Below are 114,888 nucleotides of genomic sequence, written 5' to 3'. Positions count from 1 at the left end.
CGCGCAGACCACCGCCCCCAGCAGCGGCTTCCAAGTGAGCCGCACCGCCGCCATGAGCCAGCCTTCGCGCGCCACGCGCACCGCGGCGCGGGCCGACACGTAGGAGAAGGCGACTTCGATCGCCACGGCCAGCAGCGCGTCCCAGCTGAAGTACAGCAGCACGAGCGAGCCCGCGCCGAGCACGACGGCCACGCACAGCAGGAAGATGGCGAGCACCGGCACGACGATGATCGCGCCTTCGTCGGCGCTGCCCGCGGCGTCGAGCGCGCCGCTGGCCACGTCGGAGAGTGCGCTGCCGCCGTCGGCGGCGTCGGGCGCGCATCCATGATCACTGGAGCCGTCGGCACTCAGGTCCGCATCGGGCGCCTCGAACTCGGTGCGCCGCTCCACCAGCCGCTGCGCCCACCAGCGCAGCACGCACAGATACCCGACGTAGCCCACGCCGAGCGTGACGAGGTAGCGCACGGCCAGCGACTCGACGTGCAGCAGGTGCATCTGCAACGCCGACACGCCCCACATCAGAAGCAGCGTGAAAGTGCCGATCAGCAGGCCGTGCGTGCGCAGGCTGTGGTCGCGGTGCAGGTCGCGTTCGACCTGGGTTTCCCACAGGCGCACGGAGCGCCAGTTGGAAAGAACCTTCACGTCATTCGTCGGCGGGTGCGAAGGGCACCCGCGGCGCAACCGCGCACATGAGCTCATAGCCGACGGTGCCGGCGGCCTGGGCCACCTCGTCGATCGGCAGCACCGCGCCGGTCAGGGCCGAGCGGCCCCACAGCGTGACCTCGGCGCCGAACTGCGCGTCGGGCACGGGCGTGAGGTCGACGGTGATCATGTCCATGCTCACGCGGCCCACCATGCGGGTGCGCACGCCGTTCACGAGCACCGGGGTGCCGGTGTCGCAATGGCGCGGGTAGCCGTCGGCATAGCCGACCGCCGCGATGCCGATGGTGAGCGGGCCTTCGGCCGCAAAGCGCGAGCCGTAGCCGATGGTGTCGCCGGCCTTCAGCGTCTGCACCGAGATGAGCCGGGTCGACAGCGTCATGGTCGGCTGCAGCTGCCAGTGCGCCGCGTCGTGCTCGGGGAAGTCGGGGGCGCTGCCGTACAGCACGATGCCGGGGCGCACCCAGTCGCCGCGCGTGCGCGGCGCATGGCGCAGCGTGGCGGCGCTGTTGGCGATGGAACGCTCGCCGGGCAGGTCGCGCGTGGCGCGCTCGAACACCTCGAGCTGGTGCTCGATGCCGCGCGGGCCGTCGGCGTCGCTGAAGTGCGTCATGAGCGAGATCTCGTCGACCTGCGGGAGCGCATTGAGGCGCGTCCAGGCCGAGCCGAAGCGCTCGGGCGAGAAGCCCAGGCGGTTCATGCCGGAGTTCATCTTCAGGAACACGCGCTGCGGCTTGAGGGTCTTGTGGGCCGCGAGCATGTCGATCTGCTCGTCGCAGTGCACCGAATGCCACAGATCGAGGCGCGAGCACAGCTCCAGGTCGCGCGCGTCGAACACGCCTTCGAGCAGCAGCACCGGGCCGCGCCAGCCCAGCGCGCGCACGCGCTCGGCCTCGGCCAGGTCGAGCAGCGCAAAGCCGTCGGCGCCGCGCAGGCCCTCGAAGACACGCTCGATGCCGTGCCCGTAGGCATTGGCCTTGACCACGGCCCAGACACGGGCGTCGACGGCCGAGCGGCGGGCGCGGTCGAGGTTGTGGCGCAGGGCGGCGGTGTGGACGGTGGCGAGAATGGGGCGCGGCATGGCGGGTGTTGGGGTGGTTTCAGACCACGTTTTAGCATCTTCGGGAATGGGGTCGAATCCCGTGGGGATGCCTGAATTCGCGTCGTACCCCCATGCTATAACCGCCCATTCGCGCCTGACGCGACACTTTTTCACTACCGCCAGCAGACCCTCTGGCCAGCCAGCCCATCGATGAAGCGCGGTTTTTACACGATCATGTCGGCCCAGTTCTTTTCGTCGCTGGCCGACCAAGCGCTTTTCGTCGTTGCCGTCGATCTCATGCGAAGTTCGGGCGCCCCCGAATGGCAGCGGGCCGCCCTGGTGCCGATCTTCGCAGTCTTCTATGTGGTGCTGGCCCCGCTGGTGGGCGCCTTTGCCGACGCGCTGCCCAAGGGCAAGGTGATGTTCATCAGCAACGCGATCAAGGTCGTGGGCTGCCTGATGATGCTGTTCGGCTCGCACCCGCTGCTGTCGTATTCCATCGTGGGCCTGGGCGCCGCGGCCTACTCGCCGGCCAAGTACGGCATCCTCACCGAGCTGCTGCCGTCGTCGCAGCTGGTCAAGGCCAACGGCTGGATCGAAGGGCTGACCATCGCCTCGATCCTGCTGGGCATCGTGCTCGGCGGCATGCTGGTGGGCCATGCGGTGTCCAGCCAGCTGCTGCTGATCGACCTGCCGTTCATCGACACCGGCATCGACTCGCCGGCCGAAGCCGCCATTGCGGTGCTGATCTTCGTCTACGTGCTCGCGGCCTGGTTCAACACCCGCATCCCGCACACCGGCGTCGAGATGCGCCCGCTGCGCTCCAACCCCGAGCAGAGCATGGTGCGCAACCTGGCCGGCCTGCTGCCCGACTTCTGGCATTGCAACGCCCGCCTGTGGCGCGACCGGCTGGGCCAGATCTCGCTGGCGACCACCACGCTGTTCTGGGGCGCGGGCGGCAACCTCAAGTACATCGTGCTGGCCTGGGCCGCCGTGGCGCTCGAATACAACACCACCCAGGCCTCGGCGCTGACCGGCGTGGTCACCATCGGCACCGCGGTGGGCGCCATCGTGGCCTCGATGTACATGCGGCTGGACATGGCCACGCGCGTGATCCCCATGGGCATCGCGATGGGCCTGATGGTGATCTGCATGAACTTCATCGGCAACGTCTGGCTGGCGGTGCCGTTCCTGATCATCCTGGGCGGCCTGGGCGGCTTCCTGGTGGTGCCGATGAACGCGCTGCTGCAGCACCGCGGCCACAACCTGATGGGCGCGGGCCGCTCCATCGCCGTGCAGAACTTCAACGAGCAGGCCTGCATCCTTCTGCTGGGCGGCTTCTACAGCGTGTGCACGGGCCTGGGCCTGTCGGCCTACGGCGCCATCAGCGCCTTCGGCCTCGTGGTGGCGGGCTGCATGTGGATCATCAAGCGCTGGCACGAGAACAACCTCAAGAAGTATCCTGAGGAAGTCGAGCACCTGCTTGCCATCGCCCGCAGCGACAAGCACCACTGATTTCGCGCGACCGCGTTGGTGCAATGGCCGGCGCGCCGAGCGCCCCCACTCCAACGCCCCATGCCCGCCCTCGCCCTGATGTTCAACGCCTTCGTGTGGGGCGTGTCCTGGATTCCCTTTCGCCAGATCGCCAGCCACGGCCTGCATCCGCTGTGGACCACCTGCCTGATCTACCTCGTCATCGCCACGGCGATGGGCCTGGTGCGCCGGCACGCCTGGAAGGCCTTCGCCGCGTTCCCGATGCTGGTGGCGCTGGGCCTCGCAGCGGGCTTCACCAACGTGGGTTTCAACTGGGCCGTGACGCAGGGCGACGTGGTGCGCGTGGTGCTGCTGTTCTACCTGATGCCGCTGTGGAGCGTGCTGCTGGCCTGGCTGCTGCTGGGCGAGCGGCCCACAGGCGGCGCGCTGATGCGCGTGGCGCTGGCGCTCACCGGCGTGGTGGTGGTGCTGAAGGCGCCGGGCACCGACTGGCCGGTGCCCTCGAGCCTGCCCGACTGGCTGGGGGTGGCGGCAGGCTTCGGCTTTGCCGTGACCAACATCGTGCTGCGCCACCTGCGGCACGCACCGGGCGAGTCGCGTGCGCTGGCGATGTTCTGGGGTTGCACCGTGGTGGCGGGCGTCGGCGCGGTGAGCGGCACCGCGTTCGGCGGCATCGATTCACCGCTGCTCGCCTCGCCCGGCTGGCTGGGCTGGGCCGCGCTGCTGGGCACGGGCTTCATCGTCGCCAACGTGTGCCTGCAGTACGGCGCACCGAAGCTGGCGGCCAGCGCGACCTCGGTGATCATGCTGTCGGAGGTGCTGTTCGCCAGCGTCTCGTCGGTGGCGCTGGGCGCGTCCACCATGAACTCGCGCATCCTCGTCGGCGGCGCGCTGATCGTGCTGGGCGCGGTGTGGTCGGCGTTTGCACGAACCCCGCCCGCGCGCGATGATGGCGTTTCCGCGTCCACCTGAGGAGCTCTCTCCATGACCAGCGTCTACGACTTCCAGGCCACCCGCATCGACGGCAAGCCGGTGAAGCTCTCGACCTTCCGCGGCAAGGTGCTGCTGATCGTCAACACGGCGAGCAATTGCGGCTTCACGCCGCAGTTCGAAGGCCTGGAAGCGCTGCACGAAAAGTACGCCGGCCAGGGCCTCGCGGTGCTGGGCTTTCCCTCCAACCAGTTCGGCGGGCAGGACCCGGGCACCAACGAGGAAATCGGCGCCTTCTGCATGACCAACTACGGCGTGAGCTTCCCGATGATGGAGAAGATCGACGTCAACGGCAGCAACGCGCTGCCGCTGTACCAGTGGCTCACCAAGGAAAAGCCGGGCCTGCTGGGCAGCACGGCCATCAAGTGGAACTTCACCAAGTTCCTGGTCGGGCGCGACGGCGCGGTGCTCAAGCGCTATGCGCCGCTGGACACGCCGGCCTCGCTCACGCGCGACATCGAGGCGGCGCTGGCCGCCGGCTGAGTTCAGAAGCGGAAATCGGCGCTCTTCGGCGCGCCGCCGACCGTCACGGTCTGGCTCTTGGTTTCGCCCGTCGACGTGCTCACGTCGATCACATAGCGCCCCGCCGGCAGGTCGATGAGGCACACCGGACCGGTGGCGGTGAAGGCCATGGCGGCGGACGAGTTCGCGTCGCCGCCCTTGATCGCGACGTTCAGGTTGGCCAGGTAGGCCCCGTCGGCGCGCGCGAACAGCAGCGACAGCGGATGGTTCTTCATGGCGGCGCGCATGGCGTTCGACTCGTCGGAGCCGATGCCCCCGCACACATAGCGCGTGGTGCCGATGCCCTGCCAGGGCGGCAGGGCCGAGGGCGGCTGCTGCGCCTGCGCGGCGACGGTGCCTGCGATGCAGGCGGCGGCCAGCAACGCACGGCGCAGCGGAAATGCAGAAACGAAAGACATGGCACGAACTCCTTGCAGCGTCTTCGGCTCGCCATGATGCGCCCCGAACGCGCGGTGCGCACGTCGGACGGCAGCGTGCCCTGCCGTGCGCGCGCGCCCTACCCTGCGGGCGTCTGCAGCGCCGCGTCGAGCAGCTCGACCCAGTGCCGCACGGGCGTGTCGCCGCTGCCGCTTTGCAGGTGCGTGATGCAGCCGATGTTGGCCGAGGCGATGGTCGTGGGCTGCAGCTGCTTCAGGTGGCCGAGCTTGCGGTCGCGCAGCGGGTAGGCCAGCTCGGGCTGCAGCACCGAATACGTACCGGCCGAGCCGCAGCACAGGTGCGATTCGTTCATGGCCACGCGCACGTCGAAACCCAGCGCGCGCAGGTGCGTCTCGACGCCGCCGCGCAGCTTCTGGCCGTGCTGCAGCGTGCACGGCGGGTGGTAGGCGACCACGCCTTCGGGCGCGCGCACGCGGCCCTGCAATGCGGGCACGAGCTCGGGCAGCAGCTCGCTCAGGTCGCGCGTGAGGGCGCTGATGCGCGCGGCCTTGGCGGCATAGGCCGCGTCGTGCTGCAGCAGGTGGCCGTACTCGCGCACGGTGACGCCGCAGCCCGAGGCGTTCATCACGATGGCCTCGACCTCGTTGCTTTCGACGAAAGGCCACCATGCGTCGATGTTGGCGCGCATCTGCGCCTTGCCGCCGTCCTGGTCGTTGAGGTGGAACTTCACGGCGCCGCAGCAGCCCGCCTTGGGCGCAACCACGGCCTGGATGCCGGCCGCGTCGAGCACGCGCGCGGTGGCGCTGTTGATGTTCGGCGCCATCGACGGCTGCACGCAGCCTGCGAGCATCAGCACCTTGCGCGCATGCGTGGCGGTGGGCCAGCGGCCGGCGTCCTGCTTGGCGGGCACCTTGGCCTTCAGTGCTTCGGGCAGCAGCCCGCGCACCGATTGGCCGAGCTTCATCGCGGGGCCGAACAGCGGCGACGGCAGCGCTTCCTTGAGCAACCAGCGCGTGGCCGACTCCATGGCGGGGCGCGGCACTTTCTCGTCGACGATCTTGCGGCCGATGTCCACGAGATTGCCGTACTGCACGCCGCTCGGGCAGGTGCTCTCGCAGTTGCGGCAGGTGAGGCAGCGGTCGAGGTGCAGCTGCGTGCTGCGCGTGGGCGCATGGCCTTCGAGCACCTGCTTGATGAGGTAGATGCGCCCGCGCGGCCCGTCGAGCTCGTCGCCGAGCAACTGGTAGGTCGGGCAGGTGGCGGTGCAGAAGCCGCAATGCACGCACTTGCGCAGGATGGCTTCGGCTTCGCGGCCCGCGTCGGTGTCGCGGAATTCGGGGGCTAGTTCGGTTTGCATCGCGGGGTGGGTGTCGTTTCTTTTCTTATTGGTCGCCTGCGAAGAGCCGGCCGCGGTCGAAGACCCCGTGCGGATCGAACTCCTGCATCAGCGCGCGATGGATGCGTGCCACCGGCGCGCTCAGCGCGTCGAAGCGCCGCACGTCGCAGTCGGCCGCTTGCGCTGCGGGCACACGGAACAGCGTGGCATGGCCGCCGGCAGCACGCGCCGCTTCGCGCAGGCGCGCGGCCTGCGCGGGCGGCGCGAGGTACCAGCGCTGCCCGCCGTGCCACTCGACCAGCGGCGCGGCGCAGCCCTCGATGGCGATCACCGGTGCGGTCTGCGGCACCGACAGGCGCCAGAGCGCCAGCGACCCGTCGGCGTCGAGCGCGAACCACGGCATGCGCTGGTCGCGCAGCGCGGCCCAGCCGGCGGCCGCGCGCACCGGGTCCTGGCGTTCGCCGCCGAGTTGCGCGCAGGCGGCTTCGACGGCCGCCACGGCGCCGCGCAGCCGCAGGCGCAGCACGCCCGCGCCGGGCGCGTGTTCGAACCAGCTGCTCGCGTTCAGCGGCAGCGGGCGTCCGCCCCATTCGTTGAGCAGGCGCAGTGCATCGGCCTGGCTGCAGGCGAAGGCGAGCGTGGCCTCGGCGGGCGCCACGGGCAGCACCTTGAGGCTCACTTCGGCGATCACGCCCAGCGTGCCGAGCGAACCGGCCAGCACGCGCGAGACGTCGTAGCCCGCGACGTTCTTCATCACCTGGCCGCCGAAGCTCAGCACCTCGGCGCGGCCGTTGATGAGCGTGGTGCCGAGCACGTAGTCGCGCACCGCGCCCACGCTGGCGCGCGACGGGCCGCTGAGGCCAGCGGCGACCATGCCGCCCACCGTGCCGCCGGCATCGAAGCACGGCGGCTCGAAGGGCAGGCACTGGCCTTGTTCGGCGAGCGCGGCTTCGAGTTCGGCCAGCGGCGTGCCGGCGCGCACGGTGACGACCAGCTCGCTGGGTTCGTAGCTCGTGATGCCGCTGAGCGCGCGCAGGTCGAGCAACTCGCCGCGCGGCGGCTGGCCGTAGAAATCCTTGGTGCCGCCGCCGCGCGGGCGCAGCGGCGTGGCATCGGCCGCGGCGGCGCGCACGCGCTCGACGACCTGCTGGAGGGCGGTATCCGTGTTCATGAAGCTCTCAGAATCTCGGCAGGTCGGGATGCGCCAGCCGGCCGCCGCGCACCACTTCCTTGCCGTACTCGGCGCAGCGCTGCAGCGTGGGAATCACCTTGCCGGGGTTGAGCAGCCCGGCGGGGTCGAAGGCGCGCTTGATGCCGAACATCTGCTCGTTCTCGGCCGCGGTGAACTGCACGCACATGCTGTTGAGCTTTTCCACGCCCACGCCATGCTCGCCCGAGACGGTGCCGCCCATGGCGACGCTGGTCTCGAGGATGTCGGCGCCGAACAGCTCGCAGCGGTGCAGCTCGTCGGGGTCGTTGGCGTCGAACAGCACCAGCGGGTGCAGGTTGCCGTCGCCCGCGTGGAACACGTTGCAGCAGCGCAGGTTGTACTTTTTCTCCATCTCCTGGATCGCCAGCAGGATGTCGGCGAGCCGCTTGCGCGGGATGGTGGAGTCCAGGCACATGTAGTCGGGGCTGATGCGGCCCGACGCCGGAAAGGCGTTCTTGCGGCCGCTCCAGAATTTCATGCGCTCGTCTTCGCTGGTGCTCACGGCGATGGCGGTGGCGCCGCAGCCACGCAGCACCTCGGTCATGCGGCCGATTTCTTCCTCGACCTCTTCGGGCGTGCCGTCCGACTCGCACAGCAGGATGGCGGCGGCATCGAGGTCGTAGCCCGCGTGCACGAAGTCTTCGACGGCGGCGGTCATGGGCTTGTCCATCATCTCCAGGCCGGCCGGGATGATGCCCGCGGCAATCACGGCCGCGACCGCATCGCCGGCTTTGCGCACGTCGTCGAAGCTGGCCATGATGCAGCGCGCCAGCTGCGGTTTGGGCACGAGCTTCACCGTGACCTCGGTGGTCACGGCCAGCATGCCTTCGCTGCCGATGGCCAGCGCGAGCAGATCGAGCCCCGGCGCATCGAGCGCCTCGCCGCCGAATTCGATCGGCTCGCCCTCGGCCGTGAAGCCGCGCACGCGCAGCACGTTGTGCAGCGTGAGGCCGTACTTCAGGCAGTGCACGCCGCCCGAGTTCTCGGCCACGTTCCCGCCGATGGTGCAGGCGATCTGGCTCGACGGGTCGGGCGCGTAGTAGAGGTTGAAGGGCGCGGCGGCCTCGCTGATCGCGAGGTTGCGCACGCCGCACTGCACGACGGCCGTGCGGCTCACCGGGTCGACCTTCAGGATGCGGTTGAACTTGGCGAGCGACAGCGTCACGCCCAGCGCGTGCGGCATGGCGCCGCCCGAGAGCCCGGTGCCCGCGCCGCGCGCCACCACCGGCACGGCCAGCGCATGGCAGGCGCGCAGCACGGCGGCCACCTGCGCCTCGGTCTCGGGCAGGGCCACCACCAGCGGGCGCTGGCGGTAGGCCGTGAGGCCGTCGCACTCGTAGGGCGTGGTGTCCTCGGCGTGCCAGATGAGCGCATGCGCGGGCAGGTGCGCCTGCAGCGCCCGCACCACCTGCGCCTGGCGCTCCGCCTTCGACAGCTGCGTGTGCTGGTCGGTCGTGACGGGAGCATTCATGGCGGGAACAACTTTCAGCGGACGACCATCAGGGTGAATGGCCACACATAGGCCTGCAGCGTCACGTACAGGCCGACCAGCGAGGCCAGCGCGATCGAGTGGAAGAACACGTAGCGCAGGATGTCGCCTTCGTGATTGAACCACCGCGTGGCGGTGGAGGCCACCACGATCGACTGGGCGTCGATCATCTTACCCATCACGCCGCCCGAGCTGTTGGCCGCGCCCATGAGGTTGGGCGCCAGGCCGAGCTGCTCGGCCGCGACCTTCTGCATGCCGCCGAAGAGCACGTTCGACGCGGTGTCGGAGCCCGTCATGGCCACGCCGATCCAGCCCATGAGCGTGCCGAAGAAGGGATAGAACACGCCGGTGTTGGCAAAGGCCAGGCCCAGCGTGGTGTCGGTGCCCGAGTAGCGCGTGAGCGTGCCCAGCGCGAGCATCAGCACGATGGTCATGAGCGAGTAGCGCACCATCCAGAGCGTGCGCACGAAGGTGCGCACGATCTCGACGGGGTTGTACTTCATGAACAGCGCGCTCACGATCGCCGACAAGAGGATGCCGGTGCCCGTGGCCGACAGCAGGTTCAGCACGTACACCGCGCCTTCCTTGGTGGGCGCGGTGACCACCGGCGGCATCTTCTCGATCAGGTTGTGCAGCCCGCCCATCGGGAACGAGGGCGCGAACACGCCGTTGAGCGCGGTCTTCACCGAGGGCAGGCCCCAGATGAAGACGAACACCGAGAGGATCACCCAGGGCATCCACGCGCGCACCAGCGCTTCACGGCTGTGCACGACGATGGCGGCCGGCGGCTTGGCCTCGTGCGCGCTCACGTCCTTGCCGCGCAGCGAGGGCGAGCGCCACACGTTCTTGGGCTGCCACACGCGCAGGAACAGCACCAGGCTGGCCATCGACACGATGGCCGCGATGATGTCGACCAGCTCGGGGCCGATGAAGTTCGACACCAGGTACTGCGGCACCGCGAACGACACGCCCGTGACCAGGATGGCCGGCCACACTTCCATCATCGCCTTGCGTCCGGCGAAGGCCCACACCAGCCAGAACGGCACCAGCAGCGAGAAGAACGGCAGCTGCCGGCCGATCATCGCGGTGACTTCCATCAGGTCGTAGCCGTGCACCTTGGCCAGCGTGATCACCGGCGTGCCGAGCGCGCCGAAAGCGACCGGCGCCGTGTTGGCGATGAGCGAGAGGCCCGAGGCGGCCAGCGGCGAGAAGCCGAGGCCGATCAGGATGCCGGCCGTGACCGCCACCGGCGTGCCGAAGCCCGCCGCGCCCTCGAAGAAGGCGCCGAAGCAGAAGGCGATCAGCAGCAGCTGGATGCGGCGGTCTTCGGTGATGCCCGAGAGCGAGTCCTGCAGCACCTTGAAGCTGCCGTTCTGTTCGGCCAGCTGCTGCAGGAAGATGATGTTCAGCACGATCCAGCCGATCGGCAGCAGGCCCGTGAAGCCGCCGAACAGCGCGGCGCGCCCGGCCATCTCGGCCGGCATGCCGTAGGCGAACACGGCGACGGCCAGCGCCGCCAGCAGGCCCAGGCCGGCGGCGATGTGGGCCTTGATGTGAAAGAAGCCGAGGCACGCAAGCATCACCACCACCGGGATCGCGGCGAGCGCGGTGGAAATGATCATGTTGCCGAACGGGTCGTAGATCTGCTGCCAGGTCATGCGTTGTCTCCGGGGAGGCTGTTGTTGTGCCCCGCACTCTAGGGAGAAGCGCGCCGTCCGGATTGAAGGTTTTTTGCCCGGACCTTGATAAAAATTTGTCGGGCCGGCGTGTCGGTCAGTGCAGCGTCTGAACGATCCAGTCGACGAAGGCCGCGCACTCCCAGCGCTCCAGCGTGCCCGGCTGCCAGCAGATGTAGTGGCGGTGCGGCGAGGGCACGGGCCGTTCCGACAGCGCCACCAGCCGGCCCGATTCGAACCATGCGGCGCCCAGCTTCTGTCGCACCAGCGCCACGCCGAAGCCGCTGGCGGCCGCGTCGTAGACCAGACCCAGGTCGTTGAACTGCGCGCCCAGGTGCGGCTCGGGCTGGTCGATGCCGCAGCTCGCGAACCAGGTGCCCCAGGGCTCGAGCGGGCTGCGGATCAGCCGCGCGCTGGCGATCTCGGCCGCGGTGCGAAAACCGTCGAAGGGCCCGAACTCGTTCAGGTAGCTCGGGCTGCAGGCGGGCACCACGTCCTCGGCGATGAGCAGGCGGTGCTCGCAGTCGGCGTACGCGCCGATGCCGTAGCGCACCTGCAGGTCGGTCTGCTCGGCCGTGACGTCGAGCAGCGGGATCGACACATGCAGCGCCAGCTCGATGTCGGGATAGATGTTGCGAAAGAGCTCCAGCCGCGGCATCAAGAACTGGCGGCTGAAGGTGGGCGTGACCGCCACGCTCAGGCGCGGGGCGCGCAGCGCCGCGTCACGGCTGCCGGGCGTGGCCTGCTGCAGCGCGGCCAGGCCGACGCGCACGTTCGCCAGGTAGGCCGCGCCGTCGGCCGTGAGGCTGAAGTCGCTGCGCCCGAAGAGCTTGAAGCCCACGTGCGCCTCGAGCTGGCGGATGCGGTGGCTCACGGCGCTGGCCGTCACGCACAGCTCGTCGGCCGCGCGGCCCGCATGCCGCAGGCGCGCAACGGCCTCGAAGGTCAGCAGGCATTGGATCGGGGGGATGTGGTGCAGGGCCATCCTCGGCAGCGGCCCGACTCAGTCTTCGAAGAAATTCACGGGCAGGCCCGGCGTGTCGACGCGCATCGAGAGCACGGTGCCCGAGGCCGGGCGCTGCACCAGTTCGTCGGCCGGGCGGCCCTTGCGCCCGCTGGTGACGAACAGGGTGCGCAGGTCGTCGCCGCCGAAGCAGGGCATGGTCGGGCACTGCACGGGCACCGCGATGGCCGCCACGCGCTCGCCCGTGGGCGCAAAGCGCAGCAGCTGCGCGCCTTCGAACATCGCGACCCAGTAGTGACCGGCGGCGTCGACGGTGGCGCCGTCGGGGCGGCCGTCGTAGTGCGTGGGCGTGCTGGGTACCCAGCCCGCGGGCTTGGGGTCGAACTGCTGGAACACGCGCGCATGCGACAGCGTGTTGGCCTCGGCGTCCCAGTCCCAGGCGCGCACCACGTGCGCGGCGGTGTCGGCCCAGTACAGGGTGCGGTTGTCGGGCGAGAACGCCAGGCCGTTGGCGGTGGTGACGTGTTCCAGCATCGAGGTGATGGTGGGAGAGACGTCGCCCGGGCGTGCGTCGAAGCAGTAGAGCGCGGCGTTGGCGCGGTCCTTGGCCTCGTTGAGCGAACCGGCCCAGAAGCGGCCGAGCGCGTCGCACTTGCCGTCGTTGAAGCGCATGGTGCGCACGTCGTGCTCCGCGCGCGCCATCGCGACGAGGCTGCCGCCCCACTCGCGGGCCCGGTAGATGCCGTCGCGCAGCGCGATCACGAGGCCGCCGCTGCGTGCCGGCGCCATGCAGCCGGGCTCGGTGGGCAAGGCCCATCGCTCGACCGTGGCCGTGGGCGAACCGATCTCGCCGCGCGTGCGCAGCACGGCGCGGCCCGGGATGTCGAGCCAGTAGAGCGCGCGTTCGTGCGGATGCCAGAACGGCGATTCACCCAGTTCGCAGAGACTGTCTTCGATGGAGGTCCACATGGTGGGGCGATTGTGCCCCCGGCCACGCGGGCCGCGGGCAAAAAAAAGCCCGCTGACGCCGAAGCGCTCGCGGGCTGAACATCCAAAGGAGACTCGCCTGAAAAAACCGGGAGTGGTTGTTCTTCTTTGTATCGAAAAGGGTGGTGGTGGTCTTGGAGGAGCGGGGGCCGGCGCCGTGCCGGGCCACCCGCTGTCTGTGTGCGAATCAGCGGTTGTAGGCGGTTTCGCCGTGCGAGGAGATGTCGAGGCCTTCGCGCTCTTCTTCTTCCGACACACGCAGGCCCAGGGTCAGGTCGGCAATCTTGTAGGCGATGAACGCGACCACGCCGGACCACACGATGGTGAACAGCACGCTCTTGACCTGGATCCAAACCTGCGCGCCCATCGAGAAGGTGTCGGGCGTCAGGCCGCCGGTGCCGCCCAGGCCCTTGGCAGCGAACACGCCGGTCAGGATGGCACCCAGGATGCCGCCCACGCCGTGCACGCCGAACACGTCGAACGCGTCGTCCGCGCCGAGCATGCGCTTGAGGCCGCCCACGCCCCACAGGCAGACCAGGCCGGCCAGCAGGCCCATCACGATCGAGCCCATCGGGCCGACGAAACCGGCGGCGGGCGTGACGGCCACGAGGCCGGCCACGGCACCGGACGCGGCGCCCAGCATCGAGGCCTTGCCCTTGTGCAGGCTCTCACCCAGGATCCACGACAGGGCCGCGGCGGCGGTGGCGAGCACCGTGTTCACGAAGGCCAGGCCGGCGGCGGCGTTGGCCGCACCTGCCGAGCCGGCGTTGAAGCCGAACCAGCCGACCCACAGCAGCGAAGCGCCGACCATGGTGAGCGTGAGCGAGTGCGGCGTGAAGGCTTCCTTGCCGTAGCCCACGCGCTTGCCGACCATGTAGGCACCGACCAGGCCGGCGATACCGGCGTTGATGTGCACCACAGTGCCGCCGGCGAAGTCCAGCGCGCCGTCCTTGCCCAGCAGGCCGCCGCCCCACACGATGTGGGCCATGGGCACGTAGCTGAAGGTGAACCAGATCACCGAGAACAGCAGCACGGCCGAGAACTTGGCGCGTTCTGCAAAAGCGCCGACGATCAGCGCCACGGTGATGGCCGCGAAGGTGCCCTGGAAGGCGAAGAACACGTATTCGGGAATCGTGGTCAGCGCGCCGAAGGTCTCCTGCGTGATGCCCTTCATGAAGATCTTGTCGAAGCTTCCGAAGAAGTTGCCATCGCCCGTGAAGGCCAGGCTGTAGCCGTAGATGGCCCACAGCAGGCTGATGAGCGAGAAGATCACGAAGACCTGCATCAGCACCGACAGCATGTTCTTGGAACGGCCCAGGCCGCCGTAGAACAGCGCCAGGCCGGGGATGGTCATCAGGATCACGAGCAGGGTCGAGGTGAGCATCCAGGCGGTGTCGCCGGAGTCGACCTTGGGCGCGGGGGCCGCAGCCGGTGCGGCCTCGGCGGCCGCGGGTGCCGCAGCCGCTGCAGGAGCGGGCGCAGCAGCGGCAGGTGCAGCAGGTGCCGATGCAGCCGGTGCCTCAGGGGTGGCGGCGGGTGCCTGGGCCAGCGCCGAAGTACCGGCGACGAAGACGCTCAAGCCGAGCGCAAGAGAGACAAGAAGTTTTTTCATAGTCGTTGTTCTTTCGGGCCAGGACTCGATCAGAGGGCTTCGCGGCCCGTTTCGCCGGTGCGGATGCGCACGACCTGTTCGAGGTTGTAGACAAAGATCTTGCCGTCGCCGATCTTCCCGGTGCGCGCGGCGCCTTCCACCGCCTCGATCACGCGGTCGACCAGCTCGTCGGAGATGGCCGCCTCGATCTTCACCTTGGGCAGGAAGTCGACCACGTACTCGGCGCCGCGGTACAGCTCGGTGTGGCCCTTCTGGCGACCGAAGCCCTTCACTTCCGTGACGGTGATGCCCTGCACGCCGATGGCCGAGAGCGCTTCGCGCACCTCGTCGAGCTTGAACGGTTTGATGATGGCTGTGACCAGCTTCATGATGAGTTGCTCCTTCTGGATGGATGAAAGGCGGCGCGGCAACGTGGGCCGCGCCTGGTTGTTCTGTCGATTACAGCGTCTTCGTCAGCGTGAGGATGAAGCGTGCCTTGTTGGGCGAGTAGTAGGTGGTGCCGAAGGTGCCGAAGTCGGGGATCTCGATGCCCGGGTAGGCCACGACCTGGTAGTTGGACTTCTTGTTGGCGCCCTGCACCGAGCCGGTGAGCGTCAGGCCGCTGCCGAAGTCGTAGGTGGCGCCGATGTTGTAGTCCACGTAGCTCTTGTAGCCCAGGCTGCGGATGTCGCTGGACATGTTGGTGAAGCCGACGGCGGCCTTGAGCGTGACCTTGGGCACGATCTCCTTGCTGTAGGCCAGGTTCAGGTAGCCGGTGTTGCGGCCCTTCAGGCCCGAGCCCGTCTTGGCACCGGCGTAGCCGAAGTAGTCCTTGGACACCGTGTGCGAGTACTTGGCCGTGAACGAGCCGAAGCTGTCGTTGGCGTAGGTGGCGCCCACGTACAGCTCGGTGGTGTTGCCCACCGAGTTGCCCGGGTAGATGTAGGTGAGCGCACCCACGTCCATGTCGACCGGGCCGGCCTTGAACTTGTAGCCGCCGTACAGGTCGCTCTCGATGCTGTTGCCCTTGAGCCAGTTGACGCTGGAGTTCCAGTTGCCGATGTAGAAGCCGCTGTCGCCGAAGGCGTAGTCGAAGCCGCCCTGGATGGCGGGCTTGAAGCCCTTGGTCTTGGCGTAGTCGTTCTTGCCGATCATGTCCTGGTCCTGGCCGCGGAACTTGTAGTTCGTGGTCAGCGAGACATTGCCCGTGAGCAGGGGCGCGGGCGCCGGTGCGGCGGCGTCGGCGGCCTGGGCCATGGCGGCGCCCGAGGCGGTCAGTGCAGTGGCCAGAACGATCAACGCCTGGGCGGCGGTACGGTGCGTCATCAGGGAACTCCTCGCAAGTGTGTTGTTGGACCTGAGCACCCTCAAAGCAGGGAGCGTGCCAAACTGCACGAATACCGCCCCGGCCAGAGGGCGCAGGTGTCCGGCGATGAGCGCCAAATCGTTACAAGCCCTGTTTCCGGCAGTTGCACACGCTTGCACGCTGCACGGTCCTGGGCTTGCACGTCGCAGGCGCACCAACTTGGGGAGAGGGAGAAAAATGAGTCTGTCTTTGGTGCAAAGCCGCGCCTTGCTCGGCCTGGAGGCCGCCGCCGTCACGGTCGAGGTGCATCTGGCGAACGGCCTGCCGAGCTTCACGCTGGTCGGGCTGGCCGAGACCGAGGTCAAGGAAGCACGCGAGCGCGTGCGCTCGGCGATCCAGAACGCCGGGCTCGAATTTCCGACCAACAAGAAGATCGTGGTCAATCTGGCGCCCGCCGACCTGCCGAAGGACTCGGGCCGCTTCGACCTGCCCATCGCCCTGGGCATCCTCGCGGCCAGCGGGCAGATCGAGAACGCCCGCCTCGCCGGCCACGAGTTCGCCGGCGAGCTCTCGCTGTCGGGCGAACTGCGCCCCGTGCGCGGCGCGCTCGCGATGGCCGTGGCCACCTACGCGCAAGGCACGGCCGTGCGGCTGGTGCTGCCCCTGGACAGCGCCCAGGAGGCCGCGCTGGTGCCCGGCGCGCAGGTGTACGGCGCCCGGCACCTGCTCGACGTGGTGCGCCAGTTCGTCGCCAGCGGCGGCGGGCCGGTCGACGCGAGCGACGACGGCTGGACCCGCGTGCGCGCCGCGCCCGGCGACGGCGCCCCGCGCTATGCCGACCTGGCCGACGTCAAGGGCCACACCGGCGCCAAGCGCGCCCTCGAGATTGCCGCGGCCGGCGGCCACAGCCTGCTCATGGTGGGCGAGCCGGGCTCGGGCAAGTCGATGCTGGCGCACCGCTTCGCCGGCCTGCTGCCGCCGATGAACGTGGACGAGGCACTGGAGAGCGCGGCCATCGCCAGCCTCGACGGCCGGCTGGCGCCCGAGCGCTGGATGAGCCGCCCGACGGCCACGCCGCACCACACGGCGAGCGCGGTGGCCCTGGTGGGCGGCGGCTCGCCGCCCCGGCCGGGCGAGATCTCGCGCGCGCACCATGGCGTGCTGTTTTTGGACGAGTTCCCCGAGTTCACGCGCGCCGCGCTCGAAGCGCTGCGCGAGCCGCTGGAGACCGGCACCATCACGATCACCCGCGCCGCCCGGCGCGCGGAGTTTCCAGCGCGCTTTCAGCTCATCGCCGCGATGAACCCCTGCCCCTGCGGCTACCTGGGCTCCACGCTGAAGCCCTGCCGCTGCACGCCCGAGCGCGTCGCGCGCTACCAGGGCAAGCTCAGCGGCCCGCTGCTGGACCGCATCGACCTGCACATCGAGGTGGCGGCCGTGTCGGCGCCGCAATTGCTCGATGCGCCAGCGGGCGAATCGACCGACAGCATCCGCGCGCGCGTGGTGGGCGCGCGCGACCGCGCGCTGCAACGCCAGGGCCATGCGAACCAGGCGCTGCAGGGGCGCGCGATCGACACGCACGCCGTGCTCGATGGCCCCGCCCGCCAGCTGCTGCAGCAGGCGGCCGCACGGCTGGGCTGGTCGGCGCGCAGCACGCACCGCGCGCTGAAGGTGGCGCGCACCATCGCCGACCTCGCGGGGCAGGACGCGGTGCAGGCCGCGCACGTGGCGGAGGCGGTGCAGTACCGCCGCGCATTGCGCACCGGCACGCCCTGACCCGCCGCCCTCTTACTTGAACTCGTGGCTCACCACCGGTGCGGACTTGCTGTCCTGCACCGTCACGCGCTGGCGGTAGGCCGTGAGGTCGCCGTTGCGCACCTCGATCGTGTAGATGCCCGGGCGCAGCGGCAGCGACTTGAGCGGCGGGCTCACGCCGCGGTCCGCGCCATCGACGAAGACCTGCCCCCAGGGCCGGATGTTGAACTGCACGCGGCCCATGCCGGGTGCCGCGGCCGGCGGCGGTGGCGGGGCCGGCGGTGCGCCCGCGATCACGGTCGGCACGGGGTTCGTGCTGCCCGCGGCGGGCGGCGGCGGTGACTGCCGGTTGAGCTGGGCGATGGCGTTGCGCGCCTCGCGCGCATGCAGGCCGCGGCGGTGGCGCCGCAGGTAGGCCTCGTAGCCTTCGCGGGTGTTCTCGGCCTGGGCCAGGTTCCAGTCTTCCACCTCGGCGACCACGGCGGGGTCGGGGGGCGGCGGCGCTTCGGGTGGCGCCGGCTGTGCGGGCGGTGCGGGCTGCGCCTCGGGCTCGGCCGGGGGCGCAGCAGGTGGGGTGGGCGCGGCGGCGATGGGCACGTTGTCGAGCGGGCTCAGCGGGGCGCTGGCCGATGCAGCGGGCGCGGACGCAGGTGGGGCCTCTGAGGTCGCCCCCGCCGGCGGCATCGCGGCCGGGGGCGCGCCCGGATCGGACATCGGCGTGCCGGGCGGCGGCGCGGCCGCAATCATCGGATCGGAAGGCGCCTTGGCCGTCAGCCGCCAGCCGATCCAGCCGCCGACCGCGAACAGCGCGAGCACCAGCGCGCCCACGAGGAACCACGGCGGGCGCTTCGACGGCTTCTTCGGTCGTGCAACAGGCGATGGCGGCGCAGGCGGCGGCGGTGCCTGCACGCGCGCGGTCACTGCTTCCACAGGCACGGGCTGCACCTCGGGCGCGGGCGGTGGCGCTTCCTCCTCCGGCTCTGGCGCAGGCGGCTCCTGCGGCACGGGCGGCACGGGCGGCGCGACGGGCACGACAGCAGCAACAGCCGCCACCGCCGGCGCCGACCGGTCCACCACATAGAGATCGCCCAGCTTCACCAGCCCCAGCTCCGCCGCGAACGCCGCCACCGTCTGCGTGCGGTCCTTGCTGTGCACGGCCAGCGTGTGGTCCACCGCGGCGCAGAAGGCCGGGCTCAGGTCGTCGCGGTCCATCGACGACAGCGGCACGTAGGCGTCCTGCACGCTGCGCACCACGGCCGAGGGCGGCGGGTGCCCCGTGACCGCGCGGTACAGCACGGCGCCCAGCGCATAGAGGTCGGTCCACGCGCCCTGCAGCAGCGTGTTGTCGTCGGCGTACTGCTCGATCGGCGAATAGCCCGACTTCACCATCACCGCGACCTCGTCGACCAGGTCGGCGATCGACTTGCGCGCGGCGCCGAAGTCCAGCAGCACCGGGCGGTCGTCCTGCTGCTGGATGAAGATGTTGTCGGGCGCGATGTCGCGGTGGAAGCACTGGCTGTGGTGCAGCGTGTCGAGCGCGCCCAGCAGCGGCCCCAGCATGCCCAGCAGCCAGGGCTCGGTCAGCGTGCCCGGCTCGCTCTCGGCCAGCTGGCGCAGCGTGCGGCCCTTGTACAGCTGGATCGCCATGTAGGCGGTGGAGTTGGCCTCCCAGAAGCGATGCACCCGCACCAGCGCCGGATGGCTGAACTGCGCCAGCGTGCGCGCCTCGTTGATGAAGCTGCGCAGGCCCGCAGCGAAGGTGGCGGTGAGGCGCTCGGAGCGCACGTGCACGCTGTTGTCGCCCACGCGGCGCGCGAGCATCGAGGGCATGTATTCCTTGACCGCCACCTCGCGCTGCAGCGAGTGGTCGTAGGCGCGGTAGACGATGCCGAAGCCGCCCTCGCCGATGACTTCGAGCAGCTCGAACTCGTCGAGCCGGTGGCCCGTGCCGAGGGGATGGGGGCGCTCCTCCTGCGGGTCGGGCGTCGCGCTAGGGCTGGCGGGCGTCGTCATGGGGTGTCTCTTCTTCCTGCGGGTGGGTCGGGCGCGTCATGCCCATGGCACGTGGCCTTGCGAAAACAACTGGGAAAACAGCGGCGTGTTGAGCCCGCCGCCGTGCGCCGCGGTGCGCAGCGGCGAGCCGTCGGCCTGGTTGGTCCACCAGTAGCTGGTGCCGCCGAAGGGGTCGAAGCACAGCGGCAGCTCGGGCCAGCCCAGGCGCTGCTGCGCGCTCGCGCCGCGCGCACCGTTGGCCGGGCCGGCGGCCGCGCCGAGGATCGAGAGGATGTCGTCCGAGCCGCCGCTGGCGGTGCGAAAGCCCGTGCGCCCTGCGGCCAGCACCTGGCCGTCGAAGAGGTCGGGCGCCACGCCGTGGCGAATGGCCTGCAGCAGCGCGCTGCCGCACTGCCAGTACCACGCGGCCGAGCCTTCGAGCAGCGCGGGGTGGTAGCGCGCCGCGTCCACCTGCAGCGCCACGCAGGCCGGGTAGTAGCGGCCCACGCGGTCGCAGCTGGGCGCGATGCAGCCCAGTTGCACCGCGTTCACGCCGTGCGTGGCCGGGATGGCGAAGTTCCAGACCGGCGCCACCGCGTAGTGGCGCGTCATGGCGTCGGGCCAGCGCTTGAAGCTGCCCAGGCCGTTCTGCATCCAGCGGTCCCACCAGGCCTGCAGTTCGCGCGGCATGCGGCGGTAGAGAAAGTCGCCGGCCGACGGCAGCTTGCCGTACCAGCCGATCTGCTCGTCGAGCGGCGACCAGGCGTGCGGGGGAGGCGTCATCCTAGGATTTCCCGGGGCAGGAGAAGCTGTTCATCTGCGACAGCCGCAGCGGGTTGTAGACGCTGTTGGCCGTCACCGCGAGCACCACCTTCTTGCCTTGCAGGTCGAAGGTCGCGTTGAACGACTCGGGCGTGCGCCCCGACGAGATCGAGGCCTTGTCGAACAGCCGGTGCAGCGCCCACGGCCCTTCGGTCACGATGCCGCCGGCCGGCGTGCCGTTGGCCACCGTGACCTGCAGCCGCACCTGGTTGCTGTTGCGCGGGCCGGGCCACTTGATGCTGCTGGGCGCCTGCGGGCCGTGGGCGTAGCGCACCGTCTGGCCGTCGATGTCCAGCGTGAACTGCGTGAGCGTGGCGTCCATGTCCTCGGGCCGGATGTCGAGCGTGAACGAGGGCGTGCGCCCGCCCGCCATGCCCGTGAAGAACACGTCGCGGATCGCCTGCGCCTTCTGGAACGCATCGAGGTACGCCGAGCGTCCCGACGCGCTGCCGTCGACACCGCGCTTGAAGGTCCACGGGTTGACCGAGGTGTCGACCTGCGAGGCGAGGTTCTTTTGAAAGAAGTCATCCATCATCCCGCCGGGCGCGAACAGCTGCGCGAAGTCGCCGGCCGCCACGTCGCGGTTGGAGCCGCGTGCAAACGGGTAGCGCCCCGCGATCGCCTGGCTGCAGAACTGCCCGATGGTGGCGGCCGCGTTCTGGCCGATGTTCTGCCGCGTCACCGCCGCGGCCTTCGACGACGCGGTGGCCGACAGGTCGTTCAGCATGCCCTGGAACGGCACCGGCAGGCGCCCGGCTTCGGCCTGCAGCTTGGTCACGGCGTCGCCGGGCGGCGGGATGTTGCCGCTGCGCAGCGCGGTGTCGGTGGCGGTGAGGAAGGTGTACAGCTCGTTGATGAGCGCGGCCGTCTGGTCCAGCGGCGTCTGGCCGCCGGCCTTGGGCGCGGTCACCATGCGCCGCAGCGGCGCGAAGTGGTTGTCGACCAGCGACTCGGGCCGGTCGGGCGCGGTGTTGCGGCGCTGGCTGCCGTCGGGCTGGCCGATGAGCTGCTCGATGCGCTCGCGCGTGCTGGTCACGCGGTTCTGTGCCTGGTCGAGCAGGCTGCGCGTGGCCTCGTCGTGGTTGCGCAGCAGGTCGGTCTCGCGCGCCGCGCCACGGATGAGGCGCGACATCGGCGACTCGCCGGTCGACAGCACGCGCGTCATCTGGATGCTCTGCAGCAGCGACTTGCTCTCGGCCAGCCGGATGTCGGCCAGGTACTCGTCCCAGGTGCGGATGTAGTCGCTGAGGTACAGGCGCCGCACCTCGCGCAGCAGCAGCTCGCGCGAGGTGATGTCGGCGATGCCCGGCGCGCGGATCTGCAGCACCCAGCGGTCTTCCTGCTCCAGCGCCAGCGTGGTCTCGGCCATGCGCTTGTCGAAGATGTCCCAGTAGCCGCGGTAGGTGAAGAGCGTGGGAATGCCGTCGGTCAGCGGCTTGCCGCTGGCGCGCCGGACCACCAGCGCCGACTCCGCGCCGCCCGCCTCGGCGATGGTGAAGGCGTTGGGTGCGCTGGTCTGCAGCAGGATGCGGCGCAGCCGCGCGTACGAGCGCTGCGCCAGCGGCACGCCGGCCAGGCGCTCGCGCGTCTGCGCGATGAGCTTGTCGTCCTTGGTGAAGGGCGAGCTCACGACGCGGTCGGCGAACAGCGTCTTCAGGTGCGCTTCGAGGTTGGTGCGCTGCTCGCGCGTGAGCGAGGCGCCGATCTTGCGGTCGACGTCGGTCAGCAGCCAGGCCTGCAAGAAGTCGGCGTCGTAGCGCTCGGGGTCGTACAGCATGAGGTAGGCCTTGAGCGCCTCGTAGCTGTATTCGGCGTCGGCCTTCGCGGCCTCGCGCAGCGACTGCTCGACGCGCTGCGCGGCCTGCGGCAGCAGCACGGTTTCCAATGCGCGCTGGTACACGCCGTCGGTGGCGGCCTGCAGTTTCTCGCCCTGGTAGAGCCCGAAGCGGTAGCCCACGGGCGGATCGCCGATGTCGAACTCGGCCGACTTCGGCAGGTCGCGCAGCCGGTCGAGGATGAGCAGCGAGCTCGCGATGTCGCCGCTCGAATCGACCACCGTCGGCAACTCGCCACGCGCGGCGGCCTTGTTGAAAGCCTTGGCGTTGCCGTCCACCTCGGCCACGTAGGCCTTGTTGTGGCGCCAGCTGTTGGCCCACGCGCCCAGCAGCACCACCGCGAGCACGCCGACCAGCGCGTAGCCCGCCAGGTCGATGGCGCGGCGGCGGCGGTACCAGCGCAGGTTGGTGCCGGCCACGCCCGCGTCGCGGAAGATCACCTGCTGCAGCAGCTCTTTGAGGAAGTAGCTCTTGCCCGGGCCCGGCGGCGGCGCGGGCGGCGCGTTCACCTGCAGGTAGCGCTTGATGGCGCCCATCACGCGGTCGAAGGCCGTGCCCTCCTGCGTGCCGCTGGTGAAGTACACGCCGCGCAGCAGCGGCGCCACTTCGAACTTCGACGGGTTGAACACGTCGGCCAGGAAGGTGCCCAGGATGTCCTCGAAGCTCGCGAACTGCTGCGGCAGCAGGTAGGCCTGCGCGCGCCGCATCGGGTCGGGCTCGGTCGCCATCAGCTCGGGCAGGCGCTCGTCCAGGCGCTGGTGCAGCAGCTTGTATTCCTGGTGGAAGCGCTCGCGCAGGTCGGCCTTGGCCGGGTCGGCGGGGTTGCCCTCGATGGGGAAGGTGAAGCCCCACACCTGCTGGCGCTCGGCGCGGCCCAGCGAGCCGAAGTACTCGTTGAAGCCGGCCAGCAGGTCGGTCTTGGTGACCAGCACGTACACCGGGAAGTTGATGCCCAGGTCGTTGCGCAGCTCGAGCAGCCGCTTGCGCAAGGCCATGGCGTGGCGCGCGCGCTGCGCGTCGTCGGCCAGCGGCAGGTCGGCGATGCTGATGGTGAGGATCGCGCCGTTGATCGGCTGGCGCGGCCGGAACTTCTTGAGCAGCTCGATGAAGCCCTTCCACTCGCCCTCGTCGGTCTCGCGGTGGCTCTCGTGCGTGGTGTAGCGACCGGCCGTGTCGATGAGCACGGCCTCGTTGGTGAACCACCAGTCGCAGTTGCGCGTGCCGCCGATGCCGCGCACCGCGGCCTTGCCGAGCTGGTCGGCGAGCGGAAAGTCGAGGTCGGAGTTGACCAGCGCCGTGGTCTTGCCCGAGCCCGGCGCGCCGATGAAGATGTACCAGGGCAGTTGGTAGAGATACTGCCGGTCGAACAGCGCGAAGCGCCCGGCCGCCTTGCCGCCGGGGCCCGGGCCGAAGCGCATGTTCTTCAGCACCGCGGTGGCGTCGGCAAAGCCGCTGTGCAGCTCCTTGATCTCGGGCGCCTCTTCGGGCTTGGCCTCCTTCGCCTTGGGCGACGGCGTGCGCAGCTGGTGCAGCAGCTGCGCGTTCAGGCGCCGCTCGCGCCACTTGCGGTAGGCCACGCGCAGCAGCCACACGCCGAACATCAGCGCGATGACCACGATGCGCACGAACTCGCCTTCGAGCGGGCGGTAGCGGCCCACGGCGATCACCGGGCCGATGACCCAGATCAGGAACGCGAGCGCGACCAGCCCGAAGAAGACCCAGAGGTCGCGGCTGACGAGAAAGCGGAAGAGCGCGCGCAGCATCAGCGGGTTCCTCCTTGTGGTTGTTGCTGCCGGGGTTGCGGCGCAGACCCCGGCACCGGCACGCCCGCCACCGGCGCCACCAGCAGCGTGACCTCGACGCGCCGGTTGCGCGCGCGGTTGGCCGCCGAGTCGTTGGGCACCAGCGGATCGGCATCGCCGCGGCCTTCGGCGCGCAGGCGCTCGGGCCGGCTCAGGCGCGTGGCGATCATGGCCTTCACCGCATCGGCGCGCGCCTGCGAGAGCTGCCAGTTGGACGGGAAGCGCACGCTGCGGATCGGCTGGTCGTCGCTGAAGCCGCTGACCAGCACGTTGCCTTCCACCGCGTTGAGCGCGTCGGCCACGCGCGCGAGCACCGGCGCGTAGCGGTCGAGCACGCGGTCGGAGCCCGAGGCGAACAGGCCGTCGCCGCGCAGCACCACCACGCTGCGGTCGGCCTCGTCGCGCACCGTGAGCAGGCCGTCGCGGATCTCGGGTTCGAGAAAGCGCTGCAGGCGCGGCTGCGCCGCAGGCACCGCCACCGCGCGCTGCGTCTGCGGCAGGCGCACCGCGTTCACGGCCGAGAAGGCGCCGTCGGAATGGCCCGCGAGGTTGAAGGTGAGCACCGCGAACACCAGCACCAGCAGCACCGCCGCCACCGCGCCCACGGCCCACACCGGCAGCCAGTGGCGCGTGCGGCGCACGGGCGCGCTCGCGTCCTGCCAGTGCGGCGACAGCGGCGCCGCGATTTCGCCGCGCGCCTGCCGGATGATCTGCAGCAGCCGCTGCTTGAGCGTCTCGAGTTGCGAGCGGCCGTTGTCGATGACGCGAAAGCGCCCCTCGAAGCCCATGGCCAGGCAGAAGTAGATGAGCTCGATGAGGTGCAGGTGCTGCTGCGGGTTCTGCACCAGGCGCGACAGCAGCTGGAAGAACTTCTCGCCGCCCCAGGTCTCGTTGTGGAACATCACGAGCAGGCTCTGCGACGACCAGATGCTGCCGCCCCACGGCGTGAGCGCCGCGGCCTCGTCGACCGCGGTGCACAGGCAGTAGCGCGCGCCGATGATCACTTCGGGCGCGATGCCGGCCTGCTGCGCGCGCGTCTCGAAACGCCGCACCTCGTCGACCAGGTGTTCGCGCAGTTGCGCGGGCGACGGGTGGTGGCCGGTGGCGCGGATCTGCGGGATCAGGTCGAGCAGCGGATTGGCCGCCGCCACCAGCGGGTTGTTGCCCGCCAGCGCCGTGTCGCCCGCATGCGGGCGCCGCGCGTCGTGCCACGCGGTGAAGGCATCGGGCTGGGGTTGCTGCTGGGGTTGCGGCCCCGGGCCGCTGTGCGTGTTCGCGCCGCCGCCCGGATTCGGCGGCACGAAGCCACCCGGGCCGACGGCCATGTCATTGGCACCGTTCATAGGGTCCCTCACGGACGGATGGCCCAGAACTCCATGGCGAGCCCTGGAAAGTCGCCGGCCAGGTGCATGGCGACGCCGCCCGATTTCTCGAGCTGGCGCCACATGTCGCCGCCCTTGTCGAGTTCGAAGTAGTGGTAGCCCGCGTGGTACGGGATCTGGCGCGGCGCCACCGGCAGCGAGCGCACGACCACGCCGGGCAGCTGCAGCTGCACGAGGTCGCGGATGCGCTCGACCGAGCCGATCTTGACCTGCGTCGGAAAGCGCTGCTGCACGGCATCGGCCGGCAGGTCGGCATGCACCGCGAGCACGAAGGCCGCGTTGCGCACCAGCACCGGGTCGGGCATGCGGCCCACGCGCACGCCGTGGCTGCGCTCTTCCAGTTCGATGGCGATGGCGCTCTGCTCTAGCACCGCCGACAGCGAACGCCGCAGCTCTTCCATCAACGGGCGGATGCTCTCGTTGAGGTTGTCGTGGTCGTACACCGGCCACACCACCGGACGGCGCGTGGGCGAGGTGTGCGTGGCCAGGTCGCAGGCCAGCTTGAGCCAGTCGACGAACAGCGTCTCGGGGTGCACCTGCACCGCCTGCTGCGCATGCCAGGTGAGCGCGAGGTAGCGGTTGACCAGCTCCAGCAGCAGGAAGTCGGAGACCTCGCTCACGCCGCCGCGCCCCGGCTGCGACAGCCGCGAGGCCAGTGCCTCGGAGCGCTGCGTGAGCAGGCCGTGCAGCTCGGCCGTCATGCTGCGCAGCATCGGGTGCGCCGAGGCATCGAGCACCGGCGGAATGTAGTTGGCATCGACCACCAGCTTGTGGTCGGTGCGCCGCTCGATCACGCGCACCGCACCGATGGCCTGCCACTCGGCCGTGAGCGACGACGCGCGCGCCAGCCGCAGGCGCGGCTTCGCCAGCTGCAGCACCGCGGGGCCGAGCGCCACCGCGTTGCCGTCGGCCACTTCGCGCTCGACCACGCCGAAGCGCGCGGCCGAGCCTTCGTCTTCCGAGAAGATCACCTCTTCGCTGCCGGGCCTGCGCAGCGGCAGTGCGAGTACGATGAGTTCGTCGGTGAGGTCGGTGGGCACGTCGAAGGGCATCGGTGCGTCTTCGAGGCCGAACGAGAACGGCGTGCCGTCGGGCAGCACGCCCGCGCCGCCGAGCAGCGACACGCGCCCGAGCGCGAAGGCATCGCGGTCGATGTCCAGGTGCAGCCATCCCCAGTAGGCACCCTGCATGCCCGCGGTGCGGCGAGTGACGTACTGCTCGACATAGCGCTCCATCTGCTGGAAGTGCTGGGGCCGCAGGTACATGCCTTCGGACCACACCACGCGATTCGCCAATGCCTGAGATTGGGCGCCCTGACCGGCTGCGCCCGCGTTGCGAACTGTCACCAAAGAACCTCCTGGAGTGCTCACACGGAGGCGGGAAATGCGCTGTACAGCGGCTCCCCGCTCGATCTTCTTTCGCGTCTGATGCTACACGGCGCCTCTTGCGTTTTGCATGCCTTTTCAGAGGCGAATGCGCCGCACTTTCGTATTAGCGCGTGCTGAAACTTAACGACTTGGTAGCAGTTCGAGGCCGCTCTTGCGCACCGCGATGCGCACGCTCTGCTCGCTCGGAGAAAACTGCCACACCTTGTAAAGATTCGTTTGTTTCGGCTCCTTCAACGGCAACACGATGCGCCACCGCGCCGCTTCCAGCTTGCGATAGCCGGCGATCACGCCGATGGCGCGCGAGTCGAGTCCGGCCTCGCGCTTGAACACGCGTTCCTCGCCGCTGCGCAAGATGGCCTGGTCCGCGTTCACGAGCTCGGTCATGAGCGTCTCGCGGTCGCGGTCCTGCAGCGCGAAGTAGTCTGCCGTTTCAAAGTTGCCGGAAGATTTCAGTTCGAAGACCTTCACGAGAATCGGTGCGGCCTGGCCGCGACCGTCGGGATTCACGCCGTCGTCGATGCGCACGGTGATGGCATACGGCGTGGGCATCGACTTCGCTGTCGATGCGCAACCAGCGAGGCCTGCGAGCAACGGCGATGTGGCCAATGCGCCTTGAATCAAGGTCCGTCGATGCATGAGATCTCCCTGAAAGCTTCGCGATCTATATTATCGAAACCATGCACGCACACGGTGTGCATTGCGTGCTGTTGCATCGTGATGCAACAGCACGCCCTCTCTCACGCATTGCCTCTCGCGAAGTAGGAGAAAAGATTGAAGTCTTGCCTGCCTGTTCTGTCTTTTGCCTTCATGCTTGCGCTGTTGAGCGGCTGCCAGAGCACCCCGGATGCCTCACAGCAACCCGAACGCCTGAGCCAGCAAGTGGCACGCACCACGCTCGAACGCGCGCAGCAGGCCTACGATGCGGGCGACTACGCCAAGGCCATCTCCACGTTGAAGAGCGGCGGCGTGTCGGTGTTCGACGGGGCCGAGCCCGCAACGCGGCTGGCCGCACTCAAGCTAGAGGCCTTCAGCTACTGCGTGAACAACCAGATCGCGGAATGCCGCACGCAATTCCGCAAGCTCCTCGATGTGTTCCCGAGCTTCGACCTGAATGTCGCGGAACGCACCCACCCCGTGTGGGGCCCCGCGTTCGAGGCCGCGAAGAAGATGAAGCGCGGATGACACGCGGCCGGCCACGGCCGCGCCCGGGCACGCTCGCGCCCACCGCGACGAACATGGAGATGCCATGCGCTGGACAGTGATTGAACACGGCGGCATGCCCGTGGCCTCGGGGCCCTCGGCGCTGCTCGCCGCCCCGGGCGGCACCATCGGCCGCAGCCCCGACAACCACCTCGTGCTGCCTGACGAACACCGGCAGATCTCGCGCCTGCAGGCCACCGTGCGCTTCGACGACGACGGCGCCGCCGTGGTGCGCAACATGAGCGCGGTGCTGCCCATCAGCGTGAACGGACGCACGCTGCGCCACGAAGAAGAATCGCGCGTCGCGCTGGGCGACCGCGTGACCATCGGCAGCTACGTGCTCGAAGCCGCAAGTGCGAGCCAGGCCCCACCGCCTGCGATCGCCGAGGCGCCCATCACCGAGCCGCTCACGGAGCCACCGGCCGCACCGATCACGGAGCCGTCGCTGTCGCAGTTGGTGTCTGCTCCGCCTGTGGCATCGAACCTCGCATCGGCGCCGTCGATCAGCGCGCTGCTGCCCACTGCAGCGCCGGCCTCCGATGTCTTCGCGGACCTGTTCGGCGAAGGCGCGCTGCCTCTTGGTGATGCACCGCCCGAGAAGACGGTCGCGATGCCGACCTTCGCGCCGGCGCCGGTGAATGCGCCGGCCCCTGCGCCCCTGCCTGCACCGCCGCCGCCGTTGTCTTCTACTGCTGCAGCGCCTTCCACGACCACGCAGGTCTCCGCGCAGATGCCGTCGGCCGCCGACTGGGACGCCATCCTCGCGAACGCACCGCGCCGTGCCGACGATGCGGCAGCGCCCATGCCCGACCCGCTGGCGCACGAGCCCTTCGCCCTGCCCTCGCAGGCGCAGCGCAACCCCGTCGATCCGCTCGCCGGGCTGGACCCGCAGGCGACGCAGGGCCTGTCGGACCTCGCGCTCAAGCGCAGCATGGACCCGCTCTCCTTCTTCGCCGAAGACCGCGATGCGCCCTCGCCGCTGTCCGACCCGCGACCTACGGCGCTGACGCAGGACAACCCGCTCGACGACGTGCACCCGGCCATGGATCTGATCGCACGGCCGCCGGCCGCGACGTCGGGCCACAGCCTCGCGAACCATGCGCGCGAGATGACGTCGCAGTTCAATCCGCCGCAGCCGGTGGCGATCACGCCCTCGGTCGCCATGCCGGAGCCTGTGGAAGAGGCTGCGCCTGTTGAAGAGAAACCTGTCATTGCCGCGGCGCCGGAGATTCCCGTCGCACCGGCGGTGCCTGAAGAAGCGCCGCCCGCCTTGCCCGTCGCTGCAGTCCCTGCACCAGCGCCGACCTCATCACGCGCCCCCTCCTCCGGCGACGACCTGTTCAAGGCGTTCCTCGAAGGCGCCGGCGTGCCCGAGATCGCAGGCCAGCAGCCGCTCGATGCCGAAGCCATGCGGCACCTCGGCCGGCTGATGCGCGCCTTCACCGACGGCACCATCGAGCTGCTGTCGTCGCGCGCGATGCTCAAGCGCGAGGTGCGCGCCGAGATCACCATGATCGTGGACGAAGAGAACAACCCCTTCAAGATCTTGCCCAACGGCCGCGCCGTGCTGATGCAGATGTTCGGCGCACGCATGCCCGGCTTTCTCACGCCCGAGGCCGCCGTGCACGATGCGCTGGGCGACCTGCAGTCGCACCAGCTCGGCATGGTGGCCGGCATGCGCGCCGCGCTGCTCACGCTGTTGCACCGCTTCGACCCGGGCGGCCTCGACAAGGCCACGCCGCACGACGGCGGGCTCGGCGAGAAGCTGCTGCCCGGCGGGCGCGAGGCGCGGCTGTGGCGCCAGCTGAAGCAGTTGCACGCCAGCACCACCGCCGCCGTCGAAGACGACTTCCAGGCCGTCTTCGGCCGCGCCTTCCAGCAGGCCTACGACCGCGAGATGGAACGCTTGAAGGAGGCGCGCCGTGCTTGAAGCCACCCACGCCTTCGCGGTGCCCATCTCGACCTCGCAGTTCTCGTGCGTGGGCGAACGCAGCGGCAACCAGGACGCCATCGGTTATCACCTGGACGAACGCAACGCCTGCTTCGTCGTGAGCGACGGCGTCGGTGGCCACGCGGGCGGCGAGCTGGCCTCGCGCATCGTGGTCGACACCGCGCTCAACACTTTTGTCGACCACCCGTCCGTCGCGGCCGAAGACATTCGCCATGCCGTGAAGGAGGCCAACGACGCCGTGCTCGCCAAGCAGCGCGAGCTGACCGACCAGAACCGCATGAGCGCGACCATCGTCTCGCTGTTCGTCGACCGCGCCACCGGCGAGGCCTGCTGGGCCCACGTCGGCGACAGCCGCCTCTACTGGTTCCGCCGCGGCGCGCTGATGCAGCGCACCGAAGACCACAGCCTGTCGGAACGCTCGGGCGAAGCCGCCGCGGGCCAGGGTGCCAACGGCGGCGAGCGCCTGGTGAAGAGCAACCTGCTGTACCGCGCGCTCGGTGCGCGCGCGACGGCGGAGACTTCGGTGTCGACACCGCAGCGGCTGGCCGACGGCGATGCATTCCTGCTGTGCACCGACGGGCTCTGGCAGCTCATCTCGCAGCAGGTGATGGAGCGATCGCTGCAACTGGCCGACAGCGCGGAAGAATGGCTCGCGCTGCTGCGCCGCGCGGCCGAGGCCAAGGCCGACAAGTCGCGCGACAACTACTCGGCGCTGGCGGTGTGGGTGGGGTCGCCGCAGCAGGTGACGCTGGCGGGAGCGGCGACGGTGCGCGCTGCCGCGTGAAACCTCAGGGCGCGAGGACCAGGACCTTGAACTGGCTCGGGATCAATCGCATGCCCACGATGTTCATGCGATTCTGCAAGGTCAGGCTGGTCACTCGCGTCGTGGGCAGCGCCTTCGTCAGCACCGTGAACGCGCCGGTGATGTGGCGCGACTGCTGCATGAACGTCTGCGAAATGATGCCGCCCAACACGCCCGGCTGATCGCCCAACGTGATGGGCGTGACCGTTCCCAGGTTGTGGGCGGGCATGGCCATGAGCAGGATGTTGGGAACGTTCGGGATCGCCATGGGCCCCAGTGCCATGTTGGGAAAGGGCACGGGGACTGGCGTCTTGCAGACATCGGGAAAGGCGAGGTCCATTCCCATCAACTGGCAGTTTGCGAACATGGGATCTCCTGTGGATGGCGTGGGTCCGGGGCCGTTCAGCCCATGTGGATCTGTGCACTGTCGACCTTGACCAGGTCCTGCCCCGTGACCACGGTGTGCCTGCCGTGGACACGCACGGTGTCCCTCGCTTCATGGTCCACGTGTCCTGCGCGCACCTGGTCGGTCTCGTCGACGATGCGCAGCGCCGTCCGGGCCATGTGCACCATGCGATCCACCACCGACTCCAGGGCCTTGCCGAAGAATCGCAGGTGCCCGACGCTGGCCTCGGCCGACTGTGCGCAGAAGTCCATCTCGGTCACGGCGCAGGTGGCCTTGGAGGCCGTCATGTTCAGCATGCGCCCGCCGTGCAAGTGAAGTTCCGAACTGCTTTCCAGGCTGACCCGCCCGCCGCTCATGGCGGTCAGGGTGACATCGCCGGCGGCCTCGATGCAGCTGGCCGAGGCCTGTGCCTGTTCGACCACGGCGATCAGGTACAGCCGATACCGGTCCGGTCCCGACACCATCACCGTGTCCCCCGGCTCGGGGCGGAGCAGGCAGCTCGCGGCCCGGCGGCAGGTCCAGGTCGCGCCGCTTTCATCGACGACCGTCCACTGGCCATCGGGCGTGCTGCCCAGGAGGTGTCCCAGGACGTGGACCGAGGCAGGTTCCCTCGGCGGATTCGGATGCAGTGATACGACGTTCATGGCTGTCCCTTCTGAATGAAGTCCGGTGGTCCTCGCGCCCTATTCGGGACGCGCACGTGAAGCCGACCATTGCTGCGCCTTGTGCAAGCCCTCGTCGACCTCGATGATTCCGCTGCGCGTGGACAGCAGCGCCCCTGCCATCTGGGCATGGTGCATGCGCGTGCGCTGGAAGATCGCACCGCGCAGATTGCTGTCCCTCAGGTCCGCGTACGAAAAATCCGCATCGCACAGGCTGGCACGCTCGAACACGGCGGCGTGGCATCGGGTCCGGTGCAATGCGCACAGATCGAGTTGCGCCTGCGTGAAGTCCGCCCCTTCGAGGCACGCCCCGACCCACACGGCGCGCGCAAACCTGGCGCCTCGACAATTCGCGCCGCGCAGGTCGGCCTCGGGAAACAAGGCAGCCTCCCCGTGGGCATCGGCGAGCTGGACGGATTGCATGGCCGCCCCCTTGAAGTTGCTCTGCGTGAGCACGGCGCGGGACAGGTCCGCGCCCTGCAACCGGCTGCCGATGAACTGGCAGCGCACCAGGGTGCGATCCGAGAGGTCCATGCCTTCCAGAACGCACTCGTTGAACACGCAGCTGTCGCATGCACCGCCGTCCCAGGCCATGGCACGCAGATCGGACTTCATGAAGACGCAGAAGCTCATCTGCACATCGGACAACCTGGCGCCATCGAGGGTGGTCTCGAACATCGCCATCCGGTCGCAACGCCCGAAGTTCAGGACCGCATCCTTGGCCGTGCATTTGTAGAAGGCGCTGCCGGACACATCCGCCCCGTTCAGCACGGCACCCTCCAGGTTCGACTCGGAGAACTGTGCGCCCGACAGGTTCGCAGCGTCGAGGCGGGCGCCGGCAAGCCCGCAGCGCACGAAGCGCGCATCCTTCAGGAACGCGCCGGACATGTCCGCCTGCGACAGGCTGCAACCGATCAGGCTGGCATCCTCCAGGTTCACGCCGGCCATCCTCGCCTGCACGAGGTTGACGCCCTGCATCTGCACCCCCGAGAGATCCAGCCCTTCGAGGTTCTCACCGCGGAGGTCCACATGGAGCAGGGGCATGCCATGGCGAATGCGATCCAGCAGCTGCTCGCGCGTCATGCACCTGCCTCTTCACGGCGTTTCGGCCACAGCTTGGCGTGCTGCGTGTAGGCGCCTGCGAGCAGGGTCGTGGCATCGATCAACGCCTGTGAAACGTCGGCCCGGTAGAGGTTGGCCCGCTCGAGGTTCGCGAACCTCAGATCGGCCTTGGCCAGGCTGGCATCGATCAGATCCGCCCCTTGCAAGGAAGCGGCGTTCAGGTTGGCGCGGATGAAGAGGCTCTCGCCTGCGACCAGTCCGTCCAGCCGCGCGCGCGCCAGGTCGCACTCGGAGAAATCGCAGTTCTCCAGGTGCGCGCCCGTGAAGTCGGCGCCTTCCAGGCGCGTCGTCCTCAGGCCGCACTGCTTCAGGCGCGCACGCCGGAAGACCGCCGCCGGCATGGCCGTGCCATGCGCAAAGCTGCAGGCCTCCAGAGAAGCGTCGCTGAAATCCACGCCCGCGCTGGCGTCGGTCGTGATGAAACCGCAGCTGTCCAGCCGCGCGCCCACGAAGGCCGCCTGGTCGAATGCGCACTCGACCCATATCACCTGCTTGAACTGCGCCGCATCGAAACGCAGGTGCGCGAGACGGACCTTCCAGAAGACCAGGTTCGACCAGTAGGACTCGCGCAGATCGCAACGGCGCCATTGGCTGTCCCGCAATTCGTTGGCACGGAACCGGGCCTGCCGAAACACCGCTTCGTCGAACACGGCGCCCTGACAGTTCGTGGCGTCCATGCTCGCGCCCGTGAAGTCGGCGCGCGTGCCATGGGCCTTGGCGAGACTGGCGCCATCCAGCCGCGCATTGACCAGGCTCGCCTGCGCCAGGGTCGCGCGCGCCAGGACCGCGCCGCTCAGGTTGGCCTCGTCCAGCCGCGCCCGGGTGAGATTGGCGCTCTCGAGGTTGGCCTGCGAGAAGTCGTAGCCCCGCAGGTCCATGTCCGAGAGGTCCACGCCACTCAGGTTGGCGCCCACGAATTGCTTCGCTGCGTCGCGCGCGCGGTCCAGCCGGCGGCGCCATTTGGCGGAGCGGAAGCTCGTCGCCTGCGGCGGTGCCGGCTGCAGGTGCGCCATGTGCCGGTGGGACTCGCGGATGCGCTGCACCTGGGCCTCGTCCTGTGCGGCCTGCGCGGCCTGGCGTTGGGCGTCGTCGGGGGCGCGGGTTTCGGCGGCGGCCTCCGCCGCACGGCGCGCGCGCAGGCGTCGGATGGTTTCGCCGGGGTCGACCCTGGCGCCGCCGTCGGGCATCTGCGCGAGCAGGTCTTCGTCCATCGCGGGCGCAGACGGCTTCTGCTGCGCGCCGCCGGCGCCCATGCCACCCGCTTCGCCCTTGGCGCGCCGCAGGTCTTCGAACTCCCGCTTCAATCGCTCCTGGTACAGGGGCAAGTCATCGAGATCGGGCAATGCCTCCGACTCCGCGAAGGGCGGCAGATGAACCTCGGGGTCGAGCCCCCGCTGCAGGAGCGCCTGCTTCCTCTGCTCATGCTGGCGGCGCGCCCCTGCCTTCGCGTTGCGCACCGAGGGCCGTTCCGGGGCCCGCAACTGTTCGTCCAATGCCAGCAGGCCCAGGATCGACTTGGGGGCCAGGTCGCTGTCGCGAACCGCGTGGATCGCGGTCTCGGGGTTCAGGCGTTTGGCCAACACCGACGCATAGTGGCCCATCGGCCGCGGCTCGTCCGGCCTCTCGATGGCCGCCATCAGATGATGGACATCGGACGCGTCGTCCTCGGCGATCGAGAGCACACCGTGCCAGATCAGCACGGCCCGTTCGAGGTGCGGAAAGAACCAGACCGTGGTCAGCCGCAAGCTGGCTTCCCTCAACTCGCTGCCATCCTTGTGCCAGCTGGCGAATGCACGCACGCGCCAGTCTGGCAGGCATCCCCGCAACACGGGCTGGGCCGGATGCATGTTCCAGAGTTCGTAGGGCAGGCCCGCCGGCACTTCCTGCAGCCCCTCCCACCGCTGATCGACGGGCGCGGCATTGAAGTAGCGCCAGTCCGCGTCGCGTGCCAGTCCGGGGAAGTCCTGCTCGCGCCATTGCTCGCCATAGTCGCTGCCCAGCAAACGCAGGCGCTGCGGCCAATCCGGCGGGATGGCACCGAAGCCCGAAGGGCGCACGGCATCGCGCGGTGAACGCATGCGCTGGCCTGGCGCCTCCACATTGGGCAACCGGCGGGTGCGCACGCCGTTGACCTGCTCTTCCTCGGCGCCCATGCCGAGCGGATTCTCCGGAAAGCCCGGGCCGCCGAACGCGCGTGTCCAGTCCAGGGGCATGCGATCGAATGCCTGCGGTTGCGTCGCCCGGCCGTCCAGCCAGTAGCGGTCGCCGGAAACGGTCAGCGACTTCTCCATGCCGCCGACGCGCACCTGCACGGCGCAGGTCGTCTTGTCGGCCTGGTGGGCGGTGTGGCCATAACCGCTCAACAGCCATTCGGGCACCAGCTTCGGCAAGCCCAGGTCCAGGACGCCGCCTGCGCCGATTTCCTCGGACGCGATTCGCCAGAGATCCTGTTCCGAGTAGAGCCGGGGTTCCGGCTCCAGGCCCACGAGGCCCAGCGCCGCCACACCCAGCCAGTTCCTTCCGGCCTGCACATAGGGGCGATTCAGCAGGCTCAGCCGCAGAGGCTTGATGGTCTTCATGGTGCGTCGCTCACCGGCGTGCCTGGTCCACGGCCACTTCGCGCGTCCCGGTGTCCACGCGGACCTTGATCGTGCGTCCCGGCGAGAACTCCGCCTGCTTCACGGGACTGATCGGCGTGGTGAGCGTCGTCTCGAAGCTGCCGGTCGAGCTCTCCACCCGAAGCGTGAGCCGGGTCAGGATGAAATACCTCGCGACGCGGTTGCCCGTGTCGTAGGTGTCCAGGACCAGCGCCGTCGCAGGCTCACCCCGCCTGCGCACGTCGTCGGCTTTTCCCTCTCCGGCCAGCTTGCGGACCACCGCCCGCTGGAGAACGAAGAACGCCGCCACGGCGGCCAAGGCAAGAGCGATCCATGTCATCGCCTCCAGCATGTCGCTCCTCCGATTTTTCAATGGGTGGGATTCGGTCACGCCTAGGTGATCAACTTGAGGAGGGGCGTTTCCAGATCCATGCCCTGGTTCGAGAGATGGAAGAACGACTGCGTGGTCGTGAATCCCGCCATGCTGAGGGACGTCGTCGCCCATGTGAAGGAGTGGATGTAGGTGAAATCCGCCTTGGCCCAGCTGTAGGCCGTCTGCCTGTCGTTGTGAAACTCGGCATAGCCGTTGTACAGCTCCATCGAGCCATTCTTCGACCAGGCCAGGCCCTTGGTTTCCGTCTCTCGCGAAGGCGCGGTGTCGATCACGTGCATGCGGTTGGTCCGCCTGACGTTGTCGCCTTCGAGCAGCACGTTCCCTTTGGACACGATGCTGATGTCGCCCTCGGTGGACTCGATGCGGATGGTCTTGGCCTTGCCCACGTAAGGGCCGGCCACCGTGGAGTTGTGAAAGGTGTCGATGGTCTCTTCCAGTCCACCCTTCACGTCGTCCTTGCCGCCACCGCCCAGGATCTTCCGGTCCCACCCGGTCTTGTAGCTCTCGAACCGCTTGCCGGCCCATGCCTCGAGCGTGGAGTCGCCGGTGTAGACGTGCTCGGTCATTCCGTTCTTCACGTCGACATGCAGCGCGTTGTCGAAACTCTCCTGTCGCAGCCCGGCCACCACGTGCACGGTGGAGTCGCCTGTCTCGACGGTCTCCGTGGCCCCCTCCTTGGTCGTGATCGCGATGGCGTTGTTGAAGAAGTGCTCGGTCTTCTTCGTCACCTCCAGCTTCGAGCCCGACTTGTAGATCGCGTGGTCCAGGCCGTTGTTCACCGTCGTGGTCCGCGCCTCGTCCACGGTGAGGTCGTCGTTCTTGTGGATGTGGGTGGTGCGGTTGCCTTCCACCGTGTGCATCTCGTTGTTCTCCACCTCGAGCGTGAAGTCCTTCTGCGCATGGATCTTGATCGACTCGCACCCCGGGTCGTCGTCGATCACGAAGTGGTTGGCCAGCTCGCCGTCACCCTTGATCGTGCGGCTGATGAAGCCGCTGACCGTCGCCTTGGCGGGAAGCTCCAGCGGCGGCATCTGGTCCGCGTTGTAGACGCGCCCGATGATGATCGGCCGATCGGGGCAGCCCGCGATGAAATCGACGATCACCTCCTGCCCCACGCGCGGATGGTTCACCGCGCCGAAATTGGAGCCGGCCCAGGCGCTGGACACGCGCACCCAGCACGAGCTGTCTTCGTTGCGCTGGCCGTAGCGGTCCCAGCGGAACTGCACCTTCACGCGGCCGTACTTGTCGATCCAGATGTCCTCGCCGGGCGGGCCGACCACGGTGGCGGTCTGCGGGCCCTGCGTGCTCGGCACGCGCGTGATGCGGCGGGCGCGGAACGGGAACGAGGTGGGCTGCACGCCGAAGTGAAAGCTGTACTCGCCCGGCATGCCGCCACTGGCGTAGCCGCCTTCGCGCAGGCTGTACATCACCGAGACGACGAGGTACTCGCGGTTGTCCTCGTTGCGCGGTGCGTTCTGCATGGTGAAGCGGTAGCCGGGCGCCATGCCGCGCACGTTGGTGTGGCCGGTGTCGACCTCGGCCTGGGCCTGCGCTTCCTCGAGGCGGATGCGCGCGTAGTGCTCGCCCTGCCCCGCGTCGCTGTAGCCGCCCATCCACTCGTACATCTCGTAGCGGCCGTGGTCGTTGCCGCGCGGCTGGCTGCGCGTGTTGAGCAGGTCGGCCCGGGGCTTCTTGAAGTCGAAGTCGTCGACCACGTAGGTGCCGGGGCGAATCTCTTCGGTCACTTCCCACTGGTCGATCACTTCGCGGCCAGGGTCGGTGGCGCGGTCGCTCGCGAGGTAGCCGATCTTCGGGTAGCCGGGCAGCGTCTCGTGCGCGCTCATGTCGTCGGCGAGCACCAGCGTGTGCTGGTTCTTGTCGTGCTTGAAGTAGTAGTAGATGCCCTCGTGCTCCATGAGGCGGCTCACGAAGGCGAAGTCGGTCTCCTGGTACTGCACGCAGTACTCCCACTGGCGGTACGAGGCGCTGAGCTTCTTCTCGAAGGCGAAGCCGTACTCGCCCAGCACGTCTTCGAGGATCTCGACCACCGACTTGTTCTGGAAGATCTTGCAGTCGCTGGTGCGCGTGAGGTACCACAGCCACGGCCGCACCGAGGCGCGGTACACGGTGTAGCGCGAGGAGCCGCCCTCGCGCCCGATCATGGTGAAGCGCGTGATCTGGCCGTTGAGATAGCGCGGCGTGCCGCTCAGCGTCTGGATCTCCAGTGCCAGCGGCTTGCCGAGCAGGCCCTTCATGTCGACCGAGGTGTTCGGGCTCAGCAGGTCGACCTCGAACTCGAACAGCTGCGACAGCCCTTCGCTGCCGTGCATCGAGCGGAACAGAAGCTGTTCTTCTCCGAGCGGGGTGTGGGCTTTGACGACTCTGTCCATGCGGCTCTCCCTTGTGTCTACGCGGGGCGTTCTGAAAACTCGTACTGGAAGTCGTCGCCCGCTGCGCCCAGCTGCACGCCGGCGAGCTTGCGCGCACTGACGGTGGCGCCGATGACTTCCTCGCTCAGCCGGGGCAGGATGGTGTGCGTGAGGATCGCGTCGATCATCCGGCCACCCGACTCTATGGCCGTGCAGCGGCGTGCGACAAGCGCGACGGCGCTGTCGTTGTAAGCCAATGCAATGCCGTGGTTGGCCTGCAGCCGCGCCGCGATGCGGTCCAGCTGAAGGCGAATGATCCGGTGCAGCGCATCGGCCTGCAGCGGGTAGTAAGGCACGACGACCAGGCGCCCGAGCAGCGCGGGCGCGAACACTTTCAGCAGCGGCTCGCGCAGCGCGGCGGCCAGCGGCTCGGGGTCGGGGCGCAACGTCGGGTCTTCGCACAACTGCATGACGAGGTCGGTGCCGACGTTCGACGTCATGATGATCACGGTGTTGCGGAAGTCGATGTGGCGGCCTTCGCCGTCTTCCATCCAGCCCTTGTCGAAGACCTGGAAGAAGATCTCGTGCACGTCGGGGTGGGCCTTCTCGATCTCGTCGAGCAGCACCACGCTGTAGGGCCGCCGGCGCACGGCCTCGGTGAGCACGCCGCCTTCGCCATAACCCACGTAGCCGGGCGGTGCGCCCTTGAGCGTGGAGACGGTGTGCGACTCCTGGAACTCGCTCATGTTGATGGTGACGAGGTTCTGCTCGCCGCCGTACAGCGCCTCCGAGAGCGCGAGCGCGGTCTCGGTCTTGCCCACGCCCGAAGGGCCGCACAGCAGGAACACGCCGACGGGCTTGTTGGGGTTGTCCAGCCGCGCACGCGCGGTGCGGATGCGCCGCGAGATGGTCTCCAGCGCATCGGGCTGCGCGACCACGCGGGCCGACAAAATCTCGCCCAGGCGCAGCACCGACTGCGCGTCGTCGCGCACCATGCGGCCGATGGGAATGCCGGTCCAGTCGGCGACCACGGTGGCGACGGCTTGCGCATCGACGGCCGCGAGGATGAGTGGTGTCTCGCCTTGCAATTGCACGAGCTGGTCTTGCGCTTCATTGAGTTCAGCGCGGATGGCTTCGGGTGTTCGTTCGGGCTCGGCGGGCGGTTCCTCTTCGCGGTCATCTTCCGCTTCAGATTGCACCGGCACCGCCGCAGGCGACAGCAGCTTGCGCAGCGCGACGATGCGCTCGACCAGCGCCGCCTCTTCCACGCGCCGCTGTTCCAACAGTTCGAGTTCGGCCTGCGCGGCAGCCACCTGCGCCGCGATGTCTTCCACGCGCTGGTGCTCGCCGACCCCGATCGCCGCCTCGCGCCCCGCAATGCCCGACTCGATGCCCAGCACCTCGATGCGCCGCTTCAGATCTTCGAGCGCCGCAGGCAGCGCATGCTGGCTCAGCGCCACGCGCGCGCACGCGGTGTCGAGCAGGCTCACGGCCTTGTCGGGCAGCTGGCGCGCGGGAATGTAGCGGTGCGACAGGCTCACGGCCGCTTCGAGCGCGGCGTCGAGGATGAGCACGCCGTGGTGTTTCTCCAGCTCGGCCGAGATGCCGCGCAGCATGACCACGGCCTTGGGCTCGGTCGGCTCGTGCACCTGGATGGTCTGGAAGCGCCGCGTGAGCGCCGGGTCTTTCTCGATGTACTTCTTGTACTCCGACCACGTCGTGGCACCGATGGTGCGCAGCCGGCCGCGCGCGAGCGCGGGCTTGAGCAGGTTGGCCGCGTCGCCGGTGCCGGCGGTGCCGCCCGCGCCGACCAACGTGTGCACTTCGTCGACGAACAGCACGATGGGCTTGGGGCTTTTCTCGACCTCGTCGATCACCTGGCGCAGCCGCTGTTCGAACTCGCCCTTCACGCCCGCGCCGGCCTGCAGCAGCGTGGGGTCGAGCACCCACAGCGACACGTCCTTCAGCGAAGGCGGCACGTCGCCCGCGGCCAGGCGCGAGGCCAGGCCTTCGACCACGGCCGTCTTGCCGACGCCGGCCTCGCCGGTGAGCAGCGGGTTGTTCTGGCGGCGGCGCATGAGGATGTCGACGATCTGGCGGATCTCGTCGTCGCGGCCGTACACGGGGTCGAGCTCGCCCGCGCGCGCCTTGGCCGTGAGGTCGCTCGCGTACTTGGCCAGGGCCGAACCGCCGGCCGCAGGGGCATCGCCTTGATGCTGCGCCACAGGTGCGCCACCGCCCGCATCCGACGCGGCGTCGTAGTCGTCTTCCGGCGAGCCTTCGGTCCACGCCGCAAGCTGCGCGACCAGCACGTCGGGCACGAGCTTGTCGAACTCGCGCGAGATGCCCGAGAGCACCTGGCGCAGGCCCGGTGTCTTCACGATGCCGGCGAGCAGGTAGGCGCCGCGGATCGACGTGGCCTCGAAGCGCAGGCTCGCGTACACCCAAGCGCGCTCCACCGCATGGTCGACGTGCTCGGAGATGTCGCTGATCGACGTGGCGCCGTGCGGCAGGCGGTCGAGCGCGCGCACGAGGTCCTGCTCGACCGCGTCGAGGTTGAGCCCGGCGCGCTTGATGATGCGCAGCAGGTCGCTGTCCTGCAGCTGCAGGATCTGGTGCAGCCAGTGCACGAGCTCCACGTAGGCATTGCCGCGCAGCTTGGCGAAGGCGGTGGCGGTCTCCAATGCCTTGTAGAGCATCGGATTCAACTTGGAAAACAGAGAGACGCGGCGGATGTCGGTCATGAGGAAGCCGGTGCGTTGCGGGAAAAGAGCGCCTCGGGCTGGAACACCATGTCGCCGGCGTCGGTGTCGGACAGGCGGGTGCCGAGCCAGCTGCCCCAGCCCAGGCGCTGGTCACTGCTCAGCCGCATGCCGCGCGCCTCGGGCTTGCTGAGCACCAGCCGCAGCTCCCAGGCGAATTCGATGCCGACGTACTGGCGCACCCAGTCGACCACCTGCTGCAGGCGCGGGCTACCGGGCAGGAACTCGCGGAACTGCTGCTGCGACAGCGGGCCGAGTTCGAGCCTGAACTTGCCCTGCGCATCGCGCACCGCCAGGCCGATGGTCGCGCCGCTGCCGAGCCGGTGGTTGCGCCCGAGCAGGCCGATGCGGCTGACCTGGCGCTCGTCGATGTGCACCCAGTCGCTCACGAACTCGACCACGCGCACGGGCACGTCGAAGTACAGGCGAAGAATCTGAATCAGCCCTTCAGGGTTGCGCGTCTGGCGCACCAGGTGCCCCGCCATGTGGGTGCGCGCGTGGTCGGCGATGCGGTCGCGCGCCTTCAGGCCGGGCTGCCCCATGTTCATGAGGCTGGCCACGTAGTCGACAAAGCGGTGGCCGTCGGGGCGGTCCAGGCTGTTGACCGACTGCGCGTCGGCCCAGGCGCGGTAGAACAGCAGGATCAGCCGGTGATGGAACAGGTCGGCGAACGCGCTCAGCGTGTTGTCGGCGTGGTGACGCTTGCGCTCGCGCGCGTACTCGGTCAGGTGCAGCGGCAGTGGGCCGTTGGGACCGAACAGGCCGAAGCCGTAGATCGAGATGCGCGGCGCGCCGTCTTGGTCCACCTCGACGCCCGACACGTTCGACGGCGCGAAGGCCATCGAGGGCTCCTGGCCCAGCCGCAGCGGCTCGTCGCGCGGGCGCGGCGCGCGGCCCAGCAGCGGATGGTCGCCCTGCGCATCGAGCCGGCGCAGCAGCATGAACAGGTCGTGCTCGAAGGGCTGCTCGACGAGCCGGGCCCACAGCGCGGGGTCGGCCTCGGGCACGCCGCGGCGCGGCGGGGCCTTCGCCTTCGCGTGCGCCGGGCTGCGCGCATCGACGGCCGCCTCGTCGCGCGCCTCGGCCTCTACCGGCAGCACCTGCAGCATGGCGTCGTCGGTGAGGCCGGTCGTGCTCATACGGTGGGGCGGCGTCCCACGCGCGGGGTCCAGCGCGCAATTTCGCCGCGCTGCAGGCTGGACAGCGCGAACTCGGTGAAGGCGTTGAGCGACACGTGCCGGCTGAAGAACTGCTCCAGCACGGCACCGAACAGGTACGGGCTCGCGCCAGAGAAGGCGACCTCGTCGATCTGCAGCGCGATCTCCACGCCGCGCCCAAACACGATCGGGCCCGGCTCGGGCAGGCGGCGGAACACGGGCGCCAGCGCCATCGAACGCACGCCCTGGATCTGCCGGCGCACGGCCGGGTCGGCGAGGTTGCCGTACAGGTCGAGCATCTCGCGCAGCGCGGCGGCGCCCTGCGTGGCATCGACGTCGGTCAGGCTCAGGTAGTTCAGGCCCAGGTGGCTGATGAGGCGCCAGGTGAGCGCGCCTTCAGCCAGCGCCGGGTACGGCCGTGACGGCCCGCGCAGGATGCGCACGCCGCGCACCGGCGCCGACACGCGCAGCGTGAAGTCCGATTCGAGCCCGGTGGGCAGCAGCAGCGGCAGGTCGCGGTTGGTGCACAGCGCGTCGATGGTGATGTGGCGCAGGCTGTGCGGAAACGGCGCGTCGTGCTGGTCGACCAGCGACACGTACACCTCGCTGCCGGTGTAGCTGGTGCGCGTGCCCTGTGCGCGTGCGCGGTCGGACACCAGGCGCGGTTCGCGGCGCAGCGAGAAGTAGGCGCCGAAGTCGCCGTCGTCGGACGCGAACGAACCGAGGAAGGGCCGGAACTCGCGCTCTTCGGAGCCGTTGGCCATGTGGCCCGTGACGCGCTCGACGGTGAAGATCTCGAAGTCGCGCGGGCGCGTGCGGTCGATCACCGCATGGTGCTCGTGCTGGCCCGGCCCGACCGGGATGCGGTCACTGCGGCGCGGCACGAGGTTGATGATGGGCGTGCAGAACAACGAGAAGTGCCTGGCATCGACCAGCCGCTCCAGGTCGGCGTCGGCGCGGTCGAGCAGGATCACGATCTCCATCGTGGTGCCGCCGATGGCCGAGGCCGCCGCGCGCAGGTGCTTCACGCTGAAGAACAGGTAGCGCTCCGGAAAGGCGAAGTACTCGTGCAGCAGGCGGTAGCCCTGGAACGAGCGCGCGTCGTAGGGCAGCAGCGACTGCTCGGGGTCGAAGCCCTCGTGACGGATCGCCTCGTCGCCCAGCGGCACGATGCGCGCCGTGCTGCCGGGGCCGGCGCGGCACACGGTGGCCACGCTGTGGTGAGCCACCAGTTCGAGCACGCGCAGCGCATGCAGCTCCGCGCCCGAGAGAAAGAACTCGAGCCGATCGAGCGGCATCTCCGAGAAGCGCGCGCCGCCCACCGCCTCGAGCTTGATGGTGATCGCACTCTTCGCCTGGCGCGCCGCCATCGGCAGCGCATGCGCGATCTCGGCCGGCACCGGGCCCAGGCTCGCCTCGGCAATCTTGATGGGCCACAGCGTGACGGCATGGCCCGTGCGGAACTCGCAGGCCGTCTGCTCGCCCTTGATCATGCGGCCGCGCAAGAGCGTGTGGCGCGGCAGCTCGTAGCCCGCCTTCAGAGAGCCTTCGTTGAGGTTGCCGTCGATCTGCACCACGGCCATCGCGGGCAGCGGCGCAAGGAAGTTGGGGTACACCACTTCCAAAAGGCGCTGCGAGAAGCGCGGAAACTCCGCGTCCATCTTGAGCTGGATGCGCGCCGTGAGAAAGCTGAAGCCTTCGAGCAGGCGCTCCACATACGGGTCGCTGACCTCGATGCCGCGCATGCCCAGGCGGCCCGCGATCTTGGGGTAGCGCTGCGCGAACTCGGCCCCGAGCTCGTGCATGTAGGTGAGTTCGCGGTTGTAGTAGTCGAGGAGCTTGGCGTCCATCACAGCCCTCCTGTCGGCCGCAGCACCATGTGCCCGCTCTCGAGGTCCAGCTCCGAACGCAGGATGAATTCGATCGGGTACGGCACCGACCACAGCGTGCCGCGGATCTCCAGCGCGAGCAGGTTGTGGTGCTCCAGGTCGGTCGCATCGGTCACGCAGCGCACGTCGATGCTGTCCTTCATGATGCGCGGCTCGAAGTCGATGATGGCCGCGCGGATGGTCGCCTCCACGTCGGCGAAGTCGACCTCCGACATGCGCCCGCCGGCCCAGCCGCGCACGCCGTAGTTCACCACCGAGCCGCGCGCGCGCGGCATGCCGTTGATGCGGTGGTCGGCACCGAAGTTGGTGGTGTTGAGCAGCCACTGCAGGTCGCGCAGCACCGAGTCGCGCAGCAGCTTGCCGCTCATGAGGAAGGCGCCCGCGCGCTCCTGGCCGTTCTGCGGCGCCTTGTCGGTGAGGCGGTCGAGCAGCACCGGTTGCAGGCGGTCGCGTGCGACGCTTTCCTGGGCGTCGCTGTCGATGTCGGTGGTGACGGCGGGGGTCATGCAGCCACGCCTTCCGTCGCTGCGGCGAACTCGATGCGCCGCAGGTCGAGCAGCGAGTGGTCGCCGGCCTCGCTGATCAGCGTGCGCTGGCCGACGCCCGCGAACTGGTCGTCGCCCGAGAGCGGTTGCCAGTCGGTGCGACGGCCCAGCGCGGTCTCGTCGTCCAGGCTGTCGAGCGCGCCCGGGTAGCGCACCGGCACGAGGCCGTTGAGGCCGCGCCCGTCGTGCAACTCGATCTCGGCCGGTGCCCACAGCAGGTCGACCAGGTGCTGCGGGCGCGAGAACTTGATGCGGCGCACCGCCGGCAGCGGCAGCCACGCATAGCCCGAGGGCGTGAACAGTTCGAGCACGGCGCCGATGCGCGCGTCGCCGTCGCACAGCCAGGCGAAGTCGCTGTGTGCGGCGGGCTCGCCGTCGAGCGCCTGCACGGCCCGCGCATCGGAGCGGTCGACGGTGGTCAGCGTGCCTTGCAGCGCCGGCGCCGCATCGCGTGCGGCCTCGCGCAGCGCGGCGGCCTCGTCGGCACGTTCGGCGGGCAAGACGGCAGCGCCGAGCAGTTGCTCGACCCAGTCGGCATTGCCCGAGACGATGGCCGGCGTGCGTCCGCCGCCGGCCCAGAAGTCGCTGCGCTCACGCTCGCCCCGCAATGCCATCGCGCAGGTGACGCTGGCCGGCGTGAACGTGGGGTCGAGCTTGGTGGCGAGCTTGAGCTGGTCTTCGGCCCGCTGCCATTCGCCGCGCAGCGCGAGGAAGTGGCACAGGGCAAGGCGCAGGCCGGCATTCTGGGGACTGGCGCGGATCTGCCGCTGTACCCATTCGGTGTGCTCGGCCACGGAGCGCTCGCCCAGCACTGCAAACCCATCGCCCATGAAACTTCCCCGTTGACTGGCTGAAAGGTGAAAGGCGGCGCGCCGCGAAGGGGCGCCGCAGGAGACAGACAAACGGCTGTGGACCGCCGGCGGGGGCTGCATGGCCCTGAAGGCCACGGCCCCGCCGCGCAACAAGGAAATCAGGCTTCCTTGTTTTCCTTGATGTTCCAGCCCAGCACCGTCTCGGCGCCCTTGCCGCCCTTGTCGGTCTGTTCCCAGTACTGCTGTTTCACCTTCGCGGCCTGGAAGGCGTACTGCACGAGCACCGCATCGCCGCCCTGCTCGGCCGTGTACTGCACCGAGGTGACGAGCACCTCTTCGAGCGTGACGCGCGTGTACTCGATCTGCGAGCCGCCGGCCTTGCACACGGCCACTTCGACCTTGCTCAGGTGCTTGCCGCTCGCGCAGTTCTTCAGCACGGAAGGCGCGGCCTTGTCGATGCGCGCGAGCACCTGCAGGTCGTTGAAGCTGGCCTTGCCCACGCCGCCGCCACCGCCGCTGACCATGTTGCCAGGCTGCGTCGCTCCCCATGCAAACGACTTGATGTCGGTCCAGTCCTTGTGGTTGGAGTCCTTGGACTCGCCGTTTGCACCCTCGACGCGCATGAACATGTCTACTGCCATGATTGACCCCCAAAAGTTATCGATGAATTGCCCGGTAGCGGGACAGTGGAATTAGCTGCTGTCCTTCTTGTTGGACGGCAGCTTCGAAACCAGCCGCAACGACACCGTCAGCCCCTCGAGCTGGTAGTGCGGCCGGAGAAAAAACTTGGCGGCGTAGTAGCCGGGGTTGTCCTCGATGGCTTCCACCTGGACCTCGGCCGCCGCCAGCGGCTTCATCGCCTTCGTGTCCTGCGACGAGGTGCCGGGGCTGCCGTCGACGTAGTTCATGATCCAGTCGTTGAGCCAGCGCTCCATGTCCTCGCGCTCGCGGAACGAGCCGATCTTGTCGCGCACGATGCACTTCAGGTAGTGCGCGAAGCGGCAGCATGCGAACAGGTACGGCAGGCGCGCCGCCAGGTTGGCGTTGGCCGTGGCGTCGGCGTCGTAGTACTCGGCCGGCTGCTGCAGCGACTGCGCGCCGATGAAGGCCGCGAAGTCGGAGTTCTTGCGGTGCACCAGCGGCATGAAGCCGTTCTTGGCCAGCTCCGCTTCGCGCCGGTCGCTGATGGCGATCTCGGTCGGGCACTTCATGTCCACGCCGCCGTCGTCGGTCGGGAAGGTGTGGGTGGGCAGGTTCTCGACCGCGCCGCCCGACTCCACACCGCGGATCGAGGTGCACCAGCCGAACTGCTTGAACGAGCGGTTGATGTTCACGCCCATCGCATAGGCCGAGTTGGCCCAGGTGTAGCGCGTGTGCAGCGCCGAATCGGTTTCTTCCTCGAACTCGAACTCGTCGACCGGGTTGGTGCGCGCACCGTAAGGCAGGCGCGCCAGGAAGCGCGGCATGGCCAGGCCGATGTAGCGCGCGTCTTCCGAATCGCGCAGCGAGCGCCACGCGGTGTGCTCGGTGTTCTGGAAGATCTTGGTGAGGTCGCGCGGGTTCGACAGCTCCTGCCACGAGTCCATCTGCATCACGGTGGGCGAGGCGCCGGCGATAAAGGGGCAGTGCGCGGCAGCGGCGATCTTGGCCATCTCGCCGAGCATCTCGACGTCGGGCGGGCTGTGGTCGAAGTGGAAGTCGCCGATCAGCGCGCCGAAGGGCTCGCCGCCGAACTGGCCGTACTCGGCCTCGTAGATCTTCTTGAACATCGGGCTCTGGTCCCAGCCGATGCCCTTGTGGCGCTTGAGCGAGCGCGCCACTTCGCGCTTGGAGGCGCACATGACGCGGATCTTCAGCTGCTCGTCGGTCTCGGTGTTGTTCACGAGGTAGTGCAGGCCGCGCCATGCACCTTCGAGCTGCTGGAAGTCTTCGTGGTGCAGGATCTGGTTGATCTGCTCCGACAGCTTGCGGTCGATCTCCGTGATGATGGCCTGCACGCTGCGGTAGGCATCGTTCGAGATGGTGACGGTGTTCTCGAGCGCCTGCACGGCCAGCGTCTTGACGGCGTTTTCCACCGCCTCGCGCGCCTGCTCGGTCTTGGGCTTGAACTCGCGCTGCAAGAGGTCGGAGAACTCGTTGGGCTCGAGCGCTTCGACGGTGGCGGTGCGGGCGCGTGCGCCTTGCTGGGATGCGGTGCTCATGGTGCGGTCCTGTCGTCGGCTTGCTTGGCTGCTGCATCGGCGGCCGCCTGCGCGACCGCGGGGTTGGGCGCGGACGCCAGCGACTTGAGCAGCGCCGGGTTCTGCAGCGCCTGCGCGATGAGTTGCTCGGCGCCGTTCTTGCCGTCCATGTACGAGAGCAGGTTCGACAGCTCGGTGCGCGCCTCGAGCAGCTGCTGCAGCGCATCGACCTGGCGCGCGATGCGCGCGGGCGAGAAGTCGTCCATGCTGTCGAAGGTGATGTCCACGTTCATCTGGCCTTCGCCGGTGAGCGTGTTGGGCACCTGGAACGCGACGCGCGGCTTGATGGACTTCATGCGCTCGTCGAAGTTGTCGATGTCCACCGCCATGAACTCGCGCTCCGCGAGGTCGGGCATGGGGTCGGTCTGCTTGCCCGCGAGGTCGGCGATGACGCCCATCACGAAAGGCAGCTGGATCTTGCGTTCGCTACCGTAGATCTCGACGTCGTACTCGATCTGCACGCGCGGCGCCCGGTTGCGCGCGATGAACTTCTGACCACTGTTCCTGACACGGTTGTCTGCCATAAGCGTCCTCTTGAAACTGAATGCATGGGTCGTACCGGTCGACCGGTGCCGGCGCGTTGTTCCTGCTCGCCGGCAGCAACGGCCGCTAGGGCAATGCGGCGTCGCCGTTCAACGGGCGGCCGGCAAGGCTTTCTATCTTTTGCAATCCCTCGGGCACGAGCTCTTCGATGATCTGGAAGAAGTTGAGGTCCATCAGCCGCTGGGCCCTGCGGATCAGCATGGGTGCCGGATGGCTCGGTTCCGTTCGTTCCAGGAACTCGCATGCTTTTTCCAACAACACTTGCACATCTTCACGAGCCGATATTTCAATCTCTTGAATACGCAGCGGACGCACTGCAGCCTGCGTGGCCGCTGCAACGTGCGCTGCGGTTGCGTGCACCTGTGCCGCACCGCTTGTGTCTTCTGCACGGCCCGTTGCCGACGCCTGCGGCACCTCGCTGTGCGGCTGCTCCGGCAGCAACTGGCCCACGGTGCGCAGCGACCGTTCGAGCCGTGAAAAATCGGGCGCCCAGCTCTGGCCCAGCGCGCGCTCGCAGGTCTCTCGGATGCGCTGCAGGAGTGCCAAAGCCTCACGCAGGGCCACGACCGGCGCCGCCGCCTTGTCGTGTGCGCGGCGTGCGGCCTCGCGCAGGCGGCCCACGCCGCCGGGGTAGTCCACCTGGTCGCTCTTGCTCGAATCGAGCAGCGCCTCGACCTGCCGCAGGCTCATCGCCGTGCCACCGTCTTCGAGCAGCCGCGCATCGCGCACGCTGCGTCCGAGCCCTTCGGCTTCGGCCAGTGCGGCCAGCGCATTCATGCGCGGCAGCGGGTCTTCGTTAGTGCCATCGACGACGCGCGGATGCACGTCGTTCCAGAAAGTCTGCAGCACCGCATCGACCTGGCGCAGCCCGTCGACATAGCCGGGCAGGCCGCGGCTTTCGGTCCATGCGAGCGTGAGCGGCACCAGCACGCGCAGGTCGCGCGTGCGCACGCACAGCTGTCGCGCGATGCGGTCTACGCGCGCCCAGTCGGGCGGCTCGGCGGGAATGATGGTGTCGCCGAACTGCTGCTCGCGCTTGCCCGTGGCCGCCTGTTGGAGCGCCATGAAATCGGCGTCGTATTCCAGATCTTCACCACAGGGAAGCGGGCCCTCGACGGGCGTCTGCAACAGATCGATCTCATTCGGCAGCAACCACGACTCCCTTGATTTATCCACTCGCGATGGTAGTCATCTTGAGGGTAAGAAGAGGCATGGTCAACCGCAACAGAATGCAAAGTGCAGCCTCTGAATTCCAAAGGAGTACATCTGCTTTTAAAGTGCAGAAGTACGGGCTACAGCAGCCGACGCGACGCGAGGTTGCGCATCAACGCACCGAGGCCGAAAGACCACCGCGGCGCCTGGTCTGCATGCACCACGCGGTTGTTCAACGCACCCAATTCAGGGGCCGCGATGCGCACATGGTCGCCCACGACATGCGTGAATCCTTGCCCCGGTCCGTGACGGTCTTGTGTCGGCGCGAACATCGTTCCCAGAAACAACATGAAACCGTCTGGGTAGGCGTGGTGGCGGTTGAGTGTCTGCGCCACGAGGTCGAGCGGATCGCGGCTGATCTTCGACAGCGAGCTCGAACCTTCGAGCGTGAAGCCCTCTGGGCCCGTCACGTTCAACGCGACCGTGATGCGACGCACGTCGGCGATGCCGAAGTGCGCATCGAACAGACGGATGAACGGCCCGATGGCGCACGAGGCGTTGTTGTCCTTGGCCTTGCCCAGCAGCAGCGCGCTGCGGCCTTCGAAGTCGCGCAGGTTGACGTCGTTGCCGAGCGCGGCGCCAAGCGTTTCGCCGCGGCTGTTCACCGCGAGCACGACCTCGGGCTCGGGGTTGTTCCAGGCCGAGTCCGCGTGGATGCCCACGTCGGCGCCGGTGCCCACGGCCGCGAGCACCGGCGCCTTGGTGAAGACCTCGGCGTCGGGGCCGATGCCGACCTCGAGGTACTGCGACCACATGCCTTGTGCGATGAGCACGTCCTTCACCTTCATGGCTTCGGGCGAGCCCGGCACGATGTCGGCGAGGTTGTCGCCCAGCACATCGCCGATGGCCGCGCGCGTGGCCTCGGCGCGCGAGGCATCGCCGCGTGCCTGCTCTTCGATCACGCGTTCGAGCAGGCTCGCGACGAAGGTCACGCCGCTGGCCTTCACGACCTGCAGGTCGCAGGGGGCGAGCAGCCAGGCCTGGTGGCTGTCGCGCGTGCTTTCGTCGCTGTTGGCGAGCACGGCATCGAGCGCGGCGATGCGCGGCGCGGTGCCCGCTTGCAATGCAGCGCGCACGGCTTCGGCCGGCGATCCATTGCCTTCGAGCAGGTCGCTCATGGTGGGCGCGAGCGTCGACAGGTCGTGCAGGCCATCGCCCTGCACGGCCACCAGCACCGGACCCACGCCGGGTTGCCAGAGACGGCCGACAAGGGTGGCGCGCTCGGCGTCGCGGGGCAGGCTGGAAGCGGTCGAAAGGTCCAAAGGCATGGCGGGGTGTCTCCGTGAATAAGGTCTGCGTGCCATCGTAGCCGCGGCCCGGGAGCCGCCGTGTGTCAGTGGCCCGGCGTGGCCCGCACGCGCGCCACGTCGGCGGGCAGGTTCGGCCACGGCGCTTCCTGCGGTGCGAAGCGTGCGCGCATGTAGCCGGCGAGGTCGGCGATCTGGCGGTCGTCGAGCGCCTCGCGGAACGCGGGCATGAAGCCGATGTCGCGGTGCGCGGGCGCGCGCACGCCGTCGAGGATGGTGCGCAGCAGGTTGTCGGGCCGTGTGCTCGTGAGGCTGCTGTTGAGTGCGAGCGGCGTGTTCACGCCCAGCAGCGTGGGGCCGTCGCCGTCGTGGTGGCACGAGGAGCAGGCGCTGTCGAACATGCGCTGCGCGGGGCCGAGCAGCTGGCCCTGCGTGCGCGCGGCGTTCTCGATCGCCTGCTGCGCAAGCGCCTGCGGTTGCGCGACCGGCGCGGGGTTGAACGACCCCAGGTAGACGGCCATCGCGCGCACGTCGGCATCGGGCACCTGCGCGAGTTCGCGCACCACCTCGGCCATCGGGCCGCCCGCGATGCCGTGGCGCGGCGAGTGGCCGTTGCGCAGGTAGCGGTACAGCGCGTCGGTGTCCCACGGCACGGCGGCCTTCGACAGCTGCGTGAGCGCGGGCGCTTCCCAGCCATCGACCATCGCGCCCGAGAGGAACGCGCTGCCGCCCTGCTCCGCGCCGAGCGCGTTGCGCGGCGTGTGGCAGGCGCCGCAATGGCCCAGGCCGTTGACGAGGTAGGCGCCGCGGTTCCATTCGGCGCTCTGCGTGGGCACGGGCTGTAGTGGCGCGGGGTCGTGGAACAGCGCGTTCCAGCCGGCCATCAGCGGGCGCAGGTTGAACGGGAACTTGAGTTCGGACTTGGGCGTTTCCGCACGCACCGCCGGCATCGCCATGAAGTAGGCATAGAGCGCCTGCAGGTCGTCGTCGCTGGTCTTCGCGAAGGCGGTGTAGGGGAACGCGGGGTACAGGTGGTGGCCGTCGCGCGAGACACCTTCGCGCATCGCGCGCTGGAAGGCGCTGAACGACCAGCGGCCCAGGCCCGTCTCGGCATCGGGCGTGAGGTTGGTGGTGTAGAGCGTGCCGAAGGGCGTGTCCATCGCGCGGCCACCGGCATTGGGCGCGCCGCCCGGTGCGGTGTGGCACACGGCGCAGTCGCCGAGCGCGGCGAGCACGCGGCCGCGCTCGATGGTGGACTCGCTGTAGACCGGCGCGCTGAGCGACACCGGCGCGATGGCCGCGCGCCAGCCGAGCAGGCCGGCGATGACGCCGAGGCCGCCGATGAAGAGCGCGGCGCCGGTGGCCCACAGGCCCTTGCGCCGGGGCCAAAGAGCATTGCTCCTTCCCCCTCTGGGGGAAGGTTGGGATGGGGGCACGGCAGCGTCACCACTCCAGCGCCGCTCGCCCCCACCCCCGCCCTCCCCCGGAAGGGGAGGGAGCAAAACCTTATTCAACTCGGCCAGCACTGTCTCGGGTGTGAACGGCGGCGAGCGGAAGCGCACGCCGGTCGCATCGAAGATCGCATTCGCGATCGCCGCCGTCCCCGGCACCGACGACGACTCGCCCGCGCCCAGCGACGGCTCGCCGGGACGCGGCATGTGCATGACCTCGATCACCGGCACGTCGCGGAAATTGAGGATCGGGTAGCTGCCCCACTCACGGCTCGCGACCACGCCCGAAGGCAGCACGCCCGGCAACTGCGCGCCGCCCGTTGCGGCGCCCTGCTGCGGCGCGAACTGCACCTGCTCCTTGAGCGCGCGGCTCGTGGTCTGGATCACGTTGCCGTGCACCTGGTGCTCGACCCCCGCCGGGTTGACCAGCAGCCCCGCGTCGTGCCCCACCACCACGCGGCGCACATGCACCTCGCCGGTCTTCTGGTTGACCTCGACATCGGCCACCCACGCAGCCCACGCCGCGCCGAAGCCCGGCCACTTGCTGTGGATGTAGCGCGCGTACGCAAAGCCCTGGCCGAAGAGGATGTCGCCGCCTTCGCCGAGCCCGCCGTCGGCGTTCTCCTGCGGCCCGGTGCGCATGCGCCAGCCGGCCTTCTGCGCGGTGGCCTGCACGAGTTCGACCGCGCGCGGGTCGTCCAGGTGCCGCAGGCGGAACTGCACGGGGTCGACGCCGGCGGCGGTCGCCAGCTCGTCGATGTACGACTCGTGCGCGAACGAACTCGGCAGCGCCGACACGCCGCGCAGCCACGAGGCGCGCACGATCGGCGCCATGTCGTTGACCTTCACGCGCAGGTTGTCGTAGGTGTAGGGCGGGCGCGCGGTGCGGTCGCCCATCTCGTAGGCCTGCGCCACGGGCTCGACCGTGCGCGTGAGCAGCAGCGCCAGCGTGGGCGCGCCGTTCGAGGGGTACGAGGTTTCGAAGTCGTAGGCGGCGACGCGGCCGTCGGCCATGAGCCCGCCGTCGATCTCCATGAGCTGCGCGGCGCCCTTGGGCTCCCACGCATGCTCCTGCTCGCGCGAGAGCTGCACGCGCACCGGCGCGCCCACGGCACGCGCGAGCAGCGCGGCATCGGCCGCCACGTCGTCGGCGCCGTTGCGGCCGTAGCAGCCCGCGGCCTCCATGCGCACCACGTCGACCTGCACGTCGTCCACGCCCATGAGCTTGGCAAGATCGGCGCGCAGCACGTGCGGGTTCTGCGACCCGGCCCAGCAGCGCAGCTGCATGCCGCTGCCGTCGGCGGGCTGCCACTCGGCCAGCGCGCACGACGGGCCGATGGACGCATGCATCTGGTAGGGCCACACGTAGGTGCGCTGCATCGGCTGCGCAGCGGCGGCCATGGCACCGTCGACGTCGCCTTCGTCGACCAGCAGGCGCTGCGTCGAGGGGTTGTCGCGCAGGGCCTGCGCCACGTCGCGCAGGTCGGGCATGCCGGGCCAGGGCTTCCAGGTCACGCGCAGCTCGCGCATCGCCTGCTCGGCGTGTTCCTCGCGCTCGGCGACGATGCCGACGAAGTCGCGCACCACGACCACGGCGCGGATGCCGGGGATGTGCGCGATCGACGCTTCGTCGACCGCTTCGAGCGTGTTGCCGATGAACTCGCCGTGGTCCGCGCCCGCATACGGCGGGCGCACCACGCGGCCGTGCAGCATGTCGGGCACGCGCATGTCGTGCACGAACACGAGGTCGCCGGCGAGCTTGGCCGGGATGTCGACGCGCGCCTGGCGCGTGCCGACGAGGCGGTAGTCGGCCGGGTTCTTGGGCGTGGCGTCGAGGTCCAGCCGCAGCACCGTGCGCTGGTGCGCCACGAGGTCCGCGTAGTTGACGTGCCGGTCCGGCGTCTCGGCGACGCGCACCACGCCGTTGCACACCTGCAGCGCATCGACGGCCACGCCCAGCCGCTCGGCCGCGCGCGCCAGCAGCCAGGCGCGCGCCTGCGCGGCGGCCAGCCGCAGCGGCTGCGCGTGGATCTGGATCGACGCGCTCGCGATGGTCGCGCCCTGGTTGGGCGCGCGCGCGGTGTCGCCGAGCATCATGCGCACGCAGGGCATGCCGAGGTCGAGCTCCTCGGCCACGATCTGCGCCAGCGCGGTCTGGATGCCGGTACCCAGGTCGACGTGGCCGTTGAGCGCGGAGACGCTGCCGTCGTCCCACAGCGCGATCAGCACCTCGTCGCCTTCGACGGGGTTGCTCGCAATGAAGGCAGGCTGGCCCTTGGCCGGCGGCGGTGGGGGCGGTGCCTCGCGCACCACCAGCAGCACGCCATCGGAAGCGAGGAATTCCGCGCGCGTCTGCGGCAGGTCGGCGCGGCGCGTCATGCGGCGGCGTCGCCCGGCGAGGCCGCACGCAGGCGCACGGCGGCGCGCTGCACGGCGTCGAGGATCTCGATGTGCGTGCCGCAGCGGCACAGGTTGCCCGAGAGCTCGCTGCGGATACGCGCCTCGCTGGCATCGGGGTCGCGCGCCAGCAGCGCGGCGGCCTGCATCACCATGCCGTTGAGGCAGTAGCCGCACTGCGCGGCCTGCGCGTCTTCGAAGGCGGCCTGCACCGGGTGCCAGCGCCCGCGCATGCCCAGGCCTTCGAGCGTGGTGATGCTGCGCCCTGCCACGCCATGCGCCGGAATCACGCAGGACCGCGCGGCCACGCCGTCGACGTGCACCGTGCAGGCGCCGCACTGCCCGAGCCCGCAGCCGTACTTCGGCCCGTTGAGCCCCAGGTCGTTGCGCAGCAGGTGCAGCAGCGAGGCTTCGCGCGGCACGCCGGCGAGCGTGTGGGCCCGGCCGTTGACCTGCAGGTGCAGCGGCTCAGCGCCGCAACTGGCCGTCACGGGTGTACATCTCCAGGTCCACGAAGGTCGAGCCGTTGTGGTTCTTCGCGCTGTAGTCGACGGGGAAGTCGCCGAAGCGCGTGCTGCCGATGCTCTCGAGCCCGGTGATGAAGCTGTCGCGCGTGAGCGCCTTGCCCGCGCGGCGCAGGCCCTCGGCCATCACGCGCGCGACGATGTAGCCCTCGAGCGCGGTGTAGCTGTCGATCTTCTGGCCGAACTCGGCGCGGTCGCGCTGGTAGTCGGCCACGATGGGCACGCGCTGCGCACCGGGCGGCGGCACGATGCTGGCCGTGACCAGCCCGGCAAGCTTGCCGTCCAGCCGCTTGGCCGAACCCGCCGCGTCGGTGATGCCGACCGAGAGCGTGTACAGCGGCGCGGCCGCACCGCTCGCGCGGTAGTCGCGGATGAAGACCTCGGTCATGCGCCCGGCCATGATCATCACGACGGCGCCGGGGCGGCCCTCGGCGAGCCCGCCGATCACCTGCTTGGCGTCTTCGGCCGCGATGGCCATGGGCAGCGTCTGCACCACCTTCACCTTGTACTCGGCGGCCAGCTGCTCGCAGGTGGCGAGGTTCGACTTGCCGAAGGCGCTGTCCTGGTAGACCACGGCGATCGACTGGATGCCCAGGGTCGAGAGGTGGCTGATGATCTTGCGCAGCTCCAGGTCGTAGCCCGCGCGCACGTGGAACAGGTAGCGGTTGGTTTTTGTGCGGAACGACGTGGTGCCCACCAGCGGCGCGAACATCGGCACGCCGGCCTTCTCGGCCAGCGGCATGGCGGCCGCGAGGTTGCCCGTGGCGACGTAGCCGGTGAGCGCGAAGACCTTGTCCTCGTCGATCAGCTTGGCCGTGTTGACGGCCGTCTTCGCGGGCTCGTAGGCGTCGTCGTAGGTGACGAGTTCGATCTTGCGGCCGTGGATGCCGCCCGACTTGTTGACGCGGTCGAAGTACAGCTGGATGCCCGCGCGGTAGTCGACGCCGAAGTCTTTCGCCGGGCCGCTGAACACGGCCGATTGGCCGATGCGGATGGTCGTGTCGGTCACGCCGTTGTCCGCGCGCGCCGGCCGCAGCAGGCCGGGGCCGAGGGCCAGGGCCGCGCCGCCCGCCACCAGGGTGCGCCTTGAAATCGAAAGCTTCATGCGTCGTCTGTCTCTTTGTTGTTGTCGTCGGAGGGGTGTTGCCGCGGCGGCGCCGCGGACTTCGTCGTCGTCAGCCGGCCTGGATGTCGCCGGACTGGATGCGCTTGACGCCCTTGGCCGTCATCTGCTTCCAGGCGGCGGCCAGCGAACCGTTGAGGTCGATGCCGCGCGTGGCGTCTTCGATCACGTAGGCCTCGAAGCCGGCCTTGCGCGCGTCCATCGCGGTCCAGGCCACGCAAAAGTCGGTGGCCAGGCCGGTAACGAACACCGTCTTGATGCCGCGCGCCTTGAGGTAGCCGGCCAGGCCGGTGGCCGTCTTGTGGTCGGCCTCCTCGAAGGCGGAGTAGCTGTCCATGTCCTTGTGGAAGCCCTTGCGGATGATGAGCTGCGCGGTCGGCACCTTCAGCTCCTTGCCGAGCGCGGCGTCTTCAGTGCCCTGCACGCAATGGTCGGGCCACAGCACCTGTGTGCCGTAGTTGAGCTTCGTGGTCTCGAAGGGCTTCTTGCCGCTGTAGGTGCTGGCGAACGAGGCATGGCCCGCCGTGTGCCAGTCCTGCGTGACGACGATGTTCTGGAACGCGGGTGCCAGCGCGTTGATGACCGGGATCACTTCGTTGCCGCCCTTCACCGCGAGCGTGCCGCCGTCGAGGAAGCAGTTCTGCACGTCGACCACGATCAGCGCGGCCTTGCCGCCGGGCTTGATCTTGCCGGCCGCGAAAGCGGACGAGAGGCCGAAACTGCCGAGGCTGCCGGCGAGCCCCAGGGCAGCGGCGGACTTCAAGACGGTTCTGCGATGCATGGTGTGGACTCCGGTGGTTGAGGAAAGGAAACGGTCAGACGCTGAGGTAGGCCCTGCGCACTTCTTCGTTCGCGGCCAGTTCGGCCATCGTGGCGTGATAGCGGATCTGCCCCTTCTCGAGCACATAGGCGCGGTCGGAGACCAGCTCGGCGAAGTGCATGTTCTGCTCCGACAGCAGGATGCTCACGCCCTGCGCCTTGAGCTCGAGGATCATGTTGGCCATCTGCTCGACGATGACGGGGGCCACGCCCTCGGAGGGTTCGTCGAGCAGCACGAGATAGGGGTTGCCCATCAGCGTGCGCGCCACGGTGAGCATCTGCTGCTCGCCGCCGCTCATGCGGCCACCGGGGCGGTTGGGCATTTCGCCGAGGTTGGGGAACAGCTGGAACAGGCGCTCGGGCGTCCACAGCGGCGCGGCCGTGCCATCGGCCCACTGGCGCGCGGGCTGCTTGCCGACCTCGAGGTTCTCCATCACCGTGAGGTCGGTGAACACGCGCCGGTCTTCAGGCACGAAGCCCAGGCCCAGGCGCGCCGCGTGGTGCGGCTCGCTTTTCGAAATGTCGTGGCCCAGGAAGCGCACGGCGCCGCGGCGCTTGGTGAGCATGCCGATGAGCGTCTTGAGCGTGGTCGACTTGCCGGCGCCGTTGCGGCCCATGAGTGCGACGACTTCGCCGCGCCGCACTTCGAGGTCGACGTCGTAAAGAATCTGCGCGGCGCCGTACCAGGCGCACAGCGACTTGGCTTCCAGAAGAGGTTCGTGCGTGCTCATGCGGTGACTCCAAGCGCTGCGGCTTTCTCTGCAATCTTCTCGAAGGTCTTGCCGCTGCCGAAGTACACCTCCTGCACCTTCGGGTGGTCGCGGATCTCGAGCGGCTTGCCCTGCGCGATGAGGCGCCCGCGCGCCAGCACGATCATGCGGTCGGCGTACGCGAACACCACGTCCATGCTGTGCTCGGTGAAGAGCACGGCCATGCCGCGCTGGATGACGAGGTCCTTGGTCAGCGCCATGAGCGAGTTGCGCTCCTGGGGCGCCATGCCGGCGGTGGGCTCGTCCATGAGCAGCAGCTTGGGCGAGTTGGCCATGGCAATGGCGAGTTCGACGCGCTTCACGTCGCCGTAGGCCAGCACGCTGCAGGGCCGGTCGGCCTGCGACTTCATGCCGACCTGGTCGAGCAATGCGAGCGCCTCGTCGCGCTTGTGGTCGGCCGCGCGGCGCCACATCGAGAACAGCTTGTGGTCGTGCGAGAGCAAGGCCATCTGCACGTTCTCGACCACGGTGAGCGAGGCAAAAGTTTCGGCGATCTGGAAGGTGCGGCCCACGCCCTTGCGCCAGATCTCGCGCGGCTTGCGGCCCACCAGTTCGTGGCCGTCGAGCGTGATCGAGCCCTGGTCGGCCTTGAGCTGACCGTTCACCATGTTGAAGGTGGTCGACTTGCCGGCGCCGTTGGGGCCGATGAGCGCCAGCAGCTCGCCGGGCGGCAGCTCGAAGCTGATGCCGTCCACGGCCTTCACGCCGCCGAACGATTTGCCGAGGTTTTCTACTTTGAGGAGGCTCATGCCTTCACCTCCTTGAGCTTGGCGTCTGCGTCTGCTTCATGCTTCGGTGCGCGCCAGCGATCGACGAGCTGCTTGATCGAGCCTGCAATGCCCTGCGGGAACAGCAGCACCAGGATCAGGATGATGGCGCCGAGCATCGCGCGCCAGTAGTCGGTGTTGCGCGCCACGGTGTCGTGCAGCCAGGTGAAGGTGACGGCGCCGACCACCGGCCCCGCCAGGGTCTGGATGCCGCCCAGCAGCACCATCACGAGGCCGTCGACCGACTTGCCGACCGACAGGCTCTCGGGCGAGATGCTGCCTTTCGAGAACGCATAGAGCGCACCGGCCAGGCCCGCCACGGTGCCGGCGATGACGAAGGCCGCCCACTGCATGCGCTTGACGTCGATGCCGATGGCGTCGGCGCGCAGCACCGAGTCGCGGCCCGCGCGCAGCGCATAGCCGAAGGGCGAGAACAGCACGCGGCGCAGCCACCACACGCCCGCGCCCACGAGCACCAGCGTGAGCCAGTAGTACACCTGCTTGTTCGACAGCCACTCCGAAGGCCACACGCCGGTCAGGCCGTTGCTGCCGCCCGTGAAGCTGTCCCACTGGTAGGTGACGGCCCAGGTGATCTGCGCAAAGGCCAGCGTGAGCATCGCCAGGTACACGCCCGACAGGCGCACGGCGAACCAGCCGTAGACGAAGGCGCCGAGCGCCGCCACCAGCGGCGCGACCACCAGCGCCAGCTCCATCGGCAGGTGCAGCGCGCGCACCAGCAGCGCCGCGCCGTAGGCTCCGAGGCCGAAGTAGGCGGCGTGGCCGAAGGAGTGCATGCCGGCCGGCCCCATGATGAAGTGCAGGCTGGTGGCGAACAGCGCGGCGATCAACAGGTCGATCATCAGCACCGTGGTGTAGGGCGAGCCGGCCGTCAGCAGCGGCAGCGCGGCCAGCACCAGCGCGAGCCCGGCGGCGGCCACGATGTAGGCGGTGCTCGGGCGGCGCAGCGGTTCTTCCTGCATGCCCACGTAGCGGCTCGGCGCCTGCGGCCGGCCGAACAGGCCCCAGGGGCGCCACACCAGCACGATGGCCATCACGAGGAAGTCGACCATCAGCGTGAGCTTGGAGAACGACACGTCGATGCCGAAGATCTGCACCACGCCCAGCCAGATGCACACGGCCTTGATCTCGGCGATGAGCAGCGCGGCCACGTAGGCGCCGGGCAGCGAGCCCATGCCGCCGACCACGACGACGACGAAGGCGGCGCCGATGGTGTTCAGGTCCATCTCGAGCGTGGCGGGTTCACGCGGCAGCTGCAGCGCGCCGCCCAGGCCCGCGAGCAGTGCGCCGAGCGCGAACACGGCGGTGAAGAGCCAGGCCTGGTTGACGCCGAGCGCGCTGACCATCTCGCGGTCTTGCGTGGCGGCGCGCACCAGCGTGCCGAAGCGCGTGCGCGTGAGCAGCAGCCACACGAGGCCGAGCACCAGCGGGCCGACGACGATCAGGAACAGGTCGTAGGAAGGAAACTGGCGCCCGAGGATTTCGACCGAGCCCTTCAGGCCCGGCGCGCGCGGGCCGAGCAGTTCGTCAGGGCCCCAGAGCCACAGCACCGCGTCCTTGATGACCAGCACCAGCGCGAAGGTGGCCAGGAGCTGGAACAGCTCGGGCGCCTTGTAGATCCGGCGCAGCAGCAGCACCTCGATGAGCGCGCCCAGCACGCCCACCGCGAGCGCGGCGATCAACAGCGCCGGCCAGAAGCCCACGCTCGGGCCGAGCTTCTCGACCAGCGTGTACGCGGTGTAGATGCCCACCATGAAAAAAGATCCATGGGCGAAGTTGACGATGCGCGTCACGCCGAAGATCAACGAGAGGCCGGCCGCCACCAGAAACAGCGAAGACGCGCCGGCCAACCCGTTGAGCAACTGAACAACGAAGCCTGAAAAGCTCATGAAAGACCCTGAGGAAACTGGAGACACCGCGCCCCCGTCGTCATCGACCGACAGCAGGCGCGTTGCAGGAGCCGCGCGTGGTCAGTCCGCGGGGCGCATCTTCTTCACTTCGTCGTCCGTCGGCTGGAACTTGGCACCGTCGAGGTACACGTAGTCGACCATCACGCCCTTGCCGCCGTCGTTCTTGGTCTTGCCGACGTACGCGCCCATGGTGGACTGGTTGTCCTGCGCGCGGTAGCTGATCTTGCCGAAGGGCGTGTCGACCTGCAGGCCCTTGAAGGCGGCCACGAGCTTCTCGGTGTCGGTGCTGCCGGCCTTCTTCACGCCGGCGGCGATCGAGTAGATGGCGCTGTAGCCCACCACCGAACCCAGGCGGGGGTAGTCCTTGAACTTGGCCTGGTAGGCGTCGTTGAAGGCCTTGTGCTCGGCGGTCTTCACGCCGTACCAGGGGTAGCCGGTGACGACCCAGCCGTTGGGCGCCTCGTCCTTCAGCGGGTCGAGGTACTCGGGCTCGCCGGTCAGCACGCTCACGACCTCGCGGTCCTTGAACAGGCCGCGCGTGTTGCCTTCGCGCACGAACTTGGACAGGTCGGCGCCGAACAACACGTTGAAGATGGCGTCGGGCTTGGCGTCGGCCAGGGCCTGCACCACGCTGCCCGCATCGACCTTGCCCAGCGGCGGCGCCTGCTCGGCGACGAACTCGACGTCGGGCTGGATCGCCTTGAGCAGCGTCTTGAAGGTGGCGACCGACGACTGGCCGTATTCGTAGTTGGGGTACACGATGGCCCAGCGCTTCTTCTTGAGCTTGGCGGCCTCGGGCACCAGCATCGCGACCTGCATGTAGGTCGAGGGGCGCAGGCGGTAGGTGTACTTGTTGCCGTTGCTCCAGACGATCTTGTCGGTGAGCGGCTCGGCGGCGAGGTAGAAGAATTTCTTCTGCTTGGCGAAGTCGGTCAGCGCCAGGCCGGTGTTCGACAGGAAGGCGCCGGCCAGCACGTCGACCTTCTCGCGCGAGATGAGTTCTTCGGCCACGCGCACGGCGTCGCCGGGGTTGGCGTTGTCGTCGCGGCTGATGAGCTCCAGCTTCTTGCCGTTGACGCCGCCCTTGGCGTTGATCTCGTCGACCGCCAGCTCCATGCCCTTCTTGTAGGGCTCGAGGAAGGCGGGCTGCGCCTTGTAGCTGTTGATTTCGCCGATCTTGATCACGCCCTGCGCATGCGCGGGGACGAGGGCGGTGGCCAGCGTGACGACGGAAGCGGCGCAGAAGGCAAGGCGCAATGGATTCATCGGGAAGCTCCTGGAAGGGACAAGAAAAACGAGGTCTTTACGGGGAACACCGCGGAACCGGCTTTGCCGGGCCGCTGGTGTTGCCCCCGGTGAGGGGGTTGGCGTAGCGACACGAAGTGCGCGAAGACTGGGGGAGTACTCATCTCAGACCGTCTTCGCCCTTGATTTCACTGACCTGCAGGCCGCCGACGCGCGGCAGCGGACGGCCGCTGTCGGTGACGGCCACGGCCACGACGATCTCGTTGGCGCGGGGCGCATCAGCCACGCGGGCTTCGACGGCGTCGAAGTGGCTGCGCACGAAGGCGGCGTCCTTGTGGCCCAGCGGCACGTCGATGGCGGTGCCCAGCGTGCCCTGCTTCTTGGCCGAGGGCACGAGCGCGGCGCCCTTCTCGACCGCCACGCGCAGCGGCGCGCCCAGCTTGGGATGCAGGATCGCGGCGGCATGCTCCAGCTCGCCGCGCTCGCCGACGATGGCGGCCTTGCCGTAGCTCTGCGCCTGGCCGGGCTCGATGCCCAGCGCCTTCACGGCCTTCTGGCCCAGCAGCGCGCCGAGCTCTTCACCGATGGCGATGAGTTCGTCGAGGTTCTCGCTGTAGCGGCCGGCGTAGGGGTTCTCGATGACGGCGATGGCGACGGCGCGGCGCGTGGGCGGCGTCACGTCCTGGCCCATTTCCTTGCGGGTTTCGTCCACTTGAATGACGAGCTTGCGGATGTTGGCGGTCATGTCTGTGTGTTCCTTGTTGTCTTGTCTCTTGTCTTGTGCGGTCAGCGCAGGCCGTCCCACTTGCTGATGTCCTTGGCGAGCAGGCCGCCGACGCGCGCATGCACGCGGTAGCCGGTGCTCATCGCGAGGATGAAGACGATCTCGTCGGCCATCGGCGCGCCGGGCACGCGCACCTCGATGGCGTCGAACTGGCCGCGCACGTAGCTGGCGTTGATGTTGGTGAGCGGCACGTCGAGCGCGGCGCCGGGCGGCCCGACCTTCTTGGTCGAGGGCACGATCGACAGCGCGTTGCCGGGCTGGCCGGTTTTCTCTTCGGCCTTGCCCGCGGTGTAGGCGGCGCGGCTGCCCTTCCAGCCGAGCAGCTCGCGCATCGCGTAGCCGCCGGGCACATGCCACAGCGCGCCGTGCTCCAGCTCGCCGTCGGCGCCGACGATGGCGCCCTTGCCGTAGGTGGCCATCTGCTCCAGCGGCACGTCCATGGCGGCGTGCAGCTGGTGCGCCATGTCGACGCCCACGGGGTCGAGCAGCGCCATCATCGGCAGGATGTCGGGCTCGTAGCGGCCCGCGAAAGGATTGGTCAGCACCGCGCCGATGGCACCGCGCACCAGCGGGGTGTCGGCACGCGGTCCGAACTCGTGGTGGATGTGCTCGACATGGGTGAAGACGCGACGGATTTCGATCATGAAAAAGAACCTTGCTTTTCGTTAAGCAAATACTGAACCAACTGCTTCGGGCAGCGCGATGTCCAGCGACTTCGAGCATAAGGGTTCCACCCGCCGCCACTGCCCCTGGCAAACGAGCAGAACGGCCCACACGAGCCCCCTTTTCTGCAGCGCGCGGGCGCACGCCGCGCCCGCATCGAGTGCATGGTGCACCTGCGCGGGCGCCAGCGGCGGCACGTCGACGGTGACGAGGGTGTCGCCGAGGTCGCTGTCGTCCTTGCAGGCGCTGGCGGGCAGGCGCTGGATGGCGGCGTCGGCCACGTCGACGGCGTTGGCGATCACGGTGGCGGCGGCGTCGGCCTGCGCCGCGGTGGCGGCCAACACCGTCACGCTGTCGGCGATGCCCAGCGAGAAACTGCGCCCGCGCCAGCCGCTGGTGGCGACGCCGCGCACGGGCTGGTCGGCGTGCAGCTCGAACTGGCCGTCGGTGGTCAGCATGCCGCTGTCGCGCCAGTCGAAGCGCGCGAGGTCGGCGAACAGGCCCACGCGCGCCGTGTGGCCGGGCGCGAGGTGCAGCGCGATGTCGCCGCCGTTGTTGACCCAGGCGCGCTCGATGCCGGGCCGGTCGTAGAAGGCGATGAGTTCCTGCGCCACGCTGCCGGCCACGGCCGCCATGGGCGTGAGAAACAGCGGCGAAAACGCATCGCAGGCGTCCCACATGCGCCGCGCCACCACGCCGCGCGGGCGCTGGCGTGCGGCCACGGGCAGGCGCAGCTGCGGCAGCTCGCGCACGAGTTCGTCGAGCACATGGCCGAAGCGCGCCCAGGCCGCGTCGTGCGCGGCGGCGACGGCGTACGGGTCGCCGTGCGCTTCGGCCACGATGTCGATCGGGCCATGGTTGAAATGCCAGCGGCCCGCGTCGAGCGCCGTGCGTTGGGCGGACATGGTTTCAGCCCAGCATGGGGGCATGGCCCAGGGGCCACGGGTTGGCATCGTCGATGACGAGCCATTGGCGCGCCAGCGGGGCGCCGTCTTCCTGCCACGCGCCGCGCGCAAGCGCCTGCTCGAGCGGGAAGATGTGTTCGACGTGCCCGCCGAGCACCTCGTAGTCGTCGCGCCGCATGCTGAATTCGATGGGCGCGACGATGGCCGGCGTGGGCACGGTGCCGAAGCTGTTGTCGGGCATGCGCATGACGTCGGCCATCACGGTGATGCCGCCGCCGGGCCACACATAGGCCGGCGCGCCGCCGCAGGTGACGTTGACCAGCGCGCGCTTGATGGCGCGCGTGAGCAGCACCGGGTTCTCGGTGACGCCCGCGCGCAGGCTGCCGCCGGCGCCGCCGAGGAACAGCACGGTGCACAGCGAGGGCTCGCAGTTCTCGCCGATGCGGTCGACGATGCGGCGCACCTCGGGCGGCATGGGCTGCTCGACGGGCTTCAGTGCCTCGTCGAGCACGTACCACTGCGCGTGCTCGCCGGTGGTGGAGGTCATGAGCAGGCGCAGGCCGGGGCGGGCCACGCCCTCCTCCCAGCCTTCGATGATCGCCAGCGGGTCGGCGATGTCGGTGCCGCCCCAGCCGTTGCCGGGGTTCGCGACCTGGAAGTAGCGCCCCGGCGTCGACTTGCGCCCCAGCATCTGGATGCCCGAGGGCGTCATGTCGAGGCAGCGGCCGGCCTGGTGTTCGGTGAGCACGCCGGTGATGTGGTCGTCGACCACCACCACCTCGTCGGCCACGCTGGCGAACTGGCGCGCGAAGATGCCCACGGCGGCCGAGCCGCAGCCCACGCGCATGCGCTGTTCTTCCACGCCGTTGACGATGGGCGCCTTGCCGGCCTGGATGACGAGGCTGGCGCCGCCGTCGATGGTGCATTCGACCGCCTGCTTGTTGCCCAAGAGCTGCATGAGCTCGGCCGTCATGCGGCCTTCCTTCTTGCTGCCGCCGGTGAGGTGGTGCACGCCGCCCAGCGACAGCATCTGCGAGCCGTACTCGGCCGTGGTGACATGGCCCACGACCTCGCCCTTGTAGCGCACGTTGGCCTGCTCGGCGCCCAGGAAGCGGTCGGTGTCGATCTTCACCTTGAAGCTGCAGTAGCTGAAGATGCCTTCGGTGACGACGGTGACCATGTCGACGCCCTGGGCTTTGGAAGCCACGATGAAGGGCGCGGGCTTGTAGTCGGGATACGTGGTGGACGAGCCCACGCCGGTGACGAAGACCTCGTCGGCGTGCAGCAGGTCGCCGTTCCAGTCGGGCGTGGCATCGGCCTCGGCCGCATCGGCGCCGGGCCGGTCGAAGGGCACGAGCGCCGGCTGCTCGCTGGCAAGCGTGCGGCGCAGCAGCACCACCGGGTCGACGCGCACCAGCACGCCCTGGCGGTTGGCGTAGCGGTCGCAGGCACCGGTGCGGCCGTCGGAGATCTGGCACAGCACCGGGCAGGCGTTGCACTCGACCTTGGCGGTGCTCATCTTCTCGTTGCGCGGCGGCGCCTTGCCGAAGGCGGCGCCGCCGGCCTGCGCGACCAGGGGCATGTCGATGCCGGGCAGTCCGTCTGTCTTGGTGTGTTCAGTCATCGGGGCGATCTCGTGGTGTGGTGCTGTCGGAGCGGGTCTTCAGGCCCCGGAGGTTTGCAACAAACGTGCCGTGCAGGTGCTTGTGCGGCGGCTTTCGTTTGTGTAGCATCCCCTACACTTTCATGTTGCGTTCACTACATCAAAGGTCAATGTAGCAAACAGGCCCGATGCTTGCAATGGTGTTTTCTCGCGGTGTTCATCGGGGTTTTTCCGACCAACGACAATGGAGGGTTGCTAGCCGGCCGATGGCGGACGCCCCAAAGGCGTGCATTTCGGCTCAGCCACCCTTTTCTGTCTTCAACCAACACTTGAGTTCTGTATGAGTGCATTCAGCGAAGAACGCGTCCTGAGCGTCCACCACTGGACCGACCGCCTGTTCACCTTCACCACCACGCGCGACCCGGCGCTGCGCTTCTCGAACGGTCATTTCACGATGATCGGCCTGAAGGTCAACAACAAGCCCCTGCTGCGCGCCTACAGCATCGTGAGCCCCAACTACGAGGAGCACCTGGAGTTCCTGAGCATCAAGGTGGAAGACGGCCCGCTCACCTCGAAGCTGCAGCACATCCAGGTGGGCGACACCGTGATCGTGGGCCGCAAGCCCACCGGCACGCTGCTCATCGACTACACGCTGCCGGCCAAGCGCCTGTACCTGTTCGGCACGGGCACCGGCCTGGCGCCGTTCATGAGCATCATCCGCGACCCCGACACCTATGAGAAGTTCGAGCAGGTCATCCTGGTGCACGGCGTGCGCCAGGTCGACGAGCTGGCCTACCACGACCTCGTGACCGACCACCTGCCCAAGCACGAGATCCTGGGCGAGATGATCGCCAAGCAGCTGCTGTACTACCCCACGGTCACGCGCGAGGAGTTCCGCAACCAGGGCCGCGTCACCGACCTGATCGAGAGCAACAAGCTCACCGACGACCTGGGCCTGCCCCCGCTGAACGTCGAGGAAGACCGCGTGATGCTGTGCGGCAGCCCCGGCCTGCTGGTCGACCTGAAGCACATCCTGGAAAAGCGCGGCTTCAAGGAAGGCAACACCTCGACGCCGGGCGACTTCGTGGTCGAACGCGCTTTCGCCGAGAAGTAAGCAATAGAAGAGGCGCTGCGCGCACGATGGCCGACTCCCGCTCCGTCAGCAAGCCCAAGCCCCAGCGCCGCACCGGCGTGCGCGAGGCTGCGGCCCAGGCCACGCGCGACAGCATCCTCAAGGCGGCGACCAAGGTGTTCGCCAAGTACGGCTACGACGGCGGCAGCGTGGAGAAGATCTCCAAGGCCGCCAAGTCGTACGACCGGATGATCTACTACTACTTCGGCAGCAAAGAGGGCCTGTTCATCGCGGTGCTCGAAGGCATCTACCAGCGCATGGACGACGCCGAGGCCGCCATTGCGCTCGACGCCTCGCGCCCCGTGGAAGCGCTCACCGAAGTCATCCGCTTCGTGCTCGGCTACTACCGCAAGAACCCCGAGTTCGTCACCCTGCTGAACACCGAGAACCTGCACAAGGGCCGGCACATCTCGAAGTCGCTGCGGGCGCGCGAGTACTCGTCGCGGGCGGTGGCCATCATTTCGGAAATCCTTGCCAGCGGCGCGGCCCAGGGCCTGTTCCGCACCGACCTCGTGGCGCGCGACATCTACCTGCTGATCGCGTCCACCGGCTATTTCTACACCTCGAACCGGCACACGCTCACGGCCTTCCTCGGCGAGCCGCTGGAGTCGCCGGAAGCCGTCGCGCACTGGGAAGATTTCGTGATCGAGACCCTGCTGCGCACCGTGCGCGCGGACGAGGTATCGGACAACCGCACCCCTTCCCCACCCCACGACGAGGACACAACGAAATGGCAGAAATCGCAGCCGGCGCAAAGTCGGGCAAGGTCGTCATAAAGAACATCGGGCTGCTGCTCTCGGGCGACATCGACAAGCCCATCCTCGACGCCGACACCCTGGTGGTGAACGACGGCCTGATCGTGGCGGTCGGCAAGGAGAAAGACTGCGACCTCGAAGGCGCGCAGACCGTCATCGATGCGCGCAAGACCTGCGTCGCACCCGGCCTCATCGACAGCCACGTGCACCCGGTGTTCGGCGACTGGACGCCGCGCCAGGGCCAGATCGGCTGGATCGACTCCACCATGCACGGCGGCGTGACCACCATGATTTCCGCTGGCGAGGTGCACCTGCCCGGCCGACCGAAAGACATCGTCGGCCTGAAGGCGCTGGCCATCACCGCGCAGCGCGCCTTCGACAACTTCCGCCCCGGCGGCGTGAAGGTGCTGGCCGGTGCGCCGGTCATCGAAAAGGGCATGGTCGAGAGCGACTTCAAGGAACTCGCCGAGGCCGGCGTGGGCCTCTTGGGCGAAGTGGGCCTGGGCTCGGTGAAGGCCGGCTACGAGGCGAAAGAGATGGTCGCCTGGGCGCGCAAGTACGGCATCCAGAGCACGATCCACACGGGTGGCCCGTCGATTCCGGGCTCGGGCCTGATCGACAAGGACGTGGTGCTCGAGGCCGACGCCGACATCATCGGCCACATCAACGGCGGCCACACCTCGCTGCCCGAGGCGCACGTGTGCGAGCTGTGCGAGAAGAGCACGCGCGCCATCGAGATCGTGCACAACGGCAACGAGAAGGTCGCCATCGCGGCGGCCAAGGCCGCGCTCGAACTGAAGTGCCCGCACCGCGTGATCCTGGGCACCGACGGGCCCGCGGGCTCGGGCGTGCAGCCGCTGGGCATCCTGCGCATGGTGGCGATGCTGTCGTCGATCGCGAACATCCCGGCCGAGCTGGTGTTCTGCTTCGCGACCGGCAACACGGCGAAGATCCGCAAGCTCAACTGCGGCCTGATCGAGGTGGGCCGCGCGGCCGACTTCGTGTTCATGGACCGTGCCCAGCATTCGCCCGCACCGGGCCTGCTCGAAAGCGTGCAGCTGGGCGACATCCCGGGCGTGGGCATGGTGATGATCGACGGTCTCGTGCGCTGCGGCCGCAGCCGCAACACGCCGCCGGCCACCGAGATCCCGGTGGTGGTGTCGGGCGGGCACTGAACCTGAGTGCACGCGCCCCGCGGCGGCCTCAGCCGCCGCTGCGGTGCGAGCGGAAGACCAGGTAGCGCGCCGAGAGAAAGTTGGCGCCCAGGCCCGCGATACTGCCCAGCGCCACGCCGAGCGCGGCGGCCCAGCGGCCTTCCACCCAGTGCAGCGTGAGCACGTAGGTGCCGTAGTTCAGCACCGCGCCGGCCAGCATGGTCGTGAGGTAGCCCAGGTATTCGCGCCAGACCGAACGCCCCGTGGCGGCGCCGGCCGCGCTCGCCGCGAAGGTGTAGCGGCGGTTGTAGAGCCAGGTGGTGGTGGCGGCGGCCAGGAACGACACGACGCGCGCGCCGTACCACCCCAAGAGCGGTGCCAGCAGGTAGAGCACCGTCACGTCCACCACGAAGCCGATCACGCCGGCCACGGCGAACGAGAGGAACTCGCGCCCGATCTTCATCGCGCCGCCGTCAGTGCGCGCGCAGGCTCTTGCGCAAGCTCTCGCGCACACAGGGCTGCGCCAGGTAGCGCAGCCGCTTGGCCTCCTGCCGGCCGAGCGTGACGGTGTGCATCACCACGCCGCAGACGAAGGACAGCAGCGCCGCCAGCATCGCGCCGGTGGCGAGCACCGCCGTGGGCAGCCGCGGCACCAGGCCGGTGTGGGCGTAGGTCATGAACAGCGGCACGGCCAGCGCGAGCGCTGCGATCGCGAGCACGGCCGCGACGATCGAGAAGAACTGCAGCGGCCGCTCGCTCACGAACAGCTTGCCGATGGTCTTCAGGATGCGCCAGCCGTCGCGGTAGGTCGACAGCTTGCTGTGCGAGCCTTCGGGGCGCGTGCTGTAGGCGGTGGCTTCCTCGGCGTAGGGCATGCGCAGCTCGAGCGCGTGCACGGTCAGCTCGGTCTCGATCTCGAAGCCCTGCGACAGGGCCGGGAACGACTTGGCATAGCGGCGCGAGAACACGCGGTAGCCCGAGAGCATGTCGGTGAGGCCGCCGCCGAAGAGCTGCGCCACGGTGCCCGTGAGCAACCAGTTGCCGAAGCGGTGGCCGGCACGGTAGGTGAGCGCGTCCTGGCCGTCGTCCACGCGGCTGCCGACCACCATGTCCAGGTTGCCCTCGACCAGCCGCGCGATGAGGCGCGGCGCGGCGGTGGTGTCGTAGGTGGCGTCGCCGTCGACCATCACGTAGATGTCGGCCTCGACGTCGGCGAACATGCGCCGCACCACGTTGCCCTTGCCGCGCGCGGCCACGTGCGTGACGATCGCGCCGGCCGCGCGGGCCACGGCGGCCGTGTCGTCGGTGGAGTTGTTGTCGAAGACGTGGATCTCGGCACCGGGCAAGGCCGCGCGAAAGCCCTCGATCACCTGGGTGATGGCCAGGGCCTCGTTGAAGCAGGGAATGACGGCGGCAATGCGCGGCATGGCGGACACGGGGGCGGGTCGGTGGTCGGTCGTCATGGGGCGGTCGTCGGAAGGAGTCGGTAGGCGCGGCTGCCGTCTTGGTCGTGCAGCAGGCCATAGTACTGGTCGAAGCCGGGCCGCACGCTGAGCACTTTCACCATCTCGGGCGACATGACGACGGTGGTGAAGCCCTCGGCCGCCAGCTTGCGCGCCGTGTCGCCGGGCGACATCAGCAGGTAGTCGCGGTAGCGCCAGCGCCCCAGCGTGTCGCCCCAGATCGGGTTGGGGCCGTAGTAGATCGCCTCGTTCAGCGCGATCTGGTAGACGCGGCCGGTCACGTTGCGGCGCACGTAGTCCATCACGCCGTAGCCGGGCACGTGCTTGCGCAGGAAGGCCTCGCGCGCCTCGGGCGTGAGCGAGATCATCGACACCTTGGTGGCCGTCTGGCCCACCGACACGGCGGCCAGCACAGCCAGCAGCAGCACCACGACCCAGTCGCCGACGCCGGCGCCGCTGCGCGGGCCGTCGGCAGCGACTGCAGCGGGCGCTGCGCGCAGGCGGCGCACGCCCGCCGCGATCCAGCCGAACAGCACCTGCCAGCCCACGGCGGCCGTCATCGCGAGCAGCGGGAACGAGGCCATGAGATAGCGCGGGTAGCGCGAGGTCACGACCCACACGGCCACCGAGTACAGGCAGAACCAGCCCGCCGCGCGCACGGCGGCGGAGCGCTTCCACCACACGCTGAAGGGCGCGAGGAACACCGACCAGATCAGCGCGTTGGGCATCTCGGCGTGGTCGCGCACGTCGGCCACCTGTTGCACGTAGTCGGCCGGCACCCATTCGGTGAAGCCGAACACGCGCGCGCCGATCGGGTTGAAGGGGTCGCCCGTCATGATGGCGTTGCGCGCGTACCAGTAGATGCACGGAATCAGGAAGCACAGCAGCGCCGGCGCCCAGGCCTGCAGCAGGCGGCGCTCGTGGCGCACCACGAACAGTGCCACCAGCGGCAGGAAGATCAGCGCCTGGTACTTGGAGCCCGCCGCCACGCCGAGGCAGAACGCCGCCAGGCAGAGCCAGCGCGTGCCGTCGCGCAGCGGTTCGGACTCGCGCCACCACCACAGCGCCACGAAGGCCGACAGCACGAACAGCGCGACGCCCATGTCGATCAGCGCGTTGGCGTAGTCGCCCATGCCCAGCCAGATGGCCGCGCCGATGCAGGCGGTGAGCCGGTTGGCATGCAGGATGCCCAGGCGGAAGATCATCAGCACCGACAGCGCGCCCGCCAGGGCGTTGAGGAAGTGCGGCAGCACGTCGTCGCCCACCTGCAGCGCGGCGGCGTACAGCAGGTTGTAGTTGTACGGGAACCAGGGGTAGCGCAGCCAGTCGTGGATGCCCAGCGTGCCCTGCTGCGCCACGAGGCGTGCATACGGCAGGTGGTACATCAGCTCGTCGAAGGCGGCCGGCGGCGCGAGCGGCGCCACCAGCGCGGGCAGCGCGACCAGCGCCAGCGCGATGGCGGCGATGCGTTCGAAGCGGGTCCACGGCGGCGTGGCGGGCGCGGCCGCGCGCAGCGCACGCACCTCGGCGCGCCAGCCGCGCCACTGCCACGCGGCGGCCGCGACGCCTGCGCCGATCAGGCCGAGCGTGGCCTCGCGGCGGAAGAGCCCGAAGATGGCCAGCGCCTGGAAGGCACAGATGTAAAGGCCGACGCCGAGCGCGGCCGACATGGCCGCCTCGAGCCAGGCGTCGCGGCGCGAGGGCGGGCGCAGGCGCGCGAGCACCGCGCGGCCGGCACCCCAGCAGGCAATCACGAAGATCGCGAACTGGGCGTAGTGCGCGGCGGCAAAGATCAGCTTCTGAATATCAACTCCCGTGGCCGGTCACTCCGGTCGCGCCGACCGGCCGGCAGGTTCAAAGGTTCGGCGCCAGCAGGCGCTCGAGCTCCGATTCGCTCGTGCGGCGCCGCGCGGCCTGGTCCTGCAACTGGTCGTGCCCGATCTTGCCGACGTTGAAGTACGTCGCATCGGGGTGCCCGAGGTAGAAGCCGCTCACGCTGGCGGCGGGCATCATAGCGAGGCTCTCCGTCAGGGTCATGCCAATGTCCGCGCAGTTCAGAAGGTCGAACATCGGGCCCTTCACGCTGTGGTCGGGGCAGGCCGGGTAGCCGGGCGCGGGGCGGATGCCGCGGTACTTCTCGGCAATCATGTCGTCGTTGCTCAGGCCCTCGTGGGGCGCGTAGCCCCACAGGTCGGTGCGCACGCGGTGGTGCATGGCTTCGGCAAAAGCCTCGGCCAGCCGGTCGGCCAGGGCCTTGAGCATGATGGCCGAGTAGTCGTCGAGGTCGTCGATGAAGAACTTCTCTTTCTTCTCGACGCCCAGGCCGGCCGTGACGGCGAACACGCCGACGTAGTCCTTCACGCCGCTGTCTTTCGGGGCGACGAAGTCGGCCAGGCAGCGGCTGGGGCGCATCACGCCGTCGATCATCTGCTTCTCGGTCTGCTGGCGCATGCCGTACCAGGTGAGTGCGACTTCGCTGCGCGTCTCGTCGGTGTACAGCTCGATGTCGTCGTCGTTCACGGTGTTGGCGGGCCAGAAGCCGACCACGCCGCTGGCGCTGAGCCAGCGCCCTTCGATGAGGCGCTTGAGCATGCGCTGGCCGTCGGCGTACACGCGCACGGCCTCGGTGCCGACGATCTCGTCCTTCAGGATGGCGGGGAACGGGCCGGCCAGGTCCCAGGTCTGGAAGAACGGGCCCCAGTCGATGTACTTGGCCAGCTCGGTGAGGTCGAAGTTCTTGAACACGCGCCGGCCGATGAACTTGGGCACCGTGGGCACGAAGTTCGCGAAGTCCACCGGTGTCTTGTTGGCGCGCGCCTTGGCCAGGGGCCACATCGGCACCTGCTTCTTGTTGGCGTGCTGCGTGCGCACCTTCTCGTAGTCGGCGTTGATCTCGTCGATGTACGCGGTGGCCTGGTCCGAGAGCAGGCTCTGCGCCACGCTCACGCTGCGCGAGGCGTCGGGCACGTAGACCACGGGGCCTTCGTAGTGCGGCGCGATCTTCACGGCCGTGTGCACGCGGCTGGTGGTGGCGCCGCCGATGAGCAGCGGGATCTTCTTGATGCGGAAGTGGTCGTCCTTCTGCATCTCGCCGGCCACGTACTGCATCTCTTCGAGGCTGGGCGTGATGAGGCCCGACAGGCCCACGATGTCCGCGCCCTCGACCTTCGCCTTCGCCAGAATTTCGTGGCACGGGACCATCACGCCCATGTTCACCACTTCGAAGTTGTTGCACTGGAGCACGACGGTGACGATGTTCTTGCCGATGTCGTGCACGTCGCCCTTCACGGTGGCGATGATGATCTTGCCCTTGGTGCGCACGTCGCGGCCCGCGGCCTCGTCCTGGCGCTTTTCTTCCTCGATGTACGGGATGAGGTGGGCCACGGCCGACTTCATCACGCGCGCCGACTTCACCACCTGCGGCAGGAACATCTTGCCCTGGCCGAACAGGTCGCCCACGATGTTCATGCCGTCCATGAGCGGGCCTTCGATCACGTGCAGCGGACGCCCGCCCTTGGCGAGGATCTGCTGGTAGGCCTCTTCGGTGTCTTCCACGATGAAGTCGGTGATGCCGTGCACCATCGCGTGCGACAGGCGCTGGTTGACGTGCACCGGGTGCTCGGGCGTGCCGCGCCATTCGAGCTTCTTGCTGTCGTCCTTGGCGCCGCTCTTGGCGGTCTCGGCCACTTCGACCAGGCGCTCGCCGGCGTCGGGGCGGCGGTTGAGCACCACGTCTTCCACGCGCTCGCGCAGCGTGGGTTCGAGGTCGTCGTACACGCCGACCATGCCGGCGTTGACGATGCCCATGTCCATGCCCGCCTGGATGGCGTGGTACAGGAACACGGTGTGGATGGCCTCGCGCACCGGGTCGTTGCCGCGGAAGCTGAAGCTCACGTTGCTCACGCCGCCCGACACCTTGGCGCCGGGCAGGTTCTGCTTGATCCAGCGCACGGCGTTGATGAAGTCGACCGCGTAGTTGTCGTGCTCCTCGATGCCGGTGGCAATGGCGAAGATGTTCGGGTCGAAGATGATGTCTTCGGGCGGAAAACCCACCTCGTCGACCAGCACGCGGTAGGCGCGCTCGCAGATCTCGATCTTGCGTGCGTAGGTGTCGGCCTGGCCCTTCTCGTCGAAGGCCATGACCACGGCGGCGGCGCCGTAGCGCTTGACCAGCTTGGCCTCGTGCTTGAACTTGTCCACGCCCTCCTTCATGGAGATCGAGTTGACGATGCCCTTGCCCTGGATGCAGCGCAGGCCGGCCTCGATGACCTCCCACTTGGAGCTGTCGACCATCACCGGCACGCGCGCAATGTCGGGCTCGCTGGCGATGAGGTTCAGGAAACGCACCATGGCGGCCTTGCTGTCGAGCATGGCCTCGTCCATGTTGATGTCGATCACCTGCGCGCCGTTCTCCACCTGCTGGCGCGCGACGGCCAGGGCGTCCTCGAACTGGCCGTTGAGGATCATGCGCGCGAAGGCCTTGGAGCCGGTGACGTTGGTGCGCTCGCCGATGTTGACGAACAGCGTGCCCTCGCCGATGGCGACCGGCTCGAGGCCGGACAGCTTCATGGGAGGGGGAGCGACGGGAGCGGAAACGGATGCGGGAATCTGGGACATGGCCTCACCTGCGGAAGAGTCGGACAGGCGAGCGTCGTTGTCGCCCCAAGCCTGACGATTCGCCTCTGTGGCGAACCGCTGCAACGCTCCTTGGGAAGTCGCGCATTTTAGGTCGATTCGATTGCGCCCTGGGAAAACCCCAGTTTTCATTCCTGCACGTGTCAACAGAATGCGCCCACCGTTTCTGAACGAACGTTCGTGTTTTTAACCAAACGTAAGGGAGTTCGCCGATGGCCAGGAAGTGGAATGTCCGGTTGCAGCATGCAGCCACCCCGATGCGCGCCGTGGCCCTGAGCTGCAGCCTCCTGGCCGCCGCGGCCCTCGCGGTTCACGCGCCACCAGCGCGTGCCGCCGCCGGCGACAGCGCCACGCGCGTCGAGGCCCGCGTCACCTCCGACACGGCGAAGACGAAGTACCCGATCGTGCTGGTCCACGGCCTGCTGGGCTTCGACAACCTGCTGGGGGTCGACTACTTCTACGACATCCCCGGCAGGCTGGCCGCCGCGGGCGCCAAGGTGTACGTGGCGCAGGTGTCGGGCACCAACACCTCCGAGATCCGCGGCGAGCAGCTGCTGCAGGAGCTCAAGACCATCCGCGCGCTGGAGCAGAACCCCACGCTCAAGTTCAACCTCATCGGCCATTCGCAGGGCTCGCCCACGGTGCGCTACGTGGCGGCGGTGGCGCCCGACATGGTGGCCTCGGTCACGTCGGTGGGCGGTGCCAACGGCGGCTCGAAGGTGGCCGACCTGCTGGCCAAGTTGCCCGAAGGCGGCATCGGCCAGACCCTGGTAGTGAAGGCCGTCGGCCTGCTGACGGGGCTGATCGGCTTTCTCTCGGGCAAGGACCCGAGCCAGCTGCCCGAGGTGCCGTTGAACGCGCTGGCCTCGCTGACCACGGCGGGCGGCGCGGCCTTCGACGCCAAGTTCCCGCAGGGGCGCCCCGCGCCGGGCTCGTCGTGCGACGTGAAGAGCGGTGCGGCCGTGGCCAACGGCGTGCGCTACTACTCGTGGTCGGGCGTGTCGACCAGCTTCAACCTCTTCGACCCGAGCGACACGGCGCTGTCGGCCCTGGGCAGCCTGTTCTTCTTCGGCGAGCCCAACGACGGCCTGCTCGCGGTCTGCACCACGCGCCTGGGCACCCACCTGGGCGACTACCGCCAGAACCACCTGGACGAGGTGAACCAGGCCTTCGGCAACACCTACGGCAGCCAGTTCCCGTACTACGAGAAGAAGCCGCCGGAGCTGTTCAGGGAACAGGCCGCGCGACTTAAGAGCGCGGGGCTCTGAGGACGCTGCGCATGCGCGGTGTGGCCTTGACCATCGGCGCGGTCGCGCTGGTGGCGGCGGGGACCGGCTGGCTGGCGCTCGGCCCCGGGGCGGTCGATGCGCCGCAGGCCGCCGCGCCCCGCGCCACGGCGGCGGTCGCGGTGCCCACCGCGCCTCGTCCGGCGCAGTCCACCGCATCGGCCCCCGACGCCCTGCTCACCAGCGACCTCATCACCCTCTTCGACCAGGTGCTTGCCGAAGCGCAGGCCGACAGCAAGGCCACGCTGATGGCCCGCGCGCCCGCCCTGCTCGCCCCGCGCCTGCGCGAAGACTGGCGCGTGCGCGCGCTGGGCCTGCTCGAGCGCTACGTCGACATGCAGGAAGCCCTGCGCACCTTGCAACCACCCGCGCCGGGCGACCCGGCCTTTCTGCGGCGCAGCCTGGAGGCGCGCGAGGCGGTGCGCCGGCAGTTCTTCGCGCCCGAGGAAATCGAAGGCCTGTTCGGCAACCAGATCCGGCAGGACCGGTTCATGGCCGAGAAGATGGAGTTGCTGTCCAACCCCGACCTCACGCCCGAGCAGCGCGCCGCGGCGCTGGCCCAAAGCGAGCAGGCCTGGCTGTCGCCCGCGCAGCGCGAGGTGCGCAAGGAGGCGGTGGCCCATCTGGACGTGATGCGCCAGACCGAGGCGCTGCAGGCGCGTGGCGCCAGCCCCCAGGAGCGCTTTGCCGCGCGCAGCGAGGCTTACGGCTACGAAGTGGCGCGCGGCCTGGCCACGCTCGACCAGGAAACCCAGGAATGGAACGCCCGGCTCGACCGCTACGCCAGCGCGCCCGAGGCCGAGCGGGCCCAGCTGCGCGAGACGCTCTTCAACGAGAACGAGCGCCTGCGCCTGAGCGGGGCCCTGGCGATGCGCTCGGCCGCCGCGTCCAAGCCGGCGAAGTGAATCGGCTAAGTAAGCGCAGGCTTACGCAGGCTGCGCTTCGCCCATGGCCGAGGCCGGCAGGCCGAACACGCGGTCGAAGGCCCAGTTGAAGACGAAGGTGTAGACCAGGAAGAACACCACCAGGCCCAGGTCCATCACCAGCGCCTGCCAGAGCGACACGCCCAGGCCCCAGGCCAGCATCGGCACCAGGAAGGCGATCAGGCCGCCCTCGAAGCCGATGGCGTGGGCGATGCGGCGCTTCAGGCTGCGCCCGCGCACCGCCTGGCGCGACTCCCAGCGCTCGAACAGGGCGTTGAAGGTCAGGTTCCAGATCACCGCGATCACCGAGGCCCCCACGGCCAGCAGGCCCGAGTGGCCGAGCCCCGCGTCCGACATCAGGGCCAGGCCGGCGCTGGCCGCCACGATGGCGATGCCCTCGTAGAGGGAGATGTAAACGATCCGACGCTGAAGGCCCTGCATGACTGTTTCTCTGTGTGTTTGACTGCGATGGAGGGACTTTATTTGCTTTTAGTTGATATAAAAAGTTAACTTATTTCAGTTTTATTGATAGATCGGGCGCCATGGCTTTCTCCAGCGACAACGTCGAGGTCTTCCTGGCCGTGCTCGACCACGGCTCTTTCTCGGCCGCCGCGCGGGCGCTGCGCAAGGTGCCGTCGGCCGTCAGCATGGCCATCGCCAACCTCGAGGCCGAACTGGCGCTGCCGCTGTTCGACCGCAGCGGCCGCGAGCCCCAGCCCACGTCCGCCGCGCGCTCGCTCGAACCGCAGGCGCGGCTGCTCGCGGCCCAGCTGCGGCAGTTGCAGGTGCAGGCGCTGGCGCTCACGCAGGGGCTGGAAGACCGGCTCACGCTGGCCATCGCGCCCGAGCTGCTGGCCGCGCCCTGGAGCGGGCCGTTGGCCGCGCTGGCCGACGACTACCCGCTGCTGCAGGTCGAGGTGCTGGCGGCGCCGCAGGCCGACGCGCTGGCGCTGCTGCACAGCGGCCGGGCGCAGCTGGCGCTGGTGTTCGAGCGCCCCAGCCTCGACGGCCGCGAGGGCTTCCAGGAGGTGGGCAGCGACACCATGGTGGCCGTGATGGCGCCCGAGCACCCGGTGCTGCGCGCGGCGGCCGGCGGGCGCCTGCGCGAGGAGCACCTGACGAACACGCGCCAGATCGTGGTCGCGGGGCGCGACCTGGCCACCAGCGACCCGCGCTTCGTGTTCGCCCGGCATGTCTGGCGCACCGACAACGCGCTGGCCGCGCTGAGCCTGATCACCGCCGGGCTGGGCTGGGGCTGGCTGCCGCGCAACTTCGCGCGGCCGCACGTGGCGGCGGGCGCGCTGGTCGAGATTCCGTTCGAGAACCTCAGCAACGGGCTGGACCTGTGGGTGGACGTGGTGTGGTCGCGCGAACGGCCGCTGGGCCTGGGCGCGCAGCGCTTCGTGGCGCTGATCGCGCGCGACCGGCAGGCGGCGGCCGGCATCGGGACGCCGGCCGTGTGAGCCGGGTCAATTCTTTCCGTGGCCGTGGCCGTGCCCGCCTCCACCGCCGTGCCCACCGCCCCCGCCGTGCGGACGCCCTCCTCCACCCCCGCCGCCCCCACCGGGCCGGCCCCCGCCCGGATGCGGATGCGACACGCCCGGCGGCGGCCCAGGCCGGAAGCCCGGCTGCGGGCGCGGCGGGCGGAACCCCGGGTCGACGGGCGGCCGGATGCCCGGCCCGTGCGGTGGACGGACCCCAGGTCCATGAGGTGGACGGACCCCGGGTCCGTGGGGCGGACGCACGCCAGGCCCCGGCCAGGGCCGCGGCTGCCAGCCCGGGTGCACGGGCGGCGGCGGGCGCCAGCCCGCGATCGGCGGCGGCGGGGGCCGGTGGCCCCACCAGCGCCGGTCGCCGTACCAGGGGCGGTCGCGGTAGTAGTCGGCCCAGTAGCTGCCGATCACGAAGCTCACGATCGGCACGCCGATGACCGCGCCGTAGGTGGCCAGCGGCACGCGCTGCTGCTGGTAGGCGTAGTCGAGGTTCCTGGCCCAGACCCAGCCGCGCCCGCCGTCGGGCAGCACCACGTCGCACCAGCCGTAGCCGCTGGTGCAGCCGACCACGTCGACCGGCTGCCCCGGCCCGAGCCGCGCCACCAGCGGGTAGTCGCCCGAGGGCCCGGCGCGCAGGTTGACCGCGCCGCGCGTGAAGGCCTGCTGCGCCGCCGCCGCAAGCGGCAGCAGCAGGACGAGCGCGCCCAAGGCAGCGCGGCGCAAGAAGGATGTGGCGTTCATGGGAGGCTCCTGTGCGCCCCAGCGTAGGCGTGGGGCGGGGAGCCGTCAATCAGCCGAGGGCGCGCGCGGCGCCCGGCGTCAGGCGGCTTCTTTGTAGAAGCCGTTGCTGTTCAGCAGGCGCCCCTTCGCAGGCGCCACCGCCGCACCGATCGCCGCGATGTGGTCCGGCGTGGTGCCGCAGCAGCCGCCCACGATGTTCACCAGCCCCTCGGCCGCGAACTCGTGCAGCAGGCGCGAGGTGACGTCGGGCGTCTCGTCGAAGCCGGTGTCGCTCATCGGGTTGGGCAGGCCGGCGTTCGGGTAGCAGCTGATGTAGGTGTCGCCCGCCACGCGCGCCAGTTCCTGGATGTAGGGGCGCATCAGCGTCGCGCCCAGCGCGCAGTTCAGGCCGATGGCCAGCGGCTGCGCATGGCGCACGCTGTGCCAGAAGGCGGTCACGGTCTGGCCGCTGAGGATGCGCCCCGACGCATCGGTCACCGTGCCGCTGATGATCAGCGGCAGGCGCTGGCCGCTGTTGTCGAAATATTCGTCCACCGCGAACAACGCGGCCTTGGCGTTGAGCGTGTCGAAGATGGTCTCGACCAGGATCACGTCGGCGCCGCCTTCGACCAATGCTTCGGTCTGCTCGTAGTACGCCGCGCGCAGCGATTCGAAATCGACATTGCGCGCGCCGGGGTCGTTCACGTCGGGGCTGATGCTCGCGGTCTTGGGCGTCGGGCCGAGGGCGCCGGCCACGAAGCGCGGCTTGTCGGGCGTGCTGTACTTGTCGCAGGCCGCGCGCGCCAGCTTGGCCGATTCGAGGTTCATCTCGCGCGCCAGGTGGGCCATCCTGTAGTCCTCCTGCGCGATGGTGGTGGCGCCGAAGGTGTTGGTCTCGATGAGGTCGGCGCCGGCCGCGAGGTAGGCCTCGTGGATGTCGGTGATGACGTCGGGGCGCGTGAGCGACAGCAGCTCGTTGTTGCCCTTCACGTCGCGCTCGAAGTCCTTGAAGCGCTCGCCGCGGTATTGCTCTTCGGTGAGCTTGAAGCGCTGGATCATCGTGCCCATCGCGCCGTCGAGGATGGCAATGCGGTTGGCGAGGATGCCCGGCAGCGCCTGGCCGCGGGTATAGATGAGGGGCTTGGTCATGTCCGCGATTGTAAAAACCCCGGTCTGGCCCGGCGCGCAGGCGGGTCTTGCCGGCGTCAGCCTTGCCCGCCCGCGATCTCCGCCAGCGCCTGCACGAAGCGCGCGTTGTCCGCGTCGGTGCCCACCGACACGCGGATGAAGGTCTCGAACCCCGGCTCCTTCCAGGGCTTGACGATGATCCCGCGCGCCAGCAGGGCCTCGTTGACCGGCGCGTTGGGCCGCCCGAGGTCGACGAACAGGAAGTTGGCCGCCGAAGGCGCGATGCGCAGGCTCGGCCAGACCGACCCGGCCAGGGCGCGAAGCTGCGCCGCCAGCGCCTCGCGCTGCTGCACCGTGCGCGCCACCGCCTGTGCCATGAAGGCCTCGTCGCCCCAGGCCGCCAGCGCCGCGGCCTGCGCCGCCAGGTTCACGTTGAAAGGCGTGCGCACGCGGTCGAGCAGCTGCACCAGCGCCGCGTCGGACGCAATGCCGTAGCCCACACGCAGGCCGGCCAGGCCCCAGGCCTTGGAGAAGGTGCGCAACACGATCCAGGGGGAGCGGCCTTCGCCGGCCGCCTGCCATGCGCGCAGCAGGGCGAGCACGTCGGGGTAGCCGGGCGCCAGCCGCGCATATTCGTAGTAGGCCTCGTCCACCACCAGCAGCGTGCCCGCGGGCACCGCCGCGAGCAGGCGCGCGAAGTCGCCGGCATCGAATATGCAGCCGACCGGGTTCGAGGGGTTGGCCAGCATCACCACCTTGGGCCCGCGCGCGAGCGCCGCGCACCAGGCCTCCAGGTCGAAGCCGAGTTCCGGCGTGAGCGTCAGCAGTTCGACCTGCGCGCCCATCATGCGCGGGTAGATCTCGTGCAGGCCGAAGGCCGGGCGCTGCGTAAGCACGCGGTCGCCCGGCGACAGCAGCGCCTGGCACAGCATCTGCAGGATGTCCTCGGAGCCGTTGCCGATCACCACCTCACCGGGCTGCGCACCGGTGCGCTCCGCAATCGCGGCACGCAGCGCCGTGGAGTTGGCGTCGGGGTAGGTGCCCGCGCGCGCCGCCAGGTCGACCAGCGCCCGCGCCACCGCGGGGCTGGAGCCGTACGGGTTCTCGTTGCTCGCCAGCCGCGCGATCTCGCTGACGCCGTAGCGCGCGCGCACGGCGTCCGAGGACAGCCCCGCGTTGTAGGGCGGCAGCGGCGGCACCTCGGGGCGCGCGAACGCGTGGATGGCGGCGCTCACCGGGCGCCGCCTTCGACGAAGGCCAGCACGGCTTCCAGCATGCGGCGCACGTGCGGCTTCACGCCCGCGGCCACGTCGGGCAGGTAGTCGAAGGGCAGCGCTTCCTGCATGTAGCTCGACTGGGTCATCTCCAGCTGCACCGCGTGCACGCCGCCGGCCGGGTTGCCGTACTGGCGCGTGATGTGGCCGCCCTTGAAGCGGCCGTTGAGCACGCCGGTGTAGCCCGGCGCCGATTCGGCGATGCCGCGCAGCGTGGCGGCCAGCGCGGGGTCGCAGCTCTTGCCGTCGGCGGTGCCCAGGTTCAGGTCGGGCAGCTTGCCTTCGAAGAAGCGCGGCAGCACGGAGCGGATCGAGTGCGCGTCCCACAGCGCGACGGTGCCGTGCGCGGCCGTGAGGCGATCGAGCTCGGCCTGCAGCTGCTGGTGGTACGGGCGCCAGACGGCCTCGCGGCGTTCGGCAACTTCTTCGTCGGACGGGTGGTCTTCGGGCTTCGCATAGACCGGCGTGTCGTCGAAGGTGTCGACCGGGCACAGGCCGGTGACGCTCTGGCCCGGGTACAGGCTGGCGCCGTCCGGCGGACGGTTCAGGTCGACCACGTAGCGCGAGTGCGTGGCCACGAGCACCGAGGCGCCGAGCGCGTCGGCGAAGTCGTAGAGCTGCTCGAGGTGCCAGTCGGTGTCGGGCACGTGGCGCGCCTCGTCGGTGAAGCGCGCGGCCAGCGCGGGCGGCACGTGCGTGCCGACGTGCGGCATCGAGATCAGCAGCGGGCGCGTGCCCTGGCGGAAGCGGAACGCCGGTTCGGTGGTGGTGAAGGCCATGGGAATTCAGTCCTTGAGGAGTTGGGTGCGCGCGGCAACGAAGGCGGCGGCGGCATCGCCATGCAGCGCGTGGCGCCCGGCCGTGACGCGCGGGCGGCCCGCCACCCAGACCGCGTCGACGGCCGAGGTGCGGTGGCTCGCGAACACATGGGCCGAGAGCATGTCGGGCGCCGACAGGCCCTGCAGCGCGAGGTGATGGGCATCGAGCACGACGAAGTCGGCCTGCTGCCCCGCGGCCAGCCCGCCGACCGCGCGGCCCGAAGCTTGCGCCCCGCCCTGCACGGCTTCGAGCGTGAGCGCGGTGGCCACGTGCGGCTGCGCCGCGCTGGCGCCGACGTTGCGCTGGCGCCGGCCCAGGCGCTGGCTGTACTCGAGCATCAGCAGTTCCTCGGCCGCGTTGACGCTGGCGTGGCTGTCGGAGCCCACGCCCCAGGCGCCGCCGTGGTTGCGCCAGCGCGCGAAGTCGAAGATGCCGTCGCCCAGGTTGGCCTCGGTGGTCGGGCACAGGCCCGCGACCGCGCCGCTCTGGGCCGCGTATTCGTACTCGGCGTCGTTCATGTGCGTGGCGTGCACGAGGCACCAGCGCGCATCGACGCTCGCGTGGTCGAGCAGCCATTCGACCGGGCGCAGGCCGCTCCACTCCACGCAGTCGTCCACTTCCTTCGTCTGCTCGGCGATGTGGATGTGGACCGGCGCGGTGCGGTCGATGGCGTCCAGGCCGGCGAGCGCCTCGCGCAGCGCCTCGGGCGGCACGGCGCGCAGCGAATGCGGCGCCAGGCCCAGGCGCGCGCCCTGCGCGTCGCAGTCGGGCTTGAGCGCGTCGAGCAGGCGCAGCATCGATTCGGTCGAGCGGATGAAGCGGCGCTGTCCGTCGGTGGGCGGCTGGTCGCCGAAGCCGCTGGTCTGGTAGAGCACGGGCAGCAGCGTGAAGCCGATGCCCGTGTTCTGCGCGGCGCGCAGCAGCGCACGGCTCAGCGCCGCGTCGTCGGCGTAGGGACGCCCGTCGGTGTCGTGGTGCACGTACTGGAACTCGCACACGCTGGTGTAGCCCGCCTCGAGCATCTCGGCGTAGAGCCAGGTCGCGATGGCCTCCATGTGCTGCGGACCGAGGCGCGCGGCAAAGCGGTACATCAGCGTGCGCCAGCTCCAGAAGCTGTCCTGCTGTTCGGCGCGGTGCTCGGTGAGCCCCGCGAAGGCGCGCTGGAAGGCGTGCGAATGCAGGTTGGGCATGCCCGGGATCACCGGGCCGGTCGCCACCTGCGCACCCGCGGGCGGTTGCGCGCCGGCCTGCACCTGCGTGAGCTGGCCGGCGTCGTTCCACGTCAGCAGGACGTTCTTCGTCCAGCCTGCGGGCAGCAGCGCATCGGCTGCGAAAAGCGTGTGTGTCATTCGGTGGCTCCGATGGCGATGCGTCCCTGGCGCACCACGGCGCGCACCGGCTGCTGGCCGAACCAGTAGGCCAGCTCGGCGGCGTCGTGCAGGTTCCAGAGCACGAAGTTGGCGGGCATGCCGGGCGCGATGGCGCCGTGCGTGTCCTGCAGGCCCAGCGCGCGCGCGGCGTGCACGGTGACGCCGGCCAGCGCCTCGGGCACGGTGAGGCGGAACAGCGTGCAGGCCATGTTGACCATCAGCAGCAGGCTCAGCGTCGGCGAGGTGCCGGGGTTGTGGTCGGTCGACACGGCCATCGGCACGCCCGCGGCGCGCAGCGCGTCGATGGGCGGCAGGTGCGTGTCGCGCAGCGTGTAGTAGGCGCCGGGCAGCAGCACGGCCACGGTGCCCGACTGGCGCATGGCCGCGATGCCGTCGGCCGACAGGTGCTCGATGTGGTCGCACGACAGCGCGCCGTAGCGCGCGGCCAGCGCCGCGCCGCCCATGTCCGACAGCTGCTCGGCATGCAGCTTCACGGGCAGGCCCAGCGCCTTGGCGGCTTGGAAGACCTGCTCGGTTTCCGCGAGCGAGAAGGCGATGCGCTCGCAGAACACGTCGACCGCATCGACCAGCCCTTCGGCGGCGAGCGCAGGCAGCATCTCTTTGCAGACAAGGTCGATGTAGTCGCCGCTGCGGCCGGCGTACTCGGGCGGCAGTGCGTGCGCGCCGAGGAAGGTGGTGCGCACGGTGACGCCGTAGGCCTGGCCCAGTCGCCGCGCCACGCGCAGCTGCTTGCGCTCGTGCTCGAGCGCCAGGCCGTAGCCCGACTTGATCTCGATGGCGCAGGCACCGTCGGCCAGCAGCTGCTCGAGGCGCGCGGCGGCCTGGGCGAACAGCGTGTCCTCGTCGGCCTCGCGCGTGGCGCGCACCGACGAGACGATGCCGCCACCGGCCTTCGCCACTTCTTCGTACGTCGCGCCCGCGAGCCGCATCGCGAACTCGTTGGCGCGCTGGCCGCCGTAGACCAGGTGCGTGTGGCAATCGACGAGGCCGGGCGTGACGAGCGCACCGCCGCCGTCGTGCGACGCGAGCCCCGCGAATTCGGCGGGCAGGTCGGCGCGCGCGCCGACCCAGCGGACCGTGCCCTGCGCGACCACAAGGGCGGCTTCGGCGTCGGGCGCCAAGGTGACGCCGGGCGCCGCACCGGGCGCCAGGCGCAGGCCGGTCCACAGGCCGTCGGCCGAGGGGAATTCGCTGGGGGGTGTCATCGTCATCTCCTGTTCTTTGCTTGGGCCGCTCAGGCCGGCACGAAGCGCACGGCCACCAGCCGCGCGCCGTCGCTCGCCGGTGCGGCCTGCCATGCCTGCGCGGCGTCGGTCCAGCACAGGCCGTCGCCGTCGCCCAGGGCCTCGCCGTCATTCAAGCGCCACTCACCGCGCAACGCCAGCAGCACGCCGTGCGGCGCGGGCGCGATGTCGGCGGCGCGTTCCAGCACCTGCACGTCGGCGCGCCACTGACCGCTGCGCGCCATCACGTTGAAGTCGTTCGAGGCGCCGCCGAGCAGCGTGCAGTCGATCGGGTCGTCGCCCGAAAAGGCGAAGGGCTGGTGCGGCACGTCGAGCCGGTGCGACACGCGGCCGTCGTGCGTGAAGAGGCGCACGCCGTCGCCTTCGAGCAGCATGATCTGGCGGTCGATGCCCGGGAACACCGAGAACGGGCCGGGCGACGCGATGGTGGCGATGCTCACGCGCCAGCCGAAGCTGTCGAGCCCCGCGCCTGGCGGCCAGCTGGCGATTTCCTGCGTGGTGCCGCCGCCGTTCTTCCAGGGCGTGGCACGCAGGGTCGCGCGCGAAAAACGCTGCACGCTCATCGCATCAATCCGCCCTGGCGCAGCTTCTGTTCGAAATGCCGCAGGATCAGCGTCATCGTGCCCGTGAGCATGAAGTACACGAGCGCGATGGCCAGGTACACCTCGAGCGAGCGGTACGACACGCTGATGATCTTCTGGCCTTCGTGCATCACATCGTGGATCGTGAGCAGCGACACCAGCGCCGAGTTCTTGATGAGCGCGATGAACTCGTTGCCCAGCGGCGGGATCATGCGCACCACGGCCTGCGGCAGCACGATCTGGCGCATGGCCACGCCGGGCGTCATGCCCAGCGATTGCGCGGCCATGGTCTGGCCCTTGTCGATCGACTGGATCGCGCCGCGCACGATTTCGGACACGTAGGCGCCCGAATACACGCCGAGCCCCAGCACGCCGCACACGAAGGCCGGCAGCAGGATGCCGAAGTGCGGCAGGCCGAAGAACAGGATGAACAGCTGCACCAGCAGCGGCGTGCCGCGAATCGCCGCCACGTAGGCGGTGCACACGCCGTAGATCCAGCGCCGCTTCGGGTTCAGCCGGCCGATGCCGACCAGCAGGCCCAGCACGCAACCCAGGGCCAGCGCGCAGGCGGTGATCTCCACCGTGACCAGCGCGCCGCGCAGCAGGTCGGGCCAGCCCTGCCAGACGGGCGAGAAATCGAAGTCCATGGCGCGCTTACTTGGCGGTGGCGCTGAACCACTTCTTGACGATGGCCGCGTAGGTGCCGTCGGCCTTGAGCTTCTCGATCGCGCCGTTCACGGCCTTGGTGAGCTCGGGCGTGTCCTTGCGGATGGCCATGCCGTATTCCTCGGTCGTGATCTGCTCGTCGAGCACCTTCAGGCCGCCGCGCGTGCGCACGTACTGGAAGGCGGCGGGCTTGCCGGTGACGGCGGCGTCGGCACGGCCGATGTCCACGAGGTTGAACATCTCCTGGTTCTTCTCGACCTCCATCAGCTGCACCTGCGGGAATTTCTCCTTCGTGTACGACACGGACTTGGTGCCCACCTGCACGCTGACCTTCTTGCCGTTGATGTCGGCCGGCTTCTTGATGGTCGTGTTGTTGTCCTTCACCATGACCACGAGGCCGCCGGCGTAGTACGGCACGGTGAAGTCGACGACCTTCTTGCGCTCGTCGGTGATGTAGATGCCCGACACGGCCATGTCGAAGCGCTTCGAAATGAGGCCCGGCACGAGGCCCTTGAAGTCGATGTCGATCCACTCGATCTTGCGGCCCAGCGTCTTGCCAATGGCCTCGACCAGCTCCACGTCGAAGCCGGTGCGCTTGCCGTTTTCCACGAACTCCATCGGCGGGAAGGTGGCGTCGGTGGCCACGCGCAGCGGCTCGCCCTGGGCTTGCGCGGCGCCAGCGAAACCGAAGAAGGCGAGGCCGGACAGGGCGGCGGCGACGAGGGTGCGACGGGTGTTCATGGGGAGGGCTTTCGTGGAGGTGAGGGAGGGAGAAAGAAAAAGAAAAGCGGCGACTACTGCAGTGCGCGCGAGATGCGGGCCGCCGTGACGACGGTCATGTGGACCAATGCAGCTTCCATGCCTTCGACGCGCGTGAGCGGCGCCATGAGCGTGATCGCCCCGCGCAGGCGCCGGCCCGCGGCCAGCACCGGCGCGCTCGCGCCCCACACGCCGGCATCGACCTCGCCGTGGGTCACGGCATGGCCGGCGGCGCGGATGGCGTCGAGTTCGGCGGCGCGCTCGGCACGGCGTTCGGGGCCTTCGTCGAGCCCGTCGAGCAGCAGGTCGCGCGCGTCGTCGGGCGCATGGGCCAGCAGGCACTTGGCGCTGGCGCCGTCGCGCGCGGGCACGCTGCGGCCGCGGTCGAAGGAGCAGCGCAGCGACTGTTCGCTGTCGATCATCTCCAGGCACACGACGCGCTCGTTCACCAGGGTGACGAGCGCCACGCTCTCGTGGCTCTGCTGCGCCAGCACGCGCATGTCGGCGCGCGCGGCCATCACGAGGTCGGAGTTGCCGTCGAAACCGCTGGCCAGCTGCACGCTGACGGGCCCCGGCGAGTAGCGGCCCTCGGACTCCATCACGAAGCCCCAGCGGCGCAAGGTGGCGACCTGGCGGTACAGCGTGCTCTGCGACAGGCCGGTGGCCTGCACCAGCTCGGCCGCCGTCATCGCCGCCTTGCTTTGCGCCAGCACCGACAGCACGAACAGCGCGCGGTCGTTGTGGGCGGGAGCGTCAAGGGGGGTCGTCATCGGGGGCAATCGCTGGGCGGTCGAAAGTGGATGCGGCGTGCAGTATCTTGCTCGCCGTTCTCACGACCAAGCCCGAATTCCCACTCGATGGGAATGAGCGCGTTTTTTCTTTCTACCTTCGTCTTACCGAGGCTCAGCGCACCAGCAGCGGAAAGAGCGGATCGTCCATCGGCGCGCCGGCCGGCAGGCGCTCGGCCAGGCCTGGGAAATCGGGCGAGGTCTTCCAGCTGCGCGGGGCGTGGCGGATGTCGTCGCCCAGGAAGCGCACCGAGAACACGCGGCGCCGGTTCGGCCCCTCGACGCCGGCGGCCGCATGCAGCGTGAGCATGTGGAAGCAGACGAAGTCGCCCGGCTCGATGTCCCAGCCGACGATGGGGAAGCGCTCGCGCGCGCCCTCGATGTCGGGCAGGTCGTCGAGGCTGCCTTCGGGGAACCACTTGGCGTGGTTGTCCATGAAGGTGCGCGGCATGAGCCACGGCCCCTTGTGGGAGCCGGCCACGAACTCGAGCGTGGCGGCACGCGACACCGGATCGACCGGAATCCACATGCTGACGTTCTGCATGCCCTCGATGTTGTAGTAGGGCTGGTCCTGGTGCCACGGCGTGCGCTGGCGCGTGCCGGGCTCCTTCACGAGCAGGTGGTCGTGGTACAGGCGCACGGTGTCGGAGCCCATGAGCCGCTGCGCGAGTTGCGCCAGCGGCGCCTGCCGGATGAAGCGGCCGAAGGCGTCGATCTCCTGCCAGTTGCAGAAGTCCTCGAAGAAGCGGCCCGGGTCGTCGGGCCGGCTCGCGACCTTGGCGCGCGGGCTGGGCGCCGCCAGGTTCGCCTCGATGCCGCCCTGCAGCAGCGCGAGTTCGTCGGCCGTGAGCAGCTGGCGGATGCAGACCGCGCCGTCGCGCTGGAACTGCGCCACCAGCGCGTCGTCCACGCGTTCGCGCACGCGGCGCTGCAGGTCGGAAGCATCGAGGGTCATCGTCGGGTCTCCTTCTTTTTCGGGGTGTCGGTGACCCGCTTTTTTACTTCACCTGCGGCGCCTGCCGGCCTTACTTGATCATCGGCAGCTTCAAGCCCTGCTTCTTCGCCGTGGCGACCGCGATGTCGTAGCCCGCGTCGGCATGGCGCATCACGCCGGTGGCCGGGTCGTTGAAGAGCACGCGCCCGATGCGCTTGGCCGCGGCGTCGGTGCCGTCGCACACGATCACCACGCCCGAGTGCTGCGAGTAGCCCATGCCCACGCCGCCGCCGTGGTGCAGGCTGACCCAGGTCGCGCCGCCGGCCGTGTTGAGCAGGGCGTTGAGCAGCGGCCAGTCGGAGACGGCGTCGGTGCCGTCCTTCATGGCTTCGGTCTCGCGGTTCGGGCTGGCGACCGAGCCGGTGTCCAGGTGGTCGCGGCCGATGACGATCGGGCCCTTGAGCTCGCCGTTCTTCACCATCTCGTTGAAGGCCAGGCCGGCGATGTGGCGCTCGCCCAGGCCGAGCCAGCAGATGCGCGCGGGCAGGCCCTGGAAGGCGATGCGCTCGCGCGCCATGTCGAGCCAGCGGTGCGTGTGGGTGTTGTCGGGGAACAGCTCCTTGATCTTGGCGTCGGTCTTGTAGATGTCTTCCGGGTCGCCCGAGAGCGCGACCCAGCGGAACGGGCCCTTGCCTTCGCAGAACAGCGGACGGATGTAGGCCGGCACGAAGCCCGGGAAGTCGAAGGCGTTCTTCACGCCTTCGTCGAACGCGACCTGGCGGATGTTGTTGCCGTAGTCGACCGTGGGGATGCCCATGGCCTGGAAGTCGAGCATGGCCTGCACGTGCACGGCGCACGACTTGGCGGCGGCCTTCTTCAGGGCGTCGTGTTGCGACGCGTCCTTCATGGCGGCCTGCCATTGCGGCACGCTCCAGCCCGAGGGCAGGTAGCCGTTGATCAGGTCGTGCGCGGAGGTCTGGTCGGTCACGAGGTCGGGCTTGAGGCCGCCGGCCTTCGCGCGCTTGACCAGCTCGGGCAGGATGTCGGCCGCGTTGCCCAGCAGCGCGATCGACACGGCTTCCTTGGCATCGCAGTGCTGCTTGATGAGTTCGAAGGCGTGGTCGATGTCGCGTGCCTGCTTGTCGACGTAGCGCGTGCGCAGGCGGAAGTCGATGCTCGACTGCTGGCACTCGATGTTCAGCGACACGGCGCCGGCCAGCGTGGCCGCGAGCGGCTGCGCGCCGCCCATGCCGCCCAGGCCGGCCGTGAGGATCCACTTGCCCGCGAGGCTGTTGTTGTAGTGCTGGCGGCCGGCTTCGACGAAGGTTTCGAAGGTGCCTTGCACGATGCCCTGGCTGCCGATGTAGATCCAGCTGCCCGCCGTCATCTGGCCGTACATGAAGAGGCCCTGGCGATCGAGCTCGTTGAAGTGCTCCCAGTTGGCCCACTTCGGCACGAGGTTGGAGTTGGCGAGCAGCACGCGCGGTGCGTCGGCGTGCGTCTTGAACACGCCGACCGGCTTGCCCGACTGGATGAGCAGCGTCTCGTCGTCTTCCAGTTCCTTCAGCGAGGCGAGGATCTGGTCGTAGCAGGCCCAGTCGCGCGCGGCGCGGCCGATGCCGCCGTACACCACGAGGTCTTGCGGGCGCTCGGCCACCTCGGCGTCGAGGTTGTTCTGCAGCATGCGGTACGGCGCTTCGGTGAGCCAGCTCTTGCAGTTGAGCTCGGTGCCGCGCGGGGCGCGGATCACGCGGGTCGGGTCATGGCGCGGATCGGCGCCGGCGGCGGGGGTGTTCAGGGCGAATTTGTCGGGTGCGTTCATGGCGTGGTTCTCCTTGTCGGGTGGCAGTCGGTACGGATCACTTCGAGTGGCTGGGCAGGATGTCGAGCAGCGCGGCCGGCAGGTCGGCCGCGAGCGCCCACAGGCGCATGGCTTCGATGTCGGGTGCGAGGTAGCGGTCGGTCTCGAGGAACGCGACTTTCTGGCGGATGCGGGCGAACTCCGCTTCGACCAGCGGCGAACTCTTCAGCTTGCGCTTGAGTTCGATGCCCTGGGCGGCGGCCATCGCTTCGATGCCCACCACCACGGCGGTGTTGTTGACCATGTCGCCCAGGCGGCGCGCCGCGAAGGTGGCCATCGACACGTGGTCTTCCTGGTTGGCCGAGGTCGGCAGGCTGTCGACGCTGGCGGGGTGCGCGTGCGACTTGTTTTCCGAGGCGAGCGCGGCGGCCGTGACCTGCGCGATCATGAAGCCGGAGTTCAGGCCGCCGTCGCGCACCAGGAAGGGCGGCAGGCCCGACAGGCCGCTGTCGAGCAGCAGCGCGAGGCGGCGCTCGGCGATGGCGCCGACTTCGCTCACGGCCAGCGCAATGATGTCGGCCGCGAAGGCGACCGGCTCGGCGTGGAAGTTGCCGCCCGAGATCACCTCGCCGGTGTCGCAGAACACGAGCGGGTTGTCCGACGCGGCGTTCGCTTCGATGACCAGCACGCGCGAGGCGTGGGCCAGGTTGTCGAGGCAGGCGCCCATCACCTGCGGGATGCAGCGCACCGAGTACGGGTCCTGCACGCGGCCGCAGTCGGCGTGCGAAGGCACGATCTCGCTGCCGTCGAGCAGCGTGCGCACGGCGCCGGCCACGGCGATCTGGCCGGGCTGGCCGCGCGCGGCGTGGATGCGCGCGTCGAAGGGCTTGATCGAACCCTGGATGGCTTCGAGCGACAGCGCGCCCGACATCAGCGCGGCGGCAAACACGTCTTCGGCGCCGAACAGGCCGGCGAGCGCCAGCGCGGTCGACACCTGCGTGCCGTTGAGCAGCGCCAGGCCCTCCTTGGGGCCGAGCACGAAGGGCTCGAGGCCGATGCTGCGCATGGCTTCGGCGCCGCTCACCTTCTTGCCGTCGGCCAGCGTGGCTTCGCCTTCGCCGATCAGCACGCAGGCCATGTGGGCCAGCGGCGCGAGGTCGCCCGAGGCGCCGACCGAGCCCTTGCACGGGATGCTGGGCGTGACGCCGGCGTTGAACAGCGCCAGCAGCGCATCGACCAGCGCGGGCCGCACGCCCGAGTGGCCGCGCGCCAGGCTCACGGCCTTGGTCGCGAGGATCATGCGCACCACCGGCGCGGCCAGCGGCTCGCCCGTGCCCACGCTGTGCGAGAGCACGAGGTTGCGCTGCAGCTCGGCCAGGTGGTCGTTGCCGATGCGCGTGCTGGCGAGCTTGCCGAAACCGGTGTTGATGCCGTAGACCACCTCGTCGTTCTCGACGATGTGGCGCACCGCGGCCTCGGCCTTGGCCATGCCGTCCTGCACCGACGGGTCGAGCGCAAGGTGCACGCCGCCGGCCTGGATGCGTCGCAGCATCGCGAGGTCGACCTTGCCGGGCGTGAGGGTCAATGTGGCGTGGGAAGTGGCGGTGTGATTGCTTGGCATGTGAACCTGTCTATACAAGTGGTTGCGAGAGAAAACGTGGGCCTCTGAGGGTCGAAAAAAAACGGTCTGTCTAGCCGAAGGTCGGGTTGCCGTCGGATTTAAAGCGGCTGCCCAGGCTGTAGCGCGAGGCCGGATGCAGGCAGCGCACCCAGGTCACGGGCGTGTTGCGGATCCAGGTGCGGCGCGTCAGCAGCAGGCAGGGGTCGGTGGGCGCCATCGCGAGCCGCTCGGCCTGTTCGGCGCTGGGCAGCACGGCATCGACGACGTGTTCGATCTGGTCGAAGGGCACGTTGCGCACCAGGTATTCGCTGGGCGGCACGGCCGTGAAGTCCTGCTCGAGAAAGTCGGGCACGACCTGCGGGTTGACGTAGCGCTCCTCGAGCTGCACGGGCGTGTCGTTGTCCAGGTGCAGGCAGGCGCTGTGGAACACCGAGTCGCCCGCGCGCAGGTCGAGCCAGGCGGCCACGTCGGGCGAGGCCGCGAGGCGCTCGACCGCGAGCATCTCGCAGCGGTAGTCGTGGCCGCGCTGGCGGATCTCGCTGGCGATGTTGGCGATCTGCAGCAGCGTCGACTGCGGCTTGTTCTCGGCCACGAAGCTGCCGACGCCGGCCACGCGCACGATGCGCCCCTGCTCCATGAGTTCGCGCAGGGCGCGGTTCACGGTCATGCGCGCCATGCCGAACTGCGCGACCAGCTCGTTCTCGGAAGGCAGGCGGTGGCCGGGCGGCCACGTGCCGTCCTGGATCTTGCGGGAGATGTGATCCTTGACTTGCGCATAGAGCGCGAGGGACGGCAGGTCGCGTTTCATCGTGCTTTCAATGTTCCGCGGCGGCCATCGACTCGGCGCGGATTTCTTCGGTCAGGCGCGCCTTGATGTCCATGAACTCGGGCGAGGTCTTGATGGTGTAGCTGCGCGGGTGCGGAAAGTCGACCGCGATCTCGGTCTTGATGCGGCCCGGCCGCGCGCTGAACACCGCCACGCGGTTGGCCATGAAGATCGCCTCGTCGATGTCGTGCGTGACGAACAGCACCGTCTTCTGCGCCGACTCCCAGATGCCCAGCAGCAGCTCCTGCATGAGCACGCGGGTCTGGTTGTCGAGCGCGCCGAAGGGCTCGTCGAGCAGCAGCATCTTGGGGTCGTTGGCCAGCGCGCGCGCAATGGCCGTGCGCTGCTGCATGCCGCCCGAGAGCTGCTTGGGAAAGTGGTGCTCGAAGCCGCGCAGGCCGACCTTGGCGATGAAGAACTCGCTGCGTTCCTTCTGGTCGGCCTCGCTCATGCCGCGCTCACGCAGGCCGAAGCGGATGTTCTGCGCCACCGTGAGCCACGGGAAGAGCGTGTAGCTCTGGAACACCACGCCGCGGTCGGCGCCCGGGCCTTCGATGCGCTCGCCGTCGAGCATCACCTGGCCGGTGGTCGGGAAGTCGAGCCCCGCCACGATGCGCAGCAGCGTCGACTTGCCGCAGCCCGAGGGGCCGAGGATGGTGACGAAGTCGTTCTCCTTCACCTCGAAGTCGATCGGCTGCAGCGCCTGCGTGCGCTGGCCCTTGGTGCCGGTGAAGACGCGCGAGACGCCTTGAATGGAAAGTTGGTTCTTCACAGTGCAGCCCATGCAAACAGACGGCGATTCATCGCCTTGAAAGCGAAGTCGGACAACAGGCCGATGACGCCGATCACGATGATCCCGAAGATGATCTGGCCGGTGTTCAGCAGCGCCTGGCTGTCGGTGATCATGTGGCCGATGCCCGACGAGGAGCCGATGAGCTCGGCCACGATCACATAGGTCCAGGCCCAGCCCAGCACGAGGCGCAGCGTTTCGGCGATGCCCGGCGCGGCCCCCGGAATGAGCACGCGCGCCACGATGCCGCGGCTGTTGGCGCCCAGCGTGTAGGCGGCCTCGACGAGGTCGCGCCGCGCGCCGCCCACGGTGACGGCCACCATCAGCACGATCTGGAAGAACGAGCCGATGAAGATCACCAGGAGCTTCTGCATTTCGCCCAGGCCCGCCCACAGGATGAGCAGCGGAATGAAGGCCGAGGCCGGCAGGTAGCGGCAGAACGAGACGAAGGGCTCGAAGAAGGCCTCGACGGTCTTCCAGGTGCCCATGGCCACGCCCAGCGGCACCGCGATGACGGCCGCCAGCAGGAAGCCGCCAAACACGCGCCACACGGTCATGCCGATGTCGCCGATGAAGCCGTACTCGGTGAAGAGCAGCCAGCCCTCTTTCACCATCGTGATCGGGCTCGCCAGGAAGGTGGGCGACACGAAGCCGCCCAGCGTGGCGATGCCCCACACCACCACGAAGAGCACGAAGAAGCCCAGCCCCAGCATCGTGCGCGCGGATGCGCTGATGGGTTCGAGCGGCGCGAACACTCGGCGCCGCACGGGAGGCGCGGGCGGCGGCGTCACGGCGCGCGCCGGAGCGGCGGTCATCGGTTGCATCTGCGGCAAGGCCTTACTTGACATAGCTGGCGTCGAAGGTGGCGGCATAGTCTTCCGGCGCCTTGCGGATCACGCCGGCCTCCAGCAGGATGGCCGCGGCTTCCTTCATGAAGCTGGTGAGCTCGCCCGCGAAGAACTTCTGGTTGGCGGCCTTGTCCTGCCAGCGCAGGTAGGCCGACGACTTGGCGAACTGCTCGCCGCTTTGCTTGACGGCCGAACCCATGAGCTCGTTGGCCTTGGCCGGGTCGGCCTTGATCAGGTCCAGCGCGTCGAAGTACGACTTGGTGAGCGCGGCGGCGGCCTTGGCGTTGGCCTTGAGCCAGGTGGGCGCGCAGCCGACGGTGTCCATCACCATCGGGTAGTCGAGCGTGGTGGCCAGGATCTTGCCGGCGGCCGGGTTGGCGCGCACGGTCGACAGGTAGGGCTCGTAGGTCATGGCGGCGTCGTTCTGGCCGGCCACGAAAGCCTGCGCAGCGGGCTGCGGCTCGAGCGAGACCACCTTCACGTCCTTCAGGCTCATGCCGTTCTTGCTGAGCATCCAGGCCAGGCCGAAGTACGGCGCGGTGCCCGGGGCGCTCACGCCGATGCTCTTGCCCTTGAGGTCGGAGAAGCTCTTCACGTCGTTGCGCACGGCCAGGCCGTCGGCGCCGTAGGACTTGTCCATCTGGAAGATCTGCACGATCGGCACGCCGTTGGCGTTCCAGGCCACGTGCGTCTCCACCGTGGTGGCCGCGCACTGGATCGCGCCGGAGGCCAGCGCCAGGTGGCGGTCCTTCTGCGGGATCATCTTGAGTTCGACGTCCAGCCCGTTCTTCTTGAAGATGCCGGCCTTGTCGGCCAGCGACAGCGGCGCAAAGCCGGTCCAGCCGGACATGCCGAGCGAAATCTTCGTGTCCTGGGCGGCGGCCGTTCCGGCCATGCCCGCTGCACATGCACCTGCTGCCAGCAGCGAAGCGACTTTCACAACTACCGTCTTGACCATGGGGACTCCTGGTTCCATTTTTTGAGAGAGGTGACTCGGCGATACATGCCCGGGGGATATGGGCAGCACGCCTCGCATTGTTGCCAGGCGCCCCAACTTGTATATACAGGATAACCCGAAAGTCCTGTTTTGGTGCATCTCCGAGAGAAATGCCCCAGTTTGCTGTCTAGACAAGAGGGGTGCCGGGACGGGGTTCACCATTGCAAACGCCGTGCCACAGTCATATCGGAGCCGCTGGGGGACAATCGGCGTCCGCCCCGGCTCCGGCCCTTTTCTCCCCCCTCCCGCCCTTCGCACCCCCGCCTGTGTCTTCCCTCGCTCCCCGCCCCTTCGACGCTTCCAGCGACGGCAGCAGCTCCGGCAGCGCGGCCCCCGCCGACATCCTTCATGACGTGTTCGGCTACGCGCGCTTTCGCGGGGCCCAGCAGGACATCGTGGAGCACGTGGTGGGCGGCGGCGACGCGCTGGTGCTGATGCCCACGGGCGGCGGCAAGTCGCTTTGCTATCAGATCCCGGCCATCGCGCGGCAGCGCGCGGGGCGCGGCGTGTCGGTGGTGGTGTCGCCGCTGATCGCGCTGATGCACGACCAGGTCGGCGCGTTGCACGAGGCGGGCGTGAACGCGGCCTTCCTGAACTCGACGCTCGACTGGGAACAGACGCAGGACGTGGAGCGCCGCATGCTGCGCGGCGAGATCACGCTGCTGTACGCGGCGCCCGAGCGGGTGAACACGCCGCGCTTTCTCTCGCAGCTCGATTCGCTGAACGAGCGCGGCAAGCTCTCGCTGTTCGCCATCGACGAGGCGCATTGCGTGAGCCAGTGGGGCCACGACTTCCGCCCCGAGTACCGCGCGCTCACCGTGCTGCACGAGCGCTACCCAGGCGTGCCGCGCATCGCGCTCACGGCCACGGCCGACGACCTCACGCGCGCCGACATCGTCGAACGGCTGCAGCTCGAGGAGGCGCGCCAGTTCGTCTCCAGCTTCGACCGCCCGAACATCCGCTACACCATCGTCGAGAAGAAGGACGCCACCACGCAGCTGCTGCGCTTCATCGAGCGCGAGCACGAGGGCGATGCGGGCGTGGTCTATTGCCAGTCGCGCAAACGCGTGGAAGACCTCGCGACGACGCTGCAGGGCGCCGGCATCAACGCGCTGCCGTACCACGCGGGCCTCGATGCGGCGGTGCGCCAGAAGCACCAGGACCGCTTCCTGCGCGAAGAAGGCATCGTGATGGTCGCGACCATCGCCTTCGGCATGGGCATCGACAAGCCCGACGTGCGCTTCGTCGGCCACGTCGACATGCCCAAGAACATCGAGGGCTACTACCAGGAAACCGGCCGCGCGGGCCGCGACGGCGCCCCCGCCGACGCCTGGATGGCCTACGGCCTGAACGACGTGGTGAACCAGCGCCGCATGATCGACGAGAGCCCGGCCGGCGAAGAGTTCAAGCAGGTGATGCGCGGCAAGCTCGACGCCCTGCTCTCGCTGGCCGAGGCCAGCGACTGCCGCCGCGTGCGCCTGCTGGGCTACTTCGGCGAGAAGAGCACGCCCTGCGGCAACTGCGACAACTGCCTGAACCCGCCGCAGGTGTGGGACGGCACCGATGCCGCGCGCAAGCTGCTGAGCACCATCTACCGCGTGCAGCAGCTCAGCGGCATCAGCTTCGGCGCGGGCCACATCATGGACATCCTGCGCGGCAAGGCGACCGAGAAGGTCAAGCAGTTCGGCCACGAGCGCATCAGCACCTTCGGCATCGGTGCGGAGTTCAGCGAGGTGGCGCTGCGCGGCGTGCTGCGCCAGCTGATCGCCACCGGCGCGCTGGCGGTGGACGCGGAAGCCTTCAACACGCTGAAGCTCACCGAGGGCTCGCGCGCGGTGCTCAAGGGCGAGACCTCGGTGTCGCTGCGCGAGTCGGTGTCGTCACCGGCCGAGCGCAAGCCCCGGCGCGAGAAGGTGGCCAAGGGCGCACCGTCGCCGGCGGCGGCCTCGCTCGACGACACCGGCAAGAAGCGCTTCGAGGCGCTCAAGGCCTGGCGCGCCGAGGTGGCGAAGGAACACAACCTGCCGGCCTACGTGATCTTCCACGACGCCACGCTGGCCGCCATTGCCGAGCGCGCGCCCGCGACGCTGGAAGACCTGCAGGGCATCAGCGGGATCGGCACGAAGAAGCTCGAGGCCTACGGCGCCGAGGTGCTTCGCGTGTGCGAGGCCTTCTGACGCTCTCCACCTAGAGCAGGCGGGCGGCCTTCGAGAAATCGATGGACGCGAGCACCGCGGCGCGCATGGCCGTCAGCAGATGGCGCTCGTCGTTGCTGCGCTTCTGGAAGGTGTAGGTCAGCGCGGGCAGGGCCTGGCGGGTCTTCAGGATGCGAAGGTCGCCGCGGCGCGACAGCAGGCGCGCCCAGCCTTCCGGCAGGAACCCGACACCGATCCCCTCGATCAGCAGGCCGGCAACGGCGCCCCAGCTGTTGCAGCTGAGGCGGTGCGGCGCCTCGAGGTTCTCGGCCATGAGCCATTCGTCGAGCAGGCGGCTGGTGCCCGCGCCGGTGGGCAGCGTCACGATGGGGTGTTGCGCGAGCAGCGGCGCGCCGATCGTCGTGGTCTTGCCCGCCAGCGCGGGCGCGGCCACCCACACGAAATGCGCCTGGCCCACGGTGTGCGACGAGATCAGCCCGTGGTGCGGTGAGCGCCCGGCGATCACCGCGCAGTCGAGTTCGCCGTTGCGAAGGCGCTCGTCCAGCGCCGAGCCGAAGTTGACGTGCGGCTCCAGGCGCAGGTCCGGCAGGTGCCGTCCCACGTGCGCGACGAGCTGGGGCAGCCAGGTCAGCGCGCTCAGTTCGCCGATGCCGAAGGTGCAGCGACCTCCGAGGCTGGCGGGTGCGCCGATCGACCGCTTCGTTTCGTCGGCCGCCAGCAGCAAGGCGGCGGCGCGTGGCAGGAAACGCTCGCCCGCGTCCGTGAGCGTGGCCCGCTGCCCGGCGCGGTCGAACAGCGGCGCGCCGAGCGACACCTCCAGCTCGGCCAGGCGCTTGGACAGCGACGAGGTCGACAGGTGCAGCCGCTGCGCCGCGAGCGCAAAGCTGGCGCAGGTCGCGGCCCAGTAGAAGGCCTCCAGTTGCTTCAGCGTCATGCGCCGTCTCCCTCGGTCATTTCGAAAAAAGCGAAATGGCAAATTACCATAAATTCGCTTTTTCAAAACCTTCTGCCCCCCTACAGTCCGCGCGGACCGAACGACTGACTGGATGGCGGACATGACTGTTTTCTCGCGTGCCTTCGATGCCCCGCGCACCGCGCCGGCGCAAGCCCCTGCTGCCGCCGCGACACCACGGCGTCTGGCCGGCATCCTGTCGCTGCAGGACTTCGAGCACGCGGCCCGGCGCCGGCTGCCGCGCCCGCTGTTCGGCTACATCGCCGGCGCGGCGGAGGACAACCGCTCGCTGGACGCCAACCGCGCCGCGTTCGACGCGCACGACTTCCTGCCCCGGGTGCTGGTCGACGTCTCCCGGCGCTCGCAGGAGGTCACGCTGTTCGGCCAGCGCTACGCGTCGCCCTTCGGGATCGCGCCGGTCGGCATCAGCGCGCTGTCGGCCTACCGCGGCGACCTGGTGCTCGCGCAGGCGGCGCAGGCGGCCGGCATTCCCGCGGTCATGAGCGGCACCTCGCTCATTCCGATGGAAGAAGTGGCCCAGGCCGCGCCCGGCACTTGGTTCCAGGCCTACCTGCCGGGCGATGCGGCGCGCATCGACGGCCTGGTGGCACGCATCGCCGGCGCGGGCTTTCGCCACCTGGTCGTGACGGTCGACATTCCCGTCTGGGCGAACCGCGAAAACAACGTGCGCGCCGGCTTCACGACGCCGCTGCGGCCCAGCCTGCGGCTGGCATGGGACGGCCTCGTGCGGCCCCGCTGGCTGCTCGGCACGCTCGCGCGGACCTTCGTGACGCGCGGCATGCCGCATTTCGAGAACTCGTTCGCCACGCGCGGCGCACCTCTTTTCTCCAGCACCGCGATCCGCGACACGACCGGCCGCGACCACATTCATTGGGACCACATCGCCCGCATCCGGCAGCAATGGCGCGGGCCGCTGATCCTGAAGGGCATTCTTCATCCGGCCGATGCGCGGCGCGCGCGGCAGCTCGGCGCCGATGGGCTCATCGTCTCCAACCACGGCGGCCGGCAGCTCGACGGCGCGGCCCCGGCGCTGCGCGCGCTGCCGCAGGTGCTGGACGCCGCGGGCGAGCTGCCCGTGATGGTCGACGGCGGCGTGCGCCGCGGCAGCGACGTGCTGAAGGCGCTGGCGCTCGGCGCCAAGGCCGTGTTCGCGGGCCGCCCGTTCATGTACGCCGCCGCCGTGGGTGGCCACGCGGGCGTCACGCACGCGATCCGGCTGCTGCGGGACGAGGTCGACCGGAACATGGCCATGCTCGGCGTCAACGACCCGGGCGAGCTCGACGCGAGCTGCCTGATTCCGCGGCGCCCCTGACCTGTTCCCACTCATCCCACCCATTCCATCAATCCAAGAGGAGGAAGACACCTTGCCGAAAAACCCCACCCTGTTCGCCCTCGCCTGCCTGCTGGCGGCGGCCGTGCCCGTCCATGCGCAGGGCTACCCCGACAAGCCCGTCAAGCTGCAGGTGCCGTTCGCGCCGGGCGGCACGACGGACATCATTGCGCGCGTCATTTCCGAGCCCCTGGGCAGGCACCTGGGGCAGAGCGTCATCGTCGAGAACAAGTCGGGCGCGGGCGGCGCGATCGGGGCCGCCGAGACCGCGCGCGCCACGCCCGACGGCTACGCGCTGGGCATCGGCACCGTGTCGACGACGGCGGCGAATCCGGCCATCAACCCCAAGGTGCCGTACAACCCGAAGGCCGACTTCACGCCGATCATCAACCTGGCGGCCACGCCCAATGTCATTGCGGTCCATCCCAGCTTTCCGGCACGGGACTACAAGGGCTTCATCGAGGTGCTGAAGAAGAACCCGGGCAAGTACGCCTACGCCACCGCAGGCACGGGCAGCATCGGGCACCTGCAGATGGAGCTGTACAAGGGCATGGCCGGCGCGTCCGTCACGCACATCCCCTACCGCGGGTCGGGCCCGGCGCTCAACGACACCGTCGCGGGCCAGGTCGCGATGATCTTCGACAACCTGCCGTCAGCGCTGCCCTTCATCAAGGACCGCCGGCTGATCCCGATCGTCGTGGCGGCGTCCGAGCGCCTGAAGGACCTGCCCGATGTGCCGACCTTCAAGGAGGTCGGCCTCGCGCCGGTGAACCGCATGGCGTACTACGGCATCGTGGGCCCCAAGGGCCTGCCCAAGGACGTGGTGGACAAGGTGCACGCGGCGGCGCGCAAGTCGCTCGAAGAGCCCGCCGTGCGCAAGCGCATCCAGGACACCGGCTCCTTCGTCGTCGGCAACACGCCGCAGGAATTCACGCAGCAGATCGCCGCCGAGTTCGACGTGTACAAGAAGGTGGTGGATTCCGCCGGACTCACGCCGGACTGAGCCGGCGAGCGCCTCTTCAGGCCACCGACGCCCAGACCGGCGCCATCGCGCGGTAGAGCGCGCGGAAGGCCTCGAGCCGGGGCTGGTAGGCCGCGTGCAAGGCGGCGTCGGGCGCCAGCACCTGGCGCACGGCCGGCGCGACGACCACACCCGCCGGGTCTTCGCCCGTGACCGCCAGCCGCGCGAGCCGCGCCGCACCGAAGGCCGGGCCGCGGTCGGCGGATTCGTACAGCACCAGCGGCACGTCGAGCACCGACGCGATCAGCTGCGCCAGGAAGGCGGAGCGCGCGCCGCCGCCGATCAGCGCCAGGCGCTCGGGCCGCGCCGTCTGCGCGCTCAGCGCTTCCAGGCCGTCGGCGAGCGAGAAGGCGATGCCTTCGCAGACCGCCTGCATCAGGTCGGCGCGCGTGGTGGCGCCCGACAGGCCGACAATCGCGCCGCGCGCGAACGGGTTGTTGTGCGGCGTGCGTTCACCGAACAGATAAGGCAGCGCGAGCAGGCGCGACGGCCCGGTGTACGCGGCCTCGACCTCGGCCAGCAGCGCACCGACCGATGCACCGCCAGTGCACGACGCCAGCGCCGCGAGCGGGCTCGCGCCGTTGAGCAGCGCCGCCATGCGGTACCAGCGCTGCGGCAGCGCGTGGCAGAAGGCGTGCACCAGCCGCTCGGGGTCGGGGCGGTGCGCGGTGTCGGCCACCAGGATCTGCGCCGAGGTGCCGAGCGACACGAAGCCGTCGCCCGGCCCGACCACGCCGATGCCGACGCCGCCCGCCGCGGCATCGCCCGCGCCGCCGGCGATCGGCACGCCGCGCGGCAGGCCCCAGCGCGCGGCCAGTGCATCGCGCACGGTGGCGCAGGGTTCGCACGACTCGACCACGCGCGGCAGCCAGGCGGGATCGACCCCGCAGGCGGCGAGCGCCTGCGGCGACCAGCGGCGCTGCGCCTGGTCGAACAGCCAGGTGCCGGCGGCGTCGGTGACGTCGGTCACCTTGTCGCCCGACAGCTGCAGGCGCACGTAGTCCTTGGTCAGCAGCAGCGAGCGGGCGCGCGCCACGGCCTCGGGCTCGTGGGTGCGCAGCCAGCGCAGCTTGGGGCCGGTGAAGCCCGCCATCGGCTGCACGCCGACGGCGCGGCGCAGGGCCAGGTCGGTCTGCATCAGTTCGGCGGCCTCGGCGGCGGCGCGGCCGTCGTTCCAGAGGATGGCGGGACGCACGGGGCGGTCGGCCGCGTCGAGCAGCACCAGCGAGTGCATCTGGCCCGACAGGCCGATGCCCTGCACGCCGCCCATGGCTGTCGGGTGCGTCCGCGCCAGCTCGTCGAGGCCGTCCGCCACGGCGGCCCACCACTGGTCGGGGTCGTGCTCGCACCACAGCGGCTGCGGGTACTGCGAGCTGAGCGGTCGATCGACCGTGGCCACGACCTGCAGCTGCATGTCGGTCAGGACGATCTTGACCGCGGAGGTTCCGATATCGATGCCGATCAGCATGCGTGTGTTCCCTGTTCGAGGGCCGGAGTATCGGCGCTCCGGCCACGCGCACAGGCTGACGGCAGGTGGTTTACGAGCCGGTCGCCGGCAGCGTGATCGGTACCGGCCGCGTGAGCAGGTCGATGTAGAGCTCGAAGAAGCGCGCGTTGTCGAACTTCTTCACCACCGTCATCTTCTGCAGCGAAGTGCCCGCAGGCGGCGTGGTGTAGCCGATGGAGCGGCCGTTGTCGGCGGCGCCGGGCTTGGCGACCACGTCGACATAACGCTCGACGGTCTGCGTGGCGTAGCGCGGATCGATGAGGTAGGCCAGCACCAGCGTGTCCCAGATGTTCTGCGTGTAGTTCGGGTTGTTCTCGAAGCCGTTGGTGCCGCTGAAGCCGTAGCCGTTGAGCTTGCGGAACACCTCGGTCACGGCCGTGGGCTTGGCCGGGTGCGCGATGCGGTCGTAGATGGGCTTGGTGAGGAACACGGTGTCGGTTACGTCCAGCGGCACCACCACCTGCGGAATCGGCAGGCGCACCACGAACTGCGCGGCCTCGGGGTCGAACCACCAGTTGAACTCGGCGAAATGGGTGGTGTTGCCGGCCACGTCGACGGCGCCGCCCATGTAGATGATCTTCTTGATCAGCGGCACGATGTCGGGGCTCTTCTTCACGGCCAGCGCGATGTTGGTGAGCGGGCCGATGGCCAGGATGGTGATCTCGTTGGGGTTGGCCTTGACGGTGTCGATGATGAAGTCGACCGCGCTCTTGCGCTGCACCACGGTGCGCGTGGCGAAGCCGTCGGGCGAGGGCTTGAGGTCGGCGTCGGTCTTGGGCTCGGGGCCGCTCCAGGCGCCCAGGTAGCCGTCGCCGCCCGCGCCGGCCTTCATCTCGGCCTCGATGTCCGCGAAGGTGTGGTTCAGCGCGTAGTTCTCGCCCACGTAGACGCCGATGCGCTGGCCCACGCCCAGGCGCTCGACCGACATCAGCGCGTCGGCCACGCCCTGCTTGAGCCACTGGTTGCCCGACACCACGCTGATGCCCATCACCTGCACCTTGCCCTCGGCCTGCAGCTGGGCGGCCATGACGCCGAGCTGGCCGTCGTCGCTCATGGTGTTGTAGTCGCTGTCGATGATGACTTTCTGCGCCACCGGCGTCGCCGCGTACCCGGGCGCCAGGCCGATGCCGCCACCACCATCGCCCCCGCCGCCGCATGCCGTGAGCACGGCCACGGCGACGAGCCAGAAGGCCCTCACTGTCCATTTGCGCATCTGCTTCTCCTAAGTGTTTGGTTTGCAACCCGGTTTCCAGAGGGGCGCCAGGGGGTGGAAACGTTTGCGCAAACCTTTGCGCAAACGTTTGCCAAACTCTAAGTGGCAGGCCACAGGCGTGGCAATGGGGTGCGGCTAGGGGTTTTCCGCGAGGCCGGAGCGTCGGCCTCGCGCGGGGGTCAGGGTGTCATCAACCCGGGTTGGGCACGGGGTCGATCAGCCGGTTTTCGCGCAGCGGCGAGCGGGGACGCAGGAAGGGTTCTTCTTCTGCCGGCGTGGCGGCCTTCTCCAGGCCCGGGACATCCGCGGCCTTGGCGGACGCAGTCGGTGCGGTGCACGACCCGGTGTCACGCAGCCGCAGCGCCGCGGCCAGCCGGCCTTCGGCGGCGTCGCCCAGGAGGTGGTCGAAGTCGTCGGCCACGGCGCAGCTGGCATTGGGCGCGAAGCCATCGCCGTAGTCGCCGAAACCGGCCTGGTTGACGCCCTTGAAGTTGACCGCGAAGTAGGTGGTGCCGCAGTTGTCCTGCGGAACGAACCCGTAGGGCTTGCCGCAGGTGGTGGCGCCCACGAGGTTGACCGTGACGCCCACGCCGCGCAGGCTGTTGATGACCGACTCGCTGGCCGAGCAGGTGCTGCGGCCCGTCAGCAGCGTGACGCGCGACAGGCCCAGCGTGGGCAGGGGCTGGTTGGCGCGGGTGGTCGTGAAGAAGGGCGTGAGGTTGTCCGCGAGCGTGGTGCGGTACGGGTTCTTGTCGTTGAAGGTCAGCAACTCGAAGGTCTTGCCGTTCGTCGGGCCCGGCCCGGCCACCATGTAGGCCAGCTGGCTTGCGATGCGCAGCTGGCCGCCGCCGTTGTAGCGCATGTCGATCACGAGGTCCTGGATGCCGCCGTCCTGCTTGAGCGTGTTCATGGCCGTGACGAGCTGCGCCTCGGCGGTCGAGATGTGGTCGTTGAACAGCAGGTAGCCCACGCGGTTGCCGGCCGGCCCGATGGTGCGGGTGTACAGCACCGGGCTGCTCGTGATGCGCTGGGCCGTGAGCTCGATCGGACTGCCGCGCGTGCCGCTCACCTCGAAGGTGAAGGTGTGCTTCTCGCCGAGGGCCTGCGGCGAGATCGCGCGGTTGATGATGTCGACGTTGGCCTGCCCGGTGCTGGCCACCACGTCGACACCGTCGACGACGACCAGCTTGGCCCCGCGCGCCAGACCGGCCGACGCCGCCGGCGAACCCGGCTCGACGAAGGCGAGGCGGATGTTGCGCGGCGGCGAACTGCGCACGGCCGCCGTCTCCATGCCGTAGCCGACCGACACGCCGCCCTCCGACTCCAGGCGGTACGCCTCGGTGTCGAGGTAGAAGTGGAAGCGGTCCTTGAGCTGGCCCGAGGGGGTGGTGGCGGGCGTCTTGAGCACGTTGAACCAGGTCAACGGCGTGGCGTAGTCGGACGCCTTGAGGGTCGTGGGCACCTCGTTGTACCAAAGGTAGGTTTCGTCGATCCAGCCGCGCACCCAGCTCTTTTCGTTGTCGACGGTGCCGGCGACGTCGGGATAGGCAACGCGGGTCACGGGGTTGATGCCCCGGCGCGGCGCGGCGCACTGGCCGGCGACGGTCGAGGACGCGACGATGCCGCCGCTTTCACCGCCGCCGCCGGGGGTGGGCGTCGGCACCACGCCGATCGGGAACCCGCCGCCGCCACCTCCGCCCCCGCCTCCTCCGCCGCACCCCGCCAGCAGGCCAGCCAGCGCAAGCGCCATGGCCCCTGCGGTGGCCGCCACGGCCCGCGAGCGCCGCGACGCATCTGCTTTGCGAAAAGCCATCGGTTCCTCCTGGCGTCCGCGATGGCGGACAGTGTCTGCTTGTTGTGTTGGGGGGCTGCGGCGGGACGCGCGCCCGCTACTGGATGAAGCCCATGCCGCGCGATTCGCGCACCTCGGGCTTGATCCGGTGCTCGGCTTCGAGCTGTTCGAGAAACTCCGCCGCCGAGAACTCGGCCGCGAGGATGTCGGTCTGCCGCTTCACGGCCGCGAAGTCGCCCGGGCACAGCTGCGCCAGCAGCGCCAGGCGCGCGCGCACCTCGCCCGTGAGCAGGGCCGCGTCGCCCGCGAGCGCCTCGGTGACGAACATGCGTTCGCGCTGCGCCGCGGTGAGCGGCATGAACTTGATCTTGAAGGTGAAACGCCGCAGCGCCGCCTGGTCGAGCCGGTCGAGCAGATTGGTGGTGCAGATGAACACGCCGCGAAAGCGCTCCATGCCCTGCAGCATCTCGTTGACCTCGGTGACCTCGTAGGTGCGCTGCGCGCCGCGCCGGTCCTGCAGGAACGAGTCGGCCTCGTCGAGCAGCAGCACGGCCTTCTCGGACTCGGCCTCCTTGAACATGGCGGCCATGTTCTGCTCGGTCTCACCGACGTACTTGCTCATGAGGTCGCTGGCCTGCTTGACGATGAGCGGGCGGCCCACGGCCTTGGCGATGTGCTCGGCCAGCGCGGTCTTGCCGGTGCCGGGCGCGCCGTAGAAGCACAGCGTGCCGTGGCCGCGCGCCTTCAGCGCCTCGACGATGCGCGGGATTTCGAAGCGGGTTTCGACATGGAGCATGTCCAGGTCGTAGGTAGTGACGCTGCGGCGCTCGGCAGGGCTCTTGTCGAGCGTGCCCAGCGCGAGGTCGGCATTGCGCAGCTGGCGCTCGATGAGGGCCTCGACCGAAGCCTCGTCGGTCTTGGCCAGGCCGGCAAAGCGCACGGCGGTGCGGATCTGCGCGGGCGTGAGGCCCTTGCGCTCGGCCAGCTTGGCGGTGAAGGCCTCGGACACGACCACGCCTTCGAGCGTCTTCTTGACGAGCTGCTCGCGCGCGCCGGGCGGCGGCGACTTGAGTTCGAGGTGGTAGGCGAAGCGGCGGCGGAAGGCCGGGTCGATCTGCTCGATGCGGTTGGTGACCCACAGCGTGGGCACGGGGTTGGCCTCGAGGATCTGGTTGACCCAGGCCTTGCCGCTCACGCTGCCGCTGGCGGGCGCGGGGATCTGCTCGGCGCGCGCCATGAACTGCGCGGCCTCGGTGCTGATGGGCGGGAACACGTCCTCGACCTCGTCGAACAGCAGTGCGGCCTGCGCGCTGCCCTTGAGGAACACCTGCGCGATCTGCAGCGAGCGGTAGCGGTCGCGGCCGCTGAGCGAGTTGCCGTCGCGGTCGGCGTACTCGACCTCGAAGAGTTCGAGGCCCGCCGCCTGCGCGACCACCTTGGCCAGCTCCGTCTTGCCGGTGCCGGGCGGGCCGTAGAGCAGCACGTTGACGCCGGGCTCTTTGCGCGCAACCGCAGCGCGCAGCAGCGTGACGAGCATCTGCGCGTCTTCCTGAACGAAGGAGAAGTCGTGCGGCGTGAGCGCACTCTTGGCTGAGGGCCGCGTGAACACGGCCATCAGCTCGTTGTGGTCGCGGTACTCGCGCATGAGCACGGGCGGCAGCTTCTCGCTGACCTTCATGAGGTCGGCGAGGTCGGTGATGTTGTGCTCGGAGATGAGGTTCTCGACGAGGCCGATGCGCTCCAGCCGCGAGCCCGCGCGCAGCGCCTCGCCCACCTCGCTCGCGTTGACGCCCGCGATGTCGGCGATGGCGGCATAGGCCTCGGGCGCGTTGTTGACCTTGAACTCGACCAGCAGCGAACGCAGGTCGCGCTGGTAGCGCGCGAGCGTGCCGTACAGGAGCAGCGCGCGCTCGGCCTTGTTGAGCTGCAAGAGGCCGGCGAGCGCGTCGATGTTCTTCTCGACCAGCGTCGACTGCTTGCGCAGCGCGTGCGTGAGCCAGTCGCGCGTGACGGCCAGCACCGAGAGCAGGTCTTTGGGCTGGTCCTTCGCGTACTCGTCGAGGTAGAAGAACAGCGTGCCTTCTTCATACGGGCCGCGCCACACGCCGTGGCGTTCGAGCAGCGTGCGGCCGTCGAAGTCTTCGACGCCTTTCCACGCTTCGTTGCCCGCACAGCGGCGGCCCAGGAACTCGCGCAATCGCTGCAGCACCGCGGCGGGCCACACGAGGTGGCGCCCGGTGAGCGAGAGCAATCCGTTGATATCGCGCCGCACATTGAAGCGCGGCCCCTGCTTGGCGGCGAGCGTGAGCACGAAGTGCGAGCACATGAGCTCGAGCACCGGTGCTTCCTTGAGGCCGGGCGAAGGCAAGGCCTGCCCGCGCACCGCAGCAGCCACCACATCGACACCCGCACGCTTGACCATCAGGCAACCTCCTGCGAGGAAATACTTGGAGCGACCATAACGCAGACTTTTGGCTTCGGGAAGACGCCGAAAGAGTAAAAACCCTGATCCGCTGGATTCCAGCCACAATGCGCGCCATGGTCGGAATCGAAGCTATCCGTCGCGCCGCGGCGCGCCTGCAGGGCCAGGTGCTCAACACGCCCTGCGTGGAGTCGCGCACGCTCTCTGAAATCGTGGGCGCGCAGGTGTTCCTGAAGTTCGAAAACCTGCAGTTCACCTCCTCGTTCAAGGAGCGTGGGGCGTGCAACAAGCTGGTCGATCTGTCCGAAGGCGGCACGCGCGGCGTGATCGCCATGTCGGCCGGCAACCATGCGCAGGGTGTGGCTTATCACGCGCAGCGGCTGGGCCTGCGCGCACTCATCGTGATGCCGCGCTTCACGCCCGGCGTGAAGATCGAGCGCACGCGCGGCTTCGGCGCAGAGGTCGTGCTGCACGGCGACACGCTGGACGCGGCGCGCGCCCATGCGCTGGCACTGGCCGAGCGCGAAGGACTGACCTTCGTGCACCCTTACGACGACGAAGCCATCATTGCCGGCCAGGGCACGATCGCGCTCGAGATGCTCGACGCGGTGCCCGATCTCGACACGCTGGTGGTAGCGGTCGGCGGCGGCGGGCTCATCGCCGGCATGGCCGTCGCGGCGCGCGAGATCAAGCCCGGCATCGAGATCGTCGGCGTGCAGACGCAGCGCTTTCCGGCAATGGTGAATGCCGTCAAGGGCACGCACCACGCGCAGGGTACGAGCACGATCGCCGAAGGCATTGCGGTCGGCACGCCCGGCGTGCTGACGCGGGAGATCATCGCCGCCAAGGTCGACGACCTGCTGCTGGTGGACGAAGGCGACATCGAGCAGGGCGTGCTGATGCTGCTCGAGATCGAAAAGACCCTGGTCGAGGGCGCGGGCGCGGCCGGCCTGGCGGCGCTGATCCGGCATCCGGAACGCTTTCGCGGCAAGCGCGTGGGCCTGGTGCTGTCGGGCGGCAACATCGATCCGCTGCTGCTCGCGGCCATCATCGAACGCGGCATGGTGCGCGCCGGTCGGCTGGCCCGGGTGCGCGTCAGCGCGCGCGACGTGCCGGGTTCATTGGCCCAAATCACGGCCACTGTGGCCGAAGCGGGCGCTAACGTCGACGAAGTGCATCACCAGCGCGCCTTCACCATGCTGGCGGCGCAGAATGTCGACGTCGAGCTGGTGCTGCAGACGCGCGGCCGGGCCCACCTGGCGAGCGTGTTAAGTGCCCTGAAAGACGCCGGTTTCGAAGCGGTGGAGCAGCACTGAGGGCTCCTCGCAACCCCCTAGACCCGCCGACGGCGCCTCGCCGGTAAAATGGCGGGAGTTTTGTCATTTGCGGTTGACTGCATTTGATGCGTTGTCATTTGCGTATTCGAGGTATTTCCCGATGTCCCATCCCACCCCCGCCGAGCACGGCCACGCTGCCGCCGCCGAACATGACGCCGTCGAATCGGTCGTTCACCTGATGCCGCTCGTGCTCCCGCTGGCTGGCGGCGTGCTGATGCTGCTGCTGGCGTCGATCGCCGTTTTTCTCGCCTGAACTGACAGGCTTTCGCGCTTTTGTCCGCGGGCTGTGCGGCCCGCGTTGACGCAATCTCCCGAAGCGAAACGTTTTCTCAAACGGACCTCCGTGCCTGGTCAGGCGCGGCGCCCCGTTCGGAAAGACGATTTTTCAACTTAGGAGATTTCCGATGAACGCACCCACGATGAAGGGCCTTCCCATTCAGGCGCCCTCATACGTCAAGAACGCCAAGCTGATCGCCTGGGTGGCCGAGATGGCCGCACTGTGCAAACCCGACGCCATCCACTGGTGCGACGGCAGCAAGGAAGAATACGACCGCCTCTGCCAGCAACTGGTCGACGCCGGCACCTTCAAGAAACTGAACCCCGTCAAGCGCCCGGGCTCGTTCCTCGCGATGTCCGATCCGAGCGACGTGGCACGCGTCGAAGACCGCACCTTCATCTGCTCCGCGCAGAAGGAAAACGCTGGCCCCACCAACAACTGGATGGCCCCGACCGAGATGCGCGCGACGCTGCAGCCCCTGTTCGACGGCTGCATGAAGGGCCGCACCATGTACGTGGTGCCGTTCAGCATGGGCCCGCTGGGCTCGCCCATTGCGCACATCGGCATCGAGCTGTCCGACAGCCCCTACGTGGCCGTCAACATGCGCATCATGACGCGCATGGGCAAGGCCGTGTACGAGGTGCTGGGCACCGACGGCGAGTTCGTGCCCTGCGTCCACACCGTGGGCGCACCGCTCGAGGCCGGCCAGAAGGACGTGACCTGGCCCTGCAACAAGACCAAGTACATCGTTCACTACCCCGAGACGCGCGAGATCTGGAGCTACGGCTCGGGCTATGGCGGCAACGCACTGCTGGGCAAGAAGTGCTTCGCGCTGCGCATCGCCTCGAACATGGGCCGCGACGAAGGCTGGCTGGCCGAGCACATGCTGATCCTCGGCGTGACCAGCCCCGAAGGCAAGAAGCACCACGTGGCCGCCGCCTTCCCGAGCGCCTGCGGCAAGACCAACTTCGCCATGCTGATCCCGCCGGCGGGCTTCGACGGCTGGAAGGTCACGACCATCGGCGACGACATCGCCTGGATCAAACCCCAGGCCGACGGCACGCTGCGCGCCATCAACCCAGAAGCCGGCTACTTCGGCGTGGCCCCGGGCACCAACGACCTGACCAACCCGAACTGCATGGCCAGCCTGCACCGTGACGTGATCTTCACGAACGTGGCGCTGACCGACGACGGCGACGTCTGGTGGGAAGGCATGGGCGACGCACCCGCGCATTGCATCGACTGGCAAGGCAAAGAGTGGACGCCGCAGATCGCCAAGGAAACCGGCGCCAAGGCCGCCCACCCGAACGCGCGCTTCACCGTCGCCGCTACCAACAACCCCGCGCTCGACGAAGCCTGGGACGACCCGAAGGGCGTGAAGATCGACGCCTTCATCTTCGGCGGCCGCCGTTCGACGACCGTGCCGCTGGTCACCGAAGCCCGCAACTGGGTCGAAGGCGTCTACATGGCCGCCACGATGGGCTCGGAAACGACCGCTGCAGCCGCCGGCCAGCAAGGCGTGGTGCGCCGCGATCCGTTCGCCATGCTGCCGTTCATGGGCTACAACATGAGCGACTACTTCCAGCACTGGCTCGACTTGGGCAAGAAGCTGCAAGCCTCGGGCGCCCAGCTGCCGAAGATCTACACGACCAACTGGTTCCGCAAGGGCGCGGACGGCAAGTTCGTCTGGCCAGGCTACGGCGAGAACATGCGCGTACTGAAGTGGATGATCGACCGCGTGGAAGGCAAGGCGACGGAAGGTGTCGAGCACATCACCGGCGTGAGCCCGCGCTACGAAGACCTGAACTGGACTGGGCTGGATTTCAGCGCCGAGCAGTTCGCGACGGTCACGAGCATCGACAAGGCGGCTTGGCAGGCTGAGCTGAAGCTGCACACGGAGCTGTTCCAGCAGTTGGCGCACCATCTGCCGAAGGAACTGCCGGAGACGAAGGCTGCGATTGAGCAGCGGCTGGCGGCCTGAGCCATTTCTTCTCGCAGGCTCTCGCAGCCTGCGAAGTGCGGGCCTTGAAAGCCCAATAGAAAGCCCGATGAGTTCATCTCATCGGGCTTTCTTGTTTTAGGCGCTACTCAATTAGCGCCTCGTCAGGTGATTCCTGGTCATGGAGGCGTCTTCACCGATGTCGAGCGTGCGTTGCTGACGGCGCGCAAGCGACTGTCTGACTTGCAGCGAGACCCAGTGAAGCACGCGCGTCACGCCATGAAGGTGCTGATGAAGTTCAAGCTTCTGGAGCTGCACGCGGCGTCGCACGCTGAATGGGATAGATGGCTTGCTGGGACGCCCTATTTCGAGCTGATCCGAGCTCGATTTTTTGCCGATGAGACGCTGGAAGCTCTGACGTCGGAGCTGCTTGCAGAGCTGATTGCAGTTGGCGCAGCGCAATCCGATGAATCGGGAGTTCACAACGCCTGATTGACGGTTGTTTACTGCAATAAAAAAGCGCCCGCTCTTTCGAGTTGGCGCTTTTTATGCGTTTGGCGTTTGCTTTGCGCAAAGCAAAAAACCCCAGTCATTGCTGACTGGGGTTTTCTGGGCTGTAAGAGCCTGACGATGACCTACTTTCACACGGGAACCCGCACTATCATCGGCGCTGAGTCGTTTCACTGTCCTGTTCGGGATGGGAAGGAGTGGTACCAACTCGCTATGGTCATCAGGCATAAAGGGTTGTCTGACTGATCACACGATCAATCAAACGAATTCATAGAGTTTGGAATCAGCTTTTGGCGAATTATTTTGAATGCGTCAACTTGGCATAACACCTTGATCAGATTGATCAAAGTTATAGGGTCAAGCCGCACGAGCAATTAGTATCAGTTAGCTTAACGCATTACTGCGCTTCCACACCTGACCTATCAACGTCCTGGTCTTGAACGACTCTTTAGGGGGCTCAAGGCCCCGGCAGATCTCATCTTGAAACGAGTTTCCCGCTTAGATGCTTTCAGCGGTTATCTCTTCCACACTTAGCTACTCGGCAATGCCACTGGCGTGACAACCGATACACCAGAGGTGTGTCCACTCCGGTCCTCTCGTACTAGGAGCAGGCTTCCTCAAATCTGCAGCGCCCACGGAAGATAGGGACCAAACTGTCTCACGACGTTTTAAACCCAGCTCACGTACCTCTTTAAATGGCGAACAGCCATACCCTTGGGACCGGCTACAGCCCCAGGATGAGATGAGCCGACATCGAGGTGCCAAACACCGCCGTCGATATGAACTCTTGGGCGGTATCAGCCTGTTATCCCCAGAGTACCTTTTATCCGTTGAGCGATGGCCCTTCCATACAGAACCACCGGATCACTATGTCCTGCTTTCGCATCTGCTCGACTTGTCAGTCTCGCAGTTAAGCACGCTTATGCCATTGCACTATCGTCACGATGTCCGACCGTAACTAGCGTACCTTCGAACTCCTCCGTTACGCTTTGGGAGGAGACCGCCCCAGTCAAACTGCCTACCATGCACTGTCCCCGATCCAGATAATGGACCTAGGTTAGAACCTCAAACACACCAGGGTGGTATTTCAACGTTGGCTCCACAAGATCTAGCGACCCTGCTTCAAAGCCTCCCACCTATCCTACACAGATCTGTTCAAAGTCCAATACAAAGCTACAGTAAAGGTTCATGGGGTCTTTCCGTCTTTCCGCGGGGAGATTGCATCATCACAAACATTTCAACTTCGCTGAGTCTCAGGAGGAGACAGTGTGGCCATCGTTACGCCATTCGTGCAGGTCGGAACTTACCCGACAAGGAATTTCGCTACCTTAGGACCGTTATAGTTACGGCCGCCGTTTACTGGGACTTCAATCAAGAGCTTGCACCCCATCATTTAATCTTCCAGCACCGGGCAGGCGTCACACCCTATACGTCCACTTTCGTGTTTGCAGAGTGCTGTGTTTTTAATAAACAGTCGCAGCCACCGATTTTTTGCAACCCATTCATGCTTCGTTGTTCACTACACACTAATAGGGCACACCTTCTTCCGAAGTTACGGTGTCAATTTGCCGAGTTCCTTCTCCTGAGTTCTCTCAAGCGCCTTAGAATACTCATCTCGCGCACCAGTGTCGGTTTGCGGTACGGTCGTTGTTAGCTGAAGCTTAGTGGCTTTTCCTGGAACCTCGTTCAGTCACTTCACGGACAAGTCCGCTCGATCGTTGGCCTCGGTATATGTGCACCGGATTTGCCTAATGCACGCCTACATCCAACTAAACCAGAATAATCCAATAACTGGATGACCTATTAAGATCCGTCCCCACATCGCACTAACAATCGGTACAGGAATATTGACCTGTTTCCCATCAGCTACGCATCTCTGCCTCGCCTTAGGGGCCGACTCACTCTACGCCGATGAACGTTGCGTAGAAAACCTTGCGCTTACGGCGAGGGGGCTTTTCACCCCCTTTAACGCTACTCATGTCAGCATTCGCACTTCTGATACCTCCAGCACGCTTTACAACGCACCTTCACAGGCTTACAGAACGCTCTCCTACCACTTGCAATAAATTGCAAATCCGCAGCTTCGGTAACTGGCTTAGCCCCGTTACATCTTCCGCGCAGGACGACTCGATCAGTGAGCTATTACGCTTTCTTTAAATGATGGCTGCTTCTAAGCCAACATCCTGACTGTTTTAGCCTTCCCACTTCGTTTCCCACTTAGCCAATTTTAGGGACCTTAGCTGGCGGTCTGGGTTGTTTCCCTCTTGAGTCCGGACGTTAGCACCCGGTGCTCTGTCTCCCAAGCTGTACTCATCGGTATTCGGAGTTTGCCTTGGTTTGGTAAGTCGCCATGACCCCCTAGCCAAAACAGTGCTCTACCCCCGATGGTAATACTTGAGGCACTACCTAAATAGTTTTCGGAGAGAACCAGCTATTTCCAAGTTTGTTTAGCCTTTCACCCCTATCCACAGCTCATCCGCTAGTTTTGCAACACTAGTCGGTTCGGACCTCCAGTACCTGTTACGGCACCTTCATCCTGGCCATGGATAGATCACTTGGTTTCGGGTCTACACCCAGCGACTGATCGCCCTATTCGGACTCGATTTCTCTACGGCTTCCCTATTCGGTTAACCTTGCCACTGAATGTAAGTCGCTGACCCATTATACAAAAGGTACGCAGTCACCCTTGCGGGCTCCTACTTTTTGTAAGCACGCGGTTTCAGGATCTATTTCACTCCCCTCCCGGGGTTCTTTTCGCCTTTCCCTCACGGTACTAGTTCACTATCGGTCAATGATGAGTATTTAGCCTTGGAGGATGGTCCCCCCATATTCAGACAGGATTTCTCGTGTCCCGCCCTACTTGTCGTTAGCTC

At 68.7% G+C, this 114,888-nt stretch carries 93 protein-coding genes, 2 rRNA genes and 1 riboswitch (2 of these 96 only partly in view); of the genes, 20 read left to right on the top strand and 75 right to left on the bottom strand.

The genetic code is table 11. The features are described 5' to 3' along the window. Positions 1–642 carry the 5' portion of a hypothetical protein gene (locus AC07OX_RS23340; RefSeq protein ID WP_495262054.1) on the bottom strand. It extends 93 nt beyond the left edge of the window, so 642 of the gene's 735 nt are visible here — the first part of the coding sequence; it begins with the start codon at positions 640–642; the stop codon falls past the left edge of the window. 1 nt (position 643) lies between these two features. Further along, entirely contained in the window at positions 644–1,741 is a 1,098-nt protein-coding gene (gene alr / locus AC07OX_RS23335) for an alanine racemase (protein WP_095949822.1), read from the bottom strand. Positions 1,742–1,912: 171 nt separating this feature from the next. Between alr and lplT the strand changes: the two genes are divergently transcribed. The 3 genes from lplT to AC07OX_RS23320 are packed head-to-tail and all read left to right on the top strand — an operon-like array spanning position 1,913 to position 4,669. Then, a complete protein-coding gene (gene lplT, locus AC07OX_RS23330; RefSeq protein ID WP_062476894.1) occupies positions 1,913–3,217 on the top strand; it encodes a lysophospholipid transporter LplT in 1,305 nt (434 codons plus the stop codon). Positions 3,218–3,277: 60 nt separating this feature from the next. Continuing rightward, positions 3,278–4,168, top strand: a complete 891-nt coding sequence (locus AC07OX_RS23325) for a DMT family transporter (protein WP_062476897.1) — start codon at positions 3,278–3,280, stop codon at positions 4,166–4,168. 12 nt (positions 4,169–4,180) lie between these two features. After that, positions 4,181–4,669: a glutathione peroxidase gene (locus AC07OX_RS23320; protein WP_070063522.1), complete on the top strand. Its 489-nt coding sequence runs from the start codon at positions 4,181–4,183 to the stop codon at positions 4,667–4,669. Positions 4,670–4,671: 2 nt separating this feature from the next. Here AC07OX_RS23320 and AC07OX_RS23315 read toward each other — a convergent pair whose 3' ends face one another. The 10 genes from AC07OX_RS23315 to AC07OX_RS23270 form a co-directional block, all read right to left on the bottom strand. After that, entirely contained in the window at positions 4,672–5,106 is a 435-nt protein-coding gene (locus AC07OX_RS23315) for a hypothetical protein (protein ID WP_070063523.1), read from the bottom strand. 98 nt (positions 5,107–5,204) lie between these two features. Continuing rightward, positions 5,205–6,443, bottom strand: a complete 1,239-nt coding sequence (gene glcF, locus AC07OX_RS23310) for a glycolate oxidase subunit GlcF (RefSeq protein WP_495262053.1) — start codon at positions 6,441–6,443, stop codon at positions 5,205–5,207. 25 nt (positions 6,444–6,468) lie between these two features. Next, entirely contained in the window at positions 6,469–7,593 is a 1,125-nt protein-coding gene (gene glcE / locus AC07OX_RS23305) for a glycolate oxidase subunit GlcE (protein ID WP_495262052.1), read from the bottom strand. Between the two features lie 7 nt (positions 7,594–7,600). Next, the gene (locus AC07OX_RS23300; protein WP_070063526.1) at positions 7,601–9,103 is read right to left on the bottom strand and encodes an FAD-linked oxidase C-terminal domain-containing protein; all 1,503 of its coding nucleotides are present in this window, start codon (positions 9,101–9,103) and stop codon (positions 7,601–7,603) included. A gap of 14 nt (positions 9,104–9,117) precedes the next feature. Then, positions 9,118–10,779, bottom strand: coding sequence for an L-lactate permease (locus AC07OX_RS23295; protein WP_095949827.1), 1,662 nt, complete (start codon positions 10,777–10,779; stop codon positions 9,118–9,120). 115 nt (positions 10,780–10,894) lie between these two features. After that, the gene (locus AC07OX_RS23290) at positions 10,895–11,782 is read right to left on the bottom strand and encodes a LysR substrate-binding domain-containing protein (RefSeq protein WP_062482020.1); all 888 of its coding nucleotides are present in this window, start codon (positions 11,780–11,782) and stop codon (positions 10,895–10,897) included. Positions 11,783–11,800: 18 nt separating this feature from the next. Further along, on the bottom strand, positions 11,801–12,730 hold the full coding sequence (locus tag AC07OX_RS23285) for an SMP-30/gluconolactonase/LRE family protein (protein ID WP_307589546.1): 930 nt from the start codon (positions 12,728–12,730) through the stop codon (positions 11,801–11,803). Between the two features lie 205 nt (positions 12,731–12,935). After that, complete coding sequence (locus AC07OX_RS23280; RefSeq protein WP_495262051.1) at positions 12,936–14,360, bottom strand: ammonium transporter; 1,425 nt, start codon at positions 14,358–14,360, stop codon at positions 12,936–12,938. Positions 14,361–14,389: 29 nt separating this feature from the next. Next, positions 14,390–14,728, bottom strand: coding sequence for a P-II family nitrogen regulator (gene glnK / locus AC07OX_RS23275; protein WP_056583732.1), 339 nt, complete (start codon positions 14,726–14,728; stop codon positions 14,390–14,392). A gap of 70 nt (positions 14,729–14,798) precedes the next feature. Then, positions 14,799–15,665, bottom strand: coding sequence for a TorF family putative porin (locus AC07OX_RS23270; RefSeq protein ID WP_062482029.1), 867 nt, complete (start codon positions 15,663–15,665; stop codon positions 14,799–14,801). 217 nt (positions 15,666–15,882) lie between these two features. On the opposite strand from AC07OX_RS23270, the gene AC07OX_RS23265 reads away from it, so the two are divergent. Next, positions 15,883–17,421, top strand: coding sequence for a YifB family Mg chelatase-like AAA ATPase (locus AC07OX_RS23265; RefSeq protein WP_495262050.1), 1,539 nt, complete (start codon positions 15,883–15,885; stop codon positions 17,419–17,421). A 12-nt stretch (positions 17,422–17,433) separates the two neighbouring features. On the opposite strand, the gene AC07OX_RS23260 is transcribed toward AC07OX_RS23265, so the two are convergent. From AC07OX_RS23260 to tssJ, 6 genes are all read right to left on the bottom strand, one after another. Beyond that, positions 17,434–19,413 (bottom strand): serine/threonine-protein kinase, encoded by a 1,980-nt coding sequence (locus AC07OX_RS23260; RefSeq protein WP_495262049.1) that lies wholly within the window; start codon positions 19,411–19,413, stop codon positions 17,434–17,436. A 36-nt stretch (positions 19,414–19,449) separates the two neighbouring features. After that, positions 19,450–20,175 (bottom strand): type VI secretion system-associated protein TagF, encoded by a 726-nt coding sequence (gene tagF / locus AC07OX_RS23255; protein WP_062473933.1) that lies wholly within the window; start codon positions 20,173–20,175, stop codon positions 19,450–19,452. A gap of 1 nt (position 20,176) precedes the next feature. Next, positions 20,177–23,812 carry a type VI secretion system membrane subunit TssM gene (gene tssM / locus AC07OX_RS23250; protein WP_495262048.1) on the bottom strand — a complete coding sequence of 1,212 codons (3,636 nt, stop codon included), beginning with the start codon at positions 23,810–23,812 and terminating at the stop codon, positions 20,177–20,179. Then, a complete protein-coding gene (locus tag AC07OX_RS23245; protein ID WP_495262047.1) occupies positions 23,812–25,194 on the bottom strand; it encodes a DotU family type VI secretion system protein in 1,383 nt (460 codons plus the stop codon). The genes tssM and AC07OX_RS23245 overlap by 1 nt, the downstream gene beginning before the upstream one ends. A gap of 8 nt (positions 25,195–25,202) precedes the next feature. Next, positions 25,203–26,498 (bottom strand): type VI secretion system baseplate subunit TssK, encoded by a 1,296-nt coding sequence (tssK, locus tag AC07OX_RS23240; RefSeq protein WP_235926916.1) that lies wholly within the window; start codon positions 26,496–26,498, stop codon positions 25,203–25,205. A 243-nt stretch (positions 26,499–26,741) separates the two neighbouring features. Continuing rightward, positions 26,742–27,257: a type VI secretion system lipoprotein TssJ gene (tssJ, locus tag AC07OX_RS23235; RefSeq protein WP_062473939.1), complete on the bottom strand. Its 516-nt coding sequence runs from the start codon at positions 27,255–27,257 to the stop codon at positions 26,742–26,744. Between the two features lie 171 nt (positions 27,258–27,428). On the opposite strand from tssJ, the gene AC07OX_RS23230 reads away from it, so the two are divergent. From AC07OX_RS23230 to AC07OX_RS23220, 3 genes are all read left to right on the top strand, one after another. Further along, on the top strand, positions 27,429–27,803 hold the full coding sequence (locus tag AC07OX_RS23230) for a TssQ family T6SS-associated lipoprotein (RefSeq protein ID WP_223301458.1): 375 nt from the start codon (positions 27,429–27,431) through the stop codon (positions 27,801–27,803). A gap of 64 nt (positions 27,804–27,867) precedes the next feature. Then, positions 27,868–29,751, top strand: coding sequence for a type VI secretion system-associated FHA domain protein TagH (gene tagH, locus AC07OX_RS23225; RefSeq protein WP_495262046.1), 1,884 nt, complete (start codon positions 27,868–27,870; stop codon positions 29,749–29,751). Beyond that, positions 29,744–30,556, top strand: coding sequence for a PP2C family protein-serine/threonine phosphatase (locus tag AC07OX_RS23220; RefSeq protein WP_495262045.1), 813 nt, complete (start codon positions 29,744–29,746; stop codon positions 30,554–30,556). Before tagH ends, AC07OX_RS23220 begins: the two co-directional genes overlap by 8 nt. Before the next feature lie 4 nt (positions 30,557–30,560). Here AC07OX_RS23220 and AC07OX_RS23215 read toward each other — a convergent pair whose 3' ends face one another. The 28 genes from AC07OX_RS23215 to AC07OX_RS23080 all read right to left on the bottom strand — a co-directional run bounded on the left by AC07OX_RS23215 (position 30,561) and on the right by AC07OX_RS23080 (position 65,531). Continuing rightward, on the bottom strand, positions 30,561–30,941 hold the full coding sequence (locus tag AC07OX_RS23215) for a DUF4150 domain-containing protein (protein WP_159273464.1): 381 nt from the start codon (positions 30,939–30,941) through the stop codon (positions 30,561–30,563). 35 nt (positions 30,942–30,976) lie between these two features. Then, complete coding sequence (locus AC07OX_RS23210) at positions 30,977–31,624, bottom strand: DUF3540 domain-containing protein (RefSeq protein WP_495262044.1); 648 nt, start codon at positions 31,622–31,624, stop codon at positions 30,977–30,979. Between the two features lie 39 nt (positions 31,625–31,663). Next, complete coding sequence (locus AC07OX_RS23205) at positions 31,664–32,725, bottom strand: pentapeptide repeat-containing protein (protein WP_495262043.1); 1,062 nt, start codon at positions 32,723–32,725, stop codon at positions 31,664–31,666. Continuing rightward, a complete protein-coding gene (locus tag AC07OX_RS23200; RefSeq protein WP_495262042.1) occupies positions 32,722–35,343 on the bottom strand; it encodes a DUF2169 family type VI secretion system accessory protein in 2,622 nt (873 codons plus the stop codon). Before AC07OX_RS23200 ends, AC07OX_RS23205 begins: the two co-directional genes overlap by 4 nt. A 10-nt stretch (positions 35,344–35,353) precedes the next feature. Next, on the bottom strand, positions 35,354–35,752 hold the full coding sequence (locus AC07OX_RS23195) for a hypothetical protein (protein WP_159273460.1): 399 nt from the start codon (positions 35,750–35,752) through the stop codon (positions 35,354–35,356). Between the two features lie 2 nt (positions 35,753–35,754). Further along, positions 35,755–38,145 carry a type VI secretion system Vgr family protein gene (locus tag AC07OX_RS23190; RefSeq protein WP_495262041.1) on the bottom strand — a complete coding sequence of 797 codons (2,391 nt, stop codon included), beginning with the start codon at positions 38,143–38,145 and terminating at the stop codon, positions 35,755–35,757. A gap of 17 nt (positions 38,146–38,162) precedes the next feature. After that, positions 38,163–40,868, bottom strand: coding sequence for a type VI secretion system ATPase TssH (gene tssH, locus AC07OX_RS23185; protein WP_495262040.1), 2,706 nt, complete (start codon positions 40,866–40,868; stop codon positions 38,163–38,165). Next, positions 40,865–42,025 carry a type VI secretion system baseplate subunit TssG gene (tssG, locus tag AC07OX_RS23180; protein WP_495262039.1) on the bottom strand — a complete coding sequence of 387 codons (1,161 nt, stop codon included), beginning with the start codon at positions 42,023–42,025 and terminating at the stop codon, positions 40,865–40,867. The genes tssH and tssG overlap by 4 nt, the downstream gene beginning before the upstream one ends. After that, positions 42,022–43,893, bottom strand: coding sequence for a type VI secretion system baseplate subunit TssF (tssF, locus tag AC07OX_RS23175; RefSeq protein ID WP_495262038.1), 1,872 nt, complete (start codon positions 43,891–43,893; stop codon positions 42,022–42,024). The genes tssG and tssF overlap by 4 nt, the downstream gene beginning before the upstream one ends. Further along, positions 43,893–44,438, bottom strand: coding sequence for a type VI secretion system baseplate subunit TssE (gene tssE, locus AC07OX_RS23170; RefSeq protein ID WP_495262037.1), 546 nt, complete (start codon positions 44,436–44,438; stop codon positions 43,893–43,895). Before tssE ends, tssF begins: the two co-directional genes overlap by 1 nt. After that, complete coding sequence (locus tag AC07OX_RS23165) at positions 44,435–45,307, bottom strand: type VI secretion system accessory protein TagJ (RefSeq protein ID WP_495262036.1); 873 nt, start codon at positions 45,305–45,307, stop codon at positions 44,435–44,437. Before AC07OX_RS23165 ends, tssE begins: the two co-directional genes overlap by 4 nt. 140 nt (positions 45,308–45,447) lie before the next feature. Then, on the bottom strand, positions 45,448–45,930 hold the full coding sequence (locus AC07OX_RS23160) for an Hcp family type VI secretion system effector (protein ID WP_062473964.1): 483 nt from the start codon (positions 45,928–45,930) through the stop codon (positions 45,448–45,450). Positions 45,931–45,981: 51 nt separating this feature from the next. Continuing rightward, the gene (tssC, locus tag AC07OX_RS23155; RefSeq protein ID WP_056583649.1) at positions 45,982–47,490 is read right to left on the bottom strand and encodes a type VI secretion system contractile sheath large subunit; all 1,509 of its coding nucleotides are present in this window, start codon (positions 47,488–47,490) and stop codon (positions 45,982–45,984) included. Continuing rightward, the gene (gene tssB, locus AC07OX_RS23150; RefSeq protein ID WP_447740098.1) at positions 47,487–48,053 is read right to left on the bottom strand and encodes a type VI secretion system contractile sheath small subunit; all 567 of its coding nucleotides are present in this window, start codon (positions 48,051–48,053) and stop codon (positions 47,487–47,489) included. The genes tssC and tssB overlap by 4 nt, the downstream gene beginning before the upstream one ends. An 85-nt stretch (positions 48,054–48,138) precedes the next feature. Beyond that, complete coding sequence (tssA, locus tag AC07OX_RS23145) at positions 48,139–49,224, bottom strand: type VI secretion system protein TssA (RefSeq protein ID WP_495262035.1); 1,086 nt, start codon at positions 49,222–49,224, stop codon at positions 48,139–48,141. 140 nt (positions 49,225–49,364) lie between these two features. Continuing rightward, entirely contained in the window at positions 49,365–50,552 is a 1,188-nt protein-coding gene (locus AC07OX_RS23140; RefSeq protein WP_495262034.1) for a fumarylacetoacetate hydrolase family protein, read from the bottom strand. 65 nt (positions 50,553–50,617) lie between these two features. Continuing rightward, positions 50,618–54,361 (bottom strand): molybdopterin cofactor-binding domain-containing protein, encoded by a 3,744-nt coding sequence (locus AC07OX_RS23135; protein ID WP_495262033.1) that lies wholly within the window; start codon positions 54,359–54,361, stop codon positions 50,618–50,620. Beyond that, positions 54,358–54,870, bottom strand: a complete 513-nt coding sequence (locus AC07OX_RS23130; protein WP_495262032.1) for a (2Fe-2S)-binding protein — start codon at positions 54,868–54,870, stop codon at positions 54,358–54,360. The genes AC07OX_RS23135 and AC07OX_RS23130 overlap by 4 nt, the downstream gene beginning before the upstream one ends. Then, positions 54,848–56,008 carry an ABC transporter substrate-binding protein gene (locus tag AC07OX_RS23125; protein WP_495262031.1) on the bottom strand — a complete coding sequence of 387 codons (1,161 nt, stop codon included), beginning with the start codon at positions 56,006–56,008 and terminating at the stop codon, positions 54,848–54,850. The genes AC07OX_RS23130 and AC07OX_RS23125 overlap by 23 nt, the downstream gene beginning before the upstream one ends. Before the next feature lie 70 nt (positions 56,009–56,078). After that, positions 56,079–56,807: a bifunctional nicotinamidase/pyrazinamidase gene (pncA, locus tag AC07OX_RS23120; RefSeq protein WP_495262030.1), complete on the bottom strand. Its 729-nt coding sequence runs from the start codon at positions 56,805–56,807 to the stop codon at positions 56,079–56,081. Between the two features lie 34 nt (positions 56,808–56,841). Further along, a complete protein-coding gene (locus AC07OX_RS23115; RefSeq protein ID WP_095949849.1) occupies positions 56,842–57,576 on the bottom strand; it encodes an ABC transporter ATP-binding protein in 735 nt (244 codons plus the stop codon). Further along, a complete protein-coding gene (locus AC07OX_RS23110; RefSeq protein WP_495262029.1) occupies positions 57,573–58,364 on the bottom strand; it encodes an ABC transporter ATP-binding protein in 792 nt (263 codons plus the stop codon). Before AC07OX_RS23110 ends, AC07OX_RS23115 begins: the two co-directional genes overlap by 4 nt. After that, positions 58,361–60,289 carry an ABC transporter permease gene (locus AC07OX_RS23105; protein ID WP_495262028.1) on the bottom strand — a complete coding sequence of 643 codons (1,929 nt, stop codon included), beginning with the start codon at positions 60,287–60,289 and terminating at the stop codon, positions 58,361–58,363. Before AC07OX_RS23105 ends, AC07OX_RS23110 begins: the two co-directional genes overlap by 4 nt. An 81-nt stretch (positions 60,290–60,370) precedes the next feature. Continuing rightward, complete coding sequence (locus AC07OX_RS23100; protein ID WP_062473975.1) at positions 60,371–61,576, bottom strand: ABC transporter substrate-binding protein; 1,206 nt, start codon at positions 61,574–61,576, stop codon at positions 60,371–60,373. Between the two features lie 139 nt (positions 61,577–61,715). Further along, the gene (locus AC07OX_RS23095) at positions 61,716–62,300 is read right to left on the bottom strand and encodes an amino acid synthesis family protein (RefSeq protein ID WP_159273450.1); all 585 of its coding nucleotides are present in this window, start codon (positions 62,298–62,300) and stop codon (positions 61,716–61,718) included. Between the two features lie 41 nt (positions 62,301–62,341). Continuing rightward, a complete protein-coding gene (locus AC07OX_RS23090) occupies positions 62,342–62,983 on the bottom strand; it encodes an amino acid synthesis family protein (RefSeq protein ID WP_495262027.1) in 642 nt (213 codons plus the stop codon). A gap of 21 nt (positions 62,984–63,004) precedes the next feature. Then, complete coding sequence (locus AC07OX_RS23085; RefSeq protein ID WP_495262026.1) at positions 63,005–63,907, bottom strand: UPF0280 family protein; 903 nt, start codon at positions 63,905–63,907, stop codon at positions 63,005–63,007. A 4-nt stretch (positions 63,908–63,911) separates the two neighbouring features. Further along, positions 63,912–65,531 (bottom strand): 6-hydroxynicotinate reductase, encoded by a 1,620-nt coding sequence (locus tag AC07OX_RS23080; protein WP_495262025.1) that lies wholly within the window; start codon positions 65,529–65,531, stop codon positions 63,912–63,914. 319 nt (positions 65,532–65,850) lie between these two features. On the opposite strand from AC07OX_RS23080, the gene AC07OX_RS23075 reads away from it, so the two are divergent. The 3 genes from AC07OX_RS23075 to AC07OX_RS23065 are packed head-to-tail and all read left to right on the top strand — an operon-like array spanning position 65,851 to position 68,572. Next, entirely contained in the window at positions 65,851–66,624 is a 774-nt protein-coding gene (locus tag AC07OX_RS23075) for a ferredoxin--NADP reductase (protein WP_062473986.1), read from the top strand. A gap of 26 nt (positions 66,625–66,650) precedes the next feature. Beyond that, positions 66,651–67,418 (top strand): TetR/AcrR family transcriptional regulator, encoded by a 768-nt coding sequence (locus AC07OX_RS23070; RefSeq protein WP_070063554.1) that lies wholly within the window; start codon positions 66,651–66,653, stop codon positions 67,416–67,418. Then, positions 67,373–68,572: an amidohydrolase family protein gene (locus tag AC07OX_RS23065; RefSeq protein WP_265305518.1), complete on the top strand. Its 1,200-nt coding sequence runs from the start codon at positions 67,373–67,375 to the stop codon at positions 68,570–68,572. The genes AC07OX_RS23070 and AC07OX_RS23065 overlap by 46 nt, the downstream gene beginning before the upstream one ends. A gap of 28 nt (positions 68,573–68,600) precedes the next feature. Here the strand turns inward: AC07OX_RS23065 and AC07OX_RS23060 are convergent, their stop codons facing one another. From AC07OX_RS23060 to metH, 4 genes are all read right to left on the bottom strand, one after another. Next, entirely contained in the window at positions 68,601–69,014 is a 414-nt protein-coding gene (locus AC07OX_RS23060) for a GtrA family protein (RefSeq protein WP_070063556.1), read from the bottom strand. Positions 69,015–69,024: 10 nt separating this feature from the next. Continuing rightward, entirely contained in the window at positions 69,025–70,014 is a 990-nt protein-coding gene (locus AC07OX_RS23055; protein ID WP_159278914.1) for a glycosyltransferase family 2 protein, read from the bottom strand. Then, positions 70,011–71,768 carry an ArnT family glycosyltransferase gene (locus AC07OX_RS23050; protein WP_495262024.1) on the bottom strand — a complete coding sequence of 586 codons (1,758 nt, stop codon included), beginning with the start codon at positions 71,766–71,768 and terminating at the stop codon, positions 70,011–70,013. Before AC07OX_RS23050 ends, AC07OX_RS23055 begins: the two co-directional genes overlap by 4 nt. Before the next feature lie 100 nt (positions 71,769–71,868). Beyond that, complete coding sequence (gene metH, locus AC07OX_RS23045; protein WP_495262023.1) at positions 71,869–74,631, bottom strand: methionine synthase; 2,763 nt, start codon at positions 74,629–74,631, stop codon at positions 71,869–71,871. Between the two features lie 22 nt (positions 74,632–74,653). Continuing rightward, positions 74,654–74,729, bottom strand: a riboswitch (S-adenosyl-L-homocysteine riboswitch). A gap of 132 nt (positions 74,730–74,861) precedes the next feature. On the opposite strand from metH, the gene AC07OX_RS23040 reads away from it, so the two are divergent. Together AC07OX_RS23040 and AC07OX_RS23035 are read left to right on the top strand one after the other, a co-directional pair. After that, a complete protein-coding gene (locus AC07OX_RS23040; RefSeq protein WP_495262022.1) occupies positions 74,862–75,917 on the top strand; it encodes an esterase/lipase family protein in 1,056 nt (351 codons plus the stop codon). A gap of 11 nt (positions 75,918–75,928) precedes the next feature. Then, positions 75,929–76,840: a lipase secretion chaperone gene (locus AC07OX_RS23035; RefSeq protein ID WP_495262021.1), complete on the top strand. Its 912-nt coding sequence runs from the start codon at positions 75,929–75,931 to the stop codon at positions 76,838–76,840. Between the two features lie 21 nt (positions 76,841–76,861). Here AC07OX_RS23035 and AC07OX_RS23030 read toward each other — a convergent pair whose 3' ends face one another. Continuing rightward, positions 76,862–77,299: a PACE efflux transporter gene (locus tag AC07OX_RS23030; protein WP_062473998.1), complete on the bottom strand. Its 438-nt coding sequence runs from the start codon at positions 77,297–77,299 to the stop codon at positions 76,862–76,864. A gap of 101 nt (positions 77,300–77,400) precedes the next feature. On the opposite strand from AC07OX_RS23030, the gene AC07OX_RS23025 reads away from it, so the two are divergent. Continuing rightward, on the top strand, positions 77,401–78,321 hold the full coding sequence (locus tag AC07OX_RS23025) for a LysR family transcriptional regulator (RefSeq protein WP_495262020.1): 921 nt from the start codon (positions 77,401–77,403) through the stop codon (positions 78,319–78,321). Between the two features lie 6 nt (positions 78,322–78,327). Here the strand turns inward: AC07OX_RS23025 and AC07OX_RS23020 are convergent, their stop codons facing one another. From AC07OX_RS23020 to AC07OX_RS22940, 17 genes are all read right to left on the bottom strand, one after another. Beyond that, positions 78,328–79,092, bottom strand: a complete 765-nt coding sequence (locus AC07OX_RS23020; protein WP_159278916.1) for an SH3 domain-containing protein — start codon at positions 79,090–79,092, stop codon at positions 78,328–78,330. 78 nt (positions 79,093–79,170) lie between these two features. Beyond that, the gene (locus AC07OX_RS23015; RefSeq protein ID WP_495262019.1) at positions 79,171–80,220 is read right to left on the bottom strand and encodes a homocysteine S-methyltransferase family protein; all 1,050 of its coding nucleotides are present in this window, start codon (positions 80,218–80,220) and stop codon (positions 79,171–79,173) included. Between the two features lie 56 nt (positions 80,221–80,276). Continuing rightward, entirely contained in the window at positions 80,277–81,434 is a 1,158-nt protein-coding gene (locus AC07OX_RS23010; RefSeq protein ID WP_495262018.1) for a histidinol-phosphate transaminase, read from the bottom strand. Continuing rightward, a complete protein-coding gene (gene hutG / locus AC07OX_RS23005; RefSeq protein WP_062482294.1) occupies positions 81,431–82,252 on the bottom strand; it encodes an N-formylglutamate deformylase in 822 nt (273 codons plus the stop codon). The genes AC07OX_RS23010 and hutG overlap by 4 nt, the downstream gene beginning before the upstream one ends. A gap of 6 nt (positions 82,253–82,258) precedes the next feature. Beyond that, positions 82,259–83,641, bottom strand: a complete 1,383-nt coding sequence (locus AC07OX_RS23000) for a formimidoylglutamate deiminase (RefSeq protein ID WP_495262017.1) — start codon at positions 83,639–83,641, stop codon at positions 82,259–82,261. Beyond that, positions 83,638–84,894 (bottom strand): imidazolonepropionase, encoded by a 1,257-nt coding sequence (gene hutI, locus AC07OX_RS22995; RefSeq protein WP_495262016.1) that lies wholly within the window; start codon positions 84,892–84,894, stop codon positions 83,638–83,640. The genes AC07OX_RS23000 and hutI overlap by 4 nt, the downstream gene beginning before the upstream one ends. 23 nt (positions 84,895–84,917) lie before the next feature. Next, positions 84,918–85,490, bottom strand: a complete 573-nt coding sequence (locus AC07OX_RS22990; RefSeq protein WP_495262015.1) for a HutD/Ves family protein — start codon at positions 85,488–85,490, stop codon at positions 84,918–84,920. After that, a complete protein-coding gene (locus AC07OX_RS22985) occupies positions 85,487–86,155 on the bottom strand; it encodes an amino acid ABC transporter permease (RefSeq protein ID WP_062482282.1) in 669 nt (222 codons plus the stop codon). Before AC07OX_RS22985 ends, AC07OX_RS22990 begins: the two co-directional genes overlap by 4 nt. Before the next feature lie 7 nt (positions 86,156–86,162). After that, positions 86,163–86,915 carry a transporter substrate-binding domain-containing protein gene (locus AC07OX_RS22980; protein WP_062482279.1) on the bottom strand — a complete coding sequence of 251 codons (753 nt, stop codon included), beginning with the start codon at positions 86,913–86,915 and terminating at the stop codon, positions 86,163–86,165. Between the two features lie 53 nt (positions 86,916–86,968). After that, on the bottom strand, positions 86,969–87,703 hold the full coding sequence (locus AC07OX_RS22975) for an IclR family transcriptional regulator (RefSeq protein WP_095951039.1): 735 nt from the start codon (positions 87,701–87,703) through the stop codon (positions 86,969–86,971). 133 nt (positions 87,704–87,836) lie between these two features. Further along, the gene (locus tag AC07OX_RS22970; protein ID WP_495262014.1) at positions 87,837–88,676 is read right to left on the bottom strand and encodes a phytanoyl-CoA dioxygenase family protein; all 840 of its coding nucleotides are present in this window, start codon (positions 88,674–88,676) and stop codon (positions 87,837–87,839) included. Positions 88,677–88,746: 70 nt separating this feature from the next. Next, positions 88,747–90,477, bottom strand: coding sequence for a urocanate hydratase (hutU, locus tag AC07OX_RS22965; protein ID WP_495262013.1), 1,731 nt, complete (start codon positions 90,475–90,477; stop codon positions 88,747–88,749). Positions 90,478–90,514: 37 nt separating this feature from the next. Beyond that, positions 90,515–92,077 (bottom strand): histidine ammonia-lyase, encoded by a 1,563-nt coding sequence (gene hutH, locus AC07OX_RS22960; protein ID WP_095951037.1) that lies wholly within the window; start codon positions 92,075–92,077, stop codon positions 90,515–90,517. Positions 92,078–92,147: 70 nt separating this feature from the next. After that, positions 92,148–92,885, bottom strand: a complete 738-nt coding sequence (hutC, locus tag AC07OX_RS22955; protein WP_062481289.1) for a histidine utilization transcriptional repressor HutC — start codon at positions 92,883–92,885, stop codon at positions 92,148–92,150. A gap of 7 nt (positions 92,886–92,892) precedes the next feature. After that, positions 92,893–93,687, bottom strand: a complete 795-nt coding sequence (locus AC07OX_RS22950) for an ABC transporter ATP-binding protein (RefSeq protein ID WP_062481286.1) — start codon at positions 93,685–93,687, stop codon at positions 92,893–92,895. Beyond that, entirely contained in the window at positions 93,672–94,517 is an 846-nt protein-coding gene (locus tag AC07OX_RS22945; RefSeq protein ID WP_370681937.1) for an ABC transporter permease, read from the bottom strand. The genes AC07OX_RS22950 and AC07OX_RS22945 overlap by 16 nt, the downstream gene beginning before the upstream one ends. Before the next feature lie 13 nt (positions 94,518–94,530). Continuing rightward, positions 94,531–95,499: an ABC transporter substrate-binding protein gene (locus tag AC07OX_RS22940; protein ID WP_495262012.1), complete on the bottom strand. Its 969-nt coding sequence runs from the start codon at positions 95,497–95,499 to the stop codon at positions 94,531–94,533. Between the two features lie 305 nt (positions 95,500–95,804). Here AC07OX_RS22940 and recQ point away from each other — a divergent pair, with 305 nt between their 5' ends. Further along, positions 95,805–97,715, top strand: a complete 1,911-nt coding sequence (gene recQ, locus AC07OX_RS22935) for a DNA helicase RecQ (RefSeq protein WP_495262011.1) — start codon at positions 95,805–95,807, stop codon at positions 97,713–97,715. A gap of 10 nt (positions 97,716–97,725) precedes the next feature. Here recQ and AC07OX_RS22930 read toward each other — a convergent pair whose 3' ends face one another. Next, positions 97,726–98,628, bottom strand: a complete 903-nt coding sequence (locus AC07OX_RS22930; RefSeq protein WP_495262010.1) for a LysR family transcriptional regulator — start codon at positions 98,626–98,628, stop codon at positions 97,726–97,728. A 121-nt stretch (positions 98,629–98,749) separates the two neighbouring features. On the opposite strand from AC07OX_RS22930, the gene AC07OX_RS22925 reads away from it, so the two are divergent. Continuing rightward, positions 98,750–99,979 (top strand): alpha-hydroxy acid oxidase, encoded by a 1,230-nt coding sequence (locus AC07OX_RS22925; RefSeq protein ID WP_495262009.1) that lies wholly within the window; start codon positions 98,750–98,752, stop codon positions 99,977–99,979. A 52-nt stretch (positions 99,980–100,031) separates the two neighbouring features. Continuing rightward, complete coding sequence (locus tag AC07OX_RS22920) at positions 100,032–101,000, top strand: tripartite tricarboxylate transporter substrate binding protein BugE (protein WP_495262008.1); 969 nt, start codon at positions 100,032–100,034, stop codon at positions 100,998–101,000. Positions 101,001–101,016: 16 nt separating this feature from the next. On the opposite strand, the gene xylB is transcribed toward AC07OX_RS22920, so the two are convergent. The 4 genes from xylB to AC07OX_RS22900 form a co-directional block, all read right to left on the bottom strand. After that, positions 101,017–102,486 carry a xylulokinase gene (xylB, locus tag AC07OX_RS22915; RefSeq protein WP_495262007.1) on the bottom strand — a complete coding sequence of 490 codons (1,470 nt, stop codon included), beginning with the start codon at positions 102,484–102,486 and terminating at the stop codon, positions 101,017–101,019. Between the two features lie 70 nt (positions 102,487–102,556). Continuing rightward, positions 102,557–103,738, bottom strand: a complete 1,182-nt coding sequence (locus tag AC07OX_RS22910) for a nucleoside hydrolase (RefSeq protein ID WP_495262006.1) — start codon at positions 103,736–103,738, stop codon at positions 102,557–102,559. 190 nt (positions 103,739–103,928) lie between these two features. Beyond that, entirely contained in the window at positions 103,929–105,551 is a 1,623-nt protein-coding gene (locus tag AC07OX_RS22905; RefSeq protein WP_495262005.1) for a S41 family peptidase, read from the bottom strand. A gap of 76 nt (positions 105,552–105,627) precedes the next feature. Beyond that, positions 105,628–107,952: an ATP-binding protein gene (locus AC07OX_RS22900; RefSeq protein WP_495262004.1), complete on the bottom strand. Its 2,325-nt coding sequence runs from the start codon at positions 107,950–107,952 to the stop codon at positions 105,628–105,630. A gap of 116 nt (positions 107,953–108,068) precedes the next feature. Here AC07OX_RS22900 and AC07OX_RS22895 point away from each other — a divergent pair, with 116 nt between their 5' ends. The 4 genes from AC07OX_RS22895 to AC07OX_RS22880 all read left to right on the top strand — a co-directional run bounded on the left by AC07OX_RS22895 (position 108,069) and on the right by AC07OX_RS22880 (position 111,997). Then, complete coding sequence (locus tag AC07OX_RS22895; RefSeq protein ID WP_169805105.1) at positions 108,069–109,268, top strand: threonine ammonia-lyase; 1,200 nt, start codon at positions 108,069–108,071, stop codon at positions 109,266–109,268. Between the two features lie 121 nt (positions 109,269–109,389). Further along, positions 109,390–109,542 carry a hypothetical protein gene (locus AC07OX_RS22890; RefSeq protein WP_169805104.1) on the top strand — a complete coding sequence of 51 codons (153 nt, stop codon included), beginning with the start codon at positions 109,390–109,392 and terminating at the stop codon, positions 109,540–109,542. A 151-nt stretch (positions 109,543–109,693) separates the two neighbouring features. Beyond that, a complete protein-coding gene (locus tag AC07OX_RS22885; protein WP_495262003.1) occupies positions 109,694–111,547 on the top strand; it encodes a phosphoenolpyruvate carboxykinase (GTP) in 1,854 nt (617 codons plus the stop codon). A 237-nt stretch (positions 111,548–111,784) separates the two neighbouring features. Further along, positions 111,785–111,997, top strand: coding sequence for a hypothetical protein (locus AC07OX_RS22880; protein ID WP_495331160.1), 213 nt, complete (start codon positions 111,785–111,787; stop codon positions 111,995–111,997). A gap of 130 nt (positions 111,998–112,127) precedes the next feature. On the opposite strand, the gene rrf is transcribed toward AC07OX_RS22880, so the two are convergent. Both rrf and AC07OX_RS22870 read right to left on the bottom strand, forming a co-directional pair. After that, positions 112,128–112,240: ribosomal RNA gene (gene rrf, locus AC07OX_RS22875) — 5S ribosomal RNA — on the bottom strand. Positions 112,241–112,368: 128 nt separating this feature from the next. Next, positions 112,369–114,888: ribosomal RNA gene (locus AC07OX_RS22870) — 23S ribosomal RNA — on the bottom strand; it runs 354 nt beyond the window's last position.

The sequence above is a fragment of the Variovorax sp. GW821-FHT09D07 genome (assembly GCF_059416345.1).
The sequence above is the reverse complement of the archived record's forward strand: the minus strand, read 5'-3'. Positions and strand labels throughout refer to the sequence as shown.

Excerpts from the sequence above, each read along its gene's own strand:
- alr (WP_095949822.1), bottom strand. The coding sequence starts at position 1,741 with ATGCCGCGCCCCATTCTCGCCACCGTCCACACCGCCGCCCTGCGCCAC.
- lplT (WP_062476894.1), top strand. The coding sequence starts at position 1,913 with ATGAAGCGCGGTTTTTACACGATCATGTCGGCCCAGTTCTTTTCGTCG.
- AC07OX_RS23325 (WP_062476897.1), top strand. The coding sequence starts at position 3,278 with ATGCCCGCCCTCGCCCTGATGTTCAACGCCTTCGTGTGGGGCGTGTCC.
- AC07OX_RS23320 (WP_070063522.1), top strand. The coding sequence starts at position 4,181 with ATGACCAGCGTCTACGACTTCCAGGCCACCCGCATCGACGGCAAGCCG.
- AC07OX_RS23315 (WP_070063523.1), bottom strand. The coding sequence starts at position 5,106 with ATGTCTTTCGTTTCTGCATTTCCGCTGCGCCGTGCGTTGCTGGCCGCC.
- glcF (WP_495262053.1), bottom strand. The coding sequence starts at position 6,443 with ATGCAAACCGAACTAGCCCCCGAATTCCGCGACACCGACGCGGGCCGC.
- glcE (WP_495262052.1), bottom strand. The coding sequence starts at position 7,593 with ATGAACACGGATACCGCCCTCCAGCAGGTCGTCGAGCGCGTGCGCGCC.
- AC07OX_RS23300 (WP_070063526.1), bottom strand. The coding sequence starts at position 9,103 with ATGAATGCTCCCGTCACGACCGACCAGCACACGCAGCTGTCGAAGGCG.
- AC07OX_RS23295 (WP_095949827.1), bottom strand. The coding sequence starts at position 10,779 with ATGACCTGGCAGCAGATCTACGACCCGTTCGGCAACATGATCATTTCC.
- AC07OX_RS23290 (WP_062482020.1), bottom strand. The coding sequence starts at position 11,782 with ATGGCCCTGCACCACATCCCCCCGATCCAATGCCTGCTGACCTTCGAG.
- AC07OX_RS23285 (WP_307589546.1), bottom strand. The coding sequence starts at position 12,730 with ATGTGGACCTCCATCGAAGACAGTCTCTGCGAACTGGGTGAATCGCCG.
- AC07OX_RS23280 (WP_495262051.1), bottom strand. The coding sequence starts at position 14,360 with ATGAAAAAACTTCTTGTCTCTCTTGCGCTCGGCTTGAGCGTCTTCGTC.
- glnK (WP_056583732.1), bottom strand. The coding sequence starts at position 14,728 with ATGAAGCTGGTCACAGCCATCATCAAACCGTTCAAGCTCGACGAGGTG.
- AC07OX_RS23270 (WP_062482029.1), bottom strand. The coding sequence starts at position 15,665 with ATGACGCACCGTACCGCCGCCCAGGCGTTGATCGTTCTGGCCACTGCA.
- AC07OX_RS23265 (WP_495262050.1), top strand. The coding sequence starts at position 15,883 with ATGAGTCTGTCTTTGGTGCAAAGCCGCGCCTTGCTCGGCCTGGAGGCC.
- AC07OX_RS23260 (WP_495262049.1), bottom strand. The coding sequence starts at position 19,413 with ATGACGACGCCCGCCAGCCCTAGCGCGACGCCCGACCCGCAGGAGGAG.
- tagF (WP_062473933.1), bottom strand. The coding sequence starts at position 20,175 with ATGACGCCTCCCCCGCACGCCTGGTCGCCGCTCGACGAGCAGATCGGC.
- tssM (WP_495262048.1), bottom strand. The coding sequence starts at position 23,812 with ATGCTGCGCGCGCTCTTCCGCTTTCTCGTCAGCCGCGACCTCTGGGTC.
- AC07OX_RS23245 (WP_495262047.1), bottom strand. The coding sequence starts at position 25,194 with ATGAACGGTGCCAATGACATGGCCGTCGGCCCGGGTGGCTTCGTGCCG.
- tssK (WP_235926916.1), bottom strand. The coding sequence starts at position 26,498 with ATGTACCTGCGGCCCCAGCACTTCCAGCAGATGGAGCGCTATGTCGAG.
- tssJ (WP_062473939.1), bottom strand. The coding sequence starts at position 27,257 with ATGCATCGACGGACCTTGATTCAAGGCGCATTGGCCACATCGCCGTTG.
- AC07OX_RS23230 (WP_223301458.1), top strand. The coding sequence starts at position 27,429 with ATGCTTGCGCTGTTGAGCGGCTGCCAGAGCACCCCGGATGCCTCACAG.
- tagH (WP_495262046.1), top strand. The coding sequence starts at position 27,868 with ATGCGCTGGACAGTGATTGAACACGGCGGCATGCCCGTGGCCTCGGGG.
- AC07OX_RS23215 (WP_159273464.1), bottom strand. The coding sequence starts at position 30,941 with ATGTTCGCAAACTGCCAGTTGATGGGAATGGACCTCGCCTTTCCCGAT.
- AC07OX_RS23210 (WP_495262044.1), bottom strand. The coding sequence starts at position 31,624 with ATGAACGTCGTATCACTGCATCCGAATCCGCCGAGGGAACCTGCCTCG.
- AC07OX_RS23205 (WP_495262043.1), bottom strand. The coding sequence starts at position 32,725 with ATGACGCGCGAGCAGCTGCTGGATCGCATTCGCCATGGCATGCCCCTG.
- AC07OX_RS23200 (WP_495262042.1), bottom strand. The coding sequence starts at position 35,343 with ATGAAGACCATCAAGCCTCTGCGGCTGAGCCTGCTGAATCGCCCCTAT.
- AC07OX_RS23190 (WP_495262041.1), bottom strand. The coding sequence starts at position 38,145 with ATGGACAGAGTCGTCAAAGCCCACACCCCGCTCGGAGAAGAACAGCTT.
- tssH (WP_495262040.1), bottom strand. The coding sequence starts at position 40,868 with ATGACCGACATCCGCCGCGTCTCTCTGTTTTCCAAGTTGAATCCGATG.
- tssG (WP_495262039.1), bottom strand. The coding sequence starts at position 42,025 with ATGAGCACGACCGGCCTCACCGACGACGCCATGCTGCAGGTGCTGCCG.
- tssF (WP_495262038.1), bottom strand. The coding sequence starts at position 43,893 with ATGGACGCCAAGCTCCTCGACTACTACAACCGCGAACTCACCTACATG.
- tssE (WP_495262037.1), bottom strand. The coding sequence starts at position 44,438 with ATGACCCCCGCCGTCACCACCGACATCGACAGCGACGCCCAGGAAAGC.
- AC07OX_RS23165 (WP_495262036.1), bottom strand. The coding sequence starts at position 45,307 with ATGGGCGATGGGTTTGCAGTGCTGGGCGAGCGCTCCGTGGCCGAGCAC.
- AC07OX_RS23160 (WP_062473964.1), bottom strand. The coding sequence starts at position 45,930 with ATGGCAGTAGACATGTTCATGCGCGTCGAGGGTGCAAACGGCGAGTCC.
- tssC (WP_056583649.1), bottom strand. The coding sequence starts at position 47,490 with ATGAGCACCGCATCCCAGCAAGGCGCACGCGCCCGCACCGCCACCGTC.
- tssB (WP_447740098.1), bottom strand. The coding sequence starts at position 48,053 with ATGGCAGACAACCGTGTCAGGAACAGTGGTCAGAAGTTCATCGCGCGC.
- AC07OX_RS23140 (WP_495262034.1), bottom strand. The coding sequence starts at position 50,552 with ATGCCTTTGGACCTTTCGACCGCTTCCAGCCTGCCCCGCGACGCCGAG.
- AC07OX_RS23135 (WP_495262033.1), bottom strand. The coding sequence starts at position 54,361 with ATGACGCGCCGCGCCGACCTGCCGCAGACGCGCGCGGAATTCCTCGCT.
- AC07OX_RS23125 (WP_495262031.1), bottom strand. The coding sequence starts at position 56,008 with ATGAAGCTTTCGATTTCAAGGCGCACCCTGGTGGCGGGCGGCGCGGCC.
- pncA (WP_495262030.1), bottom strand. The coding sequence starts at position 56,807 with ATGCATCGCAGAACCGTCTTGAAGTCCGCCGCTGCCCTGGGGCTCGCC.
- AC07OX_RS23115 (WP_095949849.1), bottom strand. The coding sequence starts at position 57,576 with ATGAGCACGCACGAACCTCTTCTGGAAGCCAAGTCGCTGTGCGCCTGG.
- AC07OX_RS23110 (WP_495262029.1), bottom strand. The coding sequence starts at position 58,364 with ATGAGCCTCCTCAAAGTAGAAAACCTCGGCAAATCGTTCGGCGGCGTG.
- AC07OX_RS23105 (WP_495262028.1), bottom strand. The coding sequence starts at position 60,289 with ATGAGCTTTTCAGGCTTCGTTGTTCAGTTGCTCAACGGGTTGGCCGGC.
- AC07OX_RS23100 (WP_062473975.1), bottom strand. The coding sequence starts at position 61,576 with ATGAATCCATTGCGCCTTGCCTTCTGCGCCGCTTCCGTCGTCACGCTG.
- AC07OX_RS23095 (WP_159273450.1), bottom strand. The coding sequence starts at position 62,300 with ATGACCGCCAACATCCGCAAGCTCGTCATTCAAGTGGACGAAACCCGC.
- AC07OX_RS23090 (WP_495262027.1), bottom strand. The coding sequence starts at position 62,983 with ATGATCGAAATCCGTCGCGTCTTCACCCATGTCGAGCACATCCACCAC.
- AC07OX_RS23085 (WP_495262026.1), bottom strand. The coding sequence starts at position 63,907 with ATGTCCGCCCAACGCACGGCGCTCGACGCGGGCCGCTGGCATTTCAAC.
- AC07OX_RS23080 (WP_495262025.1), bottom strand. The coding sequence starts at position 65,531 with ATGACTGAACACACCAAGACAGACGGACTGCCCGGCATCGACATGCCC.
- AC07OX_RS23075 (WP_062473986.1), top strand. The coding sequence starts at position 65,851 with ATGAGTGCATTCAGCGAAGAACGCGTCCTGAGCGTCCACCACTGGACC.
- AC07OX_RS23070 (WP_070063554.1), top strand. The coding sequence starts at position 66,651 with ATGGCCGACTCCCGCTCCGTCAGCAAGCCCAAGCCCCAGCGCCGCACC.
- AC07OX_RS23065 (WP_265305518.1), top strand. The coding sequence starts at position 67,373 with ATGGCAGAAATCGCAGCCGGCGCAAAGTCGGGCAAGGTCGTCATAAAG.
- AC07OX_RS23060 (WP_070063556.1), bottom strand. The coding sequence starts at position 69,014 with ATGAAGATCGGGCGCGAGTTCCTCTCGTTCGCCGTGGCCGGCGTGATC.
- AC07OX_RS23055 (WP_159278914.1), bottom strand. The coding sequence starts at position 70,014 with ATGACGACCGACCACCGACCCGCCCCCGTGTCCGCCATGCCGCGCATT.
- metH (WP_495262023.1), bottom strand. The coding sequence starts at position 74,631 with ATGTCCCAGATTCCCGCATCCGTTTCCGCTCCCGTCGCTCCCCCTCCC.
- AC07OX_RS23040 (WP_495262022.1), top strand. The coding sequence starts at position 74,862 with ATGGCCAGGAAGTGGAATGTCCGGTTGCAGCATGCAGCCACCCCGATG.
- AC07OX_RS23035 (WP_495262021.1), top strand. The coding sequence starts at position 75,929 with ATGCGCGGTGTGGCCTTGACCATCGGCGCGGTCGCGCTGGTGGCGGCG.
- AC07OX_RS23030 (WP_062473998.1), bottom strand. The coding sequence starts at position 77,299 with ATGCAGGGCCTTCAGCGTCGGATCGTTTACATCTCCCTCTACGAGGGC.
- AC07OX_RS23025 (WP_495262020.1), top strand. The coding sequence starts at position 77,401 with ATGGCTTTCTCCAGCGACAACGTCGAGGTCTTCCTGGCCGTGCTCGAC.
- AC07OX_RS23020 (WP_159278916.1), bottom strand. The coding sequence starts at position 79,092 with ATGAACGCCACATCCTTCTTGCGCCGCGCTGCCTTGGGCGCGCTCGTC.
- AC07OX_RS23015 (WP_495262019.1), bottom strand. The coding sequence starts at position 80,220 with ATGACCAAGCCCCTCATCTATACCCGCGGCCAGGCGCTGCCGGGCATC.
- hutG (WP_062482294.1), bottom strand. The coding sequence starts at position 82,252 with ATGGCCTTCACCACCACCGAACCGGCGTTCCGCTTCCGCCAGGGCACG.
- AC07OX_RS23000 (WP_495262017.1), bottom strand. The coding sequence starts at position 83,641 with ATGACACACACGCTTTTCGCAGCCGATGCGCTGCTGCCCGCAGGCTGG.
- hutI (WP_495262016.1), bottom strand. The coding sequence starts at position 84,894 with ATGACGATGACACCCCCCAGCGAATTCCCCTCGGCCGACGGCCTGTGG.
- AC07OX_RS22990 (WP_495262015.1), bottom strand. The coding sequence starts at position 85,490 with ATGAGCGTGCAGCGTTTTTCGCGCGCGACCCTGCGTGCCACGCCCTGG.
- AC07OX_RS22985 (WP_062482282.1), bottom strand. The coding sequence starts at position 86,155 with ATGGACTTCGATTTCTCGCCCGTCTGGCAGGGCTGGCCCGACCTGCTG.
- AC07OX_RS22980 (WP_062482279.1), bottom strand. The coding sequence starts at position 86,915 with ATGAACACCCGTCGCACCCTCGTCGCCGCCGCCCTGTCCGGCCTCGCC.
- AC07OX_RS22975 (WP_095951039.1), bottom strand. The coding sequence starts at position 87,703 with ATGACGACCCCCCTTGACGCTCCCGCCCACAACGACCGCGCGCTGTTC.
- AC07OX_RS22970 (WP_495262014.1), bottom strand. The coding sequence starts at position 88,676 with ATGACCCTCGATGCTTCCGACCTGCAGCGCCGCGTGCGCGAACGCGTG.
- hutU (WP_495262013.1), bottom strand. The coding sequence starts at position 90,477 with ATGAACGCACCCGACAAATTCGCCCTGAACACCCCCGCCGCCGGCGCC.
- hutH (WP_095951037.1), bottom strand. The coding sequence starts at position 92,077 with ATGCCAAGCAATCACACCGCCACTTCCCACGCCACATTGACCCTCACG.
- hutC (WP_062481289.1), bottom strand. The coding sequence starts at position 92,885 with ATGAAACGCGACCTGCCGTCCCTCGCGCTCTATGCGCAAGTCAAGGAT.
- AC07OX_RS22950 (WP_062481286.1), bottom strand. The coding sequence starts at position 93,687 with ATGGGCTGCACTGTGAAGAACCAACTTTCCATTCAAGGCGTCTCGCGC.
- AC07OX_RS22945 (WP_370681937.1), bottom strand. The coding sequence starts at position 94,517 with ATGCAACCGATGACCGCCGCTCCGGCGCGCGCCGTGACGCCGCCGCCC.
- AC07OX_RS22940 (WP_495262012.1), bottom strand. The coding sequence starts at position 95,499 with ATGGTCAAGACGGTAGTTGTGAAAGTCGCTTCGCTGCTGGCAGCAGGT.
- AC07OX_RS22930 (WP_495262010.1), bottom strand. The coding sequence starts at position 98,628 with ATGACGCTGAAGCAACTGGAGGCCTTCTACTGGGCCGCGACCTGCGCC.
- AC07OX_RS22925 (WP_495262009.1), top strand. The coding sequence starts at position 98,750 with ATGACTGTTTTCTCGCGTGCCTTCGATGCCCCGCGCACCGCGCCGGCG.
- xylB (WP_495262007.1), bottom strand. The coding sequence starts at position 102,486 with ATGCTGATCGGCATCGATATCGGAACCTCCGCGGTCAAGATCGTCCTG.
- AC07OX_RS22910 (WP_495262006.1), bottom strand. The coding sequence starts at position 103,738 with ATGCGCAAATGGACAGTGAGGGCCTTCTGGCTCGTCGCCGTGGCCGTG.
- AC07OX_RS22905 (WP_495262005.1), bottom strand. The coding sequence starts at position 105,551 with ATGGCTTTTCGCAAAGCAGATGCGTCGCGGCGCTCGCGGGCCGTGGCG.
- AC07OX_RS22900 (WP_495262004.1), bottom strand. The coding sequence starts at position 107,952 with ATGGTCAAGCGTGCGGGTGTCGATGTGGTGGCTGCTGCGGTGCGCGGG.
- AC07OX_RS22895 (WP_169805105.1), top strand. The coding sequence starts at position 108,069 with ATGGTCGGAATCGAAGCTATCCGTCGCGCCGCGGCGCGCCTGCAGGGC.
- AC07OX_RS22890 (WP_169805104.1), top strand. The coding sequence starts at position 109,390 with ATGTCCCATCCCACCCCCGCCGAGCACGGCCACGCTGCCGCCGCCGAA.
- AC07OX_RS22885 (WP_495262003.1), top strand. The coding sequence starts at position 109,694 with ATGAACGCACCCACGATGAAGGGCCTTCCCATTCAGGCGCCCTCATAC.
- AC07OX_RS22880 (WP_495331160.1), top strand. The coding sequence starts at position 111,785 with ATGAAGGTGCTGATGAAGTTCAAGCTTCTGGAGCTGCACGCGGCGTCG.